The organism is Pseudodesulfovibrio sp. 5S69, from assembly GCF_037094465.1.
In the GTDB taxonomy this organism is placed as follows: domain Bacteria; phylum Desulfobacterota; class Desulfovibrionia; order Desulfovibrionales; family Desulfovibrionaceae; genus Pseudodesulfovibrio; species Pseudodesulfovibrio methanolicus.
The window spans coordinates 1,851,797-1,962,623 of record NZ_CP146609.1; the positions used below are offsets into that span (position 1 = coordinate 1,851,797).

General features: G+C 63.4%; 117 protein-coding genes, 5 tRNA genes, 1 pseudogene and 1 riboswitch (2 of these 124 cut by a window edge). Of the genes and pseudogenes, 86 read left to right on the plus strand and 37 right to left on the minus strand.

Going from position 1 to position 110,827, the window contains the following annotated elements:
• The 3 genes from clpB to V8V93_RS08680 all read left to right on the plus strand — a co-directional run.
• Positions 1-1,742 carry the 3' portion of an ATP-dependent chaperone ClpB gene (gene clpB / locus V8V93_RS08670; RefSeq protein WP_338669961.1) on the plus strand. The gene continues 856 nt to the left of window position 1, outside the view, so the window shows 1,742 of its 2,598 coding nt (coding positions 857-2,598); its start codon lies beyond the left edge, outside the window; its stop codon occupies positions 1,740-1,742.
• A 214-nt stretch (positions 1,743-1,956) separates the two neighbouring features.
• Positions 1,957-2,430 carry an arsenate reductase ArsC gene (locus V8V93_RS08675; protein WP_338669962.1) on the plus strand — a complete coding sequence of 158 codons (474 nt, stop codon included), beginning with the start codon at positions 1,957-1,959 and terminating at the stop codon, positions 2,428-2,430.
• Positions 2,431-2,568: 138 nt separating this feature from the next.
• Positions 2,569-3,780 (plus strand): multidrug effflux MFS transporter, encoded by a 1,212-nt coding sequence (locus V8V93_RS08680; RefSeq protein WP_338669963.1) that lies wholly within the window; start codon positions 2,569-2,571, stop codon positions 3,778-3,780.
• Positions 3,781-3,854: 74 nt separating this feature from the next.
• Here V8V93_RS08680 and V8V93_RS08685 read toward each other — a convergent pair whose 3' ends face one another.
• Together V8V93_RS08685 and V8V93_RS08690 are read right to left on the minus strand one after the other, a co-directional pair.
• Positions 3,855-4,829, minus strand: coding sequence for a YheT family hydrolase (locus V8V93_RS08685; RefSeq protein WP_338669964.1), 975 nt, complete (start codon positions 4,827-4,829; stop codon positions 3,855-3,857).
• 49 nt (positions 4,830-4,878) lie between these two features.
• Complete coding sequence (locus tag V8V93_RS08690) at positions 4,879-6,609, minus strand: ABC transporter ATP-binding protein/permease (protein WP_338669965.1); 1,731 nt, start codon at positions 6,607-6,609, stop codon at positions 4,879-4,881.
• Between the two features lie 269 nt (positions 6,610-6,878).
• On the opposite strand from V8V93_RS08690, the gene V8V93_RS08695 reads away from it, so the two are divergent.
• The 7 genes from V8V93_RS08695 to gatA all read left to right on the plus strand — a co-directional run bounded on the left by V8V93_RS08695 (position 6,879) and on the right by gatA (position 16,427).
• Positions 6,879-8,084 carry an aminopeptidase gene (locus V8V93_RS08695; RefSeq protein ID WP_338669966.1) on the plus strand — a complete coding sequence of 402 codons (1,206 nt, stop codon included), beginning with the start codon at positions 6,879-6,881 and terminating at the stop codon, positions 8,082-8,084.
• Between the two features lie 104 nt (positions 8,085-8,188).
• Positions 8,189-9,667, plus strand: a complete 1,479-nt coding sequence (locus tag V8V93_RS08700; protein WP_338669967.1) for a tetratricopeptide repeat protein — start codon at positions 8,189-8,191, stop codon at positions 9,665-9,667.
• Between the two features lie 163 nt (positions 9,668-9,830).
• A complete protein-coding gene (locus V8V93_RS08705) occupies positions 9,831-10,451 on the plus strand; it encodes a nucleotide exchange factor GrpE (protein ID WP_338669968.1) in 621 nt (206 codons plus the stop codon).
• A 104-nt stretch (positions 10,452-10,555) separates the two neighbouring features.
• On the plus strand, positions 10,556-12,469 hold the full coding sequence (gene dnaK, locus V8V93_RS08710; protein WP_338669969.1) for a molecular chaperone DnaK: 1,914 nt from the start codon (positions 10,556-10,558) through the stop codon (positions 12,467-12,469).
• Positions 12,470-12,595: 126 nt separating this feature from the next.
• Positions 12,596-14,620: a hypothetical protein gene (locus tag V8V93_RS08715; protein ID WP_338669970.1), complete on the plus strand. Its 2,025-nt coding sequence runs from the start codon at positions 12,596-12,598 to the stop codon at positions 14,618-14,620.
• Between the two features lie 37 nt (positions 14,621-14,657).
• Positions 14,658-14,942, plus strand: coding sequence for an Asp-tRNA(Asn)/Glu-tRNA(Gln) amidotransferase subunit GatC (gatC, locus tag V8V93_RS08720; RefSeq protein WP_071546544.1), 285 nt, complete (start codon positions 14,658-14,660; stop codon positions 14,940-14,942).
• A 27-nt stretch (positions 14,943-14,969) separates the two neighbouring features.
• The gene (gene gatA / locus V8V93_RS08725; protein ID WP_338669971.1) at positions 14,970-16,427 is read left to right on the plus strand and encodes an Asp-tRNA(Asn)/Glu-tRNA(Gln) amidotransferase subunit GatA; all 1,458 of its coding nucleotides are present in this window, start codon (positions 14,970-14,972) and stop codon (positions 16,425-16,427) included.
• Positions 16,428-16,511: 84 nt separating this feature from the next.
• On the opposite strand, the gene V8V93_RS08730 is transcribed toward gatA, so the two are convergent.
• Positions 16,512-16,862, minus strand: a complete 351-nt coding sequence (locus V8V93_RS08730; RefSeq protein ID WP_338669972.1) for a hypothetical protein — start codon at positions 16,860-16,862, stop codon at positions 16,512-16,514.
• 160 nt (positions 16,863-17,022) lie between these two features.
• Here V8V93_RS08730 and mnmA point away from each other — a divergent pair, with 160 nt between their 5' ends.
• Positions 17,023-18,060: a tRNA 2-thiouridine(34) synthase MnmA gene (gene mnmA, locus V8V93_RS08735; protein WP_338669973.1), complete on the plus strand. Its 1,038-nt coding sequence runs from the start codon at positions 17,023-17,025 to the stop codon at positions 18,058-18,060.
• 3 nt (positions 18,061-18,063) lie between these two features.
• Here the strand turns inward: mnmA and V8V93_RS08740 are convergent, their stop codons facing one another.
• Positions 18,064-18,672, minus strand: a complete 609-nt coding sequence (locus V8V93_RS08740) for a tetratricopeptide repeat protein (RefSeq protein WP_338669974.1) — start codon at positions 18,670-18,672, stop codon at positions 18,064-18,066.
• 60 nt (positions 18,673-18,732) lie between these two features.
• On the opposite strand from V8V93_RS08740, the gene V8V93_RS08745 reads away from it, so the two are divergent.
• From V8V93_RS08745 to recJ, 9 genes are read left to right on the plus strand one after another with little or no spacing between them, the layout of a single operon-like run.
• Positions 18,733-20,034: a MiaB/RimO family radical SAM methylthiotransferase gene (locus V8V93_RS08745; protein ID WP_338669975.1), complete on the plus strand. Its 1,302-nt coding sequence runs from the start codon at positions 18,733-18,735 to the stop codon at positions 20,032-20,034.
• Positions 20,031-20,564: a DUF4416 family protein gene (locus V8V93_RS08750; RefSeq protein ID WP_338669976.1), complete on the plus strand. Its 534-nt coding sequence runs from the start codon at positions 20,031-20,033 to the stop codon at positions 20,562-20,564. Before V8V93_RS08745 ends, V8V93_RS08750 begins: the two co-directional genes overlap by 4 nt.
• A 42-nt stretch (positions 20,565-20,606) precedes the next feature.
• Complete coding sequence (locus tag V8V93_RS08755) at positions 20,607-21,488, plus strand: YicC/YloC family endoribonuclease (protein ID WP_338669977.1); 882 nt, start codon at positions 20,607-20,609, stop codon at positions 21,486-21,488.
• A gap of 6 nt (positions 21,489-21,494) precedes the next feature.
• On the plus strand, positions 21,495-21,749 hold the full coding sequence (locus V8V93_RS08760; RefSeq protein WP_071546552.1) for a DUF370 domain-containing protein: 255 nt from the start codon (positions 21,495-21,497) through the stop codon (positions 21,747-21,749).
• Positions 21,750-22,391, plus strand: a complete 642-nt coding sequence (gmk, locus tag V8V93_RS08765; protein ID WP_338669978.1) for a guanylate kinase — start codon at positions 21,750-21,752, stop codon at positions 22,389-22,391.
• Complete coding sequence (gene pyrF, locus V8V93_RS08770) at positions 22,384-23,088, plus strand: orotidine-5'-phosphate decarboxylase (protein WP_338669979.1); 705 nt, start codon at positions 22,384-22,386, stop codon at positions 23,086-23,088. Before gmk ends, pyrF begins: the two co-directional genes overlap by 8 nt.
• A 9-nt stretch (positions 23,089-23,097) precedes the next feature.
• Positions 23,098-23,991, plus strand: a complete 894-nt coding sequence (locus tag V8V93_RS08775) for a tetratricopeptide repeat protein (RefSeq protein ID WP_338669980.1) — start codon at positions 23,098-23,100, stop codon at positions 23,989-23,991.
• A 41-nt stretch (positions 23,992-24,032) separates the two neighbouring features.
• Positions 24,033-24,893, plus strand: coding sequence for an HDOD domain-containing protein (locus V8V93_RS08780; protein ID WP_338669981.1), 861 nt, complete (start codon positions 24,033-24,035; stop codon positions 24,891-24,893).
• 18 nt (positions 24,894-24,911) lie between these two features.
• Positions 24,912-26,627, plus strand: a complete 1,716-nt coding sequence (recJ, locus tag V8V93_RS08785; RefSeq protein WP_338669982.1) for a single-stranded-DNA-specific exonuclease RecJ — start codon at positions 24,912-24,914, stop codon at positions 26,625-26,627.
• A 178-nt stretch (positions 26,628-26,805) separates the two neighbouring features.
• Here the strand turns inward: recJ and lipA are convergent, their stop codons facing one another.
• Genes lipA through V8V93_RS08805 form a run of 4 tightly spaced genes read right to left on the minus strand, consistent with a single transcriptional unit; the run spans position 26,806 to position 30,923 of the window.
• Entirely contained in the window at positions 26,806-27,675 is an 870-nt protein-coding gene (lipA, locus tag V8V93_RS08790) for a lipoyl synthase (RefSeq protein ID WP_338669983.1), read from the minus strand.
• A complete protein-coding gene (lipB, locus tag V8V93_RS08795; protein ID WP_338669984.1) occupies positions 27,605-28,264 on the minus strand; it encodes a lipoyl(octanoyl) transferase LipB in 660 nt (219 codons plus the stop codon). The genes lipA and lipB overlap by 71 nt, the downstream gene beginning before the upstream one ends.
• Positions 28,265-28,273: 9 nt before the next feature.
• Positions 28,274-29,386 carry a small ribosomal subunit Rsm22 family protein gene (locus V8V93_RS08800; RefSeq protein ID WP_338669985.1) on the minus strand — a complete coding sequence of 371 codons (1,113 nt, stop codon included), beginning with the start codon at positions 29,384-29,386 and terminating at the stop codon, positions 28,274-28,276.
• Complete coding sequence (locus V8V93_RS08805) at positions 29,376-30,923, minus strand: ASKHA domain-containing protein (RefSeq protein WP_338669986.1); 1,548 nt, start codon at positions 30,921-30,923, stop codon at positions 29,376-29,378. Before V8V93_RS08805 ends, V8V93_RS08800 begins: the two co-directional genes overlap by 11 nt.
• A gap of 128 nt (positions 30,924-31,051) precedes the next feature.
• Between V8V93_RS08805 and V8V93_RS08810 the strand changes: the two genes are divergently transcribed.
• From V8V93_RS08810 to V8V93_RS08820, 3 genes are all read left to right on the plus strand, one after another.
• The gene (locus tag V8V93_RS08810; protein ID WP_338669987.1) at positions 31,052-31,927 is read left to right on the plus strand and encodes an alpha/beta fold hydrolase; all 876 of its coding nucleotides are present in this window, start codon (positions 31,052-31,054) and stop codon (positions 31,925-31,927) included.
• 682 nt (positions 31,928-32,609) lie between these two features.
• Positions 32,610-33,239, plus strand: a complete 630-nt coding sequence (locus V8V93_RS08815; protein ID WP_338669988.1) for a class I SAM-dependent DNA methyltransferase — start codon at positions 32,610-32,612, stop codon at positions 33,237-33,239.
• Positions 33,240-33,251: 12 nt separating this feature from the next.
• The gene (locus V8V93_RS08820) at positions 33,252-33,896 is read left to right on the plus strand and encodes a class I SAM-dependent DNA methyltransferase (RefSeq protein ID WP_338669989.1); all 645 of its coding nucleotides are present in this window, start codon (positions 33,252-33,254) and stop codon (positions 33,894-33,896) included.
• A gap of 167 nt (positions 33,897-34,063) precedes the next feature.
• Here V8V93_RS08820 and V8V93_RS08825 read toward each other — a convergent pair whose 3' ends face one another.
• The 9 genes from V8V93_RS08825 to V8V93_RS08865 form a co-directional block, all read right to left on the minus strand.
• Positions 34,064-34,858: a sirohydrochlorin cobaltochelatase gene (locus V8V93_RS08825; RefSeq protein ID WP_338669990.1), complete on the minus strand. Its 795-nt coding sequence runs from the start codon at positions 34,856-34,858 to the stop codon at positions 34,064-34,066.
• Entirely contained in the window at positions 34,855-35,568 is a 714-nt protein-coding gene (gene cobI / locus V8V93_RS08830) for a precorrin-2 C(20)-methyltransferase (protein ID WP_338669991.1), read from the minus strand. Before cobI ends, V8V93_RS08825 begins: the two co-directional genes overlap by 4 nt.
• A gap of 69 nt (positions 35,569-35,637) precedes the next feature.
• A complete protein-coding gene (locus V8V93_RS08835; protein ID WP_338669992.1) occupies positions 35,638-36,531 on the minus strand; it encodes an ABC transporter substrate-binding protein in 894 nt (297 codons plus the stop codon).
• A 2-nt stretch (positions 36,532-36,533) separates the two neighbouring features.
• Complete coding sequence (locus tag V8V93_RS08840) at positions 36,534-37,313, minus strand: ABC transporter ATP-binding protein (RefSeq protein ID WP_338669993.1); 780 nt, start codon at positions 37,311-37,313, stop codon at positions 36,534-36,536.
• Positions 37,306-38,343, minus strand: coding sequence for a FecCD family ABC transporter permease (locus V8V93_RS08845; RefSeq protein ID WP_338669994.1), 1,038 nt, complete (start codon positions 38,341-38,343; stop codon positions 37,306-37,308). Before V8V93_RS08845 ends, V8V93_RS08840 begins: the two co-directional genes overlap by 8 nt.
• A gap of 4 nt (positions 38,344-38,347) precedes the next feature.
• Positions 38,348-39,319, minus strand: a complete 972-nt coding sequence (locus V8V93_RS08850) for a sirohydrochlorin cobaltochelatase (RefSeq protein ID WP_338669995.1) — start codon at positions 39,317-39,319, stop codon at positions 38,348-38,350.
• Positions 39,320-39,440: 121 nt separating this feature from the next.
• Positions 39,441-39,617: riboswitch (cobalamin riboswitch) on the minus strand.
• 13 nt (positions 39,618-39,630) lie between these two features.
• On the minus strand, positions 39,631-41,304 hold the full coding sequence (locus V8V93_RS08855) for a chemotaxis protein CheA (RefSeq protein ID WP_338669996.1): 1,674 nt from the start codon (positions 41,302-41,304) through the stop codon (positions 39,631-39,633).
• A 9-nt stretch (positions 41,305-41,313) separates the two neighbouring features.
• Complete coding sequence (locus V8V93_RS08860) at positions 41,314-42,039, minus strand: Hpt domain-containing protein (protein ID WP_338669997.1); 726 nt, start codon at positions 42,037-42,039, stop codon at positions 41,314-41,316.
• Between the two features lie 15 nt (positions 42,040-42,054).
• Positions 42,055-42,450 (minus strand): response regulator, encoded by a 396-nt coding sequence (locus V8V93_RS08865; RefSeq protein ID WP_338669998.1) that lies wholly within the window; start codon positions 42,448-42,450, stop codon positions 42,055-42,057.
• Between the two features lie 183 nt (positions 42,451-42,633).
• On the opposite strand from V8V93_RS08865, the gene V8V93_RS08870 reads away from it, so the two are divergent.
• From V8V93_RS08870 to gmhB, 5 genes are all read left to right on the plus strand, one after another.
• Positions 42,634-43,224, plus strand: coding sequence for a TrmH family RNA methyltransferase (locus tag V8V93_RS08870; protein ID WP_338669999.1), 591 nt, complete (start codon positions 42,634-42,636; stop codon positions 43,222-43,224).
• Positions 43,225-43,234: 10 nt separating this feature from the next.
• Positions 43,235-43,846: an L-threonylcarbamoyladenylate synthase gene (locus tag V8V93_RS08875; protein WP_338670000.1), complete on the plus strand. Its 612-nt coding sequence runs from the start codon at positions 43,235-43,237 to the stop codon at positions 43,844-43,846.
• Positions 43,847-44,336: 490 nt separating this feature from the next.
• Positions 44,337-44,822: an NUDIX hydrolase gene (locus V8V93_RS08880; protein WP_338670001.1), complete on the plus strand. Its 486-nt coding sequence runs from the start codon at positions 44,337-44,339 to the stop codon at positions 44,820-44,822.
• A 74-nt stretch (positions 44,823-44,896) separates the two neighbouring features.
• Positions 44,897-45,907: a 4-hydroxythreonine-4-phosphate dehydrogenase PdxA gene (pdxA, locus tag V8V93_RS08885; RefSeq protein ID WP_338670002.1), complete on the plus strand. Its 1,011-nt coding sequence runs from the start codon at positions 44,897-44,899 to the stop codon at positions 45,905-45,907.
• Positions 45,908-45,909: 2 nt separating this feature from the next.
• Complete coding sequence (gene gmhB / locus V8V93_RS08890; RefSeq protein ID WP_338670003.1) at positions 45,910-46,449, plus strand: D-glycero-beta-D-manno-heptose 1,7-bisphosphate 7-phosphatase; 540 nt, start codon at positions 45,910-45,912, stop codon at positions 46,447-46,449.
• 374 nt (positions 46,450-46,823) lie between these two features.
• Here gmhB and V8V93_RS08895 read toward each other — a convergent pair whose 3' ends face one another.
• From V8V93_RS08895 to V8V93_RS08920, 6 genes are read right to left on the minus strand one after another with little or no spacing between them, the layout of a single operon-like run.
• Positions 46,824-47,624 (minus strand): tetratricopeptide repeat protein, encoded by an 801-nt coding sequence (locus V8V93_RS08895; RefSeq protein WP_338670004.1) that lies wholly within the window; start codon positions 47,622-47,624, stop codon positions 46,824-46,826.
• 27 nt (positions 47,625-47,651) lie between these two features.
• A complete protein-coding gene (gene carA / locus V8V93_RS08900) occupies positions 47,652-48,776 on the minus strand; it encodes a glutamine-hydrolyzing carbamoyl-phosphate synthase small subunit (RefSeq protein WP_338670005.1) in 1,125 nt (374 codons plus the stop codon).
• Positions 48,776-49,516: a 3-deoxy-manno-octulosonate cytidylyltransferase gene (gene kdsB, locus V8V93_RS08905; RefSeq protein ID WP_338670006.1), complete on the minus strand. Its 741-nt coding sequence runs from the start codon at positions 49,514-49,516 to the stop codon at positions 48,776-48,778. The genes carA and kdsB overlap by 1 nt, the downstream gene beginning before the upstream one ends.
• Before the next feature lie 16 nt (positions 49,517-49,532).
• Positions 49,533-50,819 carry a 3-deoxy-D-manno-octulosonic acid transferase gene (locus V8V93_RS08910; protein WP_338670007.1) on the minus strand — a complete coding sequence of 429 codons (1,287 nt, stop codon included), beginning with the start codon at positions 50,817-50,819 and terminating at the stop codon, positions 49,533-49,535.
• Positions 50,820-51,731: a D-alanine--D-alanine ligase family protein gene (locus V8V93_RS08915; protein WP_338670008.1), complete on the minus strand. Its 912-nt coding sequence runs from the start codon at positions 51,729-51,731 to the stop codon at positions 50,820-50,822.
• The gene (locus tag V8V93_RS08920; RefSeq protein ID WP_338670009.1) at positions 51,697-52,338 is read right to left on the minus strand and encodes an HD domain-containing protein; all 642 of its coding nucleotides are present in this window, start codon (positions 52,336-52,338) and stop codon (positions 51,697-51,699) included. Before V8V93_RS08920 ends, V8V93_RS08915 begins: the two co-directional genes overlap by 35 nt.
• A 196-nt stretch (positions 52,339-52,534) precedes the next feature.
• Here V8V93_RS08920 and V8V93_RS08925 point away from each other — a divergent pair, with 196 nt between their 5' ends.
• The 3 genes from V8V93_RS08925 (at position 52,535) to hypE (ending at position 55,458) form a co-directional block, all read left to right on the plus strand.
• The gene (locus tag V8V93_RS08925; RefSeq protein WP_338670010.1) at positions 52,535-53,203 is read left to right on the plus strand and encodes a hypothetical protein; all 669 of its coding nucleotides are present in this window, start codon (positions 52,535-52,537) and stop codon (positions 53,201-53,203) included.
• 153 nt (positions 53,204-53,356) lie between these two features.
• Entirely contained in the window at positions 53,357-54,451 is a 1,095-nt protein-coding gene (hypD, locus tag V8V93_RS08930; protein ID WP_338670011.1) for a hydrogenase formation protein HypD, read from the plus strand.
• 2 nt (positions 54,452-54,453) lie between these two features.
• Entirely contained in the window at positions 54,454-55,458 is a 1,005-nt protein-coding gene (gene hypE / locus V8V93_RS08935; RefSeq protein WP_338668599.1) for a hydrogenase expression/formation protein HypE, read from the plus strand.
• A 419-nt stretch (positions 55,459-55,877) separates the two neighbouring features.
• Here hypE and V8V93_RS08940 read toward each other — a convergent pair whose 3' ends face one another.
• From V8V93_RS08940 to V8V93_RS08950, 3 genes are all read right to left on the minus strand, one after another.
• Positions 55,878-56,885, minus strand: coding sequence for a chemotaxis protein (locus tag V8V93_RS08940; protein ID WP_338670012.1), 1,008 nt, complete (start codon positions 56,883-56,885; stop codon positions 55,878-55,880).
• 62 nt (positions 56,886-56,947) lie between these two features.
• Entirely contained in the window at positions 56,948-57,967 is a 1,020-nt protein-coding gene (locus tag V8V93_RS08945) for a tRNA dihydrouridine synthase (RefSeq protein WP_338670013.1), read from the minus strand.
• Positions 57,968-58,022: 55 nt separating this feature from the next.
• Entirely contained in the window at positions 58,023-58,838 is an 816-nt protein-coding gene (locus tag V8V93_RS08950; protein ID WP_338670014.1) for a substrate-binding periplasmic protein, read from the minus strand.
• Positions 58,839-59,124: 286 nt separating this feature from the next.
• Here V8V93_RS08950 and V8V93_RS08955 point away from each other — a divergent pair.
• From V8V93_RS08955 to V8V93_RS09190, 48 genes and pseudogenes are all read left to right on the plus strand, one after another.
• Positions 59,125-59,200, plus strand: a tRNA-Thr gene (locus tag V8V93_RS08955).
• 12 nt (positions 59,201-59,212) lie between these two features.
• Positions 59,213-59,298 (plus strand) — tRNA-Tyr (locus tag V8V93_RS08960).
• Between the two features lie 64 nt (positions 59,299-59,362).
• Positions 59,363-59,439 (plus strand) — tRNA-Gly (locus V8V93_RS08965).
• 49 nt (positions 59,440-59,488) lie between these two features.
• Positions 59,489-59,564, plus strand: a tRNA-Thr gene (locus tag V8V93_RS08970).
• 85 nt (positions 59,565-59,649) lie between these two features.
• Positions 59,650-60,843 (plus strand): elongation factor Tu, encoded by a 1,194-nt coding sequence (gene tuf, locus V8V93_RS08975; RefSeq protein ID WP_338670015.1) that lies wholly within the window; start codon positions 59,650-59,652, stop codon positions 60,841-60,843.
• Positions 60,844-60,845: 2 nt separating this feature from the next.
• Positions 60,846-60,994, plus strand: a pseudogene (gene rpmG / locus V8V93_RS08980) (50S ribosomal protein L33).
• 13 nt (positions 60,995-61,007) lie between these two features.
• A tRNA-Trp gene (locus V8V93_RS08985) sits at positions 61,008-61,084 on the plus strand.
• Between the two features lie 84 nt (positions 61,085-61,168).
• On the plus strand, positions 61,169-61,426 hold the full coding sequence (secE, locus tag V8V93_RS08990; RefSeq protein WP_338670016.1) for a preprotein translocase subunit SecE: 258 nt from the start codon (positions 61,169-61,171) through the stop codon (positions 61,424-61,426).
• A 33-nt stretch (positions 61,427-61,459) separates the two neighbouring features.
• Positions 61,460-62,017: a transcription termination/antitermination protein NusG gene (gene nusG / locus V8V93_RS08995; protein WP_066807267.1), complete on the plus strand. Its 558-nt coding sequence runs from the start codon at positions 61,460-61,462 to the stop codon at positions 62,015-62,017.
• Between the two features lie 46 nt (positions 62,018-62,063).
• A complete protein-coding gene (rplK, locus tag V8V93_RS09000; RefSeq protein WP_071546594.1) occupies positions 62,064-62,489 on the plus strand; it encodes a 50S ribosomal protein L11 in 426 nt (141 codons plus the stop codon).
• A gap of 14 nt (positions 62,490-62,503) precedes the next feature.
• Positions 62,504-63,211, plus strand: a complete 708-nt coding sequence (rplA, locus tag V8V93_RS09005; protein WP_338670017.1) for a 50S ribosomal protein L1 — start codon at positions 62,504-62,506, stop codon at positions 63,209-63,211.
• Between the two features lie 155 nt (positions 63,212-63,366).
• A complete protein-coding gene (rplJ, locus tag V8V93_RS09010; protein ID WP_071546598.1) occupies positions 63,367-63,888 on the plus strand; it encodes a 50S ribosomal protein L10 in 522 nt (173 codons plus the stop codon).
• Positions 63,889-63,928: 40 nt separating this feature from the next.
• Entirely contained in the window at positions 63,929-64,315 is a 387-nt protein-coding gene (rplL, locus tag V8V93_RS09015; RefSeq protein ID WP_338670018.1) for a 50S ribosomal protein L7/L12, read from the plus strand.
• A 286-nt stretch (positions 64,316-64,601) separates the two neighbouring features.
• A complete protein-coding gene (gene rpoB, locus V8V93_RS09020) occupies positions 64,602-68,732 on the plus strand; it encodes a DNA-directed RNA polymerase subunit beta (RefSeq protein ID WP_338670019.1) in 4,131 nt (1,376 codons plus the stop codon).
• A gap of 83 nt (positions 68,733-68,815) precedes the next feature.
• On the plus strand, positions 68,816-72,970 hold the full coding sequence (gene rpoC, locus V8V93_RS09025) for a DNA-directed RNA polymerase subunit beta' (protein ID WP_338670020.1): 4,155 nt from the start codon (positions 68,816-68,818) through the stop codon (positions 72,968-72,970).
• A gap of 216 nt (positions 72,971-73,186) precedes the next feature.
• Positions 73,187-73,558, plus strand: coding sequence for a 30S ribosomal protein S12 (gene rpsL, locus V8V93_RS09030; protein WP_014324023.1), 372 nt, complete (start codon positions 73,187-73,189; stop codon positions 73,556-73,558).
• Positions 73,559-73,656: 98 nt separating this feature from the next.
• A complete protein-coding gene (gene rpsG, locus V8V93_RS09035; protein ID WP_071546607.1) occupies positions 73,657-74,127 on the plus strand; it encodes a 30S ribosomal protein S7 in 471 nt (156 codons plus the stop codon).
• Between the two features lie 15 nt (positions 74,128-74,142).
• Positions 74,143-76,215 carry an elongation factor G gene (fusA, locus tag V8V93_RS09040; protein ID WP_338670021.1) on the plus strand — a complete coding sequence of 691 codons (2,073 nt, stop codon included), beginning with the start codon at positions 74,143-74,145 and terminating at the stop codon, positions 76,213-76,215.
• A gap of 131 nt (positions 76,216-76,346) precedes the next feature.
• Positions 76,347-76,667 carry a 30S ribosomal protein S10 gene (gene rpsJ / locus V8V93_RS09045; RefSeq protein WP_014324026.1) on the plus strand — a complete coding sequence of 107 codons (321 nt, stop codon included), beginning with the start codon at positions 76,347-76,349 and terminating at the stop codon, positions 76,665-76,667.
• A gap of 10 nt (positions 76,668-76,677) precedes the next feature.
• A complete protein-coding gene (gene rplC / locus V8V93_RS09050; protein ID WP_338670022.1) occupies positions 76,678-77,310 on the plus strand; it encodes a 50S ribosomal protein L3 in 633 nt (210 codons plus the stop codon).
• A gap of 12 nt (positions 77,311-77,322) precedes the next feature.
• Complete coding sequence (gene rplD, locus V8V93_RS09055; RefSeq protein ID WP_338670023.1) at positions 77,323-77,943, plus strand: 50S ribosomal protein L4; 621 nt, start codon at positions 77,323-77,325, stop codon at positions 77,941-77,943.
• Positions 77,943-78,236 carry a 50S ribosomal protein L23 gene (rplW, locus tag V8V93_RS09060; RefSeq protein ID WP_014324029.1) on the plus strand — a complete coding sequence of 98 codons (294 nt, stop codon included), beginning with the start codon at positions 77,943-77,945 and terminating at the stop codon, positions 78,234-78,236. Before rplD ends, rplW begins: the two co-directional genes overlap by 1 nt.
• 2 nt (positions 78,237-78,238) lie before the next feature.
• On the plus strand, positions 78,239-79,069 hold the full coding sequence (gene rplB / locus V8V93_RS09065; RefSeq protein WP_338670024.1) for a 50S ribosomal protein L2: 831 nt from the start codon (positions 78,239-78,241) through the stop codon (positions 79,067-79,069).
• Positions 79,070-79,080: 11 nt separating this feature from the next.
• A complete protein-coding gene (rpsS, locus tag V8V93_RS09070) occupies positions 79,081-79,350 on the plus strand; it encodes a 30S ribosomal protein S19 (protein ID WP_014324031.1) in 270 nt (89 codons plus the stop codon).
• 12 nt (positions 79,351-79,362) lie between these two features.
• Positions 79,363-79,695, plus strand: a complete 333-nt coding sequence (gene rplV, locus V8V93_RS09075; protein ID WP_338670025.1) for a 50S ribosomal protein L22 — start codon at positions 79,363-79,365, stop codon at positions 79,693-79,695.
• 1 nt (position 79,696) lies between these two features.
• Positions 79,697-80,338, plus strand: a complete 642-nt coding sequence (rpsC, locus tag V8V93_RS09080) for a 30S ribosomal protein S3 (RefSeq protein WP_338670026.1) — start codon at positions 79,697-79,699, stop codon at positions 80,336-80,338.
• Positions 80,338-80,751, plus strand: a complete 414-nt coding sequence (gene rplP / locus V8V93_RS09085) for a 50S ribosomal protein L16 (protein WP_071546621.1) — start codon at positions 80,338-80,340, stop codon at positions 80,749-80,751. The genes rpsC and rplP overlap by 1 nt, the downstream gene beginning before the upstream one ends.
• 1 nt (position 80,752) lies before the next feature.
• Positions 80,753-80,944 carry a 50S ribosomal protein L29 gene (gene rpmC / locus V8V93_RS09090; protein ID WP_338670027.1) on the plus strand — a complete coding sequence of 64 codons (192 nt, stop codon included), beginning with the start codon at positions 80,753-80,755 and terminating at the stop codon, positions 80,942-80,944.
• Positions 80,945-80,947: 3 nt separating this feature from the next.
• Complete coding sequence (gene rpsQ, locus V8V93_RS09095) at positions 80,948-81,214, plus strand: 30S ribosomal protein S17 (RefSeq protein WP_014324036.1); 267 nt, start codon at positions 80,948-80,950, stop codon at positions 81,212-81,214.
• A gap of 18 nt (positions 81,215-81,232) precedes the next feature.
• Positions 81,233-81,601, plus strand: coding sequence for a 50S ribosomal protein L14 (rplN, locus tag V8V93_RS09100; protein WP_066805540.1), 369 nt, complete (start codon positions 81,233-81,235; stop codon positions 81,599-81,601).
• Positions 81,602-81,611: 10 nt separating this feature from the next.
• Positions 81,612-81,932, plus strand: coding sequence for a 50S ribosomal protein L24 (gene rplX, locus V8V93_RS09105; RefSeq protein WP_071546625.1), 321 nt, complete (start codon positions 81,612-81,614; stop codon positions 81,930-81,932).
• An 8-nt stretch (positions 81,933-81,940) separates the two neighbouring features.
• Positions 81,941-82,480: a 50S ribosomal protein L5 gene (rplE, locus tag V8V93_RS09110; RefSeq protein ID WP_338670028.1), complete on the plus strand. Its 540-nt coding sequence runs from the start codon at positions 81,941-81,943 to the stop codon at positions 82,478-82,480.
• An 11-nt stretch (positions 82,481-82,491) separates the two neighbouring features.
• The gene (locus V8V93_RS09115) at positions 82,492-82,677 is read left to right on the plus strand and encodes a type Z 30S ribosomal protein S14 (protein ID WP_014324040.1); all 186 of its coding nucleotides are present in this window, start codon (positions 82,492-82,494) and stop codon (positions 82,675-82,677) included.
• Positions 82,678-82,692: 15 nt separating this feature from the next.
• Entirely contained in the window at positions 82,693-83,076 is a 384-nt protein-coding gene (gene rpsH / locus V8V93_RS09120; protein WP_338670029.1) for a 30S ribosomal protein S8, read from the plus strand.
• Between the two features lie 12 nt (positions 83,077-83,088).
• The gene (rplF, locus tag V8V93_RS09125) at positions 83,089-83,625 is read left to right on the plus strand and encodes a 50S ribosomal protein L6 (protein ID WP_338670030.1); all 537 of its coding nucleotides are present in this window, start codon (positions 83,089-83,091) and stop codon (positions 83,623-83,625) included.
• Between the two features lie 11 nt (positions 83,626-83,636).
• Complete coding sequence (rplR, locus tag V8V93_RS09130) at positions 83,637-83,996, plus strand: 50S ribosomal protein L18 (RefSeq protein WP_338670031.1); 360 nt, start codon at positions 83,637-83,639, stop codon at positions 83,994-83,996.
• 16 nt (positions 83,997-84,012) lie between these two features.
• The gene (gene rpsE, locus V8V93_RS09135) at positions 84,013-84,504 is read left to right on the plus strand and encodes a 30S ribosomal protein S5 (protein ID WP_338670032.1); all 492 of its coding nucleotides are present in this window, start codon (positions 84,013-84,015) and stop codon (positions 84,502-84,504) included.
• Positions 84,505-84,516: 12 nt separating this feature from the next.
• Positions 84,517-84,690 (plus strand): 50S ribosomal protein L30, encoded by a 174-nt coding sequence (gene rpmD / locus V8V93_RS09140; RefSeq protein WP_338670033.1) that lies wholly within the window; start codon positions 84,517-84,519, stop codon positions 84,688-84,690.
• A complete protein-coding gene (rplO, locus tag V8V93_RS09145) occupies positions 84,687-85,133 on the plus strand; it encodes a 50S ribosomal protein L15 (protein ID WP_338670034.1) in 447 nt (148 codons plus the stop codon). The genes rpmD and rplO overlap by 4 nt, the downstream gene beginning before the upstream one ends.
• A gap of 32 nt (positions 85,134-85,165) precedes the next feature.
• A complete protein-coding gene (gene secY, locus V8V93_RS09150; protein WP_338670035.1) occupies positions 85,166-86,476 on the plus strand; it encodes a preprotein translocase subunit SecY in 1,311 nt (436 codons plus the stop codon).
• A 2-nt stretch (positions 86,477-86,478) separates the two neighbouring features.
• A complete protein-coding gene (gene map / locus V8V93_RS09155; protein ID WP_338670036.1) occupies positions 86,479-87,249 on the plus strand; it encodes a type I methionyl aminopeptidase in 771 nt (256 codons plus the stop codon).
• Positions 87,250-87,380: 131 nt separating this feature from the next.
• Positions 87,381-87,494 carry a 50S ribosomal protein L36 gene (gene rpmJ / locus V8V93_RS09160; protein ID WP_014324049.1) on the plus strand — a complete coding sequence of 38 codons (114 nt, stop codon included), beginning with the start codon at positions 87,381-87,383 and terminating at the stop codon, positions 87,492-87,494.
• A gap of 12 nt (positions 87,495-87,506) precedes the next feature.
• On the plus strand, positions 87,507-87,878 hold the full coding sequence (rpsM, locus tag V8V93_RS09165) for a 30S ribosomal protein S13 (protein WP_338670037.1): 372 nt from the start codon (positions 87,507-87,509) through the stop codon (positions 87,876-87,878).
• Between the two features lie 79 nt (positions 87,879-87,957).
• Positions 87,958-88,344: a 30S ribosomal protein S11 gene (gene rpsK / locus V8V93_RS09170; protein ID WP_014324051.1), complete on the plus strand. Its 387-nt coding sequence runs from the start codon at positions 87,958-87,960 to the stop codon at positions 88,342-88,344.
• Positions 88,345-88,359: 15 nt separating this feature from the next.
• Positions 88,360-88,986: a 30S ribosomal protein S4 gene (gene rpsD / locus V8V93_RS09175; RefSeq protein WP_338670038.1), complete on the plus strand. Its 627-nt coding sequence runs from the start codon at positions 88,360-88,362 to the stop codon at positions 88,984-88,986.
• Positions 88,987-88,998: 12 nt separating this feature from the next.
• On the plus strand, positions 88,999-90,039 hold the full coding sequence (locus tag V8V93_RS09180; protein ID WP_338670039.1) for a DNA-directed RNA polymerase subunit alpha: 1,041 nt from the start codon (positions 88,999-89,001) through the stop codon (positions 90,037-90,039).
• Positions 90,029-90,553: a 50S ribosomal protein L17 gene (gene rplQ, locus V8V93_RS09185; RefSeq protein WP_338670040.1), complete on the plus strand. Its 525-nt coding sequence runs from the start codon at positions 90,029-90,031 to the stop codon at positions 90,551-90,553. Before V8V93_RS09180 ends, rplQ begins: the two co-directional genes overlap by 11 nt.
• A gap of 77 nt (positions 90,554-90,630) precedes the next feature.
• Positions 90,631-91,515, plus strand: a complete 885-nt coding sequence (locus V8V93_RS09190; protein ID WP_338670041.1) for a selenium metabolism-associated LysR family transcriptional regulator — start codon at positions 90,631-90,633, stop codon at positions 91,513-91,515.
• Positions 91,516-91,519: 4 nt separating this feature from the next.
• On the opposite strand, the gene V8V93_RS09195 is transcribed toward V8V93_RS09190, so the two are convergent.
• The 4 genes from V8V93_RS09195 to V8V93_RS09210 all read right to left on the minus strand — a co-directional run bounded on the left by V8V93_RS09195 (position 91,520) and on the right by V8V93_RS09210 (position 95,294).
• Positions 91,520-92,344, minus strand: coding sequence for a menaquinone biosynthetic enzyme MqnA/MqnD family protein (locus V8V93_RS09195; RefSeq protein WP_338670042.1), 825 nt, complete (start codon positions 92,342-92,344; stop codon positions 91,520-91,522).
• Positions 92,344-93,408: a cyclic dehypoxanthinyl futalosine synthase gene (gene mqnC, locus V8V93_RS09200; RefSeq protein WP_422394415.1), complete on the minus strand. Its 1,065-nt coding sequence runs from the start codon at positions 93,406-93,408 to the stop codon at positions 92,344-92,346. Before mqnC ends, V8V93_RS09195 begins: the two co-directional genes overlap by 1 nt.
• Positions 93,409-93,556: 148 nt before the next feature.
• Positions 93,557-94,651 (minus strand): aminofutalosine synthase MqnE, encoded by a 1,095-nt coding sequence (mqnE, locus tag V8V93_RS09205; protein WP_338670044.1) that lies wholly within the window; start codon positions 94,649-94,651, stop codon positions 93,557-93,559.
• Between the two features lie 4 nt (positions 94,652-94,655).
• A complete protein-coding gene (locus V8V93_RS09210; protein ID WP_338670045.1) occupies positions 94,656-95,294 on the minus strand; it encodes a TetR/AcrR family transcriptional regulator in 639 nt (212 codons plus the stop codon).
• A 128-nt stretch (positions 95,295-95,422) separates the two neighbouring features.
• On the opposite strand from V8V93_RS09210, the gene V8V93_RS09215 reads away from it, so the two are divergent.
• The gene (locus V8V93_RS09215; RefSeq protein ID WP_338670046.1) at positions 95,423-96,250 is read left to right on the plus strand and encodes a 1,4-dihydroxy-6-naphthoate synthase; all 828 of its coding nucleotides are present in this window, start codon (positions 95,423-95,425) and stop codon (positions 96,248-96,250) included.
• On the opposite strand, the gene V8V93_RS09220 is transcribed toward V8V93_RS09215, so the two are convergent.
• From V8V93_RS09220 to V8V93_RS09250, 7 genes are all read right to left on the minus strand, one after another.
• Positions 96,247-97,152 (minus strand): DMT family transporter, encoded by a 906-nt coding sequence (locus V8V93_RS09220; protein ID WP_338670047.1) that lies wholly within the window; start codon positions 97,150-97,152, stop codon positions 96,247-96,249. The two genes, V8V93_RS09215 and V8V93_RS09220, sit on opposite strands and share 4 nt — an antisense overlap.
• Before the next feature lie 169 nt (positions 97,153-97,321).
• Positions 97,322-97,591: a hypothetical protein gene (locus V8V93_RS09225; RefSeq protein WP_338670048.1), complete on the minus strand. Its 270-nt coding sequence runs from the start codon at positions 97,589-97,591 to the stop codon at positions 97,322-97,324.
• Between the two features lie 368 nt (positions 97,592-97,959).
• Complete coding sequence (gene yjgA, locus V8V93_RS09230) at positions 97,960-98,487, minus strand: ribosome biogenesis factor YjgA (protein WP_338670049.1); 528 nt, start codon at positions 98,485-98,487, stop codon at positions 97,960-97,962.
• On the minus strand, positions 98,487-99,104 hold the full coding sequence (locus V8V93_RS09235; protein WP_338670050.1) for an ABC-type transport auxiliary lipoprotein family protein: 618 nt from the start codon (positions 99,102-99,104) through the stop codon (positions 98,487-98,489). The genes yjgA and V8V93_RS09235 overlap by 1 nt, the downstream gene beginning before the upstream one ends.
• A 12-nt stretch (positions 99,105-99,116) precedes the next feature.
• Complete coding sequence (locus V8V93_RS09240; RefSeq protein ID WP_338670051.1) at positions 99,117-100,268, minus strand: MlaD family protein; 1,152 nt, start codon at positions 100,266-100,268, stop codon at positions 99,117-99,119.
• Positions 100,269-100,271: 3 nt separating this feature from the next.
• Positions 100,272-101,075, minus strand: a complete 804-nt coding sequence (locus tag V8V93_RS09245; protein ID WP_338670052.1) for an ABC transporter ATP-binding protein — start codon at positions 101,073-101,075, stop codon at positions 100,272-100,274.
• A gap of 9 nt (positions 101,076-101,084) precedes the next feature.
• The gene (locus tag V8V93_RS09250) at positions 101,085-102,227 is read right to left on the minus strand and encodes an ABC transporter permease (protein WP_338670053.1); all 1,143 of its coding nucleotides are present in this window, start codon (positions 102,225-102,227) and stop codon (positions 101,085-101,087) included.
• Between the two features lie 162 nt (positions 102,228-102,389).
• Between V8V93_RS09250 and V8V93_RS09255 the strand changes: the two genes are divergently transcribed.
• The 6 genes from V8V93_RS09255 to V8V93_RS09280 all read left to right on the plus strand — a co-directional run.
• Positions 102,390-102,863, plus strand: a complete 474-nt coding sequence (locus tag V8V93_RS09255; RefSeq protein WP_338670054.1) for an Lrp/AsnC family transcriptional regulator — start codon at positions 102,390-102,392, stop codon at positions 102,861-102,863.
• Positions 102,864-102,880: 17 nt separating this feature from the next.
• On the plus strand, positions 102,881-105,901 hold the full coding sequence (locus V8V93_RS09260; RefSeq protein ID WP_338670055.1) for a proline dehydrogenase family protein: 3,021 nt from the start codon (positions 102,881-102,883) through the stop codon (positions 105,899-105,901).
• A gap of 376 nt (positions 105,902-106,277) precedes the next feature.
• A complete protein-coding gene (locus V8V93_RS09265) occupies positions 106,278-106,859 on the plus strand; it encodes a TetR/AcrR family transcriptional regulator (RefSeq protein ID WP_338670056.1) in 582 nt (193 codons plus the stop codon).
• A gap of 17 nt (positions 106,860-106,876) precedes the next feature.
• The gene (locus tag V8V93_RS09270) at positions 106,877-109,003 is read left to right on the plus strand and encodes a SulP family inorganic anion transporter (RefSeq protein WP_338670057.1); all 2,127 of its coding nucleotides are present in this window, start codon (positions 106,877-106,879) and stop codon (positions 109,001-109,003) included.
• Between the two features lie 20 nt (positions 109,004-109,023).
• Positions 109,024-110,241, plus strand: a complete 1,218-nt coding sequence (locus V8V93_RS09275; protein WP_338670058.1) for a response regulator — start codon at positions 109,024-109,026, stop codon at positions 110,239-110,241.
• A 21-nt stretch (positions 110,242-110,262) separates the two neighbouring features.
• Positions 110,263-110,827 carry the start of a sensor histidine kinase gene (locus V8V93_RS09280; protein WP_338670059.1) on the plus strand. 1,184 nt of this gene lie beyond the right edge of the window, so the window shows 565 of its 1,749 coding nt (coding positions 1-565); it begins with the start codon at positions 110,263-110,265; the stop codon falls past the right edge of the window.

Below are 110,827 nucleotides of genomic sequence, written 5' to 3' on the forward strand. Positions count from 1 at the left end.
ACACCATCGTGGGCGCGGGCAAGACCGACGGGGCCATGGACGCGAGCAACATCCTCAAGCCCATGCTGGCGCGCGGCGAGCTGCACTGCATCGGCGCGACCACCCTGGACGAGTACCGCAAATATATCGAAAAGGACCCGGCCCTGGAGCGCCGCTTCCAGACCGTGCTGGTGGAGGAGCCGTCCGTGGAGGACACCATCTCCATCCTGCGCGGCCTGCGCGAGCGGTTCGAGGTGCACCACGGCGTGCGCATCGCGGACGGGGCCATCGTCGAGGCGGCCGTGCTGTCCAGCCGGTACATCACCGACCGGCAGCTTCCGGACAAGGCCATCGACCTCATCGACGAGGCCGCGGCCCTGATCCGCACCGAGATCGACTCCCAGCCCTATGAGCTGGACACGGCCAACCGCCAGATCATGCAGTACGAGATCGAGCGCGAGGCGCTCAAGCGGGAGACCGACAAGGCGTCCCGCGAGCGGCTGGCCGAACTGGAGAAGAAGCTGGCCGAACTCAAGGAATCCCAGTCCGCCATGCTGGCCCAATGGGAGAACGAGAAATCCGGCATCGAGCGGCTGCGCGCCCTCAAGGGCGAGATCGAGGCCACCCGCCGCGAGATCGACGAGGCCAAGCGCATCCCCGACTACAATCGGGCCGCCGAGCTCGAATACGGCAAGCTGCCCCAGCTCGAAAAGGAGCTGGCCGAGCGCAATGAGGCCCTGGAAACCGGGGACGGCCCGCGCATGGTCCGCGAGGAGGTCGGCCCGGACGATATCGCCCAGGTCATCGCCAAGTGGACCGGCATCCCGGTCTCCCGGCTCATGGAGGGCGAACGCGAGAAGCTGCTGCGGCTGGGCGACGTCCTGCACGAGCGGGTCATCGGCCAGGACCAGGCGGTCCAGGCCGTGGCCGACGCCGTGCTGCGCGCCCGGGCCGGGCTCAAGGACCCGTCCAGGCCCATCGGTTCGTTCATCTTCCTCGGCCCCACGGGCGTGGGCAAGACCGAGCTGTGCAAGACCCTGGCCTCGGCCCTGTTCGACACCGAGGACAACATGATCCGCATCGACATGTCCGAGTACATGGAGAAGCACACCGTGGCCCGGCTCATCGGCGCGCCTCCGGGCTACGTGGGCTACGACGAGGGCGGTCAACTGACCGAGGCCGTGCGGCGCAAGCCGTACTCGGTCATCTTGTTCGACGAGATCGAGAAGGCGCACCACGACGTGTTCAACGTGCTCTTGCAGATCCTGGACGACGGGCGGCTGACCGATTCCCACGGCCGCACGGTGGACTTCAAGAACACCATCGTGATCATGACCTCCAACCTCGGGGCCGAGTTCATGCTCGACGGCATCGACCAGTCCGGCGAGTTCAAGCCGGGCGTGGAGGACCAGGTCCGCGAGGTGCTCAGGCGCCATTTCCGGCCCGAGTTCCTGAACCGCGTGGACGAGACCGTGCTCTTCCGGCCGCTGACCCAGGACCAGCTCATCGGCATCATCGACCTGCTGGTGGCCAGCCTGCGCGTCCGGCTCGAAGAGCGCAACATCGGCCTGACCCTGACGGACCGGGCCAAGGCGTTCATCGCCCAGTCGGCCTACGACCCGTCCTTCGGTGCGCGGCCCCTGCACCGCTACCTCCAGCACCACCTGGAGACCCCGCTGGCCAAGCGCCTCATCGGCGGCGACCTGGCCGACGGACAGGCCGTCACCGTGGACGAGCGCGACGGGGAGCTGGTCTTCGACTAGGATGACACCACGGACGACATTCAAGGCCGGTGCCCGGAACGGGGCACCGGCCTTTTTTTTGCGCTCCTGCCGGGCGGACCCTGTATTCGTCACCTGTTTGAAACCAAGGGCGCGGGCAAGTGGGCTATGTTATCCGGCAGGGAGGGACGCGCCCGCCGGGGCCTCTGCCGTGCCGAAATGTGATTCCTCGACCTCATCATTCAGGAGTGCGACCATGGATAAAGTGTTGTTCATCTGCGTGCACAACAGCGCGCGCAGCCAGATGGCGGAAGCCTACCTCAATGCGTTCGGGGGCGGCGAGTTCGTGGCCGAGAGCGCCGGTTTCGAACCCACGGAGATCAATCCTCTGGTGGTCGAGGTCATGAAGGAGGAGGGCATAGACCTCTCCGGGCACAAGACGCAGTCGGCCTTCGACCTGTACAGGGAAGGCCGGATGTTCAGCTACGTCATCACGGTCTGCGAGGAGTCGGTGGAGAAGCAGTGCCCCATCTATCCCGGCATGACGCACCGTCTGCATCTCCCGTTCCCGGACCCGGCCGAGGTCCGGGGCACCCATGAGGAAAAGCTGGCCCAGGTCCGGGTCATCCGCGACAGGATCAAGGCCGTCGTCTACGAGTTTCTGGAGTGGGCCCGGTCCGGAGACATCAAGAAACTCAGCGAGTTCTGGGAAATACGGCCGCTCGACTGATCCGGTTGGAAATCCCGCCGCCCCGCCTGGGGAAGCGGTCGGGCCCGGGTTCCCCGGTTCCCGTCATCTCCCCGTCTCCCGTTACGTCCTTCAGACATCCCCCGAAGGAGCCCCTCTCGACTCCGGGCAAGAACTTCCTTGACATCCGGCGAGTCTTTCCCGAAGGTTGCGCCTTCAACAATTATCGAGGTCTTCATGCCCAATCTGATTCTGCTGGCTCTGCTGGCGGCGTTTCCTCCCCTGTCCACAGACATGTATCTGCCCGCCATCCCCACCCTGCAGGTGCAGTGGGGCATCTCCTATGCCACGGCCAACCTGTCCATGGTCCTGTTCATGGGCGTGTTCAGCGTATTTCTGCTCGTTCACGGTCCGCTGTCCGACCGCTTCGGGCGCAAGCCGGTGCTCACCGGCGGACTGCTCCTGTTCATCCTGGCCTCCATCGGCTGCGCCCTGTCCCCCTCCATTGAGGTGCTTATCGCCTGCCGGTGTCTGCAGGCCGCGGGAGCGGCGGCCGGGGCGTCACTGGCCCTGGCCCTGTCCAAGGACCTGTACGAGGGGGGCCAGCGGCAGAAAATCCTGGCCCACATGGGGGTCATCATGGCCTTGGCTCCCATGTTGGCCCCGTCCATCGGCGGGCTGATGCTCAAATTCGCCTCCTGGCGCTGGATATTCGCCGTCCAGGGGTTCATGGCCCTGATCGGGCTGTACGGTGTGGCGCGTCTCAAGGAGCCCCTGACCGAGTTCACGCGCGGTGGTTTCCTGGCCGTGGCCGGGCGGTACCGGCTGGTGCTGAAGAACCTGCCGTTCACGGTTCTGGCCAGCGGGTTCGCGCTCATGTCCCTGCCCCATTTCGCTTTCATCGGCGGCTCGGCGGACATGTACATCAATGAGCTGGGGTTGTCCGAACAGGCCTTCGGCATCTATTTCGGGGCCAACGCCATCGGCTTCATGCTCGGCTCGTTCATCTGCACCCGCATGGTCGGCACGTACAAGCCGCTGAACATGCTCTACACCACCTTCGCCTTCCTGTTCGCGTCCACCATCCTGATGCTCATCCTCGGCGGACACACGCCTCTGACCCTGGCCATCCCCATGTTCTGCATGTCGCTGAGCGTGGGTTTTTCCCGGCCCATCTCCAACTCCATGATCCTGGACCAGGTGGACACGGACGTGGGCGCGGCCTCGGGCATCCTGACCTTCGAGATATTCTTTGTCGCGGCCCTGTCCATGGAGCTTATTTCCATGGACTGGAACCACAAGCCCATGATCCTGGGCATGCTCGGCGTGCTGGGCACCGTGATTCCGCTGACGGCCCTGCTGGCCGTCAGGAAGCGCTGCCGGTTCACCTAGCCGCCGCAGGCCATAAACGGCGAAAGCCCGTGCGCACGATTGCGCACGGGCTTTTTTGTTGCAATGGGGGCCGCTCAGGCGGGGATGTCGCGGAGAAAGGCCTCGGCTCTGCACTCGGACCAGTAAACGTTCTGCCCGCCCTTGGTCACGAAGCCCACGTGGCCGCCGTGGACCGGGGTCTCCAGGAACAGGCGCGGGTTGGACATGGCCTCGGCCACCGGGAAGCAGGTCGGGGTCAGGAACGGGTCGTTCTGGGCGTTGACCAGCAGGGTGGGCACGCGCACGGAGCGCAGGAACTGGAGGGACGACGCCTTGGCGTAGTAGTCCGCCGCGTTCGCGAATCCGCCCATGGGCGCGGTGAATCGGTTGTCGAAGTCGCGCAGGGTACGGATGCCCTTGAGCCTTGACGCGTCGACCACGTCCGGGAAGCGCTCGCCCTTTTCGCGCATCTTTCGGCGCAGGCCGCGCATGAAATATTCGAAGTAGATGTGGTGGGAGGAGATGACCCGCTCGGCTGCGTCCAGGTCACAGGGGGTGGAGAAGGCCACGGCCCCGGCCACCTCTTCAGGCACCCGTTCCGGGTTCTCGCCCAGGTACTTGAGGATTTGGTTGCCGCCCATGGAGAAGCCGATCAGGACCAGCTGGTGGTAGCGCCCGGTGGACAGGCAATGCAGGATGATCTCGTGCAGGTCCCCGGTCTCGCCCGAGTGGTAGCAGCGGGGCAGCCGGTTGGGCTCGTCGCTGCATCCGCGCTGGGACCAGCAGGCCGCGTCCCAGCCGTTTTTGGTGGCCATGGCCGCCATGCCGAGCACGTATTTCTTGTGCGAATTCCCTTCCAGCCCGTGGCTGACGATGACCAGCCGGTTGGACTCGCCGGTGCGCGAGCGGTGCCAGTCCAGGTCCAGGAAGTCCGAGTCCGCCAACTCCACGCGCTCGGGCTCGGGCGCGGTCAGGGGCGTAAGCCTGAAGAGCGGCGGGTACAGGGTGGCCATGTGGCCCGAGGCGAACGGGAAGGGCGGCCGGTAGTCGGGAATGGGCAGTACAGGCATGCGGTTGGTGTACGACCGCGCGCCCGCGAAGTAAAGCGGCGCGTGGCCTTTATGCGCGCTCGACCGGTCGGATTGTCGGCTGGAGCTTGGCCGTCCTGAGGGTGATCCGCTGTCCGTGGAAGGGCAGCAGGGAGGAGCGATGGCCCACGCTGACCACGGCGGCGTCGGGCAGCCGTTCGCGCAGGAGGGCATAGAGCCGCGCCTCGCCGTCCTCGTCCAGGGCCGAGGTGGCCTCGTCCAGGAAGAGCCAGTCCGGCTTCTGCAGGAGCATGCGGGCAAAGGCCAGCCGCTGCTGCTCGCCGGGGGACAGGGTCTGCGCCCAGTAGCGTTCGTCGTCGAGCAGCCCGGCCAGCCTTTCCAGGCCGCAGTCGGCCAGGGCGGCGCGCAGGGCGTCGTCGTCGAAGCCGCCCTCCGGGGTGGGGTAGCTGAGCACGGCGCGCAGGTCGCCCATGGGCAGGTACGGCTTCTGCGGCAGGAACAGGGTCCGGCCCCCGGCGGGCAAGTGGATGGCTCCGGTGGCGTAAGGCCACAGCCCGGCGATGGCGCGCAGCAGGGTGGACTTGCCCGTGCCCGAGGGACCGCTGATGAGCAGGCTCTCGCCCTTGCGCAGGGTCAGGCCCACGGGCTCTACCATGGGGCCGCCGTCGGGCAGGGCCAGGGCGAGCTCCCGGAGGGTCAGGACGTCTCCGTCGGCGGTGTCGCGGGTCAGGCCGCTGCCGTTCTGGGCCTCGCGGACTTCGTCCATGGCGTGGGAGAAGCTGGTCAGACGGTCCACGGTGGCCCGCCAGGAGGCCAGTTCGGAGTAGGCGTTCACGAACCAGCTGAGCGACCCCTGGACCTGGCCGAAGGCCGAGGCGGTCTGCATCAGGCCGCCCAGCTCCATGGCCCCGGAGAAGTAGCGCGGAGCGGCCGCCAGGATGGGGAAGATCACCGCAGCCTGCGCATAGCCGTTGGTCAGCCAGGAAAGTCGCTTCTGCCGCTTCATGATCGCCCACCAGTTGGAGACGACCTTGTCGAAGCGGCCCTTGAAGATGGAGGATTCATCCTGTTCGCCGCCGTACAGGGCCACGCCCTCCACGCTCTCGCGGAAGCGCACCAGACTGAAGCGGAAGTCCGCCTCATAGCGCTGCTGGTCGAAGTTCAGCCGGATGAGCGGCCGGCCCACGCGCATGGTCAGGTAGCTGCCCACCAGGGCATAGACCAGCGCGGTCCAGACCATGTAGCCGGGCACGGTGACGCCCACCCCGGCCAGGGTGAAGGAGAGCGCGCCGGACAGGTTCCAGAGGATGCCTACGAAGGAGATCAGGGTGATGGTCGATTCCAGGAAGCCCAGGGTCAGGGTCAAGGTCTGGCTGACGAAGGAGTCGATGTCGTCGGCGATGCGCTGGTCCGGGTTGTCGGTCTCCCCACCGCGCATCTGCATGACGTAGTAGGTCCGGTTCGCGAGCCAGCGATTCATGAGGGTGTCCGTGAGCCAGCGCCGCCAGCGGATCTGGAGCATCTGCTGCAGGTAGAGTTGGTACACGGCCACGGCGATGTAGATGCAGGCCAGCACGCCGAAGACGAGCAACTGGTGGGTGAACGCCTTCCAGTCGTGGTTCTGGAGGCTGTCGTAAAAGGCGTTGTTCCACTTGTTGAAGAGCACGTTCAGGTAGACCAGGCCCAGGCTCATGGACAGGATTACGGCCAGGAGCAGGCGGCCGCGCAGCCGGTCTTCGGAGAACCAGTAGGGCTTGGTCAGGCGCCAGGTGTCGCGCAGAAAATTTTTCGTCACGTTCATGCGGGTCTCGCGGAGAGCAGGGCCGTCGGCGGCGCAGTCGTTCGGCTGTGGAGTCGCGGCGGGGTGAAGACTTCGGGGACCGCCCGAGGGCGGCGTCCGGTGCCATGCGAACAAATGTACCGATCCTGCATGGCTTCGTCGGCCGCCGGTGTCAAGTGGGTGAAGCGGGTTGCACCATTGGGCGGGCCGGGAAAGGGGTTGCCCGGACCGGTCCGGATTGGCTACCCTTGGGCACCGCCCGCCGACGGGCGCGAACCCGAGGAGCCCGCGTGCCGCTGTACGATCAGACCGACATGGAAAACTACGCCGAGATCCTGACCTGGGCGCTCAACGAGTCCAGGGGATGCCCCCTGCGCAACAGCGAGATGGTCCTCATCCGCTACGACATCCCCGGACTGGCCCTGGCCGAGGCGGTCTACTCGCGGCTCATGGACATGCACCTCATGCCCGTGGCCATGGCCCAGCCCACGCCCTACATGGAGATGGAGCGCTACCTCAATTCCAGCTTCGGCCAACTTCTGTTCCAACAGCCGGGACTTGCCGAGCTCTACTCCCGGACCGCCGGGGTCATCAACATCATCGCCCCGGAGGAGCTGACCTACCTCCGGACCGTGGACCCGCGCACCATCGCCGAGGCCCGGCGCGCAGACGCGCCCAACCGGCGCATCCTCCAGCGGCGCAGGCAGTCCGGGGCCATGGGCTGGACCACCTGCCTGTATCCGACCGAGGCCCTGGCCAAGGGCGCGGGCATGACGCTCGACGAGTACGCCTACGCCCTGAAGCGCGCCTGCTGGCTGAACATGCCCGACCCTGCGGCCGAGTGGCGGCGCTTGAAGCGGGAGGTCGGCGAGGTCCGGGCCTGGCTCGACGGCCTGTCCATCCGCTCGCTCAGGGTGGAATCGGAGGACATCGACCTGACCGTGGGCATCGGCGACAACCGCCGGTTCGTGGGCGTGAACGGGGCCAACATCCCCGGCTACGAGATCTACGTCGCCCCGGACGCGCGCAAGGTGGACGGGACCTACTTCGCGGACCAGCCTACCCTGCGCTACGGCCACCTGGTGTCCGGCATGGTCTTGGACTTCTCCGGGGGCGTTGCCTCGCGGGCCGAGGCCGAGGTCGGTCAGGTGTTCGTCCAGCAGCAGCTCTATTCGGACGCGGGCGCGCGCAGGGTGGGGGAGTTCTCCCTGACCGACAGGCGGTTCTCACGGGTGGACCGGTTCATGGCCCACACCCTCCTGGACGAGAACTTCGGCGGGGAGCACGGCAACTGCCACCTGGCCCTGGGCGGCTCGGTGCTCGAAAGTTTCTCCGGCCCGCCCGAGCTGCTCACCCCGGAGCTGGAATACGAACTCGGCTTCAACTCGTCCGACATGCACTGGGACCTGGTCAACACCCAGCCCAAGCGGGTCACCGCCCGGCTGGCGGACGGCAGTCCGAAGCTGGTCTACGAGAATGGGCGGTTTCGCCTCTGAGGGGCCGGTCTCCGGTTCAGCGGGAATCGTCCGACAGGGCATTCGTAACAATTTTTCTGTTGGCTTCGCAGTGCATATTGTTGTATAGAACAGCGGGTATCGACATGAAGAAGAATCCGAGACGTAAAAGCCTCTATTTGGTCAGGACCGAGCAGGCCGAGTTGCAGGAACTGGAGGCCCGGCAGCGGTCCGAGACGCGGAATCTCTACGTGATCAAGACCGACGATGAGGTGGCGAACAAGTACCGCGACGTCATCATTGATTTCGCCGCCGGCAAGGGCGTTTTTTTGCTCGTCACCCGCGACAAGACCTTCGTCCATACCTTCCGCGCCGCCGTGTGCCAGACCATGGGCCTGCCCCAGGGGACGGTGTTCGCGGCCCAGGATCTGGCCGGGGCCTCGAACCTGCTCAGGGGCCTCGCGGCCAACGGGGCCACGCTGTTTCTGTTCATCGAGTACGCCCTGGACTCGGAACTGACCGTTTCCTACCTGCGCCACGTCAAGCCAATGTATCCTGACATGAAGGTGGCCGTGATCTCGCGGGACATCAACCGCGAACGGCTTTTCCAATTCTACGAGGACGGCGCGGACTCCTTCCTCAAGAAGCCGGCGAGCATCAACTCCGTGATCAAGAAGATCGCCTTCATGCTCAAGCCCCGGTGCGAGGCGGACGCTCTGGTCTGCGAGGGACGCGAGCACATCCGGGCCAACCGCTTCGAGGAGGCCCAGGCCGTGGCCGAGCAGGTCCTGTCCCGCTGGCCCCGGCACGCGGCCGCCATGGTCGTGCTGGGGGACGCCAAGAAGGGACTGGCCAAGCGCGGAGAGGCGTTGAGCGCCTACCGGCAGGCCGAGGACCTCTCCGGCGACTATCTGGAGCCGCTGCAGAAGATCGCGGCCATGCACTGCGAGGACGACAACCTGTGCGAGGCCCTGCACTACCTGTGCAAGCTCGACGACATATCGCCGCTCAACTGCTCCCGAAAGATGCGCATCGCCGAGATGCACTTCGAGCAGGGCGACGCGGCCGGCGCCGAGAAGTATTTCGACCAGGCCATCGATGCGGCCCGCGAGGAGGCCCTGAGCGCGGTGGGCGAGATGTCCCTGGACATCGCCGAGATGGCCTCCCGATTCGACCCCGGGATGGCCGCCAAGTACTATCGCCGGAGCCTGGAGCTGGTGAAGAATTCCAAGAGCGCCCTGACCATGTCCGTCTATAACCGCCTGGGCATCTCCCTGCGCAAGCAGGGGTTGTGGAACGAGGCCATCGAGGCGTACGGCGAAGCCGCCAAATACTCCCCGGAAGACGAAAACATCCAGTACAACATCAGCCTGGCCTACGGCGAGGGCCAGTGCTACCGCGAAGCGGCGCAACACATGCGCAACGCCCTGGCGCTCAATCCGGACCTGTACCGGGACAACCCCAACCTGGCCTACTCGGTGGGCTCGACCTTCGCGCGCGGCGACAGGCCCCGCGAGGCCGTGGAAGTCCTGACGTACCTCCTCGAAATTTCTCCGGGATTCCAGGACGCCGAGAGGCTCCTGCGCGAGGTCACCGCGGCCGGAAGCGGCCCCATCCGGCTGTAGCCGCCGTCCCGGTCCGGCCCTTGTCGCCGCGCGCGGCCCGCCCTCCGGATTTTTCTTGTCATCCTGGTTATTGACAACCTTATCCCCATGCTTATTTTCCCCACAGGTCTGGCTCCCCGCTGGCCTTTTCATTACTCAATACGTTTCCCAAGGAATTGATTTCATGGCGAAAAATACGAACGAAGTGCCCATCAACGGTCTGTACGACGACGAGGGGCGGATATTGGAGGAACAGGCCGTCGAAGGCCGGAGCGATAATGAGGCCGAATCCGCCGAGGAATCGGCGGAGGTGTCTCTGAGCAAAGAGGAACTGGCCGCCCTGTGCAAGGAATCGGTCTGTCCCGAGTGCGACATGTTCAAGGAGGCCGAGGCCATCCGGCTGCGCGCCCTGGCCGACTCCGAGAACGTCAAGAAGCGGCTGCTCCGGGAGACCGAGGAGTTGAAGAAGTACGCGGGCGAGTCCATCTTGTCCGACCTGCTGCCCATCCTCGACAACCTGGATCTGGCCCTGTCCCACACCGACAACCTGTCCGCCGAGTGCAAGAACTTCGTGGTCGGCGTGGACATGACCCGCAAGATTTTCCTGGACGCGGTCAGGAACCATGGCCTGGAGGCGGTGCAGGCGGCCAAGGGAACCGAATTCGACCCCGAAATCCATGACGCCGTGGGCACCGTGCAGGAACCTTCGCTGGGCGACAACCGGATCGCCCAGGTGGTCCAGAACGGTTACCGTCTCAAGGGGAGGCTGCTGCGTCCGGCCAAAGTCATGGTCAACAAGCTGTAGGTTTTTTGACGCTGCGGCCTTTACAAGGGCCAACGCGTGATTATTGAAGAAAGTAACGAAAATTTACGTCAAATACGACTTTTATATCTTAGGAGGACATCAATATGGGTAAGATCATAGGGATCGACCTTGGAACCACCAACTCCTGTGTCTACGTCATGGAGGGCAAAGACCCGAAATGCGTCACCAACCCCGAGGGCGGCCGAACCACCCCGTCCGTGGTGGGGTTCACAGACAAGGAGCGGCTGGTCGGCGACATCGCCAAACGCCAGTCCGTCACCAACCCCGAGAAGACCGTCTTCGCCATCAAGCGGCTCATGGGCCGCGCCGCCGGCGCCCCGGAGGTCCAGAAGTGGCAGGAGCACTGTCCGTACAAGATCGTGGCCGGTAACGGAAGCGACGCCTGGGTCGAGATCGACGGCAAGAAGTACTCTCCGCCCGAAGTCTCCGCCATGATCCTGCAGAAGCTGAAGAAGGACGCCGAGACCTACCTGGGCGAGCCCGTCACCGAGGCCGTCATCACCGTCCCGGCCTACTTCAACGATTCCCAGCGCCAGGCCACCAAGGATGCGGGCAAGATCGCCGGTCTCGAGGTCAAGCGCATCATCAACGAGCCGACCGCGGCCTCCCTGGCCTACGGTTTCGACAAGAAGGCCAATGAGAAGATCGCGGTCTTCGACCTCGGCGGCGGCACGTTCGATATCTCCATTCTCGAAGTGGGCGACAACGTCGTCGAAGTGCGTGCCACCAACGGCGACACCTTCCTGGGCGGCGAGGATTTCGACCATCGGATCATCGAGTACCTGGTGAACGAGTTCAAGAAGGAAAACGGCATCGACCTGTCCAAGGACCGCATGGCTCTCCAGCGCCTCAAGGAGGCCGCCGAAAAGGCCAAGCACGACCTGTCCTCCTCCATGGAGACCGAGGTCAACCTGCCGTTCATCACCGCCGACCAGAACGGCCCGAAGCACATGATGGTCAAGATCAGCCGCGGCAAGCTCGAGAAGCTCGTCGACGACCTGGTCGACCGCACCGTGGAGCCGTGCCGCAAGGCCCTGAAGGACGCCGGCTTGTCCGCATCGGACATCGACGAGGTCATCCTCGTCGGCGGCATGACCCGCATGCCCCTGGTCCAGGAGAAGGTGAAGTCCTTCTTCGGCAAGGAGCCCAACCGCTCCGTGAACCCGGACGAGGTCGTCGCCATGGGCGCGGCCATCCAGGGCGGCATCCTGGCCGGCGACGTCAAGGACGTCCTGCTCCTCGACGTGACCCCGCTGTCGCTGGGCATCGAGACCATGGGCGGCGTGATGACGCACCTGATCGAGCGCAACACGACCATCCCGACCAAGAAGTCCCAGGTCTTCACCACCGCGGCCGATAACCAGCCGTCCGTGTCCATCCGGGTCTTCCAGGGCGAGCGTCCCATGTGCGCGGACAACAAGCTGCTCGGCAACTTCGAGCTGACCGGCATTCCGCCGGCGCCGCGCGGCGTGCCGCAGATCGAGGTCTCCTTCGACATCGACGCCAACGGCATCGTGCACGTCAACGCCAAGGACCTGGGCACCGGACGCGAACAGTCCATCCAGATCACGGCCAGCTCCGGCCTGTCCGACGACGAGATCAACCAGATGGTCAAGGACGCCGAGGCCCACGCCGACGAGGACAAGAAGAAGCAGGCCCTGATCGAGGCCCGCAACCAGGCCGATACCCTGGTCTACACTTCGGAGAAGTCCCTGCGCGACCTCGGCGACAAGGTCGACGCCGCCGTGAAGGCGGACATCGAGAGCAAGATCGAGGAAGTCAAGAAGGCCCTGGAGGCCGACGACCCCGACCAGATCAAGGCCAAGTCCGACGAGCTGGCCCAGGCCTCGCACAAGCTGGCCGAACAGCTCTATGCCCAACAGAACGCCGAGAACGCCAATCCCGGCGCGGCGGCGGGCGCGGCCGGTCCTGAAGCCGGTTCCTCGGCCAAGGATGACGACGACGTGGTGGACGCCGACTACACCGAAGTCAAGTAGTTCGGCTTGCCTTCACAGGCCAAGCGAAGTATAGCATTACCCGGTCCGCAGTATGCGGGCCGGGTTTTTTTATCTGGTTGCGGGCAATGGCCGCGGCCGAACCGACAATGCACCAAGCCGTCCCCCATGAAAAATTCCGCATATAACGTCAAGATACTGGCCGCCCTGGTCCTGGTCGGCCTCCTTTCCTGGGGTTGCGCGCCCAGGACCATGCCCGTCAAGAGCGCGGACATGCTGTCCACGCCCAACCTCCTGGTCGAAGCCGACGCCGCCTGGAAGGCCAAGCACTGGGAGGCGGCCGAGCTCTACTACGCCGCCGCCCTGGAGCGGCCCGACCTGGTCCGGAGCGAACTGCCCACGGTCTACGTCCGGCTGGCCGAATCCGCATCGCAGAACGGCCACTACCACCAGGCGCGCATCGCCCTGGAGCAGTGGGCCAACCAGGACACCCAGGTCTTGGAGCGGGCGGACTGGGAGCGGCTCTACCTCGACGCCATGGGCGCCCTGGGCAAGACCGAGCGGCTGAGCAACCACCTGCAATGGGTCCTGGGCGCGAGCAACGTGCCGTGGCCGACCAAGCAGGCGGTGGCCCTGTGGTACGCGGACTACTACGACGGCCACGAGGACTACGAGCGCGCCCTGGACGTCCTGGACAGGTTCTACGCCCTGGCCCCGGACGAGCAGGCCAAGTCCCTGTTCGAGCATGAATTTTCCCAGCGTTTGGCCGACATGGACGACACCGTGGTGGGCGACCTGGCCAAGACGGTCACCCCGGTCAACCAGTGGCGCTTCCCCTATGCCCTGGTGGCGTTTGAGCGCGGTGTGCGCACGGCTTCGGACAGCTCGGCGTGGTCCGCAGACTGGCGCACCCTGCGCGACCTGGCGACCTCCGGCGAACTGGCCGATCCCATCCCGTTGCAGAACAAGCTGGCCGAGCTTGAGGCGCGCTACGGCGTGCCGCGCATCGGCCTGGCCCTGGCCCTGCCCGTGACCGGGCCGTACGCCAGGGTGGGCGTGAAGATCCTGCGCGGCGCGGGGTTGGCCCAGTGGCGGCTGGCCCAGGAGGGCGTGGACGTGGAGCTCCGGGTCATCAACACCGAGGCCCCCGGCTGGGAGGCCCGGCTGGCCCAGTTGCCCAGCCACTTCTCCGTGGTCGGCGGGCCGCTGCGCATCAACGCCTTCAAGCGGTTCTACGAGGCCGATTCCCCGGCTGCCGGCGTGCTCGGGAAGCGCGCCGTGTTTGCCTTCCTGTCCTCCTTGGGTGATCTGACCGAGGGCAAGGACGCCTGGCGTTTCTTCACCAGCCGGAACGACGAGGTGCGCAGCCTGGTCCACCTGACCGTGGACAAGCTCGGCATCACCGATCTGGCCGTCTTCTATCCCGAGGAGAAGTTCGGCCGGACCATGGCCCAGACCTTCTACAGCGAGGCCGCGCCGCTCGGCGGGCGGATCAAGGGCATGCAGTCCTATCCGCCGCACGAACTCAAGCAGTGGACCCGGCGCGTGGGCAAGTTGCTGAAGGTGCCCGCTGATTTCAGCGACAACAAGGACGTGCCCCTGCCCATGCCGGACTTCGGGGCGGTGTTCATCCCGGACGGTTGGCGCCAGGCCCAGACCCTGCTGCCCAACTTCTTTTTCTACGAGGGCGACCAACTGGTCTTCCTCGGCCCCGGCCTGTGGAGCCGGGCCCTGGACGACGCCAAGGACGTGGACGAGCACTACTACCGCCTGGCGGTCTGTCCCGGCGCGTGGTGGGACGGCTCGGACGGCGGCAAGGCGCTCCAGACAGCCCTGACCGAGGAGGGGTTGGGCCAGGCCGACTTCTGGGTGGCGCTGGGCTACGACTTCCTGCGCTTCGCGGGCAAGCTCGGCACCCTGCCCGCGTCCTGGGACAGCGACATGGTCAACAAACGCATCCGCAAGGCCGAGGACATGGACTTCAGCATGGCCCCCATGACCTGGGACAAGAACGGCACGGCCAGCCAGGACCTGTACCTGTTTACCCCGGCCGCCAACGGCAAGCGGATCGTGGACCCCGAAAAGTTCGCCGAGCGCATCGCCAGGGCCAAGGCCCGGCGCGAACGGCGCATGGAAAATTACGAGAAGCGGTTGGAGGAAGAGGGCAAGCCCGCCTCCGCCACCGACCAGTAGCCGCCCGAAGCCGGTGCGGCGCATAAAGGAGAAACCCATGAAGATCAGTCCCGAAGAAGTGGCCAAGGTCGCCAGCCTCTCCCGGCTCGACCTGCCCGAGGACAAGCTCGAATTGTTTGCCGGGCAGCTCGGCGACATCCTTGCCTACATGGACAAGCTCGGCGAGCTCGATACGGACGCGGTGGAGCCCCTGTACAGCCCGGTCAAGCACACCACGGTGTTGCGCCGGGACGAAGTGCGCAAGGACTACAGGCGCGAGGAAATCCTGGCCAACGCTCCGGAGCAGGACGGCCAGTTCTTCATTGTTCCACGCATTGTTTAATATTTTGATATAATTCAGGATTGATTAATGTCTGAGCTACATACGAAGACCCTCTCCGAGATCGCGGCCCTGCTGCAATCCGGCGACGTCAAGGTTGTCGAGGTGGTCAAGCACTGCCTGGACCGCATCGAGGCCACCGAGCCCCGGATCAAGGCGCTCATCACGGTCATGGGCGACGAGGCCCTGAAAGAGGCCGAGGCCATGGACGCGGCCGGACCGGACCCGTCCAAGCCGCTGTGGGGCGTGCCCATGGTCCTCAAGGACCTGTTGACCACCAAGGGCGTCAAGACCACCTGCGGCTCGAAGATCCTTGAGAATTTCGTGCCCTTTTACGACGCCACGGCCGTGGCCCGGCTGAAGGAGGCCGGGGCCGTGTTCGTCGGCAAGGCCAACATGGACGAGTTCGCCATGGGCTCGTCAACCGAGAACTCCGCATTTTTCATGACCGCCAACCCGTGGGACGTGGAACGCGTGCCCGGCGGGTCCTCGGGCGGTTCCGGAGCCACGGTGGCGGCCGGGCAGTGCTTCGGCGCGCTCGGCACCGACACCGGCGGGTCCATCCGCACCCCGTCCTCGTTTTGCGGCATCGTCGGCCTCAAGCCGACCTATGGGCGCATCTCCCGGTTCGGGCTGATCGCCTACGGTTCTTCGCTCGACCAGATCGGGCCCATGACCCGGTCCGTGGAGGACGCGGCCCGGCTGCTCCAGGTCATGGCCGGACACGATCCCAAGGACTCCACCTCCGTGGACGTCGAGGTCCCGGATTACCTGGCCGGGCTCGGTCGCGAGGACCTTAAGGGCGTCAAGATCGGCCTGCCCGAGGAGTATTGGGGCGAGGGCCTGGACGAGGAGGTCAAGGAGGCCTGCGCGGGTGCCGTGGCCCAGATGCAAAAACTCGGGGCCGAGGCCGTGCCGGTCAAGCTGGCCCTGACCGAGTACGCCATCGCCACCTACTACATCATCGCCATGGCCGAGGCCTCGTCCAACCTGTCCCGGTTTGACGGCGTTCGCTTCGGCTACCGCAACAAGAAGGCCGAGGAGCTGATCGACATGTACACCGCCAGCCGCACCGAAGGGTTCGGCGACGAGGTGCAGCGGCGCATCATCATGGGCACCTACGTGCTCTCCAGCGGCTACTACGACGCCTACTACAACAAGGCCGCCAAGGTCCGCCGCCTGCTGCGCCAGGACTTCGACAAGGCCTTCGAGCAGTGCGACTTCATCGCCGGTCCGGTTTGCCCGACCACGGCCTTCGTCAAGGGCGACAAGGCCGATCCGTTGCAGATGTACCTCATGGACATCTTCACCATTTCCGCCAACCTGGCGGGCATCCCGGCCATGTCCCTGCCCGTGGGGCTGGGCAAGGATTCCGCGATGCCGGTGGGCCTCCAGCTCATGGGCCCGGCCTTCTGCGAGGCGGAGATGCTCTCCGTGGCCGAACGGTTGGAGCGCGCCCTGCCGCCCCTGTCCATACCCGAGCTCTAGGGCTTTCCCGCAACGCGAAAGCCGGTTGCCGACAACTGTCGGCAACCGGCTTTTTTCTATCGGCTGAGTGTCGGGCGGTCCGGCTTATCGCCTGCGACCGGGGTCCCCGATGTTGTCGTCTTTCATCCAGTTGAAGTTGAGGCTCGTCCGCCCCATGGCCCCGTGGTTCACGAACCGGATGTTCGAGGCGGGTCTGCCGTGGCGTCCGGCCCTGAGCAGGGGGATGATGACCGCGCCGCCCACGCCCGTGGCCAGGCCGCCCGCGGTCCCGGCGATCAGGCCGAGGGCGGTGTCGTCCAGCAGGTAGTTGGTCACGGCCGCGACGACGGCAGCGGCGACTATGCCAAGCCAGGCCCGGTACAGGCCGAGGAACCCGGCCAGAAAAAAGAGCCCGACGAAAGCGAGGAAGCCGATGCCGTGATATTGGTATTCCATAGGGTGTTCAATAGTCCATTGCCGGCGGCAGGGCAAGCCGGCAGAGCGGGGTCGGGCGCCGTCGGCATCATCATGCCGGGATACCTTCATATTATAATATCTTCCCATTTTCCTCCTGGTTTCGTAGGATGCCGCACATGACGCATGGGGGAAAATACCGATGACCATTGCCGTGGCCGTTTCAGGAGGCATGGACAGCCTGCTCGCGCTCGCTCTGCTCAAGGAGCGGGGCGAACCGCTCATGGCCGTGCACGGGCATTTCCTGCCGCCGTCTCTGGCCTGGGAGCGGGTGGCCGCGGGACTGGCCGGGGCGTGCGGAACGCTCGGTGTGCCGTTTCACGCCCTGGACCTGCACCAGGCCTTCGACGACCGGGTGATCAAGCCGTTCGTGGCCGAGTACAGGGCCGGGCTGACGCCCAACCCGTGCGCCATGTGCAACCCGCGCATGAAGTTCGGGGTGCTCTTCGACGCGGCCCGCAACCTCGGGGCGGACCGGCTGGCCACCGGCCACTACGTCAGCATGGCCGACCGGGAGCAGGGCAGGATGCTGGTGCGCGGCCGGGACGCCGCCAAGGACCAGAGCTATTTCCTGTCCATGGTCCCGGTGGAGAACCTGCGTCTGGCCGAGTTCCCCCTGGCCCGGACCTTCAAGCGCGACGTGCCGGCCATCCTCGAAGCCCACGGCCTGACCCCGCCGTTGCCGAGAGAGAGCCAGGAGATATGCTTCGTGCCGGACGACGACTACCAGCACTTCCTGACCGCGCGCTGCGACATGCCCGGACCGGGCCCGGCGGCCCTGCCGGACGGCCGGATCATCGGCGAGCACCAGGGGCTGTGGCGGCACACCCAGGGCCAGCGGCGCGGCCTGGGCATCCCGTGGTCCGAGCCGCTCTACGTCCTGGACAAGGATGTGGCGAGCAACACCCTGATCGTGGGGCCGAAGGCGTTCCTCGCCGCCGACGGGTGCGTGGCCGGACAGGTCAACCTCATGTGCCCGGTCAGGGACTGGCCCGGCACCGTGCTGGTCCAGACCCGCTACCGCCAGAAGGCCAAGCCCGCCAAGGCGTGGCTGTCCGGCGGCAAATTGTACTTTGATTTTCTGGAGCCCCACGTCCGGCCCACGCCCGGCCAGGTGGCCGCGGTCTATGACGAGGCCGGGACCGTGCTCGGCGGCGGGGTCATCGAGGAGGCGCTGTAGGCGCTAGAAGCCGCGCTGCATCTCCATCCGCTCGCGGAGGTCCCGGTCGAACCCGTCGCGACGCTCCCGGTTCATGGCCTTGTGGATTTCCTCGGCGGTCAGTTCGGGCTTCTTTTCCAGGTAGGCGGCCATGCGCTGCACCGCGCTGGTGGCCCGGTAGTACAGGGGCTCGCGGTAGGTCTTGAGCAGGCCGAAACCCGCCTCGCGCTGGCCCAGGTAGATGAGCGTCAGGCCGAGATAGTAGGTGGAGTCCGGCAGGTCCGGGTATTTTTCGAGGGTGTCGGTGAAAATTTTGCGGGCCGCCTCGAAATTTCCGTCGTTCAACTGCTTGATTCCTGCCTTGTTGTTGAGATAGGCCTCGTTCGGGCCGTTGTTCAGGAAGTCTCCGGAGGAGTTCAGGGACACGCCGAATCCGCCCGCGCCGACGCCCACCGAGGTCGAGCCCGCGCCTATGCCGACTCCCACGCCGCCCCCGCCGGTGCCCACGCCCACCCCTACGCCGAGGGACGAGCCCACGCAGCCCGCGAGCAGCAGGGCCAGCAGGGCAAACAGGGCGGCCAGGGGCCGGGACGTGGTGCCTGAAGGGCGGGAAATGGTATTCGTTTGCTTCATGGGGGCCACCTCGGCTAGAATGAATGAACTTTTTTACAAACCGGACAGACGTATCCTAGCATGACAACCTTCCACACCGCCACCCTGGGTTGCAAGATCAACCAGTACGAGACCCGGTCCATCGCCGAGGCCTGGGCCGGGCGGGACGCCGTCGAGGTGGACGACCCGCGCGCGGCCGATCTCATCCTGGTCAACTCCTGCGCCGTGACCGCCAACGCCGTGGCCGACCTGCGCCAGGCCGTGCGCCGCTTCCACCGCGACAACCCCGAGGCCGGGATCATCGTCACCGGGTGCGCGGCCCAGGTCCTCCCCGACGAATTGGCGGCCTTGCCCGGCGTGATCCGGGTGGTCGCCCAGGCTGACAAGGCGCAGTTGCTGGACGGCCCCGAGGGGTATGCGGCAGGCCGGGACAAGCCGCGCTTCGCGCCCTTTTCCATCACCGGCTACGGCCGGGCCCGTGCCGTGGTCAAGGTCCAGGACGGCTGCTCCCATTTCTGCACCTACTGCATCGTGCCCCTGACGCGCGGCCGGTCCGTGAGCCGCGATCCGGCCGAGGTGGAGGCCGAGGTTGCCCGGCTGCTCGGCGCGGGCTTTCGCGAGTTCATTTTAAGCGGCATCAACCTGCGCCACTTCGGGCGCGACCTCGCGGGCAAGCCGGATTTCTGGGATCTGGTGGCCCGGCTGGAGGAGGCCTTCGCCCTGGACTGGGCCGGACGGGCGCGGCTGCGCATCTCGTCCGTGGAGCCGGGCCAGTTGACCGACAAGGCGCTTGCCGTGCTCGGTGCGTCCCGGCTGGTCTGTCCCCAACTCCACCTTTCCCTGCAAAGCGGGGACCCGGACGTGCTCAAGGCCATGGGGCGCGGCCACTATTCGCCGCAGTCCGCCGTGGAGTTTATGGAACGGCTCAAGGCGGTCTGGCCGGTCATGGGGTTGGGCGCGGACCTGATCACCGGGTTTCCGGGCGAGACCGAGGCGCAGTTCGAGCACACCATGGAACTGTGCCGTTCGCTGCCCCTGACGTACGGACATGTTTTCCCCTATTCCGAGCGGCCCGGCACCAAGGCCGTGGACCTTCCCGGCGCGGTGGACGTGCCGGTGCGCAAGGAGCGCGCGGCCCGGCTGCGGAAGCTCGTGGGCCGGAAGAAGTCCGCCTTTTTGAAGCGCCTGCTCGACCTGCCGCAGTTGGACGTCCTGGTCCAGGACGAGCGCGGACGCGGGGTCAGCCAGTACTACGCGGCCTGCCGGTTCGAGGACGCGCCCGACTGCGCGCCTCGTTCCCTGGTCCGGGCGCATCCCGTGCGCGTGGACAAGGGCGTGGTCATAGTCGAGCCTCTCGCCGGGGCGATGGAGGACGCACGGTGAGTACGCCCAGGACGCCCGATCCGGGGCTGCTGGTCATCTCCGTGCTGAGCGCGGACTGGGACGGGTTTTGGCCCGTGGTCGGCGCGGAGCTGGAGCAGCGGTTCGGCCCGTTCGACTCGTCCGAGGAGTTCGCCTTCGATGAGACCGACTACTACAATGACGAACTGGGCGCGCCCATCACCCGCAGGCTCATCGCCTTCGACGAATTGCGCCCCCTGGATGAACTGGCGGACATCAAGCTGTGGACCAACGCGGTGGAGCAGCGGTTCGCTGCGGACGGACGCAGACGGTTCAACCTGGATCCCGGTTTCCTGACCCTGCAACGCCTGGTCCTGGCCACGGGCAAGAACTTTTCCCACCGCATCTATCTGCGCGACGGCATCTGGGCCGACCTGACCCTGATCTGGCAGCGCGGGCACTGGGTGGATTTTCCCTGGACGTTCCCCGATTACGCGGGGGAGGCCATGAAAACGCGGCTGACAAAGCTGCGCCTGTCGTATAAAAACAAGCGGAGCAAGCCGCAAACGTGATTTTTTCCACAACACGCGGCTTCCAACCAGAAGGAAAAACATATGCCTGTAAGCATGACCGGCTTCGGCCGGTGCGAGACCAATGAACACGCCTGGACCCACGTCTGGGAGATTAAAAGCGTCAACGGCCGGTTTCTGGACGTCAAATGGCGCATGCCCGGTTCCCTGCGTTCGCTGGAAAACGGCTGGGAGCGAATCGTCCGTACCTACGCCTCGCGCGGCCGGGTGGACGTCTCCCTGAACCTCGAAGTCCTGGACGCCGGGGTGCTCGGGGTGTCCTTCAACGAGACCATGGCCCAGGCCATGTTCAGTGAAATGGAGAAGCTGGCCGAGAGCCGGGGCGAGATCTTCAATCCGGACTACAACCGGGTGCTGGCCATGCCGTCCCTGTGGCGCGACAGCGGTTCCGAGCCCGATCCGGGGCTGGCCGAGAGCCTGAACAGGGGGCTGGAAGCGGCGTTGGCCGATTGGGTGGACGCCCGGTCCAGGGAGGGCGAGGCCCTGGTGGCCGACCTGACGGCCCGGCTCGCCACCCTGCGCGAACTGGCCGACAAGGTCCGCGAGCGCGTGCCGGACATCCTCGAAGCCAAGAAGGCGTCGCTCCGGCAGCGCATCACCGACATGCTGGAATCGGCCAACGCCGAGTTCTCCGAGGACCGCATGCTCCAGGAGGTGGCCTACCTCACGGACAAACTCGACGTGTCCGAGGAGCTGACCCGGCTCGACGCCCACCTGGAGCGGCTGGCCGAGGTCCTGGCCGACAAGGACGAAGTGGGCAAGAAGCTCGACTTTCTGGTGCAGGAGACCTTCCGCGAGATCAACACCTGCGGCAACAAGGCGCAGGATACCGAGGTCAGCCGGTTGGTGGTGGATTTCAAGGCGGAGCTGGAACGCTGCCGCGAACAGGTGCAAAACATCGAGTAGGTGGGCATGCAGAAACAGGGATTACTCAACGTCGGTTTCGGCAACTTCGTGGTGCTGGACCGGGTTATCTCCATCGTCAATCCGTCCAGTGCGCCCATGCGGCGCCTGCGCGAGGACGCCCGCGCCGAGGGGCGGCTCATCGACGCCACCCAGGGCCGCAAGACCAGGGCGATCATCGTCACCGACTCCAACCACGTTGTCCTGTCCGCCATCCAGGCCGAGACCATCGGGCAGCGGTTCAGCGCGGACGAGGGGGAATAGGTGGTTCAGGACGATCACAAATTCAGGCTGGGCGAGGTCCTGGTGGTCTGCGCGCCCAGCGGCACGGGCAAGAGCACGCTCATCGCCATGCTGCGCGAGCAATATCCGGACTTCGGGTTCTCCATCTCCTACACCACCCGCGCGCCGCGCGGGGTCGAGCAGGACGGCCGGGAATACCACTTCGTGTCCCGCGAGACCTTCGTGGCCATGCGCAGCAAGGGCGCGTTCTGCGAGTGGGCCGAGGTCCACGGCAATTTCTACGGTACGGCCACCAAGCCGGTGGAGGAGATGCTCCACCGCGGCCAGGACGTGCTCTTCGACATCGACGTGCAGGGCGCCAAGCAGCTCAAAAAGACCTTCTACAAGGGGACCTTCGTCTTCCTGCTGCCCCCGTCCCGCGAGGAGCTGGTGCGCAGGCTGCGGGGCCGCGGCACCGACTCGGAGGAGTCCATCGTGAAGCGGCTGGCCAACGCCTCGGGCGAACTGGCCCAGGCCGAGTGGTTCGACTACTGGGTGGTCAACGACGACCTGGACGCGGCGTACAAGGAGCTTGAGGCCGTGTACCTGGCCGGAAAGTGCAAGCCGTCGCTTCGGCCCGGCATCCTCGACAACATCATGCAGACCTGGAAAGACAATGGCTGATCTCGTCGTCGCACTGGACTTCGGGGACGCGGCGTCGGCCCTGGCCATGGCCCGGACCCTCAAGGGCACGGCCCCGTGGATGAAGGTCGGCCTGGAGCTGTTCACGGCCGAGGGCCCCAAGGTGGTCACCGGGCTCAAGGAGCTGGGATTCAAGGTCTTCCTGGACCTGAAATTCTTCGACATCCCGAACACGGTCCAGGGCGCGGTGCGCTCGGCGGTTCGGCTGGGCGCGGACATGGTCAACATCCACGCCCTGGGCGGGGAGCGCATGGCGCGCGCGGCCATGGAGGGGTGCGCCGAAGGCGCGCTCCCCGGACAGCCGGCGCCCCTGGTTCTGGCCGTGACCATGCTGACCAGCATGGCTGCCGGGGACCTGCCCGTGGCGGACGCACCCGGTCCCTCGGAGATGGCCCTTGACCTGGCTGTGAAAGCCAAGCAATATGGCTTAAATGGAGTGGTCTGTTCGGGCTTGGAGGTGGAGCGGATCAAGGCCTCCTGCGGGAGCGGCTTCGCGTGTCTCACCCCCGGCATCCGTCCGGCCTCGGCCGAGGCCGGGGACCAGCGGCGGGTGGTCACTCCGGCGGAGGCGGTGCGCAGTGGGGCGGATTTCCTGGTCGTGGGCAGGCCCGTGACCAGGGCCGAACGGCCGGAAGAAGCGGCCCGGGCGATCATCGGGGAGATGGACCGGGCCCAATAGGAGCATTGGATGGCCGAGCAGGGGCAGGGTGTCGAAAACCGGCACGAGATAGTGCGCGACGGGGCGGAGAAGATCAAGGGCATCTTCTCCACGCAGACCGTCGCCAAGGTCGGGACAGGGACCACGCAGCGCAAGACGATCCAGAAGACGTACTGGGACGCCGAGGAGCTCGCCACCGGCGAAATTTCCGTCCAGCCCCTGAACCGCAACTACGTTCCGTCCGGCCCCAAACGCAATATTCCGCGCGACGATTTCCTGACCAAGTTCAACCCCGAACCGGAGTTTTACGTGTCCACGGTCTATCCGGCCATAAAGGAGCTGGACGGGGCCATCGTGCGCGGCGAGCAGCACCGCGAGCGGGGCGCGGCCTATTCCGCCGAGTTCGAATACAAGCAGGCCATGGCCATCGACGAGGAGAACGTCCGGGCCAACTTCGGCCTGGGGCTGACCTACCTCGACCGGGGCGACCAGGCCAAGGCCAACGACATTTTCGAGCGTCTGGTCGGGCTCGAAGCCGCCTTCGACGCCGAACACAAGCACCTGTTCAACGATTTCGGCATCAACATGCGCAAGAACAGGATGTACGACCAGGCGCTGCAGTATTATCTCCGGGCCGAGCAACTGGTCCAGAACGACGAACACCTCTTCCACAACATCGCCCGCTGCTATTTCGAGAAGGGCAACATCGAGGGGTGCAAGAAGTATCTGCTCAAGAGCCTGGAACTGAACCCGAACCTTGAGGCGAGTTTGAAGTTTTGGTCCTTCCTCAAGGACAAGGGATACGTGGGCAAGGACGAGGGGCCGGACGTGTCGGCGGTCAAGTCGGACCGGCGGCCCAAGGACGATGCGGATGCGGCGGACGGGGAAAAACCGGCCCCGTCAAAGCCCATCAAGCTGGATTAAGGGTCCGGTGAGCCGCCCGGCGGCTCGGGGCAGGAGTGTTCATGAATCAGGAAAAGATCCAGGGCTTTCTTCAGGAACTGCCACTCATGCGCGAGGACCTGCCGTTTTCGCCCGAGGTCCTGAAACAGCTGTTCGTCCAGACCGGCGACGGGTCGCTGGCCTCCATGGAGGACGTAGGCGGGACCCTGAGCAAGGACCAGGGGCTGACCGCCCGCATCCTGAAGCTGGCCAATTCCGCCTATTACGGCCTGCAGGCCGAAGTGCAGAGCGTGCCCCGCGCCGCTGCCGTGCTGGGCATGGCCGAGATCCGCAACATCGTTCTGGCGCTCGGCGTGACCGGCCTGACCCGACGCTACCCCATGCCCGAGGATTTCGACCTGGGCCGCTACTGGGCGCACCAGTTCATGGTCGCCATGGTCGCCAGGGAGCTGTCCCACATGATCGACGTGGGCAAGCCGGAAAATCTGTTCACCTCCGGGCTGCTCCACGACTTCGGCAAGCTGGTCACCGCCCTGAAGCGGCCGGACGACTGGGCGGCCATCCGCGAGATGGCCGAGAGCGACGAGATGATCGACAGCGAGGCCGAGGAAGAGTACTGGGGGTTGGACCACGCGGTCATCGGCGCGCTGGTGCTGCGCTCCTGGGACTTGCCCGCCGCGCTGGTGGAACCGGTCAACTGGCACCATTCGCCGGACCTGTCGCCGGAATTTTCCAGCGAGTCCAACGTCATCAGCCTGGCCGACAGTGTGGTCCACGCCGTGGACGACCCGGACGGGCGGTACGGCGAACGGGTGGACGAGCTCTGCCAGGCCGTGGACGTGGACGTGGACGACCTGCAGGAAGTCGCCGAGGAGCTGGTCGACTCGGACGACGTCGAACAATTCGTGAACATACTCTCCTGACCACACGGGACAATCGCCTTGCCTTGCATCTGGAAACCCCGCAACGAGGGGGCCGCGCCGTCGTCGGCGGCGGCCATGGCCGAGGAACTGAACGTATCGCCGCTCATCGTGGAAATCCTCTGGAACCGGGGCCTGACCGACGTGGGCGAGATGGACCGCTTCCTCAGTCCGCTGCTGCGGCACATGGCCAACCCGGCCGAGGTCCCCGGCCTGACCGGGGCCGCCGAGACCGTCGCCCGGGGGCTGGCCGAGGGCCGCACCCTGGCCGTCTGGGGCGACTACGACGTGGACGGCATCACGGCCACGGCGGTCATCAAGGAATTCTTCGCCCTGCGCGGCAGGGAGGTCATGCATCACCTGCCCAACCGCATGGAGGAGGGGTACGGGATGAACGTCGAGGGCGTGGAGCGGCTCCACGAGCGGGGTGCGACCATGCTCCTGACCGTGGACTGCGGCATCTCCGACCTCGCGCCGGTGGCCCGCGCCCGCGAGCTGGGCATGACCGTGGTGGTCACGGACCATCACCTGCCCGGCGAGACCCTGCCCGAGGCCCACGCCGTGTGCGACCCGCGCCTGTCCGACGGCGGCTCCTGCGACGACCTAGCCGGGGTGGGCGTGGCCTTCATGCTCGTGGTGGCCCTGAACGGGCTTTTGCCCGGCGACAAGGTGGACGTGCGCCCGCTGCTCGACCTGGTGGCGCTGGGAACCATCGCGGACATCGTCCGGCTGACCGGCCAGAACCGCATCCTGGTCAAGAACGGCCTGCTGGTCATCAAAGAAGCCAAGCGGCCCGGCATGGCCGCGCTTAAGGTGGTCAGCGACTACGCCCGCCAAGCCGAACTCGGGGCCGGACAGATCGGCTTTCACCTGGCCCCCCGGATCAACGCCGCCGGGCGCATGGGTGACCCGGAAAAGGCCCTGAACCTGTTGCTCGCCAAGGATTTCGACTCGGCCATGCCCATCGCCGAAGAGCTCAACGCCATCAACATGGAGCGCCGCCGCCAGGAGCAGGAGATCGCGGACCAGGCCCTGGCCCAGGCCGAGACCATGCGCCATATGGCCGGGCTGGTCCTGTACGCCGAGCATTGGCATCCGGGCATCATCGGCATCGTGGCCTCGCGCGTGGCCGAGAAATACTACCGGCCCACGCTGCTGCTCTGCTCGCCCGAGTCCGCGGACGGCCTGCTCAAGGGATCGGGGCGGAGCATCCCGGAGTTCAACCTGCACGACGGCCTGGCCGAGGTGGCCGACGTGCTCGAAGGCTTCGGGGGCCACGCCCAGGCCGCCGGGCTCTCGCTCAAGGCCGAGAACCTCGAAGCCCTGCGCGAGCGGTTCAACGATCACGTGGTCGCGACCCTCGGGGCCAAGCCGCTCACGCCCACCCTCAAGCTCGACCATGAGCTGGCCTTCTCCAACATCAACAACACCCTGCTCAAGGAACTGGAACTGCTCCAGCCCTTCGGCATGGGCAACCCCGAGCCCGTCTTCGCCACCAAGCCCGTGCGCGTTGCCGAGCATGCCCTGTTCGGCCGCGAGGGCGAACACGTCAAGCTCGTCCTCGAAGACCAGGAGACCGGCGCCAAACTCCCCGGCAAGGCCTGGCGCATGGGCGACTCCCTGACCCGCGCCGTGCACAACCGGGTCATGCGCTTCGCCTTCACCCCCAAGATCGACAGGTTCAGGGGGATTCCGAGCATCGATCTGCGTATCCGGGACTGGATCTTCTGGGTTTAAAATCAGGACTGGATGGCTGCTGTGCGGCGTTGTCGGGTGACTTCGCCTCTGGCGGGCAGGGGGTCGCACCCCTGCACCCCATATTGCGCCTGCGGCGCGGGGTTTTCGTAAAGAAAGAAAAGGCCTCCCCGGTGATATCATCGGGGAGGCCTTGCTGCTTTGTCTTGTTCTGCTTCGTCTAGACGAAGTCGGCGGCGTTGTAGCTCGACCGGACCAGCGGGGCGCTGAACATGTGGCGGATGCCGCGTTTTTTGCCTTCCTCGGCGTACATCTCGAAGACCTCGGGCTCCACGTACCGCTTGACCATGGGGTGCTGGCGGCTGGGCTGCATGTATTGGCCGATGGTCACGATGTCGCAGTCGATGGCCGCCAGGTCGTCCAGCACGGTCATGATCTGCTCGTCGGTCTCGCCCAGGCCGACCATGATCCCGGACTTGGTCGGGATGTCCGGGCGCATGCGCTTGGCGTTTTCCAGCAGGGTCAGGGACTGGCGGTAGTCCGCCTGGGGCCGGATGGCGGCGTACAGGACCGGCACGGTCTCCAGGTTGTGGTTGAGCACGTTGGGGCGCGCGTCGAGCACGGCCCCCAGCGCCGGTTCGTCACCCTGAAAGTCCGGGATCAGGACCTCCACGGTGCACTCGGGCATGGCCTCGCGCACGGCCCGGATGCAGGCCGCGAAATGGGCGGACCCGCCGTCGGGGAGGTCGTCGCGGGTGACCGAGGTGATGACCACGTGCTTGAGCTGGAGACGCCGGGCGGCCTCGGCCACGCGGGCGGGCTCGGTCGGGTCGAGCGGCTCCATGTCGCCGGAGGCGATATTGCAGAAGGCGCAGTTGCGCGTACAGATGGCTCCCATGATCAGGAAGGTGGCCACATTCTTGGAAAAGCACTCCCATTTGTTGGGGCACTTGGCGCTTTGACAGACCGTGTTCAGGTGCAGGTCGCCGATCAGCTCCGAGGTGTTGGTGAAGTTCTCGTTACTCGGCAGCTTGATTCGCAGCCACGGCGGAATCCGCAAAGGCTTTTGCAAAGGCTCGCTTGAAGACATGCTTGACGTCCTCCATGTCTATGTCCCGTCCGGCTTCGGCGGACAGGGAAGTGGGTACCGCACCCTGGATGCCGCACAGGGTGATGGCGTTGAAAAGGCTTGTGTCGCGGGCCACGTTCAGGGCCAGACCGTGATAGGTGACCCAATGGCGCACGCCGATGCCCATGGAACATATTTTGCGGGTTTCGTCCACCCAGACGCCGGGATGCTTGGGCCGTCGGATGGTCCGCACCCCGTAATGCGCGCAGGTGTCCATGACCGCCTGCTCCATGTCGTGGAAGAATTTGCGCATGCCGCCGGGCCGTTTCTCCACCCGCCAGATGGGGTAGGCCACCAACTGGCCGGGGAAGTGGCAGGTGATGTTCCCGCCGCGCGTGGTCTGGACCAGGTCGATGCCCTGGTCCTGAAGCTCTTCGGGGTCCAGGTGCAGGTTTTCGGCCCCGCCCAGGCGGCCCAGGGTGATGACCTTGGGATGTTCCAGCAGGAACACGGTGTTTTCCTGTCCGCCGTTGGTCACGGCCTCCAGGGTTTCCAGTTGCAGGGCCTCGGCATCCTTGTAGCCGATCAGCCCGAGATCGATGATCTTCATTTTTCGCTCTTAGGGTTTGTAGGGGAGGATGAGCGCCTTGGACTTGAGGTCCGTCTTGGGGGTTTGCGGCCAGTCGGGCGCGATCAGTTGGCCCGGAAACAGGGGCCGCGTTCCGGCGGCGTACTCGATCAGGGTCAGCCCCTTGTCTGAGCAGGCGTACTGGCCCTTGCCGCCGTGCAGCTTGAAGGGCTCGGAAATGGCCCGCACCGCGCCCCATTCCGAGGCACCGCCGGGCGAAAGATAGAGGAAGTTGAGGCTCACGTTGTCCTTTTCCAGGGAGGCCTCCTTGGAAATCCGTTCCAGCCACTCGGGCGCGCCTTTGGTCGAGAAGTTGAAGTGGCACCAGGGCCCCTGGCCCAGGGCGGGCATGGGGCATTCGCCCGTGTGCGGGCAGGGCGCGATGGGCTTGTAGCCCTTCTCCAGGAACTGGGCGCGCATCTCGGCTATGATCCGCCCGGCCAGACGCACGCCGGTCTCCACGAGGAGGATGCGTCCGGTCTCCTTGACGGCGCCGATCATGTGCGCGGCCAGCTTCTCGGCCTGGGGCCGGGTGGCCCGGCCGGACCAGTCCAGCTCGTTGAAGGCGTTGGCGGCCATGAGCAGGTCCGCCTTGTCGCGGATGTGGTCCAGGAACCCGGCCTTGACCGTCTTGATGCGCCAGGGCGAGTCCTTGCCCGCCAGGGCCTGGAAGAGCTTCAGTCCGGTGTTCATGGTCTTGGGCGCGATGTCCAGGCAGGTGAAGTTCAGCCGCCGCCCGCGTAGGTGCGGCCGGGACATCCACAGGGCCAGGACCGTGGTCAGCGGGCCGGTGCCGAGGTCGGCCACCTGGCCGTCCTCGGGGATGTCCAGCTCCAGTCCGGAGAACAGCCGGGACAGGCGGAACAGGTTCCACGGCAGGAAGTAGTAGAGGTACGGCGACAGGAACTTGTCGTCGGTCATGTACTCCTTGCGCCGGGTGGACCGCTCGTTGGTCAGGCTGCGCGACATGTCCCGGATGTCGTACTTGAGTTGGTCGCGGTGCTTGCCTTTGAGCGGCCAGGCACGCTTGAGCAGGGCGTCGAAGCGGACGAGCTGTTCGACGTTGTCCTCGGTCAGGTTGGGAAACAGGCCGTCAATCGACATAGGAAAAACACATCCTTTGGATGAATTGGTCGCCGAAATCGGCGTCGCCGGTCAGGTCCACGCGGGTCAGCCCCTCGGGCAGCGATGCGGCGAAGGTCCGCGCCGCCGGATCGGCCAGGAGCAGCTCCGTGCCCTTGAGGGACGTGTTGCCCGCCTTGACGGTCCGGGCCGCGCAACCCGGGGGGAGGAAACCCAAAGTCTCCAGGTCGGTGGTCGAGACGTGTTCGCCCAGCGCACCGGCCAGATAAATTTGTTTCAAGCCGCCCGGGCCGATTCCGGCGGCTTTGAGCAGGGCGGACACGGCCAGGTTGAAGGCCGCCTTGACCTTGAGAATTTCCTCCACGTCCGAGGCCGGGAGGCGGACTTCGTCGTTGACCGCAAAGGCGGGTTCGCCGTTCACGGTCGTCACCCGGTCGGCCAGGCGGACAGCCAGGGGCGTGGTCCCCTTGGCGAACCGTCCGGTCTCGTCCAGCACGCCGTGGGCGCGCAGCACCGCGGCCAGGGACAGGTAGCCCGTGCCGGTCATGCCCGAGCGGCCTGCGTCCGAGTCGTCGAAGTAGTGGATGTCGAGCCCTTTGGGGGTCAGCCGGAAGCCGGTGATCGCGCCGGGCCCGGCGGTGCGGCCGAAGGACAGCCCCACGCCTTCCAGGGCCGGCCCCATGGGCACGCTGGCACACAGCCGCTCTCCGGGCGACAGGGCCAGGATGAACTCGCCGTTGGTGCCGAGGTCGGCCAGAAGGAACGGATACTGCGGGTCGCCGCCGTATTCCACGGCGGTCAGCCCGGCGGACAGGTCGGCCCCGACAAAGGGGGCGAGCAGGGGCGGGATGTACGCGGGCGGCAGGCCTGCGCCCAGTCGTTTTTCGTCGCCGCCGAAATAGCTTAGTTCGTAGGGCGCGGCGGCCAGGTCGTCGGGCTTCTTGCCGAGCAGGATGTAGGTCATGGCCGGGTTGCCGGACACGGCCAGGCCGACGCACCGGCCGCCCAGGTTGCGGGCGGCCAGCCCGGCCAGCTCGGTGATGCGGTCGGTGATCAGGGCGCGGAGCACGAAGCGTCCCTCTGCCGTGGATGCGGCGGCCAGCCGTGACATGACCTCGGAGCCCATGCCCATCTGCGGGTTGAGCTCGCGGCCCGTGGCCACGGGCTCGCCGTCGACCAGTGCGGTCCAGTGGACGGACGTGGTGCCCAGGTCCACGGCCAGTGCAAAGTCGCCGTCCGCCTGCTTCAGGGCGCGCACGGCGCGCTGACTGCGCACCGGCTCGGGAAGCTCGATCTCGCACGGTTCGGACGGGTGCAGGCAGGAAAGCCGCCAGCCCTGGTCGATTCGGTCCTGGCCGAGCTTCTTCAACTCGTCGCGATTGGGCTCGGGCGCGTCCTTGACAAAGCGCACCCGGCACAGGCCGCACTTGCCCAGCCCCGAGCATAGCGGCACGCCGTGCCACAGCCGGGAGAGAAAGATGGTCCGGGCCAGGGTGTCGCCCGGCTTGGGCTCCAGGGTGAAACGCCCGCCGTCATGGGTGTGTATCAGTATGCTCACGTCTTCTCCGTAGGGGCGCAGACTAGCCCAAGGCGCGTGCGCTGTAAACGGGGGCATCGGGCTTGGCGGCGGTGGCGGGAATTGGTATGGATTTTGGTCGGCGGTGAACCAAACGAAAGGAAGGCATCATGTCTCGAGTAAAGGCCAATGGCATTGATATTGAGTACGATACGTTCGGCGATGACAAGGGGCCGGCGTTATTGCTGATCATGGGCGGTGGAAGCCAGATGATCTACTGGGAGGCCGGGTTTTGCGAGATGCTGGCGGAACGGGGATGTTACGTGATCCGTTTCGACAACCGGGACGTAGGCCTTTCCACCAAGTTCGATGAGGCGGGTGTGCCCGACATCGCGGCGGCCATGGCCGGTCAGTACGTTGCGCCCGCCTATACCCTCGATGACATGGCGGATGACGCCGTGGGCCTGCTCGACGCCCTTCGCATCGACAAGGCGCACGTTTGCGGCGCCTCGGTCGGGGGCATGATCGCCCAGGTCGTTGCGTATCGGCACCCAACGCGCGTCCTGAGCCTGACGTCCATCATGTCGAGTACGGGGAACCCCGAACTGCCCAAGATCGCGGACGACGTCCTGGCCGAGGTGTACAAGCCCATCCCGGCCGAGCGCGAGGCGTTCATCGCGCACCAGACGGACATGTGGCGGAAGCTGTGGAGCCCCGGTTTCCCCTTTGAGGAGGAGCGGCTGCGGCGTCTTCTGGGAGAGAGCTTCGACCGGTCCTACTATCCGCAGGGCATGGCCCGCCAGGGGCTGGCCGTCGTGGCCCAAGGCTACCGGAAATCCTCCATCACCTCGATCAAGGCCCCCACGCTTGTGATCCATGGCGACAGGGACCCCTTTATGTCCTTGGAGGGCGGCAGGGAGACAGCCCGGTTTATCCCGGGCGCGAAACTGCTGGTCATCGAAGGCATGGGCCACGACCTGCCCACGCCGGTCTGGCCGCGCATCGTGGACGCCATGGCCGAACACATGCGGCCGACGGCCCGGTAACAGCGGTCCGCTCAAGATCAAGGGAGAAAGGGGGGGGAGGCACCCCCCGGTGGCGGTCCATGCGTTCCAGCGTGTTGTGCAGGTGGCTGAGCCAGATATCCATGCGACGATTGTATTCGCCCTTGCCCTTGACACGGTCTGGCCTTCGAAGGACTGAATCGTCCGGCGCAGGACGTAGTGTACCGCTTGGTGCTCTACGAGCAGAAGCGCCGGCATCCATCGCCTGAAGTTCGACTCACACCCCCGCCGGGACGTAATCCCGCGTTCTGCCGTTCCCATCCACATATGCCTTCCTTCCTGTCCCATCCGTGGCCGGGCCTCGGCGCGTGCCCGGCGAACGCCCTTTCTTGATCGTTTTCACAGGATGACAATGCAACGTTATTGTGAATATGCCATGCGGACTTGACTTTGACATGTATAAATGTTTTTAAGGGAAGCCACAGCAGCATTTTTGGATGATTAATTTATTTTCATTCAAATCATAGGGTGCAAAATTCATTTTAGAATTTGCGAGAATATGACGAAAATAACTATCTTATGACTCAATACTGTAGAGACTTATGGCTTTATATTTTTGTGTAATGCATTAATGTTGTGTTGTAATTTTGTATCTATACTATCTTTGCATACTGTATAAAATTTTAAAATTTATGTATTATAAACTTTTAACAGAAGGATTGCCATGAAAGACACTCCCGAGAAATGGGTGGCCACGTACGAAGCCACGACCCCCGAACAACTGGTTGATGCCTACCGCTGTTGGGCGGACGAATACGACAGGGACACCTGTCAGGGCATGGGCTACGTGGGACCCGGCGTGGCCGCAAACCTCCTCGACCGCTATCTCGAATCCCCCAGGTCTCGTGTCCTGGACGCCGGATGCGGCACCGGCCTCGTGGGTCAGGCCATGAGCGAGCTGGGGTATAGCCGCATCGAAGCCATGGATTTCTCTCGCGACATGCTCAAGGTGGCCGAGGAAAAGGACGTCTACGGCGACATCCACCACGGCGACATGAACCGCAGGCTCGCCTTTGACGATAATTCCTATGACGCGACCATCTGTGTGGGCGCGCTGACCTACGCCCACGTCGGGCCCGAGGTCTTCGACGAGTTCGTGCGCATCACCCGGCCCGGCGGGTACATTTGTTTCACCGTGCGGGACGGAGCCTACCAGGAGTATGGCTACCGCAAGCGCATGGTCAGGCTGGAGGCGGACAACGCCTTCCGGCTCAAGGAGATGGTCGACACCGACTATTTGCAGAAAGAGGACGTCACGGCCAAGTACTGCATCTACGAAGTTCTGGAAGCGTAGGGGGACAAGAGAATGGTTTCCGACAACAAGACATTGGACAAGGTCTACACCGCCAGCAACCACACGGAGTTGATGGACGCCTACAAGGATTGGGCGGACAACTACGACCAGGACACCGTGGGCAGTTTCGGCTACGTGGCACCCGCGGCCGCGGCCCAGGCCCTGCATCGCGTGCTGCCGGGCACCGGCGCGCGCATCCTCGACGCGGGCTGCGGCACCGGTCAGGTGGGCCGGATTCTCACGGAGAAGGGGTATGGGGACCTCCACGCCCTGGACTATTCCGAGGACATGCTCCGCGTGGCCGAGTCCAAGAACATCTACGGTTCGCTGATGCAGGCCGACCTGAGCAAGAAGCTCAAGATCGACGACGACGCCTATGACGCGGTGGTCTGCGTGGGCACCCTGACCTACGGCCACGTGGACGCGACCGCGTTTGACGAGCTCATCCGCGTGACCCGGCCCGACGGGCACATCTGCTTCACCATCCGCGAGGGCGCGTACGAGGACTACGGCTACCGCGACCGCATGATCGCCCTGGAAAAGGCGGACGCCTGGGAGCTGGTCAGCATGGAGGAGGCGGACTACCTCAAGAACGAGAACGTGACGTGCAAGCTGTGCACCTACAAGGTCCTGGCCGACGGCGCTCCGAACGCCTAGAACCGCCGCACCACGGCGGACGAAAGAGGGGGACCGCAAGGTCCTCCTCTTTTTTTACACTCCGGCCCCATTCGGGAACAAGTTCCCGTTATCGCGTAACCGCCCCGCGAAGCGGCCCAAAAAGTTTGGGAGGGGTGAGAGGGGATGGGGGGCCGGGGCAACCGCCGCTAGCAGCGGTTCATGCGCTTGAGGGCGTCATGGAGGTGGCTGAGCCAGATGTCCACGAGATGGTCGTATTCGCCCGCGCCCTTGAGCACGGCCTCGCATTCGATGCCCGCCTTCTCCAGGCGGGTCTTCCAACTGGTTTCGGAGTCGCCGACCATGTCGCGGGCGGCGTGCCAGCCCGCGCCGAAGAGGAAGGGCAGGAGGTGGGCCTTTTTCACGCCGTCGCGTTGAAACCGTTCGATGATCGCGTCGATGCCGGGTTCGGCCTCCATGGCGCCCATGTGCACGGACGGGTCGCGCTGCTGAAAGGCGCGGTGCAGGGCCTCGTAGTAGACGTTGCCGTCGTGTTTGGTGCCGTGGCCCATGAAGAGCACGGCGTCGTTCTCGCCCTTGCCCTGCTCGGCGATGGCCAGGACCGCGTCGGCCACCTCCTCCACGCCCGCCTCGCCGGCCACCAGGGGGAAGCCGACCTCCACGCGGGAAAAGCCGTCCTCGCGGAGCATAAGCTCGTTGGCCAGGCCGAGGAGCTCGTGGAACTCGGTGCCGGGGATAAGGTGCAGGGACTGGACGGCCACATGGGTGACCCCCTCATGGAGGAGCTTGTCCAGGGCGGCGGGCACGGAATCCACGGCTTCGCCCGCCTTCTTCATGTGCCCCCGGATGGTCTTGGAGGTGTAGGCCACGCGCACCGGGATGTCCGGGTAGGCCGCCCGGACCCGTTCGGTGATGTGGGTCAGCGAGGCCATGGCGTTCTTGTGCCGGGAGCCGAAGGCGGCCAGGACGATGGCGGTACTCACGGCTTGTTCCTTTTGACCAGGGCCAGGGAGAAGTAGTGCGGCTGCTTGGGGGCGTCCTTGATGTCCATGAGGATGGACTCCTCGTCCATGCCCAGGCGGGAGACGAGCACCGTGGTGTCGGCCAGGCGGAGCTTGGTCAGCAGGGCGCGGATCTCGTCAAAGTTCTTGTACGCCTTGAGGATGACCGCGTTGTCCGCGGTGTTCAACTGCTCCTCCAGGCGGGCGGAGTCGGCCACGCCCGAGGTGATCAGCAGGGACTCCTTGGATTCGCACAGGACCAGGCCGATGCGCGCGGCCGCGGCGTGGAAGGAGGTGATGCCCGGCACGGCCCGCAGGCGCAGATCCGGGTTCATCTCCAGCAGGGTGCGCTGCAGGTAGCCGTAGGTGGAGTAGGTCAGGGGATCGCCCAGGGTCAGGAAGGCGGCGTCCTCGCCGTTGTCCAGGACCTCGGCCACGAGCCGGGCGTTCTCGGTCCAGGCCTCGTTCAGGGCGTCCTGGTCCTTGGTCATGGGGAAGCCCAGGCGGACGATGCGCACGCCGTCCTTGAGGTGGGGTTTGGCGATGGAGTAGGCCGTGGAATAATCGTTCTTGGTGGAGGCGGCGGCAAAGATCACGTCCACCTGTCCGAGGACGCGCACGGCCTTGAGGGTGAGCAGTTCCGGGTCGCCGGGGCCGACCCCGATGCCGTAGAGGGTGCCTTTCTTGGTCACGTTGTCTATCCGTTATGTTTTTGTCGGTAGCCGACTGTGTCTGTTTTGCGCCGGTGCGTCAACTTGATGCTAGGGGTGCAGGAGCTGGTACACGGTGTCGATGCCTTCGAGGAGCCGCAGGGTGGGGCGCGAGACCAGGTGTTCGTCCACCAGGTAGACGTTGCGGGTCAGGACGGCCTTGATGCGCGAGGCGGGCGGGCTGCTGACGATGTCGTGTACCGAGACGTCGTTCATGGTCCCGCGCTGGGCCAGGTAGACGTCGACCTTGTCGCCCTTGGCCAGCAGCCGTTCCAGGCCGTAGTCCGCGATGTTGGTCCCGTGGCGGGGCCGGGCGTCGGCCGCCACGTTGATGCCGCCCGCCTTTTCCAGGACGAACAGGGGCATGGCGCCGGGCGAGAAGGTGGCGGTCTTGCGGTGGATGGACTCGAAGAACACGCCGGGCCGCTCCTCCATGGGTATGGTGGACAACCGGGCCTCGGCGCGGCGCACACCGTCGCGGAAGTCCTCGATCATGTATTCGGCCTTCATCTGGCGGCCGGTCAGCGCGCCCAGGGTGCGCCAGTAGCCGAACATGGCCTCGACGGAGTCGGGCTGGAGCGAGACCACGGTGACGCCGTGGCGTTCGAGCGCGTTCCACAGCCCGCCGTAGGCGCGCATGTGCATGGGCCGGATGAGGATCAGGTCGGGCTTGGCGGCCAGGAACTTCTCCACGCCGTCGCGGGCGTTGAAGGTCGGCTTGGCCAGGGCGGCGGCGGGATAGTCCTCGCCCGTGGACACGCCGATGATCTGTTCGTCCAGGCCGAGGCTGAAGAGGTTTTCGGTGTGCGCGCCGTACAGGGAGATGATCCGGGTGAACGGCTTGTCGAAGGTGACGGTCCGGCCCGAGTCGTCGGTGATGGTCCGGGCCTGGGCCGTGGAACAGAGCAGCAGGATGAAGGCAAAGGTGAAGAAAAGGCGTTTCAAAATCAGTTTCCTTGAATGTAGGCGATGTGCGGTCCGTATTCGGTGTCCAGAACGGCGGCGCGCACGCCGAAGACCGCGAGGATGTTTTCGGGAGTAAGCGTGCGGGACACGTTGCCATAGGCGTGAACCGCCCCTTTGTCCAGCATGACCAGGTTGTCGCAGTACCGGGCGGCCAGATTCAGGTCGTGGAGCACGGCCACCACGGTGCGGCCCGCTCGGGCCAGCCGCGTCAGTTCGTCCATGGCCGCCATGGCGTGGCGGATGTCCATGGCCGAGGTGGGTTCGTCCAGGAGCAGGGCGGGGGTCTCCTGGGCCAGCCCGCGTGCCACGGCGGTGCGCTGGCGCTCGCCCCCGGATAGGTCGGCCACGGGGCGGTGCCGCAGGGCCTGGAGGTCCATGGCGTCCAGGGCCTGCTCTACGCGTTGCAGGTCATGGGGCGCGGGGCGGCTGAACCGGGGGATGTGCGGGTGCCGTCCCATGAGCACGGTCTCGGCCACGGTAAAGGGAAAGCGCAGGGCCTGGTCCTGGGAGACCAGGGCGCAGCGCCGGGCCAGCCGGGCCGGGGAGCAGTCGGAGACGTCTTCGCCGTTGAGGCGCACCGCGCCCCGGTCCGGCGCGAGCAGTCCGGCCAGCAGACCGAGCAGGGTGGACTTGCCGCTGCCGTTGGGGCCGACCACCCCGTGGACCATGCCGGGAGCGAGTTCCAGGTCAAGGTCCCGGAGGACCGGGGTGTCGCCGTAGGCGAAGCCGAGGCCCTGCAGGGTGAAGGCGGCGCTATCCACGGGCGAGCCTCCGGGAGCGACTGAATATCCAGCAGAAAACCGGACCGCCGATGAGCGCGGTGAGCACGCCGATGGGCACCTCGTGGGGCAGCAGCGCGCGGGTCACGGTGTCGGCCAGCAGGAGCAGGATGGCCCCGCCCAGGCCCGAGGCGGGCAGCAGCCAGCGGTTGTCCGGGCCCACGACCATGCGCATCAGATGCGGAACAATCAGCCCGACAAAGCCGATGACCCCGCTCACGGCCACGCAGACCGCGCTGACCAGGGAAGCGGTCACGAGCAGGATCAGGCGCACCCGGCCGGTGTCCACGCCCAGGCTCCGGGCCGAGCGGGTGCCCAGGCTCATGATGTTCAGGTCGCGTCCGTAGTAGAGGCAGACCGCGAAGGCCGCGAGCGCGGCACAGCCCGCCAGGGCCGCGTCGCTCAGGGTCCGGCCCACGAAGCTGCCCATGAGCCAGAAGACGATGACCGAGACCCGTTCGTCGGCCAGATATTTGATGAAGCTGATGCCCGCCGAGAGGATGGCCGAGACGATGACCCCGGCCAGGATGAGCGAGGCCGGGGACAGTTCGCCGTCCCGCCCGGCCAGGGAGATGACGGCGAAAAGGGTCAGGGCCGCGCCCGCGAAGGCCAGGACCGGGAGGGTGGCCGGACCCAGGAAGGCCAGCCCCAGGAGCAGGGCCAGGGCCGCGCCGAAGGCCGCGCCCGAGGACACGCCCAGGGTGAACGGGTCGGCCAGGGGATTGAGCAACAGCCCCTGGAAGACCGCGCCCGCCACGGCCAGGCCGAAGCCCACGGCCGTGCAGGTCAGGATGCGCGGCAGACGGACGTCGAAGAGAATGCCCGCCGCAGTGGTGCCCAGTGAATCGGCCGCCCCCCGCAGGCCGTCCAGCAGTCCGCGCAGGACTTCGCCCGGCGGGATGTGGATGACCCCCATTGTGCAGGCGGCCAGGGCCAGCCCGGCCAGCACGGCGGCGAGCAGGGCCACGGTCAGGCCGTTGCGCAGGGGAGTACGGGAGACGGCGTTCGTCATGGGCCTATTTCGCCGGGCCCTCGGCCATGGCGTCCTTGAGATGGTCCACGTAGATGTCGGCCCAGCCGTCGAGCATGCCCAGGCCGCGCAGGTCGGTGGTCACGGAATATCCCTGCTTGGTCAGCATGACCTTCCACGAGTCGTCCTCGTCGCCCGCCATGTCGTTGGAGGCGTGGTCTCCGGCCACGATCATGAACGGCTTGAGCAGGACCTTCTTCTTGCCGGCCCTCTTGAGTTGGGCGGCCATGTCGTCGAAGGCGGGGTACCCCTCCACGCAGCCGATGAAGATCGGGTAGCCGTATTCGCTCTGCAATATTTTTTGGAATTCTGCATAGATGCCAGTGGAGAAGAAGTCGTTGCCGTGGCCCATGTAGACCAGGGCCGCGCCGAGCCTTCTGGCCTGGTCCACGTCGACCTTGAGGATCTTGGCCGCCCGGGCCATGTCCTCTGTGTAGGGGTATTCCGTGCCGGGCATGCCCAGGGCCGGGCGGCCGACCGCGAGCCGGGCGAAGGGCATGTTCTTGGCCTTGAGGGTGCGGATGGCCTTGAGCCCGTCGGTCAGGGCGACCAGGTCGTTGAACTCCTCCCCCGCGAAGACGTGCAGGGATTGCACGGTGACGTCGCGGTAACCGTCGTTCTGGAGGTCCGCGATGGTGGCCAGCGGATGCTTGACGTACAGGACCTCCTCCGGGATGTCCGCGTGTGCCGTTTTCCAGGCCGCGTCGTCCTGGCGCTTCTGCCAGATGCGGCGGATGATGTTGGAGGTGAAGGCCAGGCGCACGGGCACGCCGGGGTTGGCCGCCTCCACCTTGGCCTGGATGTTCAGGATGGATTTGACCGCTTCGGGATAGGAGGTGCCGAAGGCGGCCAGGACGATGGCCGGTTTGACCGGGCCCTCGTCGTGGTGCCCGGCCTGGGCCGGGACGGCCAGGAGCAGGGCGAGCAGGAAGAAGATGGAGTTTCTGAACAGGGTCATTGTGTTCTCCAAAAGGGGCGGGTGAGGGAAAAAAAAGCCCCTTCCTCTTCGAATTCAGAGGAGGGGGTTCCGTATTTTCCCTTCTATACCTCGGCGGCAAGCCCACGTACCACCGTGGCAAGTCCTGTGAGCGCTCCAGGCAGGTCTTCCGGCTGGTCCCTCCCGCTGCCGCCTTCCCAGGGAAACCCCAGTGGCATGAATGGCAGCGGTTCGGCAGGACGTCACGGCGGCGGGTCCGCTCCCGATTCGCACGGGATTCCCTATTGAGTCCAAGGACACCTGAAGCTTGAGAACTATGCTTCAGGCAGCACTTATGTCAAGGACGATTGGGCCGCCTTGGCAATGCGGTCCTGGAACTGCTGGATCATCTCCTCGGCGTCGATGACCAGGGCGTCGGATTCGCCCATCATGCCGTAGCCCAGGATGGGGATGTCGAAGATCTCCTGCACCGGCACGGTGAAGCCGGTGATGACCACCTGTTGCTGGCGGAGCACTTCGTCCACCAGGATGGCCCCCTTGTAGTCGCCCACCCGGACCACGATGGCCTGGGCCATCTCGATGTTGTCGATCTCGGGGGTCAGCTCCAGGAGGTCGGCCAGACGGAGCAGGGAGTGGATTTCGCCGCGCACGTCCACGGTTTCGCGGCCGTCGGGCAGCTCGACCACGTCGTTGCGCCGGGGCATGTAGATCTCGACCACGTCGCGGCTGGGCATGATGAAGGTGTCGCCGCCCACCTTGCAGACCAGGGCGTCCACGATGCCCTCGTTGGCCGAGCGGTCCAGGGGGATGACGATGGTGAAGGCCGCGCCCTTGCCCAGCGTGCTCTGGATGGACACCTCGCCGTCCAGGGCGACCTTGATGGCGTTGACCACGGCGTCCATGCCCACGCCGCGCCCGGACACGTCGGTGATCTTCTCGGCGGTGGAGAAGCCGCTCTGGAGCACGAACTGGAGAATCTCCTCGGTTTCGTACTCCTTGTCCGGATCGGCCAACCCCTTTTCCAGCGCCTTGGCCAGGATGCGGTCCGGGTCCAGGCCGCGCCCGTCGTCGCTGACCTGGATAAAGGCGCTGTCGCCCTTGCGCCAGGCGGACAGGGTCACGGTGCCGGATTCGGGCTTGCCCGCGGCCTTGCGTCCCTCGGGGTCCTCCAGGCCGTGGTCCACGGCGTTGCGGAGCAGGTGGACCAGGGGTTCGTTCAGGGATTCGACGATGGTCTTGTCCAGGGCCAGGTCGTCGCCCTTGACCTCGAAGTCGAGCTTCTTGCCGATCTTCTGGGACAGGCTCTTCACCAGGCGGTGCATGGGCATGAAAATCTGTTTGAGCGGCACCAGGCGGATGGCGTTGACCTCCTGCTGGAGCCGGGTGATGACGTTGTCCAGCTCGCGCAGGCTGGAGGCCATCTGGGTCATGCTGGTGGCCCCGCCCTGGGCGATGACCGCGTAGGTGACCATGAGCTTGCCGACCAGCTCGATGACCCGGTCCAGCCGGTCCGTGGCCACGCGGATGGAGGATATGGCCGTGGACGGGCCCTTGGCGTCGGGCTTGGCTTCCGCCTTGGCATCGGGCTTGGCCTCTTCGGCCGCTTCCGCCTCCTCGGGGACCTCGGCTTCGACTTCGGCCTCGGCGGTGGGCGGTTCTTCGAAGGCCTTGGCCGCATCTTCCTCGGACTCCTCGACTACCGGGGCGGACGGGGAGGTCTTGATCTTGGCCAGGGCGTCGGCGCTGCCTTCGAGCAGGCCGCCCAAGGCGAAGAAGAATTTTTTCTGGGCTTCGCAGATGCCGAGCATGGAGGTGATGATCTCGCTGTTGACCGGCGTGATGCCGTCCTTGAGCATGTCCAGCAGGGCGATGACCCCGGCGGACGAGAGTTGCATGCACGACAGGCCGAGTGCGTCCACCACCGCCTCGACCCCCTGGCCGGTGGCGTCCACTTCGAGGATTTGTTGTTCGATGTCCTCGATGCACTGGATGATGCTGTCCTGCATGGCTTCCCCTTATTGCGTGGTGAAGTATGTTTCCCTGTCGGGATACACGGAAATGGTCTTGTCGAAGCCCCAGCCTATGAGCGTCTGCTTGGCGTCCGGGGAAATGTTGCAGGCCGCGATCTTGAAGGTCGTGCCCATGCTGGCCACGGCGGCCCACGCCCCGGAGCCGAAGGTCAGCACCCCGCCGAGATCCAGGAGTGCGGGGTCGCCGGGCTCGATGGACAGGATGGCCGAGATGATCGGCTTGAACTGGCTTTCCAGGTGGACGCGCGGGTCTTTGACCGTGATGATCGTCACCCCGTCCCGGGTCTCCGCGTCCACGCCCGCGCCCAGCGCCTCGCCCTCGGCCTGCTCGCTGGAGGACGCCTCCTCGATCAGGGAGAGGACCTCCTCCCGTTCTCCGGTATCCGTGTCCCCCTCGCGGAGCTGCTCCAGGACCTGGAAGATCATGTTCACCCCGCGCGAGAGCAGGGTCACGTTGTCCGGCGAGGACTCCACTTCGCCGGATTGCACCTTTTTCAGAAAATCCTCGATCTTGTGGGTGAAGTGGGAGGCCTCTTCGAAGCCCGCCATGAAGCCGGTGACGCCCTTGATGGTGTGCAGCGGACGGGCCAGGATCTCGATGCCCTGGGCCAGTTCGTCGCCTTCGAGCAGGTCGAGCCCCTCCATCACCTGGGGGTAGTACTTGTCGTTGACTTCGGAGAAGAACTCCTCAACCATCGGGTCTTCGCTCATGACGAATCCTCGGGTTTACTTGTGCAGAAGCCCGAGCTTTTCCAGCTCGGCGTACAGTTTGTCCTTGGCGACCGGCTTGACGATGTAGGCCGAGGCCTCGCCGTCGTGGAAGGTCCGGATGACCGTCCGGGGGTCGTCCAGGGCCGTGGTCATGATCACCTTGACCCTCGGACGGTAGTTGTTGTCCGTTTCGAGGCCGCGGATCTTTTGCAACGCCTCGATGCCGTCCACCTCGGGCATCATGATGTCCATGAGGATCAGGTCGTACGGTCTGCCCTCTTCGTGACCCATCTTGAAGGCCTCGACCGCTTCCCGGCCGTTGACCACGATGTCCACGTCGAAAAGGGTCATCAGAAACGACCGCAGGACCTTGCGGCTTAGGAATTCGTCTTCGACAATGAGTGCACGCATTTCGTTCTCCGCTTTCTTACCTGGGAAAGAGAATTCACATCTTCTTTTCCTACGTAAAATGAAAAAATGTCAATATGATGATAGGAATTAATAACTCGCATCACATTATAATCTGGTCGGTTGCGTAGCGGTAGGACGCTGTCCGGGGTTGCCAAACCATTGCAGAATGGATACCAACCCCGCATGTCCAGACAGATAACGGAAGAAAGGAAGAAACGCATCGACGAGGTGCTCTCCCGGCGGCAGAAGGATCTGACCCTGATCATGGACAACATCTGGGACCCCCACAACGTTTCGGCGGTTCTCAGGAGTTGCGACGCCTTCGGCGTGGCCGGGGTGCACCTGTACTACACCGATTCGCAGTGGCCCGACCTGGCCCAGAAGAGTTCGGCCTCGGCCAAGAAGTGGATCGAGCGCACCGAGCACATCGACGCGGCCGAGATGGTCGCCGGGTTGAAGGGGCAGGGCATGCGCATCCTGAGGACGGGGTTCTCGGACACGGCCCGGCCGGTCATGGATTTCGACTTCACCAAGCCCACGGCGATCATCCTGAGTAACGAGCACCGTGGCACCTCCCCGGAGCTGGCGAGGCTGGTCCCGGACGAGATATACATTCCCATGCAGGGCATGGTGCAGAGCTTCAACGTTTCGGTGGCCGCGGCCATCATATTGTATCAGGCGTTCACCCAGCGGGACGCCGCAGGCATGTACGACGACCCCTCCTTCTCCAGGGAGGAACTGGAATCGCTCAAAACCCAATGGTATTCGAGGTAAGGAGAGAGTCATGCAAGAGTTGCTCAAGGTCCTGCGTTCCGGCGGCATCGTCATATACCCCACCGAAACCCTCTACGCGCTGGGCTGCGACGCCACCAGCGAGGCGGCCTGCGAGCGCGTGGCCCAGGTCAAGGGGCGTTCCGAAGAGCGGCCGCTGCCCCTGATCATCGGGGGGCTCGATATGCTTGACCTGGTCACCGGCGAAAAGTCCCGCTCCCTGCTGGACCTGGCCGGCGCGTTCTGGCCTGGTCCGCTGTCCATCCTGGTCAAGGCGCTGCCCGAGCTGCCCGCCTGGCTGTCCGACGACGAAGGCTACACCTCGGTGCGCTGGTCCGGCCATCCGTTCGCCTCGGAGCTGTCCCGCCGGTTCCGCAAGCCCATCGTGGCCACCAGCGCCAACCTGTCCGGCAAGCCCCCGGCGGCCCTGCCCGAGGACATCGACCCCGAACTCCTCGAAATGGTCGACGGCTCGTACTTCGATCCGCCGTGGCCGCGCGGCCACAAGGCCTCCACCGTGGTCCGCATGCTCGGCTCCAGCAAGCTCGAGATCATCCGCGAAGGCGAGATTTCCATCAAGAAACTCTGCGACAAGGGATTCTCCGTGGCCGTGCGTAACGCCTGATCCGCTCCGGCGGGTCAAAATCCTTGAACCCGCATACACGGGAAATGGACCTTTGCCGGTCCGGGGTAAAAAATCTTGTACCACTTTCCGGGTGCAGGATTTTTTCTTTTCCTGATAAATGTATCCAATAGTTTGATTTTACACTGTTTTAATAAATCCTAGGCATCGTTCTAGAGTTTGGCACAGCGATTGCTAGATGTAAAAGTAACTTCTTCCTTTTTTTGCACACGAGAAAGCAAGGCTTCACCGGATGGTCCGATGAAGCCTTTCTCGTATGGTCAGCACTGTAGCAATAATATACATTAAATCAGTATGTTATATTGCTGGTTGTGGGGTTTTGCCAAAGCTCGGTCCGGCTCTGCACGGGATTTCGGCGTCGAGGCAGGCCGGGCGGCCGGGTAAAAAAAGTGGAATCGCACGCCGCGGCATTTGACTTCGCGGCCGTGTTTGGGGACAGTCCTGCCGTATCCATCAGCCAACGGAGCGTGCCATGGGCAAAGTGCAGACCTGTCCCCATTGCGGGGGCGAAATTCATGTGTATCGGAATCCCACCCCCACGGTGGACGTGGTCATCGCCATGCCGCTTCCAGACGGCGGGGAGGGCGTGGTCCTGGTCAAGCGGAGCAACCCGCCGCTGGGCTGGGCGTTGCCCGGCGGGTTCGTGGACTACGGCGAGACCTGCGAACACGCGGCCGTGCGCGAGATGAAGGAAGAGACCGGGCTGACGGTGCGGCTGACCGGGCTGCTCGGGGTCTATTCGGACCCGAACCGCGACCCGCGCGGCCACACCATGAGCGTGGTCTACACCGGGGCGCCCGAAGACCCATCGCAGCTCGCGGCGGGCGACGACGCGGCCGAGGCGCGGGTCTACCCCCTGGGCCAATGGCCCGAGCTGGCCTTTGACCACGCCCATATCCTGGCGGACTATCTGGCCGCGATCAAGGCCCGCAAGAATCCTTGCCCGGTCGCGGATTGACTTCCCGCCGGGGGCGGGCGTAGCGTCCCGGAACCGGGCTTCCCCGGACAGACCGAATTCAAGGTGAGACGAACATGCGAACCCTGTGCATAACCCTCGGTGACCCCTGCGGCCTCGGCCCCGAGCTGGTGGCCCGCCATTTCCTGGACTCCGGCGAGCCCGTTGACCGGTTCCTGCTCATCGGACCGGCTCCGGCCCTGGATCGCGAGCTGGCCCGGCTGGGCGCGGCCCGTTTCTTCACCCTTCTCGATTCCCCTGAGGAGATCACGGACAAGGGACCCGGCGTCTACGTTCACCAGCCGCCCGAGCTGGACGGCGTGTGCTTTCCCCCCGGCGCGCCGTGCCGGGAGGGAGGACTTTCGGCGGGCGTCAGCATGGACGCGGCCATCAACGTCCTCAAATCGGGCCTGGCCCAGGGGCTTTTGACCTGCCCCCTGAACAAGGCCATGCTCAACGCCGCCGGGTTCGACTTTCCCGGCCACACGGAATTTTTGGCCGAAAAGCTCGGCGTGGGCCGGGACAACGTGTGCATGCACCTGTGCGGCCACGACCCGGATGACCCTTCGCCCAAGCTGCGCGTCAGCCTGGTGACCACCCACCCGCGTCTGCGGGACGTGCCCGCCCTGGTCACCAAAGAGCGCATCCTGCACTGCCTGCGCCTGACGGCCGACTTCATCCAGCGCCTCGGCCTGACCGGCCCCATCGGCGTGTGCGGCCTGAACCCCCACGCCGGGGAGTCCGGGCGCATCGGCGACGAGGAGATCACGACCATCATCCCGGCCCTGGAACAGGCCTCGGCCGAGGGCATCGAGGTGGCCGGCCCCATACCGGGCGACACCATCTTTCATTTCGCGGCCAAGGGCCAATACCCGGCCGTGCTGGCCATGTACCACGACCAGGGGCTGGCCCCGCTCAAGCTGCTCCACTTCAGCCGCGCCGTGAACGTCACTCTGGGGCTGCCGTACCCGCGCACCTCGCCCGACCACGGCACCGGCTACGACCTGGTGGGCACGGGCGAGGCGTCCATCGACAGCTTCCGGGCCGCCCTGGACATGCTCCGGAAACTGGTCGGCAAGGTGGCCTGACCATGTTCAAGCGTTACGTCCTGCTCGACCGCGACGGCACCATCATCCACGACAGGCACTACCTGCACGACCCGGACGGCGTGGAGCTCCTGCCCCAGGCCGCCGAGGGCCTCAAGCGCATGCAGGGCATGGGCTTCGGCCTGGCCGTACTGACCAATCAGAGCGGCGTCGGGCGCGGCTACTATGACGAGGACGCCGTCCTCGCCTGCAACGACCGCATGATCGAACTCCTCGCGGCCCAGGGCGTGACTATCGACGGGGTCTTCTATTGCCCGCACGAGCCCAAGGACAAGTGCAACTGCCGCAAGCCCAAGCCCGGACTCATGGAACGGGCCGCCGCCGAACTCGACTTCGACCCGGCCCAGGCCTTCATGATCGGCGACAAGTCCGCCGACATCGGGCTGGGCAAGAACACCGGCGCGACCACCATCCTCGTGCGTACCGGCAAGGGCGCGGCCCAGGAAGCCAAATGCGGCCGCCGCGCCGACCACGTCTGCGACGACCTCTTCGCCGCCGCGCTGTACATCGAAAGCTTGATGTAGGGGGGCCTCCGGGCCTCCAGCCGTTGGCGAGTCTTCGAGCCTTACGGATGAGGACAGCAGCGATCGGCCAGGGAGGAGGAGAGGGAACCTTCTGAGGAAAAGGTTCCCTCTCCCTTCCCCTGATCCCCCAATCCTCTCTCCCTCCCAAACTTTTTGTGGGCGCATGCGCGCGTGCGGTGGGCTGAGGTAGGCAGTGCTTTTTCCCTGTGATCGTTCGGAGATGGTCAATTTTTAGAGGAGAGGACGGATTCATGTCCCCATCCGCGAAGCGGGATAGAAAGTTTAGGAAGGGAAAGGGGATGGGGGGCCGGAGGCAACCAAACGAAAAGGGCTCCCGTGCGGGAGCCCTTTTCGTTTGATATAGCAGTGCTTGGCTAGCCCATTTTTTTCTGGGCGAATTTGAGCATTTTGAGGGCTTCGGCGAAGTCGGGGTTGATTTCAACGGCCTTATTGGCGGAGCTGGCCATTTTGCCCCATTTACGCCAATCGTAGTAGAGGCGGCCCATGTTGTAGTGCAGGTATTCGTCGTTGGTGGTCAGGGTCAGGGCCTTGAGGTAGTACTTTTCGGCGGTCTCGAAGTCCTGCATCTTGCGCAGGACCATGCCGATGCGGTTGTACAGGTGGATGGCGTTCGGGTCGTCCTTGAGCGCGTCATCCAGCATGGAGTAGGCTTCCTTGTACCGGCCCGCGTTGAGGTAGCGGTCGGCGATGTCTGCCTTAAGTTCCGGGTCGCCGCTGAAGGAGCGCACCAATTGGTCGAAGGTCGCGGTGGCCTTGTCCCAGTCCTGGGCGTCCAGGGCGGCCTGGCCCTTTTCCAGTTCGGCCAGTTTCTGGGCGTTGAACGCATCCAGGTCGCCCTGAACCTCTTCATTGAGGGCCTTTTGCAGTTCCTGGAGCAATTCGCGCATGGCGTCGAGCAAGGGACGCTCCTTGCCGGGCTCGTAGCTGATGACCAAGGGGTAGATCTTGCGCAGTTCCTTGTCGGAATTGAGCACGTAGGTGACCTTATGGAGGATTTCCTCGAACTCGTCGCGTTCGTTCTTCATGACCTGATTCTTGAGGAAGAGAATGAGGCCGTCGTGAACCGCCTGCACCGCGGGCATGTACTTGCCCTTTTTGAGGAGCGTGGCGACGGAATTCAACTTCTTTCGCGACTTGATCAGATCTGCTGACATGAGGCGTTCCTGGCTGTGGTTCGGGAGTTATATCCCGGTACTTTCCTTGACCATATCACGAAATCTCGGAAAGAAATAGCGGCTGTCGTGGGGGCCGGGCCCGGCTTCCGGGTGGTACTGGATGGCCAGGATGGGTTTTTCCCTGTGGCGGAAGCCCTCGAGGGTGTTGTCGTTCAGGTTCACGTGGGTTTTTTCCAGGAAATCCAGGCCGTCCACGTCCACGCAGAAGCCGTGGTTCTGGGACGAGATCTCGATCTTTTCGGTCTGCAGATCTATGACCGGGTGGTTGCAGCCGTGGTGGCCGAACTTGAGTTTGTAGGTGGTGCCGCCCATGGCCAGGCCGAGGATCTGGTGGCCCAGGCAGATGCCCGCCACGGGCAGGTCCTCGCACAGGTCCCTGGCCGCTTCCACGGCGGTGGTCACGGCGGCCGGATCACCGGGGCCGTTGGACAGGAACACGGCGTCCGGGCCGAGCTCGCGCGCCTGGGCCGCTGTGTAGTCGGAGGGCAGGACGATCATGTCGAAGCCCTCGTTCTCCATGAGGCGCAGGATGTTCCACTTGATGCCGTAGTCGTAGACCACGAGCTTGGGGCCCTGGCCCTTCCAGGCGAAGTCCCTGATGTCGTCGATGTACACCGGCTTTTTGCCGTCCCAGGTGTACGGCTTGTCGCAGGACACGCGGTCGGCCAGGTTGAGGCCTTCCATATCCTCGATGGACCGGGCTTTTTCGACCAGTTCGGCCGGGTCGGCGTCGCCGGTGGCGATATAGCCGCGCTGGGCGCCGTTGAGGCGCAGGTGGCGGGTCAGGGCGCGGGTGTCGATGCCCTCGATGCCCATGACGCCGGCCTCGGTCAGGTAGTCGGGCAGGGACATGGTCGAGCGCCAGTTGCTCGGCTTCTTGCAGCATTCCTTGACGATGAATCCGGCCGCCTGGACCTTGTGCGACTCCACGTCCTCGGGGTTGATCCCGTAGTTGCCGATGAGCGGGTAGGTCATGGTGACCATCTGCCCGGTGTAGGACGGATCGGTCAGGATCTCCTGGTAGCCGGTCATGCCGGTGTTGAAGATGACCTCACCGGAGGCCTCGCCCTGCCCGGTGAAACTCGTCCCCTTGAAAATCGTGCCGTCTTCGAGGGCAAGAATCGCTTTCATCAATGGTTCTCCAGAATGGTCTTGACCTTGACGAGGTCTTCGGGCCTGTCCACCCCGTGGCAGGTGTGCCGCGTCTCGGTCACGTAAATATCGATACCGTCTTCGAGCAGACGGAGCTGTTCCAGTTTTTCCCGCTGCTCCAGCGGGCTCGGGTCCAGGCTGCCGAACCGCTCCAGCGCCTCCATGCGGAAGGCGTAGAGGCCGATGTGCAGCAGGAAGCCGTGCAGCTTCCCGTCGCGGTCGAAGGGCACCAGCGAGCGGGAGAAGTAGAGCGCCCGTCCGTCGGCGGCCCGGACCACCTTGACCCGGTCGGGCGATGCCGCCTCTTCCGGGCCGATGGACGTGGCCAGGGTGGTCACCCGGACCCGGCAATTTTCGAAGGGCCGGACCAACTCGGTGAGCATGTCCGGCTCCAGGCACGGCTCGTCACCCTGGATGTTAACCACTACCGCGTCGGAGTCAATGGACAGGGCCCGCGCTGCCTCGAGCACGCGGTCCGTGCCGCTGGAATGGTCGTGCCGGGTCATGACCACGGGCACGTCCAGCGCCTTGGCCGCGTCGAAGATGCGCTCGTCGTCCGTGGCCAGGGTCACGCTGGTCATCTGGGGGCAGGCGGACGCCCGCGACCAGACGTGCCAGAACATGGGCTTGCCGCCGATCTCGACCAGTGGCTTGCCCGGAAACCGCGAGGATTCGTACCTCGCGGGGATGATGCCGTGACATTCGGGGAATTCGCTCATTGCTTGGGTAGCGTATTTAATCCTTATTAAGAAAATCGGCAACCTGTTTGGAGACCGCTTCCGCGCCGCCCCTTCGGTCCCGGATATACCGCCTGGCGGCACCGGCAACCTCACGGCGCGACGGCGGGTTGTCGATGATTTTCTTGAGTGATTCCAAAGCATCCTGCCAGCCGGACGCCTCCACGGCCAGACCCGAGTCGATGATTTCGCGGCCGACCCAGGCGAAGTTCTTCCAGTGCGGACCGGTCACCGGGGTCACGCCGCTGGTCAGGGGTTCGAGAAAATTCTGCCCGCCGAGCGGGGCCAGCGAGCCGCCCACGAAGGCCGCCTTGGCCAGTCCGTAGGCCGGGACCAACTCGCCGAAGGCATCCCACAGGATGACCGAGCCGGGCCGGGCCGGGCCGGAGAGCCGGGAGCGGAGGACCCAGTTGAGCCCGGCCCCGTCCATGGCTTTGCGCCACAGGTCCAGGTGGTGCATGTGGCGCGGGAACAGGCCGAGCACCACCGCCGGGCGCGCGGACATGAGCCCGGCGGCCAGCCTGGTCACGTCGTGCTCCTCCTCCCGGCGCACCGAGCCGAAGATGACGAACGAGTCCCTCTCGCGGATCAGGTCCCCGAGCGGGTTGCCCTTGCGGGCCATGGGGGCGCCGTCGCCCATGCGGTCGAACTTGATGTTCGGCATGATCCGGACCTTTTCGCGGCCGAACAGGGTGCCGAAGCGGCGGCCGTCGGTCTCGGACACGGCCATGATCCGGTCCGGGGACAGGGCCCGGAACAGGCCGGGCCAGGACATGTATCCGGCCAGGGACTTGGTGGTCATGCGGCCGTTGGCCAGGAGCACGCGCACGTTCTCGGCCTTGCAGGCGGACAGGAAGCCCGGCCAGATCTCGGTCTCAAGGATAACGGCGAGCCTGGGGCGCACGCGCCGGACCATGCGGGTCATGAGCTCGGGCGCGTCGAACGGGAAATACCACGGCTGGACCGCCAGTCCGGCCTTGCGCCCGTTGGCCTCCTCCGCGGCCCGGAGCAGGGTCTGGTATCCCTGCAGGGTGTTGGTGGTCACGAGCACGCGCAGGGTCTCGGGTCCGGCGGGCTTCAGGTGTTTGAGGACCTCCCAGGCCAGGTACGCCTCGCCCCCGCTGGCCGCCTGCATCCACAGGTCGGCCGGGGCGGGCATGCCCCCGGCCAGGGTGCGTTGTTCCCATCCGTCCTTGAGCCGTCCGTTGAATCTGAGCAGGGGCAGGGCGGCTTTCCAGGCCAATCCGTACGTCTTGAGGGCCAGGCCCACGCCGGTCGTGGCCATCTAAACCCTGCCTTCCAGGCCGAGCCGGATGAGCTCGCCGATCAATTCGGTGAAGGAGTAGCCCACGTGGGCCGCCGCCCGCGGCAGCAGGCTGGTGGGGGTCATGCCGGGCAGGGTGTTGACCTCAAGCAGGTAGGCCTCGCCGTCGGCGGTGGCGATGAAGTCGCCCCGGCTGTAGCCGGTCAGGCCGAGGGCCGCGTGGGCCGTGAGCATCTGCTCCCGGATGGACGTGGACAGCGCTTCGTCCACCGGGGCCGGGCAGATCTCCTCGGCCCCGTCGTCCGCGTACTTGTTCTCGTAGTCGAAGTAGTCGGACCCGTCCCGGGGGGTGATCATGATCAGGGGCAGGGCTTCGTCGCCGAGGATGCCGCAGGTCAGCTCCACGCCGGGGATGAAGGCCTCGACCAGGGCGGACTGGCACATGTCGAAGACCTTGTCGAGCGCGGCCGGGAACTCTTCGGCCGTGCGCACCAGGGACATGCCTAGGGACGAGCCGCCCTTGTCCGGCTTGACGAACACGGGCAGGGCAAGTTCCAGCGGGGTTTCGCGGCCCTGGGTGGGCGTGACCAGTTGCCAGTCCGGGGTCTTGATGCCGTTGGCCTCGAAGACCTCCTTGGCGGCGGCCTTGTTCAGGGCCAGGTAGGAGGCGGCCGGGCCCGCGCCCTGGTAGGGGCAGTTCGCCTTGTCCAGGACGGCCTGGATCAGGCCGTCCTCGCCCGGCGTGCCGTGCAGGTTTATGAAGGCGAAGTCCGCGTCTTTGGCTATGGAAAGCAGGTTCCGGAAGTCGTCGGCGGGGTCGAAAAAGGTCACGTCGTGACCGAGTTCATCCAGGGCGGCCCGGATCTTCTTCGCCCCGGACAGGGAGACGTCGCGTTCGTCAGACCAGCCGCCCGCTATCAAAATCACATGCATTGAGGTCCACCTCGAGTGTGTCGCATAACAGTTGTTCCAGCTCCAGGGCCTGCCGCTTGGTTTCGTTGATGCTGTCCTGGATGTTCAGGGGGATGCCGTACCGCACGATCAGGTCGTCGAAACGGTCTTCGATGGACACCAGCCGGTTGTGGTTCACGCGCTTGTCCGCATAGAGCACGGCCAGGGGCGGGAAGTAGCGCGGCAGGTCCAGGTCGAAGGGCCAGTAGACGTGATGCGTCACGCCGGAGGCGATGACCGGGTTGCCGGTCAGCTCCATGACCCAGGCCCCGCCCAACTGGCTGTGGTTGCCGCCATGGCGGATGCAGTAGGTCTTGGCCAGGTCGTGGAGCAGGGCCGAAGCGCGCACCGTGGGCACGTCCACGTCCATCCCCGTCTTGACGGCCCGCCTGGCCAGAAAGGTGGCCACGTCGGCGACCATGCGGCTGTGCTCAGCCACGTTGTCGAGCATGGCGAATTCTTTCCAATATCGGGCGCACCGGGCGTCGTCCGGGACGAACAGTTCGGGAGCGGGACGGGCCGGGGGCGGCGGGGGCAGCGTCGACCGCCGTGAATAGGCGGCGTGGGCGGTGTTTTCCTTGGCAGACATGGCGTGCGTGCGCGACGGGCGTCGGGTTGGCGGGATGCACTAGCGCATCCGATGGTTTCCATCTACCAGCACGGCCCAAAAAAATAAAGCGGGCGCGCCCCGGAAAAAAAGCCCGTTCGTCTCCCAGGCCATTCGTATCGCTGAATTCTGGCGATCGACCTATACTTATGCTAAAGGGGGATAGTGGGAGGAGTGCGTGAAGAGCGTCGTCATATTGCAGATAGTCTTTTTCCTGGGCGGACTGGCCGTCCTGTTCCTGGCTTGGCGCATGCAACGCATCAACCGGGCATGCTGGCTGCCGGGCGTTTCCTGGTGGGCGGCCGGATACGCGGCCATCGGGCTGGCCGCCATCGGCTCCGGGGCCGATTTCTATTACGGCGATTGGATCAAGGGGTTCCTCACCCATCTGCTGCTGACCGGCGGCGTGGTCCTGGTTTGGATGGGCACCCGGCTCTTCTTCGAGGGCCGGGTCGGCAGCTCGACCATGACGATCTCGACCCTCCTCATGGCGGGCGAGGGCCTGGGCATCTTCTGGTACTATTTCGTCGTCCCCTCCTACCAGGCCCGGCTGACCATCACCTGCGTGGTCCTGCTCATCCTGTCCATGAGCCTGTCAATGAACTTGTTTCTGTCCCGCATGGACGACCGGGCGGTCATCGCCGCCGGGGCGTGCTACTCCCTCTTCGCCCTGCTCAACGGGCTGCGGACCCTCGCCATCCTGATTCACCCCGAGCCCTTCGCCCATTACCTGTCCGGCCCCCTGGCCGTGGCCGCCACCGCCTTGATGTTTCCTGTCCTGCTGGCGGCCCAGGCGGCCACCTTGGTCATGATTCGCGACACGATCCGGGGCACAAGGGGCGAATAGAACCGAAAAACTCGCTCCCGGCACCCTTTGAACCGTCCGCCGAGGCCACCGGCCGGTCCGGCGGGTTTTTCATTTGCCCATATCTTGGAGAGGGTATATGACTGTCGCTAACCTGAAGAAATCGGTTCCGAAATCAGCCTAAAGGACTATGCTTTGAGCTTTGAATTACTGGAAAAGTTCCGTGATCCGGCCCTGTGCCGGAAAATCCTCGACAAGATGGAATCCGAACTGGACCGGGAGCTGCGCTTCATGGAGGTCTGCGGCACCCATACCGTGGCCATCTTCCAGAGCGGGCTGCGCTCCCTCCTGCCGGAAAAGATCGTCCATCTCTCCGGGCCTGGCTGTCCGGTCTGCGTGACCCACGAGTCCGAGGTCAACGCCTTTCTGGACCTGGCGGGGCACGAAAACGTCATCCTGGCCACCTTCGGCGATCTCATGCGCGTTCCCGGCGACAAGGGCCGCAACCTCAAGAAGGCCGTGGCCGACGGGGCGCGGGTCAAGGTGGTCTATTCGCCCTTCGACACCCTTAAGCTGGCCAAGGAGAACCCCGGCGACCTGGTGGTCTTCATCGGCGTGGGCTTCGAGACCACGGCCCCGACCATCGCCGCGACCATGAAGATGGCCCGCGAGCAGGGCATCGACAACCTGCGCATCCTCTGTTTCCACAAGACCGTGCCCACCGCGCTCGACGCGCTGCTGTCGGACGAGGCCATCAACATCGACGGCTTTATCCTGCCCGGTCATGTGTCGGCCATCATCGGCGTCGAGCCGTACAATTTTATCGCCGAGGACTACGCCAAGTCCGCCGTGGTCACCGGGTTCGAGCCCCTGGACATCCTCCAGTCCCTGAACCAGATGATCGAGTGGCGAAACAAGGGCGAGGCCCACGTGGCCAACAACTACACGCGCATCGTCGGCGAGCACGGCAACCCCAAGGCGCTCGAGATCATGTACGAGGTCTTCGAGCCCTGCGACGCCCTGTGGCGCGGCCTGGGCCTGATCCCCAGCTCCGGGCTGGAAATTCGGCCCGAGTGGGAGTCCTTCGACGCCAAGAAGCAGTTCGGCATCGAGATCAAGGAGAGCCCGGCCCTGCCCGGCTGCAAGTGCGGCGACATCCTCAAGGGTGTCAAGCAGCCGGACCAGTGCCCGCTGTTCGGCAAGGCCTGCACCCCGGCCAACCCGGTCGGCCCGTGCATGGTCTCCACCGAAGGCTCCTGTGCCGCCTACTACAAATACAAGCTGGATTAGACATGTCTGATAAAGTGTTACTCGATTACGGCAGCGGCGGCCGCGCTTCCCAGCGCCTCATTTCCGACCTCTTTCTCAAATACCTCGGCAACGACGAACTCGACCGTCTCAACGACGCGGCGGTCCTGAACCTGTCCGGCAGGATCGCCATGTCCACCGACTCGTTCACCGTGGACCCGATCTTCTTTCCCGGCGGCGACATCGGCTCCCTGGCCGTGCACGGTACGGTCAACGACGTGGCCATGATGGGCGCGGTGCCGCGCTACATCACCTGCGGCTACATCATCGAGGAAGGGCTGCCCATGGCCGACCTGGAGCGCATCGTCCAGTCCATGGGCGAGGCCGCGCGGCACGCCGGGGTCAAGGTCGTCACCGGCGACACCAAGGTCGTGCCCAAGGGCGCCTGCGACAAGATTTTCATCAACACCACCGGCATCGGCGAGATCATCGCCGACCCGACGCCGAGCGGCGACGCGGCCAGGGTTGGCGACGCGGTCCTGGTCTCCGGGACCATGGGCGACCACGGCCTGACCGTGCTCGGCACCCGCGAGGGGCTGGACTTCGAGGCCAAGGTCCAGTCCGACTCGGCCGCCCTGAACCACCTTCTGGTCAAGCTCGTCCGCGAACTGCCCGAGGTCCACGTCCTGCGCGACCCCACGCGCGGCGGCCTGGCCACCACCCTGAACGAGATCACCAAGAGCTCGAACGTCTGCTGTGAACTGACCGAGACCAGCATCCCGGTCCGGCCCGAGGTCAAGGGCGGCTGCTCCATCCTCGGCCTGGACCCGCTCTACCTGGCCAACGAGGGCAAGTTCATCTGCATCCTGCCCGGCGAATACGCGGACAAGGCCCTCGAAATCATGCGCGCCGACCCGCTGGGCCAAGACGCCTGCCGCATCGGCACCATGACCGACGCCAACCCCGGCAAGGTCGTCCTCGTCACCCAGCTCGGCGGCAAACGCCTCCTGGGCATGCTCGAAGGCGAACAACTCCCGCGCATCTGCTAGCGCCACGGATCCCAATAAAAAGTCCCTGTCGGCTCGCGCCGGCAGGGACTTTTTTTGCCTCCGGCGCGGAAGGGGAAGGAAAACCCTTTGAAAAGGGCTTTTCCTTCCCCTTCCCCGGACTCCCATCCCGATCCTTTCCTAAACTTTGTATCGCCGCTTCGCGGGGGGACGCAACAAAAAGGCCTCCGGCTCAGCAATGAGTCGGAGGCCTTTTCTTGATCCTTCTGGAGCGATTCGGGTGCGCAGCACCCGACAGCGGCTCTCTTATCGCGCTGGCACAAGGCTTTCGAGAGTGGGCCAGCTGTGCATTTTCTCCAGGGGGGCTTTCACCGCAGCGTAGCCGTCTACGTGAGGATGAAAGCCCCCCTGGAAAAATGTGCAGATGGCCCGCTATCGGAAGCCGCCTCCGGCCACCCCGCCTAACCAGCCCGCCGTGCCTCAATGAGCGCCGCCGCCCGGCGCGCCAAATACGTAATCTCCGGTTTGGAGACCTGGTCGTCGGCGCCGACCGTCTCGCCCCGGTGGCGGAGCTTGTCGGTGATCAGCGAGGAGAAGAGGATGACCGGCAGGTCGCGCAGGACCGGGTCTTCCTTGACGCGCTTGCACAGGTGGTGGCCGTCCATCATGGGCATCTCGATGTCCGAGACCAGGACCTGGACGTAGTCGGTGATGGGCCGTTCCTCTTCCAGGGCGCGTTTCTTGATCTCCACCAGGCGGTCCCAGCACTCGCGGCCGTTGTTGGTCTTTTCCACCTGGAACCCGGCCTGGCCGAGCATGTCGCGGATCATCTCGCGGATGAGCGGCGAATCGTCGGCGATGAGCGCCTTGTACCCGGAATAGCCGTCGAGCACGAAGTTGTCGTCGAACTGCAACCGCATGGCCGGGTTGAGTTCCGAGACGATGCGCTCCAGGTCGAGGATGAAGACGATGCGGTCGTCGAACTTGACCACGCCGGTGATGGACTCGGACGACAGCGCGGACACGTACTTGTTGGGCGCCTCCACGTCCTCCCAGGAGATGCGGTGGATGCGGGTCACGCCCGAGACCATGAAGGCCGAGGTGACCTGGTTGAATTCGGTGACGATGACCTTGGGCGGTTCGTTCTCCACGCGTTTCTTCTTGAGCCAGATGGACAGGTCGAGCAGGGGGATGATCCGGGAGCGCAGGTTGAAGGCCCCGAGCACGGCCGGGTGGGAGACCTCGGGCATCTCCGTGACTTTGGGCATGCGGATGATCTCGAGCACCTTGGCCACGTTCACGCCGTAGAAACCCTTGCGGCTGGGCTTGTGCCCTTCCTCAAGGGTATGGTCCTCCTGGTTGGGTTCGGTCTCGTCGGACGCCTTGGGCTCTTCTTCGAGGTAAAACTCGACGATTTCCAATTCGTTGGTGCCCGCTTCGAGCAGGATGTCGGTGGACTGGGTGGCCATGCTGATACCGGTTCCTTGTCAAGGGTATGGAATGATTAAGGCAACAAGCCTTTGTGTAAACGCTATTGGCAAATCTCGTCAACAGGGGGCCAGGAGGTGTCCGGATCAGCCGGTTCCAGGTCCCGGATGACGTCGGCGGCCCGCTCCAGTTCTTCCCAGGTCGCGCATTGCAGCAGGGAGGCGCGCAGGGAGCGGATGCCCCGGAGTCCCTTGGCGTAGCGGGGGATGATCGAGCGGATCTTGCGGAACGAGCGGCCGTCGCCCTCGAAGAGCCGGGTCAGTCGGATGTGTTCGCGCACGATCCCGGCCAGGAACGCGCCGTCGCGCACGGGCAAGGGCGAGCCCCGGCGCAGGGCGATATAGCGGGCGAAGATGGACGGGTCGTAGAGCGCGCCCCGGGCGAACATGATCGCGTCGATGCCGGTCTCCTCGATGCAGCGCGCCCCGTCCTCGGCCGAAAACAGGTCGCCGGACCCGATGACCGGGATGGACACGGCCTTCTTCAACTCGGCCAGCTTGGTCCAGTTGGCCTGGCCCGCGAACATCTGCTTGCCGTAGCGCGGGTGCAGGGTGACCCAGTCCACGCCGACGTCCTCCAGCCGCCCGGCAAGGTCGAGGAAGACCTCCTCGCCCTTGTTGAAGCCCAGGCGGAACTTGACGCCCACGCGGCCGCCATCGGGGTGTTCGGCGGCCTTGGCGACCATGATGGCGGCCAGTTCGACCAGCTTGTCGAGGTCCTCCATGAGTTGGACTCCGGAGCCGGACTTGAGGACCTTGCGCACCGGGCAGCCCGCGTTGAGGTCGAAGTTGCGGTAGCCCATGCCGACCAGCTTCTCCATGACCGGCGGGAAGTATTGGGCCTCGGAGCCGAAGAGCTGGAGGACCATGGGATCGTCCTCCGGGCAGGTGGCGATGAGGCGGCGGGTGCCGGAGTTCTTGAAGGCCATGCCTTTGACCGAGACCATCTCGGAGCAGGCCGGGCCGCAGCCGTACTTGCGCACGAGCAGGCGAAAGGGCAGGTCGGAATAGCCGGCCAGGGGGGCCAGCCACGGGGTGTCGGGGGTGATGGCGAAACGGGTCATGTCGGGATGCACATACGGGCTCGGTCGGCGCGAGTCAAAGGAAAATGGGGTCGGATCAGCGTTCGTAGTAGCGGTCGTAGAGCGTCTGGAACCGGCCCGAGGAGATCAGCCCGTTCAGCGCGGCCTGCCAGCGGCGGATGACCGCGTCGTCCACCTGGGGCGAGAAGGCGATGTAGCCCGCGGACTGGACCAGGGGCTCGGGCACGCGGTGCACGTCGGCGGCCGGGATGCCCACGGCGTGCAGTTTCTGGAGCAGGGTCTCGTCCGAGGATACGGCCAGGGTGGCGGCGCCGGACTTGAGCCGGGAAAAGCACTCCCGGTAGGTGGGGGCGGCGGCCACGTTGGTGAAGCCGCGTTCCAGCAGGACGTTGTGGTGCTGGCTGCCGTACACGGCGCAGATGGCCGGGACCGCCTTGGCTTCTTCCAGTCCACCGATGGCGTTTCCCTTCAGGCCGTAAAGGAAGTCCACCTCGCGCTGGAGCGGCCCCACCCATTTGAAACGCGCCTCGCGCTGCGGGGTCCGGTAGACGTTGAAGAAGGCCGTGTCGATTCCGGAGGTGAGGGCGGCCATGCCCTGGGCGAAGGAGACCTCGCGGATGGGGGCCTTCAGTCCGATGGCCGTCATGATCGCTCGGACCGCTTCCAGGTTGAAGGCCCGTTTGCCCGCGTGCTCGATGCCGCGCAGCTCGCCTGTGCCCGGATCGGTCTCGGCCTGTCCGGTAAGGTCGTGGGTAAGGATGACCATGCCGTCGTCCTGGGCGGGGCACGGCACGGCCCAGGCGAGGACGATCAGGAGCACGGCCGGGAGAAGAATGGGCGACGGAAGCACGGCCGGGATGCGTGCGGGCAGGGGGCGGCGGAGCGGTCTCATGCGCTTGGAAAGGGTTCCCATTTTATAATGATAGACCATAATTGAGGCGGGGGCTATTATTAAGCGATCGCGGGCCCCGGTCGGCGCTCCGCCGGAGGGGGAGCGCGGTCTCCCTTCGGGGAAAGAATTTGAAAAAAAATCCGGCGCAGGGTTGACAAAGGAACGCTTTTATCATTACACCGGCCCGTCTTCGAGCGCAAGGCGGCGCTTCCCGGCTTCGGGAAAAAAGGCCGTTGAAAACTCTTGATTTTTGACATCGCGGCGTATATAGACTTCGTTCCCGTGAGCTGGCGTAGCTCAATTGGTAGAGCAGCTGATTTGTAATCAGCAGGTTGCGGGTTCAAGTCCCATCGCCAGCTCCATAAGACACAAATGGTGGGGTTCCCGAGTGGCCAAAGGGAACAGACTGTAAATCTGTCGGCATACGCCTTCGGAGGTTCAAATCCTCCCCCCACCACCATAATTTTTCGAGTCACGCTGTAGGAGGCGGTCCACGGAGTCCGTCGATGGACTACAGAGAGTGAGCGGGAATAGCTCAATTGGCTAGAGCATCAGCCTTCCAAGCTGAGGGTTGCGGGTTCGAGTCCCGTTTCCCGCTCCATTTAGCCATCTCTCTCCTTCCATCATCCTTTTATACAGTGTATGGCTGTGCTCACGTAGCTCAGTCGGTAGAGCACATCCTTGGTAAGGATGAGGTCACCGGTTCAAATCCGGTCGTGAGCTCCACGGCGTTTTATTGTTTGAATTGCTTGTCAACAAGTATTTAGAAATAGAAACCTACACAACTTTATTGATCCAGGGGGTTACTGAAATGGGTAAAGCTAAATTTGAACGTAGCAAGCCTCACGTTAACATCGGCACCATCGGTCACATCGACCATGGTAAGACCACTCTGACCGCCGCCATCACCAAGCTGGCCGCCATGGCCGGTCACGGCGAGTTCGTCGCCTTCGACGAGATCGACAAGGCTCCCGAAGAGAAGGAGCGCGGCATCACCATCGCCACCGCCCACGTCGAGTACGAGACCGAGAAGCGTCACTACGCTCACGTGGACTGCCCCGGTCACGCCGACTACATCAAGAACATGATCACCGGTGCCGCCCAGATGGACGGCGCTATCCTGGTCTGCGCCGCCACCGACGGTCCCATGCCCCAGACCCGTGAGCACATCCTGCTCGCCCGTCAGGTCGGCGTGCCCGCCATGGTCGTCTTCATGAACAAGTGCGACATGGTCGACGACGAGGAGCTGCTGGAGCTGGTCGAGCTCGAGATCCGCGAGCTGCTGTCCAAGTACGAGTTCCCCGGCGACGACATTCCGGTCATCCAGGGTTCCGCCCTGAAGGCCCTGGAGTGCGACTCCGTCGACGATCCGGCCGCCAAGCCCATCTTCGACCTGCTGGACGCCTGCGACTCCTACATCCCCGAGCCCGAGCGCGACATCGACATGCCGTTCCTGATGCCCGTCGAGGACGTCTTCTCCATCTCCGGTCGTGGTACCGTTATCACCGGTCGTGTGGAGCGCGGCATCATCAAGGTCGGTGACGAAGTCGAGATCGTCGGCATCAAGCCCACCATCAAGACCACCTGCACCGGCGTCGAGATGTTCCGCAAGCTGCTCGACCAGGGCCAGGCCGGCGACAACGTCGGTCTGCTGATCCGCGGCGTGAAGCGTGAGGAAGTGGAACGTGGCCAGGTTGCTGCCAAGCCCGGTTCCATCACCCCGCACACCAAGTTCAAGGCCGAGGTCTACGTCCTGTCCAAGGATGAAGGCGGCCGCCACACTCCGTTCTTCACCGGCTACCGTCCGCAGTTCTACTTCCGGACGACCGACATCACCGGTGTCGTCACTCTGGCCGAGGGCGTCGAGATGGTCATGCCCGGCGATAACGCAACCTTCAATGTCGAGATGATCCACCCGATCGCCATGGAAGTCGGCCTCCGCTTCGCCATCCGCGAGGGCGGCCGCACCGTCGGCGCCGGTGTCGTCACCGAGATCGTGGAGTAATCATGCGAGTCAACATTCAGCTGCAGTGCACCGAGTGCAAGCGTAAGAACTACGCTACGCAGAAGAACAAGAAGAATACTACCGGACGCCTGGAAGTGAGCAAGTATTGTCCCTGGACAAGAAGCACACGGTCCATAAAGAGTCCAAGTAGTCTTCGATAGAGCAGGGGTATAGTTCCAACGGCTAGAACGCCGGTCTCCAAAACCGGATGTTGGGGGTTCGAATCCCTCTACCCCTGCCAACTAAGTCTTTGAAAGCGACGCGGGGCCTTGTCCGTAAAACGGCAAGGCCCCGCCACCCGCTCAATAATTTGGGATAAAGAGATATGGCCAAAAAGAAAGGCAAGAAGGCCGCTGAAAAGCAGGCCGCACAGTCCCCGGCAGCCGGTCTGAAGGGCAAGATCAAGGAATTCGTCGAGTTCTTTGAGGAGTCCAAGGTCGAGATCAAGAAAGTGGTCTGGCCGACCCGCAAGGAGACCGTCACCACGTGCGTAGCCGTGCTGGTCGTTTCCGTGGTCATCGCTCTCTACCTGGGCGTGGTCGACTTGGCGCTCTCGAAGATCGTCGAGGCCATCCTCTCCTAGGACCAAAGCTACTTGCAAAGGCTGGAACACAACATGGATGCCACAATGGAAAACGCAGCGCCTCGTGCACGCTGGTACATCGTCCACACCTACTCGGGATTCGAGCAGCGGGTGGAACAGACCGTGCGTGAAATGATGCGCACCGGACAGGACAAGGGCCTCATCGAGGAAGTCGTCATGCCCACCGAAAAGATCGTCGAGATGGTCAAAGGTGAGCGCAAGACTTCCACCCGCAAGTTCTATCCGGGTTACATCATGATCAAAATGATCCTGACCGACGATTCCTGGCATCTTATCCAGTCCATCCCGCGCGTGACAGGATTCGTCGGCGGCAAGAACCGCCCGACGCCCATGCGCGACAGCGAGGCGGAGAACATCCTCAACATGATGGAAAGCCGCCAGGAAAAGCCCCGTCCCAAGTTCAACTTTGAGCGCGGCGACGAGGTTCGGGTCATCGACGGCCCGTTTTCCGGCTTCAACGGTGTTGTGGAAGAGGTCAATTACGACAAGGGCAAGCTCAAAGTATCCGTCTCTATCTTCGGGCGTCAGACTCCTGTGGAGCTTGATTTTGTCCAGGTGGACAAAGGATAGCCCGGATTGTCGCTAACAGCGAAATTTCTCATCGAGGAATACAATAATGGCTAAGAAAGAATTAGGAAAGATTAAACTGCAGATCCCCGCAGGCTCCGCCAACCCTTCCCCGCCGGTCGGTCCGGCCCTGGGTCAGCACGGCGTGAACATCATGGAATTCTGCAAGGCGTTCAACGCCAAGACGCAGGACCAGAAGGGCCTGATCATTCCGGTGGTCATCACCGTGTATGCGGACCGCTCCTTCGACTTCATCACCAAGACCCCTCCGGCGGCGGTGCTCCTGCTCAAGGCCGCCAAGCTCGAGAAGGGCTCCGGTGAACCGAACAAGACTAAGGTCGGCAAGGTCACCAAGGCCCAGATCAAAGAGATCGCCGAGTTGAAGATGGCTGACTTGAACGCCAATGACATCGAAAACGCCATGCGTCAGATCGAGGGCACTGCCCGCAGCATGGGCCTCGACGTCAAGGCCTAGTGAGGTAAAGAAATATGCCTAAGCATGGAAAAAAATTCCGCAACGCCGTGGGTGATCGCGACACTGCCGTGCGTGTTGATGTCGAAGAGGGCGTGAAGGCCGCCGTTGCCGCCGCCTTCGCCAAATTCGACGAGACCGTCGACGTGGCCATCAACCTCGGCGTCGATCCCAAGTACTCCGATCAGATGATCCGTGGCGCCGTCTCCCTGCCCAACGGGCTGGGCAAGGACGTTCGCGTCGCCGTCTTCTGTAAAGGGGAAAAGGAGAACGAGGCCAAGGAAGCCGGTGCCGATTACTACGGCTCCGACGAACTGGTCGAGAAGATCCAGTCCGGCTGGCTCGACTTCGACAAGGCCGTGGCCACCCCGGACATGATGGCCGTGGTCGGCAAGATCGGCCGCGTGCTCGGCCCCCGCGGCCTGATGCCCAACGCCAAGACCGGCACCGTGACCATGGACGTGGCCAAGGCCGTCAGCGAGCTCAAGGCCGGTAAGGTCGAGTTCAAGGTCGACAAGGCCGGCGTGTTGCACGCGCCGATCGGCAAGGTCTCCTTCGGTCCGGACAAGCTCCTGGAGAACCTGAAGGCCCTGCTGGACACCGTCATGCGCATGAAGCCTTCGTCCGCCAAGGGCACCTACATGAAGGCGTTGGCCGTTTCCTCGACCATGGGCCCGGGCGTCAAGATCGACCCCCTGACCGTCCGGAAGTTCCTGGAAGTCTAGTTTTAATCAATTGAATGCCGGACCCCTTCGGGGGTCCTGTAGATAATCGCACGGAAGGTTGAGTCAGAGACGGCAGGCGGGGTTGTGTCCCCTTAAACATCCTGCTCAGACAAAGCTTTGACCTGCTTTCCGGGCCGAACGACGAGGAGTGGTAGATGAACAGGCAAGAAAAAGCCCAGATCATCGAGCAGCTGCACGAAAAAGCTTCGCGCGCCAGTATCGCCGTCGTCACCGATTTCAAGGGCATGTCCGTTGAGGAAATGACCCAGTTGCGCGCCAAGTGCTTCGAAATCGGCGTCGATTACCAAGTCGTCAAGAATACCCTGGCCCGGTTGGCTCTCAATGACACCGATCACGGTGTGTTGAGCGAACATCTGAAAGAGAACTGCGCCATTGCGCTGGGTTACGACGATCCCGTCGCCCTTGCTAAGGCGTTGGCCGATTACGCCAAGACGAACAAGAAGTTCGCCATGCGTTTCGGTACTCTGGAAGGCCAGTTTCTTGACAGCGACGCAGTGAAGGAACTCTCCAAGATGCCCAGCAAGCCTGAGCTCTTGAGTTCCCTTCTCGGCACGATGCAGGCCGTACCTCGCAATTTCGTCTGTCTGTTCGCCAACATCGAGCGCAAGTTCCTGTATGCCTTGACCGCCATCAAGGAACAGAAGGAAGCCGCGTAAACAACAGGTTCAAAGCGAATCAATTTCAAGGAGATTTATCATGGCTGATATCACTAAAGAACAGGTTGTCGAGTTCATCGGCAACATGACCGTCCTGGAACTGTCCGAATTCATCAAAGAGCTCGAAGACGTCTTCGGTGTCGAGGCTGCCGCCCCCGCCGCTGCCGTTATGGCTGCTCCCGCCGCCGGTGGCGACGCCGCCGCCGAGGAAGAGAAGACCGAGTTCGACGTCATCCTGAACGGTGCCGGCGGCAACAAGATCGCCGTCATCAAGGCCGTCCGCGCCATCACCGGCCTGGGCCTGAAGGAAGCCAAGGCTCTGGTCGACGAAGCGCCCAAGGCCCTGAAGGAAGGCGTGTCCAAGGACGAGGCTGACGAGGCTGCCAAGCAGCTGCAGGAAGCCGGCGCCGAAGTTGAAGTTAAGTAACTTCAACCTCTTAAGCTGACAAAGCAAAGAGCGCTCGCCCTCTCAAAAAGGGCGTTGCGCTCTTTGCTCTGTATGTATATATAATGGTTTAATCGCCTTTCGCTATTGGGTTCAGCGCTGTATGATGCAAATCTGCTCCTCGTCGGTGTGCCGGGTTTTTGGTTCCGGCTACAGCTTATCTACCCATTTTTCGCACCGGTCGCTCTAGCCGGCCGATGCGCCAGACAGAGGGCAAGGGCTCATTGCCCCGCGCCCCAACCATCAACCGCTCATGCATGAGGGTACAATGGGTCAACTGAGAAAAAAATTCGGCAAAATCGTCAACACGCTCCCCATCCCGCACCTGCTGGAGCTTCAGGTGGATTCGTACAATCGTTTCCTCCAGGCGGATACCCCGCCGGCCAGCCGGGGCGACTTCGGGCTCGAGGGCGTGTTCAGGTCCGTTTTTCCCATTGAAGATTTCAACAAGACCGCTAGCCTTGATTTCGTGTCCTATGAAATCGGCGAACCAAAATACGACGTCGATGAGTGCATCTCCAAGGGCCTGACCTTTGAGACGCCCATCCGTATCACCGTCCGTCTCGTAGTTTTTGACGTGGATGAAGAGACCGACAACCGCACGATTCGCGACATCAAGGAACAGGACATATACTTCGGGACGCTCCCGCTGATGACCGAGAAGGGCACCTACGTCATCAACGGCACCGAGCGCGTCATCGTGAACCAGTTGCAGCGCTCCCCGGGCATCATCTTCGAGCATGACTCGGGCAAGTCCCACTCCAGCCGCAAGGTCCTCTATTCGAGCCGCATCATCCCCATGCGCGGGTCCTGGCTGGATTTTGACTTCGACCACAAGGACATCCTGTACGTCCGCATCGACCGCCGCCGCAAGATGCCCGTGACCATTCTGCTGAAGGCCATGGGGCTGTCGCGTGCCGACATTCTCGACTACTTCTACGACATCGAGTCCTACACCCTGCTCAAGACCAAGGTCACGCGCACGGTGGTGGCGGAGCAGTTCCGCAAGGAGCCCGCCTTTGCCGACGTCGAGGTGGACGGCAAGTCCATCCTCAAGAAGGGTACGGACATCACCAAAGGCGCCTGGAAGAAGCTCATCCGCGCCGAGGTCAAGGCCATCGAGGTCGACCCCGACTCCCTGGTCGGCCAGTTCCTGGCGCGCGACATGGTCGACAAGAACGGCGAGGTCATCGCCGAGGCCGCCGAGGAACTGACCCCGGATCTGCTGGACAAGCTCCGCGACGCCAAGATCAAGGACCTGGACGTGCTGCACACCCGCGGCATGGAGGTTTCGTCCTCCCTGCGCGACACCCTGCTGCTCGACAAGACCACGGACATGGAGTCCGCGCAGATCGAGATCTACCGCAGGCTGCGCCCCAGTTCCCCGCCCACGCCCGAGATCGCGGCCAGCTTCTTTGAGAACCTGTTCCGCTCCTCCGACTACTACGACCTGTCCAGCGTGGGCCGCTACAAGCTCAACTCCCGTCTGAACCAGGACGTGGACCTGTCCATCCGCACCCTGACCAACGAGGACATCCTCCTCGCGGTCAAGGAACTCATGCGCCTCAAGGACTCCCACGGCCCGGCGGACGATATCGACCACCTGGGCAACCGCCGCGTGCGCCCCGTGGGCGAGTTGGTCGAGAACCAGTACCGCATCGGCCTGGTCCGCATGGAGCGCGCCATCAAGGAGCGCATGTCCCTGCAGGAAGTGGCCACCCTGATGCCCCATGACCTGATCAACCCCAAGCCGGTTGCCGCGGTGCTCAAGGAGTTCTTCGGAACCTCCCAGCTCAGCCAGTTCATGGACCAGACCAACCCGCTCTCCGAGGTCACCCACAAGCGCCGCCTGTCGGCCCTGGGACCCGGCGGCCTGACCCGTGAACGTGCGGGCTTCGAGGTGCGCGACGTGCACACCTCGCACTACGGCCGCATCTGCCCCATCGAGACCCCGGAAGGTCCGAACATCGGCCTGATCGTCTCCCTGACCACCTACGCCAAGGTCAACGACTACGGGTTCATCGAGACCCCGTACCGCAAGGTGGTGGACAAGAAGATTACCGACGAGATCACCTACATGGACGCCTCCAAGGAGGCCAAGGAAGTGGTGGCCCAGGCCAACGCTCCCCTGGACGAGAACGGCGTCTTCACCAATCCGCGCGTCAACGCGCGACTGGCGGGCGACGTCCAGCTGACCGCTGCCGAGGACGTCACCTGCATGGACATCAGCCCAAGCCAGACGGTCTCCATCTCGGCCGCGCTGATTCCGTTTCTGGAGCACGACGACGCCAACCGCGCGCTGATGGGCTCCAACATGATGCGCCAGGCCGTGCCGCTTCTCCAGGCCGAGGAGCCGCTCGTCGGCACCGACATGGAAGGCCCGGTCGCCCGCGACTCCGGGGCCTGCGTGCTGGCCAAGGAGGATGGCGTGATCCACTACGTGGACGCCGAGCGCATCATCATCAACTACGACAACGGGCTGTTCCCCGACTCCGGCGGGTCCAAGCACTACGAGCTGCAGAAGTGGCACAAGTCCAACCAGAACTCCTGCTTCGGCCAGACGCCCCGCGTCCAGGTCGGGCAGCGGGTCAAGAAGGGCGACGTCCTGGCCGACGGCCCGGGCATCGACCACGGCGAACTTGCCCTGGGCAAGAACCTGCTGGTGGCCTTCATGCCCTGGTGCGGTTTCAACTACGAGGACTCCGTGCTCATCTCCGAGCGCATGGTCAAGGAAGACGTGTACACCTCGATCCACATCGAGGAGTTCGAACTCGTCGCCCGCGACACCAAGCTCGGACCCGAGGAAGTGACCCGGGACATCTCCAACGTCTCCGAGGAAATGCTTCGGAACCTGGACGAGTGCGGCATCATCCGCATCGGTGCCCGGATCAAGCCTGACGACATCATGGTCGGCAAGATCACCCCCAAGGGCGAGACCCAGTTGACCCCGGAAGAGAAGCTGCTGCGCGCCATCTTCGGCGACAAGGCCCGCGACGTGAAGAACACCTCGTTGAAGGTACCGCCGGGAATCTCCGGCACCATCGTCGACGTGAAGGTCTTCAACCGCCGCTCCGGCGAGAAGGACGACCGCACCAAGGCCATCGAGGACGCCGAACTGGCCGCCTTCGACGTCAAGGAGCAGAAGCACATCGCCGCCCTGACCGATGCGATCCGCGAGAAGATCTGGACCGTGCTCGAAGGCGCCAAGCTGAAGAAGGACCTGGTCGGCCCCAAGAAGGCCACCCTGTGCAAGTCCGGTGAAGTCATCGACCGCGAGGCGGTGGACGCCGTTCCGGTCAAGAAGCTCATCGGCCTGTTCGACCGCGAGGCCAACGACCAGCTCAAGCTGATTGCGGCCGACTATGAGCAGCAGGTTGCCTTCATCAAGAACATATATGACGTCAAACGCGAGAAGGTGACCGAGGGCGACGACCTGCCTCCGGGCGTGATCAAGATGGTCAAGGTCTACGTCGCGGTGAAGCGCAAGCTCTCCGTGGGCGACAAGATGGCCGGCCGTCACGGCAACAAGGGTGTCGTGTCCTGCATCCTGCCCGAAGAGGACATGCCGTTCTTCGAGGACGGCACCTCCATGGACATCGTCCTGAACCCTCTGGGCGTTCCCTCCCGTATGAATATCGGGCAGATCATGGAAACGCACCTGGGCATGGCCGGACGCAAGCTCGGCCAGCAGGTCCAGCAGATGCTCGAGGAGAGCGACAAGTCCCTCAAGGCCATCCGCGAGGAGGTCAAGTCCATCCTCGATACCGGCGACATGAACGAGCTCATCGACTCCATGTCCGACGAGGAGTTCGTGGACGCGGTCAAGAAGCTCAAGAACGGCATCGTTGCCAAGACTCCGGTCTTCGACGGCGCCGCGGAAGAGGGCATCTGGGGCTGGCTGGAAAAGGCCGGTCTCGCCTCGGACGGCAAGTTCGTGCTCTACGACGGCCGCACCGGCGAACCGTTCCACAACCGGGTCACCGTGGGCATCATGTACTATCTCAAGTTGCACCACCTGGTCGACGAGAAGATCCATGCCCGGTCCACCGGCCCGTACTCCCTGGTCACGCAGCAGCCTCTGGGCGGTAAGGCCCAGTTCGGCGGCCAGCGGCTGGGCGAGATGGAAGTCTGGGCGCTTGAGGCCTACGGCGCCGCCTATCTTCTGCAGGAGTTCCTGACCGTCAAGTCCGACGACGTCCAGGGCCGCGTGAAGATGTACGAGAAGATCGTCAAGGGCGACAACTTCCTGGAAGCCGGTCTGCCGGAATCCTTCAACGTCCTGGTCAAGGAACTCATGTCGCTGGGTCTGGACGTGACCCTGCACTACGAGGACCGCAAGCGTCCCGAGAGGCCGCAGCCTGCGGCCATCCCGGCGGGCCCCAAGCCGCTGGTGGACTAGGTCCGGACGATACAAGGTAATTGGCCCGGCCGGCCGCATGCGGCCGGCCGGGCATGAGATAACATTTAGAATAGGGGATATCCATGACGTTGGACGATCTGTTCACCTTACGTGGAGCGCCGAACGCGGCTGCACAAGGCCGTAACCTGAAGGCTATCCAGATATCCATAGCTGCGCCCGAAACCATCCGGGAGTGGTCCTACGGTGAAGTCAAAAAACCGGAGACCATCAACTACCGGACCTTCAAACCGGAGCGGGACGGCCTGTTCTGCGCCAAGATCTTCGGCCCGGTGAAGGACTACGAGTGCAACTGCGGCAAATACAAGCGCATGAAGCATCGCGGCATCGTCTGCGAGAAGTGCGGCGTCGAGGTCATCGCCTCCAAGGTCCGCCGCGAGCGCATGGGTCACATCGAACTGGCCGCGCCCGTGGCGCACATCTGGTTCCTGAAGACCCTGCCGTCCAAGATCGGCACGCTGCTCGACATCACCATGGCCGACCTGGAGAAGGTCCTGTACTTCGACTCCTTCATCGTGCTCGATCCGGGCGAGACCCCGCTCAAGAAGCACCAGGTCGTCAGCGAGGACCAGTACTTCCAGGTCATCGACCACTTCGGCGAGGACGCCCTGACCGTGGGCATGGGCGCGGAGACCGTCCGGACCATGCTCCAGGCGCTCGATCTGCCGACCCTGCGCACCGAGCTGCGCGAGGAATCGCAGACCACCCGGTCCCAGACCAAGAAGAAGAAAATCACCAAGCGGCTGAAGATCGTCGAGGCCTTCCTCGAGTCCGGCAACAAGCCCGAGTGGATGATCATGGAAGTGATTCCCATCATCCCGCCCGAGCTGCGCCCGCTGGTCCCCCTGGACGGCGGCCGTTTCGCCACCTCGGACCTCAATGACCTGTACCGCCGCGTCATCAACCGCAACAACCGCTTGAAGAGGCTGCTTGAGCTCGGCGCGCCCGAGATCATCATCCGCAACGAGAAGCGCATGTTGCAGGAAGCCGTGGACGCCCTGTTCGACAACGGCCGCCGCGGCCGGGCCATCACCGGCACCAACGGCCGACCGCTCAAGTCCCTGTCCGACATGATCAAGGGCAAGCAGGGCCGGTTCCGCCAGAACCTGCTCGGCAAGCGCGTCGACTACTCCGGCCGTTCGGTCATCGTGGTCGGCCCGAAGCTGAAGCTGCACCAGTGCGGCCTGCCCAAGAAGATGGCGCTGGAACTGTTCAAGCCGTTCATCTACTCGGAGCTTGAGAAGCGCGAGATCGCCACGACCATCAAGTCGGCCAAGAAGATGGTCGAGCGCGAAGACCTGGTCGTCTGGGATATCCTGGAGGACGTGGTCCGCGAGTACCCGATCATGCTCAACCGCGCCCCGACCCTGCACCGCCTGGGAATCCAGGCCTTCGAGCCGCTGCTCGTCGAAGGCAAGGCCATCCAACTGCACCCGCTCGTCTGCTCCGCCTACAACGCGGACTTCGACGGCGACCAGATGGCCGTGCACGTGCCGCTCTCCGTGGAGGCGCAGATCGAGTGCCGCGTGCTGATGATGTCCTCCAACAACATCCTCAGCCCGTCCAACGGCTCGCCGATCATCAACCCGTCCCAGGACATCGTCCTCGGATTGTACTACCTGACCACGCCGCGTTCCTTCGAGAAGGGCGAGGGCATGATCTTCTCGAGCCCCGAGGAGGTCATCTCCGCGTACGACTTCGGCGCGGTCGGCATCCATGCCCGCATCAAGGTACGCATGAACGGCGAGATCATCGAGACCACCACCGGCCGCATCATCGTTTCCGAGCTGCTGCCCGAAAAGGTCCCGTTCGAGCTGGTCAACTGCGTGCTGAACAAGAAGAACATCGCCGCCCTGGTCTCCGGCGCCTACCGTCTGGCGGGCACCAAGGCCACGGTCATCCTGTGCGACCGCATCAAGGATCTCGGATACGAGTACGCCACTCGGGCCGGTGTGACCATCGGCGTCAAGGACCTCAAGATTCCGGCCAACAAGCCCAAGATGCTGGCGACCGCCAACGCCGAGGTCGACGAGATCGAGAACCAGTTCCAGGACGGCATCATCACCCGTACCGAGAAATACAACAAGATCGTCGACGTCTGGACCAAGGTGACCAACGACATCTCCAACGAAATGATGCAGGAGATGTCCACCGACGTGCTGACCGATCCCAAGACCGGCAACACCGAGGTCAACTCGAGCTTCAACCCCATCTACATGATGGCCACGTCCGGCGCTCGAGGCAACCAGGACCAGATGCGGCAGTTGGCCGGCATGCGCGGCCTGATGGCCAAGCCCTCGGGCGAGATCATCGAGACCCCGATCACCGCGAGCTTCCGCGAAGGGTTGTCCGTCCTGCAGTACTTCATCTCCACCCACGGCGCCCGGAAGGGCCTGGCCGATACCGCGCTCAAGACCGCGAACTCCGGCTACCTGACCCGCCGTCTGGTCGACGTCGTCCAGGATGTGACCGTGTCCGAGCTGGACTGCGGCACCGTGGACGGCCTGGAGCTGACCCACTACATCAAGGGCGGCGAGATCAAGCAGCGGCTGGCCGAGCGAGTGCTGGGCCGCGTGACCATGTTCGACACCTACGACGAGGAGACCGGCGAGCTGGTCATCCCCGCCAACACCATGATCGATGCCCAGTACGCCAAGAAGCTCGACGCTTCCGGCGTGAACTCCATCGTCATCCGCTCGGGCCTGACCTGCAAATCCAAGCAGGGCGTCTGCGCCATGTGTTACGGACGCGACCTGGCCCGCGGGCACCTGGTCAACGTGGGTGAGACCGTCGGCATCATCGCCGCGCAGTCCATCGGCGAGCCCGGCACCCAGCTGACCATGCGTACCTTCCACATCGGCGGTACCGCATCCAAGGAGATCGAGTCCTCGAGCATCGAGTCCCAGCACAACGGCCGCGTGATCACCTCGCGCATGCGCACCGTCGCCAACTCCGACGGCGACAAGATGGTGCTCGGCAAGAGCTGCCAGGTCGGCATCGTGGACGAGCAGGGCCGCGAGCGTGAGAAATACGTGCTCCCGTCCGGTGCCCGTCTGCTGGTGGACGAAGGCCAGGAGGTCAAGAAGGGCACGCCGCTGGCCGAATGGGATCCGTACATGGAGCCGTTCATCGTCGACGTGTCCGGTACCATCAAGTTCAAGGATATCATCGAAGGGAAGACCGTCCAGGAGGACCGTGCCTCCAAGGCGTCCTTCACCATCATGGAATACCGCACGACCAACTACCGTCCGGCCGTCACCCTGCTGGGCGACGACGGCAAGGCCGTGTACCGTCCCGGCACCGAGATCGACGCCAACTTCGCCATGCCCGTGGGAGCCATTCTCATGGTCAAGGACGGCGACAAGGTCCGCGCCGGCGACGTCATCGCGCGCAAGCCGCGTGAATCCTCCAAGACCAAGGACATCGTCGGCGGTCTGCCGCGCGTTGCCGAGCTCTTCGAGGTGCGCAAGCCCAAGGACCTGGGCGTGGTTTCGTCCATCGACGGCATCGTCACCTTCGGTCCCGAGACCAAGGGCAAGCGCAAGGTCGTGGTCACTCCCGAGACCGGCGACGCCCAGGAATTCCTCATTCCCAAGGGCAAGCACATCACGGTCCAGGAGTCCGACTTCGTCGAGGCCGGCGACCTGCTGACCGAAGGCTCCCCGGAGCTGCACGACATCCTGCGGATCAAGGGCGAGAAGCACCTGGCCCGCTACCTGGTCGAAGAGATCCAGGACGTGTACCGCTTCCAGGGCGTCAACATCAACGATAAGCACATCGAGATCATCGTGCGCCAGATGCTCAAGAAGGTCTCGATCCTGAACCCCGGCTCCACCACCTTCCTCATCGGCGAGCAGGTGGACAAGCTGCGGTTCATGGAGGAGAATGCCCGGGTCTCGGCCGAGGGCGGCAAGCCCGCGGTTGCCGAGACTCTGGTCCTGGGCATCACCCAGGCCTCCCTGTCCACGGACTCCTTCATCTCGGCCGCCTCGTTCCAGGAGACCACCAAGGTCCTGACCGAGGCCTCCCTGAAGGGCAAGACCGACTATTTGCACGGTCTGAAGGAAAACGTCATCGTCGGTCGGTTGGTGCCCGCCGGAACCGGATTCCGCAAGTACACGGACTCCGAGATCAGCGTGCCCGACCAGCCGGAACGCCCCGACAAGTTCCTCGAGGAGTTGGAGGAAAGCCCGCTCCTGGTGGATGTGCCGTCGGTGTAATGCGGCCGAAATTAATAACTCGGCAGCGCTTGATATAACTGATTGAAAAAGTTGGAGAGGCCACGCCTCTCCAACTTTTTTGCCGGGCGGGACCCAAAAGTACACACGCTCGCAGGGCGAAATGCCTTGACAACGTTCGGGCGAATGAGGTACTTGCGGTCCTCTTTGCGCATGAATTGCGCACAGGTATCGTATTAACTAATGATTGGAGGATGAATGCCCACCATTAACCAGCTCATCCGCAAGGGCCGCGAAGCGCAGCCCAAGCGGAAGAAAACCCCGGCCCTGATGGAATGCCCTCAGCGTCGAGGCGTTTGCACCAGAGTGTACACCACGACCCCGAAGAAGCCGAACTCCGCGCTTCGCAAGGTCGCCCGTGTGCGCCTGACCAACGGCATGGAAGTCACCGCCTATATCGGTGGTGAAGGCCATAACCTGCAGGAACACTCCGTGGTTCTGATCCGCGGCGGCCGTGTGAAGGACCTTCCCGGTGTCCGTTACCACATCGTTCGCGGTACCCTCGATACCTCCGGTGTCGACGATCGTCGCCGCGGCCGTTCCAAGTACGGCACCAAGCGCCCGAAATAAGGTTATAGCTTTATTCGCAATGCCCGGGGTGGGATGACAAAGTAGGGCGGAGGCTGCCCGAAATAATGTCCCCCCGGCCGAAATTCAAGGAGAAAAAAATGCCTCGTAAAGGTCCTGTCGCCAAGCGGCAGATCCTGCCGGATCCCGTATACGGCAGCAAGCTCATCACCCGCTTCATCAACCGTCTGATGCTGGACGGCAAGAAGTCCACTGCGGAAAGAATTTTCTACAAGGCCATCGAAATCCTGGCCGAGAAGACCAACGAAGACCCGTTGCGCGCCTTCGAGAAGTGCCTGGACAACATCCGTCCCGCCCTGGAAGTCAAGTCCCGCCGTGTCGGCGGCGCGACGTACCAGGTGCCCATGGAAGTGCGCCCCGACCGGCAGACCGCTCTGGCCATCCGCTGGGCCATCGGCTACGCCCGCGGCCGCGGCGAGAAGGGCATGGTCGCCCGCCTGTCCGGCGAGTTGCTGGACGCCTTCAACAACCGTGGCGGCGCAGTGAAGAAGCGCGAAGACACCCACAAGATGGCTGAAGCCAACAAGGCTTTCGCCCACTACCGCTGGTAGTCACGGAGAAGTACAGTGGCGAGAAAAGTACCCAGAGACAAACAGCGCAATATCGGTATCATGGCCCACATCGATGCGGGCAAGACTACCACTACCGAGCGAATCCTGTTCTACACCGGCGTGTCCCACAAGATCGGTGAGGTCCATGACGGCGAGGCCACCATGGACTGGATGGTTCAGGAGCAGGAGCGCGGCATCACCATCACGTCTGCCGCGACCACCTGCTTTTGGCGTGAGCACCGCATCAACATCATCGACACCCCGGGCCACGTGGACTTCACCATGGAAGTCGAGCGCGCCCTGCGCGTCCTGGACGGCGCCATCGCCGTCTTCGACTCCGTTGCGGGCGTCGAGCCGCAGTCCGAGACCGTGTGGCGTCAGGCCGACCGGTATAAAGTGCCCCGCATGGCCTTCGTCAACAAGATGGACCGCATCGGCGCGGACTTTTTCCGTTGCGTCCGCATGATGAAGACCCGCCTGGGCGCCAAGGCTGTTCCTCTGCAGTTGCCCATCGGGGCCGAGGACGACTTCGAAGGCGTCGTCGACCTGATCGAGGGCAAGGCATATATATATGATCACAAGGATCACGGCGCCAGCTTCACCACCACCGAGGTCCCGGCCAACCTCCAGGACCAGTACGAAGAGATGCGCGCCGAGATGATCGAAGCCATCGCCGAGGAGGATGAAAGCCTCCTCGAGAAGTACATGGCCGACGAGGAGCTGACCCCCGAGGAGATCCGCGAGGGTGTGCGCAAGGCCACCACGAACCTGACCATCTGTCCGGTCCTGTGCGGCACCGCGTTCCGCAACAAGGGCGTGCAGCCGCTGCTCGACGCCGTCGTCGACTACCTGCCCAGCCCTCTGGACGTCGTGGTCATGAAGGGCATGGACCCGAAGACCGAGGAGCCCATCGAGTGCCCCTGCGACGATGACGAGCCCCTGGCCGCGCTGGCCTTCAAGCTCATGACCGACCCGTTCGTCGGTCACCTGACCTTCCTGCGCCTCTACTCGGGCAAGATCGAGTCCGGCGCCACGTTCATGAACGCGGCCACCGGCAAGAAGGAGCGCATCGGTCGTCTGCTCAAGATGCACGCCAACAAGCGTGAGGAAATTAAAGAGGCATACGCCGGCGACATCGTTGCCGCCGTCGGCCTCAAGAACGTGGCCACCGGCGATACCCTGTGCGACCTCAAGCGCGCTGTGGTTCTGGAGTCCCTGGACATCCCCGAGCCGGTTATCGAAGTGGCCATCGAACCCAAGACCAAGGCAGACCGCGACACCCTGTCCGCCGCCCTCGTCAAGCTGGCCAAGGAGGACCCGTCCTTCCGCGTCAAGGGCGACGAGGAAACCGGACAGACCCTGATCGCCGGAATGGGTGAGTTGCACCTCGAGATCATTGTTGACCGCCTGTTGCGCGAGTTCAACGTGAACGCCAACGTGGGCGCGCCCCGCGTGGCCTATCGAGAGACCATCTCCGCGCCGAACAAGGTCGATGTCAAGCATGCCAAGCAGTCTGGTGGTCGTGGCCAGTACGGCCACGTCGTCATCGAGGTCGAGCCCAACCCCGAGAAGGGCTACGAGTTCGTGGACGAGATCAAGGGCGGCGTGATTCCCAAGGAATACATCCCCGCCGTGGACAAGGGCATCCAGGATGCCATGAAGAACGGCATCATGGCCGGGTTCCCGGTCGTCGATGTGAAGGTCAAACTGGTCTTCGGCTCCTACCATGAAGTCGACTCCAGCGAGCAGGCCTTCTACATCGCCGGTTCCCTGGCCATCAAGGAAGCCTGCAGAGGCGCCAAGCCGGTACTGCTCGAGCCGATCATGTCGGTGGAAGTGGTCACCCCCGAGGACTACCTCGGCGACGTCATGGGAGACTTGAACGGCCGCCGCGGCCGGGTGGGCGAAATGGAAGCCCGCACGGGCGTGCAGGTCATCCGGTCCTTTGTGCCGCTGTCCGAGATGTTCGGTTACGCCACGGATCTTCGTTCGAAGACCCAGGGCCGGGCGACCTTCACCATGCAGTTCGACCACTACGAGAAATTGCCGAACAACTTGGCCGAAGAATTGATGAAAGGAAACGACTAAACGTAGAGCCTAGGATTTTCCCTTTGCTTGACAGTGTGGCGGTGCGGGTGTACTCAACCCGACCGCTGCACAGTTCGGCGCCTTTTTCTTTTCGGGCGCGGTAAAGATAAATCCTTTGAGGAGAAAGCACTATGGCTGCTTCGATGGCGAGCGATCGCATCAGAATCAAACTGAGAGCATACGATTACCGTATTCTGGACAAGGCTGTCACCGAGATCGTTGACACCGCCCGGAATACCGGTGCGGCTATTGCCGGCCCCGTGCCGCTGCCCACCGACATTCATCGTACCACCGTCCAGAAATCCGTTCACGTGGACAAGAAGTCCCGCGAGCAGTTCGAGATGCGCATTCACAAGCGTCTTCTGGATATCCTTGAACCCACTCAGCAGACCGTTGACGCCCTGGGCAAGCTTTCCTTGCCCGCCGGTGTGGACGTCGAGATCAAGCTCTAGGAGTATAGTTATGGCTAAGACTCTCGGATTGCTTGGCAGAAAGCTGGGCATGACCCGCATTTTCAAGGACGATGGTACCATCTGCCCCGTGACCGTTATCGAGGCGGGACCCTGCCCGGTCATGCAGATCAAGACCACGGACAAGGAAGGCTACAACGCCCTGCAGCTCGGCTACGACTCCGTGCCCGAGCGCAAGGTGAACAAGCCCCTTAAGGGCCACATGGCCAAGGCCGGCAAGGACCTGTACCGCCACCTCAAGGAATTCCCCCTCGAGGTAGTGGAAGGGTACGAACTGGGCCAGGAGATCACCGTCGATATCTTTGCGGCCGGTGAAAAGGTCAAGGTTACCGGTACCTCCAAGGGTAAGGGTTTCCAGGGCGTCATGAAGCGTCACAACTTCGCCGGCTCCCGCGCCTCCCATGGTGCCGAGAAAGTGCATCGCGTCCCCGGTTCCGTCGGTAACGCGACTTTCCCCGGCCGTGTCTGGAAGGGCAAGAAGATGCCCGGCCAGATGGGTAACGCACGCGTAACCTTGAGCAACGTGGAAATCGTCGATGTCAGGCCCGAGGACAACGTCCTCCTGGTCAAGGGGCAGGTCCCCGGCCCCAACAACGGCCTCGTGATGATCCGCAAGAACGGCTAAGAGGTATACGACATGGCAAAAATTCAAGTTGTAGATCAGAATAACAAGAAGGTTGGCGACTTCGAGCTGGCCCCCGAGGTTTTCGAGGTGGAGATCATGCCCGAAATCCTCAACCAGGTCGTCCGCGCCCAGCGCGCCTCCCAGCGCCAGGGCACCCACGCCACCAAGACCCGTGGTCTGAAATCCGGCGGCGGCCGCAAGCCGTGGCGCCAGAAGGGCACCGGTCGTGCCCGGGCCGGTTCCACCCGTTCGCCCCTGTGGCGCGGTGGTGCCGTCCTCTTCGGACCCCAGCCCCGCGACTACGCCTTCAAGGTCAACAAGAAGGTGCGCAAATTGGCCCTCAAGATGGCTTTGTCCTCCCGCGTCTCCGAAGAGAAGATGACGGTGGTCAAGTCCATCGATCTCCCCGAGATCAAGACCAAGGCCTTTGCCGAAGTCGCCCAGAACCTCGGCCTGAACAAGACCCTGATTGTCGCCAAGAACGCCGACAAGAACCTGGAGATGTCCGCAAGGAACATGCCCCACATCAAGGTCATCGAAGCCGACAAGCTGAATGTTTACGACGTGCTGCTGTACCCCGAGCTGGTCATGCTCGAGGCCGCCGCCCAAGACGTTCAAGAGAGGTTGAAGTAATGGATTATTCGAAAGTCCTGCTCAAGCCTGTGGTCTCCGAGAAGGCCAACGAGGCCAAGGAGCAATCCAATCACGTCTCTTTTTACGTCCACCCCGATTCCAACAAGATCGAGGTGAAGAAGGCCGTTGAAGCAGCCTTCGACGTCAAAGTCGAGTCCGTGAATATCGTGGCCAAGAAAGCCGCGCCGCGCAAGCGCATGGGCCGTCTGACCGGTGGCCGCGTCCCCGGTTACAAGAAGGCCTACGTCAAGCTTGCCGCCGGCGATAAAATCGAAATCTTCGAAGGAGTGTAACCATGGCAACCCGTAAGCTGAAGCCTACTTCTCCGGGCCGCCGGTTCCAGACCATCTCCGATTTCGCGGAGATCACCCGGACCACTCCCGAGAAGTCGCTGACCAAAGGTCTGACCAAAAAGGCCGGACGCAACAACAACGGTCGTGTCACCATGCGTCGCCGCGGCGGCGGCAACAAGTCCCTGTACCGCTTGATTGACTTCAAGCGGAACAAGCTTGGCGTGCCCGCCAAGGTGGCCGAGATCGAGTACGATCCGAACCGCAGCGCCCGCATCGCCCTGCTGCACTACGCGGACGGCGAGAAGCGCTACATCCTGGCCCCTGTCGGCCTGAATCAGGGCGACGTCATCACCGCCGGTGAAGGCGCCGACATCAAGCCCGGCAACGCCATGGCCTTGACCCAGATTCCGACCGGTACCGTCGTGCACAACATCGAGCTGTACCCCGGCAACGGCGGCCAGTTCTGCCGTGCCGCCGGCACCTATGCCCAGCTCATCGCTAAGGAAGGCAAGTACGCGCTTCTGCGCATGCCCTCCGGCGAGGTCCGCAAGGTCCTGGCCACCTGTTGCGCCACCATCGGCCAGGTTGGAAACATTCATCACGAGAACATCAAGATCGGTAAGGCCGGACGGAATCGTTGGCTTGGCCGTCGCCCGAAGGTCCGTGGTGTGGCAATGAACCCGATCGATCACCCGCTGGGTGGTGGTGAGGGACGCAGTTCCGGTGGTCGCCATCCGGTGTCCCCGTGGGGTACCCCGGCCAAGGGCTACAAGACCCGGAACCGCAAGAAGGCTTCCTCGAAGCTCATCGTCAAACGCCGCGGCCAGAAGTAGGAGTATAACCAATGCCTAGATCTCTTAAAAAGGGCCCGTTCCTGGACGGTCACCTGATCAAGAAAATCCAAGTGGCCGCCGAGAATCAGGACCGCCGCGTGATCAAGACCTGGTCCCGCCGTTCCACGATCGTCCCCGAGATGGTCGGTATGACCTTCGCCGTCCACAATGGCCGGAAGTTCATCCCCGTGTTCGTGACCGAAAACATGGTCGGACACAAGCTGGGTGAATTTTCCCCGACCCGCACCTACTTCGGCCACGTCGCCGACAAGAAGAAGTAGGGGGAGCGCACTATGGAAGCCAAAGCAGTTGCCAAGTTCATCCGCGTGTCTCCGCGCAAGGCCCGCATCGTGGCCGAGAACATCAAGGGCAAGGGCGTCGAAGATGCCCTGAACATCCTCCGGTTCACCCCGAAGAAGCCCGCCGACATTCTCAGCAAGGTGCTGTACTCCGCCATTTCCAATGCGGAGCAGATGCCCGGCGTCGACGTTGACTCCCTGATCGTCGATTCGGTCGTGGTCAACGAGGGTCCCACCTGGAAGCGTATCCAGCCGCGTGCCATGGGCCGCGCCTATCGCATCCGGAAGCGCACCAGTCACATCACCATCGTAGTCAAGGAACAGTAGTATGGGACAGAAAGTACATCCTTACGGTTTTCGTCTGGGGTATAACAAGAACTGGCTGTCCCGCTGGTACAGCAAGAAGGACTATCCTGCGTTCGTCTTCCAGGACGACCAGGTCCGCAAGTTCGTCAAGAAAAAACTGTATCAGGCCGGCGTTTCCCGCATCGAGATCGAGCGGGCCGGCGGCAAGATTCGGCTGATCATCCACACCGCGCGTCCCGGTATCGTCATCGGCCGCAAGGGTGTTGAGATAGAAAAGTTGCGTGAGGAATTGCGCAGCAAGTTTCAAACCGAGTTCACCATTGAGGTCAACGAGATCCGTAGACCGGAGGTTGAAGCTCAGCTCGTAGCTGAGAACATTGCCCAGCAGCTCGAACGTCGAATTGCCTTCCGCCGTGCCATGAAGCGTACGGTGGGCCTTGCCAGGAAATTCGGCGCCGAGGGTATCAAAGTCGCGTGCGCAGGCCGCCTTGCCGGCGCTGAAATCGCCCGCGGCGAATGGTACCGTGATGGGCGTGTGCCCCTGCACACTCTCCGTGCCGACATCGACTACGGTTTCGCCGAGGCTTCGACCACCTACGGCGTGATCGGCGTCAAGGTCTGGATCTTCAAGGGTGAGATTCTGGACAAAGAGGTACAACAGTAATGCTTGCTCCAAAAAGAGTTAAATTCAGAAAATGGCAGAAAGGCCGACTCAGAGGCAAGGCCCAACGGGGTAACATGGTGTCCTTCGGCGATATCGGGCTGAAGGCATTGGAGCACGGAAAGATCACCAACCAGCAGATCGAGTCCGCCCGTGTCGCCATCATGCGGCACATCAAGCGCGGCGGTAAGGTCTGGATCCGCATCTTCCCTGATCACCCCACCACCTCCAAGCCCGCGGAAGTCCGTCAGGGCAAGGGTAAAGGCGCTCCCGACGGTTGGGTCGCGCCGGTGAAACCGGGCCGCATCATGTACGAAGTGAAGGGCGTTGACATCGAACTTGCCAAGGAGGCCCTCAAGCGCGCTTCCTACAAGCTGCCGATCAAGACGGCCATCGTTGTGAAGGAGGGTCTGTAAGATGACTTCCAAGGAACTTCGTGAACTGGATGACGCCAAACTGGCAGAGAAGCTGAACGAATCCCGGCACGAGCTGTTCACCATGCGCTTCAAGCATGCGACCGCTCAGCTGGAAAACACGCAGGCCCTCTCCGGCGTCAAGAAGACCATCGCCCGTATCCTGACTATTCAGCGGGAACGACAGGGAGCGTAAGAAATGGCTGAGTTCAAATACCAAGGCAACAAGCGCCTGCTCACCGGTTTGGTCATCTCCGACAAAGCCGACAAGACCATCGTCGTCCGCGTCGAGACCCTGGTGAAGCATCCGCTGCTGAAGAAGTACATCCGCCGCCGCAAAAAGTTCATGGCCCATGATCCGGCCAACGACTGCGGTGTTGGCGATACGGTGCAGATTGTCGAATCGAGGCCTATGTCCAAGCGCAAGCGCTGGCACCTGGTGAAGATTCTCGAAAAGGCCGTCTAGGGATTAGGAGGAAATCATATGATCCAGGTTGAATCCAATCTCGACGTGGCTGACAACTCCGGAGCCAAGAAGGTCGCCTGTATTAAGGTCCTCGGCGGTTCCAAGCGCCGTTACGCCAGCGTCGGAGATATTATCGTAGTGTCCGTTAAGGAGGCCATGCCCCATTCCAAGGTGAAGAAGGGCTCGGTCATGAAGGCGGTTGTCGTCCGCACCAAGAAGGAACTCGGTCGTCCCGACGGTTCCTACATCAAGTTCGACAACAATTCCGCCGTGCTGCTCAACAACAACATGGAGCCTGTCGGGACCCGTATCTTCGGTCCCGTGGCCCGTGAGTTGCGCGCCGCCGGTTTCATGAAGATCGTTTCCCTCGCTCCCGAGGTTCTGTAAGGAAATGACGATGAAGACTAAAATCCGTAAAGACGACAAGGTCATGGTCATCGCCGGGAAGGACAAGGGAAAGGTCGGCAAGGTCTTGAAGATCCTCAAGAAGCAGGACAAGGTCCTGGTCGAGAAGGTCAACATGGTCCAGCGCCATACCAAGGCCAACCCGTATGCCCAGCAGCCCGGCGGCATTATCGAGAAGGAAGCCCCTATCCATGTATCCAATGTGGCTATTGTGTGCGACGCCTGCACCAAGCCCACGCGGGTAGGGTACAAGAAGACTGAAGACGGCAAGAAGGTGCGCTTCTGCAAGAAGTGCAACGAGACCTTCAAATAGGTATCAGTATGACACGTCTCGAAAAAGTGTATAATGAAAAGGTCGTCCCCGAGCTCCAGAAGGAGTACGGTTACACCTCGTCCATGGAGATCCCGAGAATGACGAAGATCTCCCTGAACATCGGCCTCGGTGCAGCCAGCCAGAACAGCAAGCTCATCGATGCCGCCGTCGAGGAACTGACCGCCATCGCCGGCCAGAAGGCCGTGGTAACCCTGGCCAAGAAGTCCATCGCCCAGTTCAAGCTGCGCGAGGGACAACCGGTCGGTTGCCGCGTCACCCTGCGCGACGATGCCATGTGGGACTTTTACGACAAGCTCGTGAGCTTCGCACTGCCTCGGGTCCGCGACTTCCGCGGCATCCCCGACCGCGGTTTCGACGGCCGCGGGAACTTCACCCTTGGCATCAAGGAACACACCATCTTCCCCGAGCTCGACATCGACCGGGTGGAGCTGGTGAAGGGCATGAACGTCACCGTGGCGACCACGGCCAAGACGGACAAGGAAGGCAAGACCCTCCTCGATCTCCTTGGCATGCCCTTTAAAAAGTAGGAGGACGGAAAGTGGCCAAAACAAGCTTACGCGTCAAGGCGAGCCGCAAACCCAAGTTCAAGGTCCGCGCTTACAATCGGTGCCCGATTTGTGGCCGTCCTCGGGCTTTTCTGAGGCGGTACGGAATCTGCCGTATCTGCTTCCGCAACAAGGCTCTCGCCGGCGAACTGCCCGGCGTCCGCAAGGCGAGCTGGTAATTAAGGAGAAATGAAATGGCTGTTGTTGATCCTGTAGCCGACATGTTGACCCGCATCCGGAATGCGTACGGCGCCTATCACACCGATGTCGCTGTCCCGACTTCGAAGATGAAGTCTTCCATCGCGGGTATCCTGAAGGAAGAAGGTTATATCGCCGACTACGCTGTCGAGGACAGGGACATCAGTATTACCCTCAAGTACGCCGACGGCAAACCGCTCATTACTGGCCTGAAGAAGGTCAGCAAGCCCGGTCGTCGCGTGTACGTTGGTGCTTCTGATATCCCCCGTGTCCAGAACGGCATCGGTATTTGTATCGTGTCCACCTCCAAAGGGCTGCTTGAAGGCGCCAAGGCCAAAGAGGCCAACGTCGGCGGCGAGCTGCTCTGCGAAATCTGGTAAAGAGGTTCCGTTATGTCTCGTATAGGAAAGAATCCCATCGACATCCCCTCGGGTGTCGAGGTGTCTGTCGGAGCCTCCGAAATCCAGGTCAAGGGTCCCAAGGGGACCTTGGCTACCCCGGTCGATCCGGCCGTGGCGTATAAGATAGAGGATGGCAAGGTGTATGTCTCCCGCGTGGATGATTCCCGCCAGGCGCGCGGCCAGCACGGTCTTCGTAGGACCCTGCTCGCCAACTGCGTGGATGGCGTGACCAAGGGCTTTTCCAAGACCCTGGAAGTCATCGGCGTCGGATACAAGGTGTCCGTGCAGGGCAAGAAAGTCGTTCTGGCCGTCGGGTATTCCCACCCGGTCGAGTTCGACCTGCCCGCCGGTCTGGAGGCCAAGGTGGAAGGCGCCAAGCTGACCATCGAGGGCATCGACAAGCAGCTTGTCGGTGAAATTGCGGCCCGGATCCGTCGTGTGCGTCCGCCCGAACCCTACAAGGGCAAGGGCATCAAGTACCTCGACGAGATCATTCGCCGCAAGGCCGGTAAGTCCGGTTCCAAGTAGGGGTAATAGTCATGAGCAAAAGCAAGAATGCACAGCGGCTTCTTCGCAAGCCCCGCATCAGAAAGAAGATCTCCGGTACCGAAGTCCGGCCCCGTCTGGTCGTCTATCGCTCCAACCAGCATCTCTATGCCCAGTTGGTCGACGACGTGAACGGCGTGACCCTGGCCTCCGCCAGCACTCAGGTGCTGAACAAGGACGGCGAGGCGCTGAAGGCCAACAAGGATTCTGCCGCCAAGGTGGGCATGGCCATTGCCGAGGCCGCCAAGGCCAAGCAGATCGAGGCCTGTGTCTTCGACCGGAACGGATATATCTATCACGGCAAGATCAAAGCCCTTGCCGACGGCGCCCGTGAAGGCGGGCTGAAATTCTAGTCACCAGGAAAGTAAAATGGAACAGAATGACAGTGGATTGATTGAAAAAATCGTCTACCTCAATCGCGTCGCCAAGGTTGTCAAGGGTGGCCGCCGTTTCAGCTTTAGCTGCCTGGTGGTCGTCGGTGACGGTGAAGGGGGAGTCGGTTACGGCCTGGGTAAGGCCAACGAAGTGCCCGAAGCCATTCGCAAAGCGAGTGAGCGCGCCAAGAAGAACATGATCAATGTTCCTCTGTTGGACGGCACCCTCCCGTATGAGGTCCTGGGACGTTACGGCGCGGGCCGCGTCATGCTCAAGCCCGCCAGCCGAGGCACCGGCATCATCGCCGGCGGTCCCGTTCGTGCGATCATGGAGGCCGTGGGCGTCAATGACATCCTGACCAAGGCCATCGGCACCAACAATCCGCACAACGTGTTGCGTGCCACCATGGCCGGATTGGAGTCCCTGCGGAGCGCGGAAGAGGTCTCGGCCCTGCGCGGCGTGACGGTCTCCACTCCCAGAAAGTAGAAGGATATCGCCGTGATTAAAGTCAAGCAGATCAAAAGCAAGATTGCCTGCAAGCCCGACCAGGTCAAGACCCTGGAATCCCTGGGCCTGCGCAGGATCAATCAGGTCAAAGAGCACGATGACAATCCCGTCATCCGCGGAATGATCTACAAGGTCAGACACCTGGTGGAGGTTACCGAATCATGAGACTTCATGAACTCTACGCCTTCCCGGAAGAATATAAGAACCGCAAGCGCATAGGGCGCGGCTCCGGCTCCGGATGGGGCAAGACCGCCGCCAAGGGCCACAAGGGTCAGAATGCCCGTGCCGGCGGCGGCGTCCGCCCCGGTTTCGAAGGCGGCCAGATGCCTCTGGCCCGCCGCCTGCCCAAGCGCGGGTTCAAGAATCCCTTCCGTGAAGAATACGAAGCCGTCAACGTGGGCCGCCTGATCGCCCTGTTCGAAGGCAAGGATGAGATTACCGTTGCCGACATGTACGAGCGCGGCGTCGTCAAGAGCGGCGCTCCGGTCAAAGTGCTGGGCACCGGTGACGTCGACAAGGCCGTGACCATCGAAGCCCATCGCTTCAGCGCGTCCGCCGCCGACAAGATTGCCAAGGCCGGCGGTACCGCCAAGGCCATTGAGGCGTAAACTCACTATTGATCCGGAAGGGTACTTAGACGATGTCAGGAGTTGATAATATTGCCCGGTTGCCGGAGCTGCGTAAAAAGCTGCTCTGGACGTTCGCACTGCTCGCTGTCTACCGGTTGGGCATACACATCCCTATTCCCGGCGTCGATAGTGCCGCGCTTTCCGAGTTCTTCGCTCAGGCGCAGAACACCCTCTTCGGCGTGTTCGACATGTTCTCCGGCGGTGGACTCAAACGGATGTCCATCTTCGCCCTGGGTATCATGCCGTACATCTCGGCCTCGATTATCCTTCAACTTCTGACCGTGGTCAGCCCCGAGCTGAAACGTCTCCAGAAGGATGAAGGCGAGGCCGGCCGGAAGAAGATAACCCAGTACACCCGGTACGGCACGGTGCTCATCACCGTGGTGCAGGGTTTCGCCATCGCCACCGGTCTGGAGTCCATGAGCTCGCCCACGGGCGCCCCCATGGTCCTCTATTCCGGTATCGGCTTCAAGCTGATGACGATCCTGACCCTGACCGCGGGCACCGTGTTCCTGATGTGGCTGGGCGAGCAGATGACCGAAAAGGGCATCGGCAACGGCATCTCGCTGATCATCTACGCGGGTATCGTCGCCGGCCTTCCGGCCGCGCTGATCAATACCCTGCAGTTGATGACCGTGGGCGAGATCTCCTTGTTCATCCTGCTCATCCTGCTGGTCGTGATGGTGGCCACCTTGGCCTTCATCGTGTTCATGGAGCGCGGACAGCGTCGTATTCCCATTCACTATGCCAAACGTCAGCAAGGACGCCGCATGTTCGGCGGGCAGACCACGCATCTGCCGCTGAAGATCAACACCGCCGGTGTTATTCCGCCGATCTTCGCGTCCTCCATCCTGATGTTCCCTGCAACGCTTGCCCAGTTCTCGAACAACAAGTACCTGCAGGACTTCTCGGCCTACTTCAGGCCCGATTCCATCCTGTACAATATCCTGTACATCGGAATCATCATCTTCTTCTGCTATTTCTACACGGCGATCATGTTCGATCCCAAGGGAATCGCGGAGAACATCCAGAAGCAGGGCGGGTTCATCCCGGGCATCCGCCCGGGCAACCGCACCCGCGAGTACATCGACAAGGTGCTTGCCCGCATCACCCTGTGGGGCGCCTTTTATGTCTCGGCGGTCTGCGTGCTGCCCATGCTCCTGATCAGCAAATTCGGCGTCCCGTTCTATTTCGGCGGCACCTCCCTGCTGATCGTGGTCGGCGTGGCCATGGACTTCATGGGCCAGATCGAGTCCTACATGATCTCCCGCCAGTACGAGGGATTGATGGGGAAAGGCAATAAACTCAAAGGAAGGCGTTAGTCTTGAAAAAGTTTCGGGGCGTCTTCCTCAAGAATGATAAAGAGATTGGCCTCATGCGTGAGGCCAATCGCCTTGTTTCCAGAATTCTCGACGAACTCGGTGAAAACGTCAGACCCGGCGTTTCCACCATGTACTTCGAGAACATCTGCCGCGCACGCTGCGACGAGTACGGTGTAAGGCCGAACTTCCTGGGATACCAGGGATTCCCCTTCGCCCTGTGCTGCTCGGTCAACGAGGAGATCGTGCACGGCTTTCCCTCCGAGGAGCGCATCCTCAAGGAGGGCGACATCGTCAGTTTTGACATGGGTGTCGAATACAAGGGATTCCATGGAGACTCCGCCCGCACCTTCGGGGTGGGCAAAGTTTCCAATGAAGCGCAGAAACTCATGGATGTAACCCGCGAGTCTCTGTATATAGGGATCGAGCAGGCCCGGCCCGGAAACAATCTGTATGACATCTCCGCGGCAATCCAGTCATACGTGGAAGGGTTCGGCCTGGGTATCGTCCGTCGTTTTGTAGGTCATGGGATCGGCAGTCACCTTCATGAGAAGCCCGAGATCCCCAACTTCGTGCCCAGGGGGCTGTCCGGCGTTCCTCTCAAAGCCGGAATGGTCCTTGCCATTGAGCCGATGGTCACACTGGGAACGCACGAAGTCGAGGTTCTGGACGACAACTGGACTGCGGTAACCAAGGACGGTTCACTGGCTGCTCACTTCGAGCACTCCGTGGCCGTGACCTCCGACGGACCGAGAATATTGAGCCTGTCCGACTAGCTCCTTCGGGGGCCTGTAATTCGGGCTTGCTCTTTGTTCGAAAAGGCTGTATAAAACGCAGCTTCGTTAAAAAGGCCACCCCCCGCGAGGGGGGTATGGGCATTATTGTTATTTAGACATTGGAGATGGTCATGAAAGTCAGACCTTCTGTGAAGAAAATGTGTTCCAAGTGCAAAGTAATTCGGCGCAACGGTGTGCTGCGGGTGATCTGCGAAAATCCCCGGCACAAGCAGCGTCAAGGATAGAGGGTAAAAACTATGGCACGTATTGCTGGCGTTGATCTGCCGAGGAACAAGCGCGTCGATATCGCGTTGACGTACATCTACGGCATCGGCCGTACCATGGCCCTGCAGATTCTCGACACCACCGGTATCGACTGGAAGACCAGCAGTGACGACCTCACTGCCGAAGACGTCAACCAGATCCGCGTCGAGATCGAGAACAACTACAAGGTTGAGGGCGATCTCCGCCGTGAGATCACCACCAACATCAAACGCTTGATGGACATCGGCTGCTACCGCGGTCTGCGCCATCGCCGCGGTCTGCCCGTTCGCGGTCAGAAGTCCAAGACCAACGCCCGCACCCGCAAGGGGCCGCGCCGTTCCGTCATGGGCCGCAAGAAGAAATAGCTCGACAAGAGACTATCGCCGGCGCGCCCGTGCGTGCGCTTGCGTCTTATAAGACTTTTATTCAACGGAGATTAAGGCAATGGCTAAACCCCGTCGCTCTGGGAAGAAAAAAGAGAAGAAGAATATTCCCGTCGGTATTGCCCACGTCAAGGCCACGTTCAACAATACGATCGTGACCTTCACCGACGTCAAGGGCAATGTCGTCAGCTGGGCTTCCGCCGGTGCTCATTTTAAGGGTTCCCGCAAGTCCACTCCTTTCGCGGCCCAGATGGCTGCCGAAGCCGCCGCCAAGCGCGCCCAGGATTCCGGCATGCGCACTGTGGGCATTTACGTCAAGGGCCCCGGCTCCGGCCGTGAGGCCGCCATGCGCGCCATCAACAACGTCGGCTTCAAGGTGACCTTCATTCGGGACATCACCCCGATTCCCCACAATGGTTGCCGTCCGCCCAAACGCCGCAGGGTCTAATTAAGGAGAAGAATCGTGGCAAGATATACTCAAGCTAAATGCAAGCTGTGCCGCCGCGAGGGAGAGAAACTCTTCCTCAAGGGTGATCGCTGCTACACCGACAAGTGCGCCTACGAGAAGCGGCCCTATCCTCCGGGACACGCCGGCCGCATGCGCCACAAGATGTCCGACTACGCCATCCAGCTTCGCGAGAAGCAGAAGGTCCGCCGCATGTACGGCGTCCTGGAAGGCCAGTTCCGTATGTACTACAAGCGTGCCGAGGGCATGAAGGGCGTGGCCGGCCACAACCTGCTGTTCCTGTTGGAGCGTCGTCTCGACAACGTGATCTATCGTCTCGGCTTCGCCAACTCCCGCGACCAGGCTCGCCAGTTGGTCCGTCACGGCATCTTCAAGCTCAACGGCCGCCGCGTGAGCATCCCGTCCATGCAGGTCAAGGCCGAGGATGTCATCGAGGTCCGTGAGGAAGCCCGCAAGATCCCCGTGATCAACGAGGCCCAGGAAGTCATTGCCCGCCGCGGCTGCCCCGAGTGGCTGGAATCCGACGGCGCCAACTTCAAGGGCACGGTTAAGGCCATGCCGAGCCGGGAAGACATCCAGTTCCCGATCAACGAGCAGCTGATTGTCGAATTGTACTCCAAGTAAATAGGGGACTACATGCTTATTGAGAACGGCGACAAACTCATCAACACCCGCAATTGGAGCGAACTGGTCAAGCCCGAGTCCCTCGTGCGCGATCCCAAGTCCTCCAGGATGTATGGTAAATTCATCTGCGAACCCTTAGAACGCGGCTATGCCACCACCATCGGCAACGCCATGCGTCGGGTTCTGCTCTCCTCCATGCAGGGCTGCGCCATCGTCAGCGCGACCATCGAGGGAGTGCAGCATGAGTTCACCACGCTGCCCGGGGTTCTTGAGGACATGACCGAGGTTGTGCTGAACCTGAAGCAGGTTCGCATTGCCATGACCACGGACGAGCCTCAGCGCTTGGTCCTCGAAGCCAACAAGAAGGGGCAGGTCACTGCCGGCATGATCCAGGAAAACCAGAATGTCACCATTCTGAACAAGGATCAGCTTATCGCCACGCTGACCGAAAACCGCTCCCTGAAGATGGAATTGGAAGTCCGCATGGGCAAGGGCTACGTCCCGGCCGACATGCACGAAGGGCTGACCGATGAAATCGGCTCCATGGTCCTCGACGCCAGCTACTCCCCCGTCAAGAAGGTCGCATACTCCGTCGAACAGGCGCGTGTCGGCCAGATGACGAACTATGACAAACTCATCCTGGAAGTGTGGACCGACGGTTCCGTCACTCCCGAGGATGCCTGTGCATACAGCGCCAAGATCCTCAAGGACCAGCTTTCGGTGTTCATCAACTTCGACGAATCCTCCTCCGAGACGCATGAGGAAGAGGACGATTCCATCGATCTGAACCCGAACCTCTTCAAGTCCATTGACGAGCTCGAACTCTCGGTTCGCGCCACCAACTGCTTGAAGGCCGCCAACATCCAGTTGGTGGGCGAATTGGTTCAGCGCACCGAACAGACCATGCTCAAGACCAAGAACTTCGGCCGCAAGTCCCTGGACGAGATCCGCCGGGTTCTCGACGGCATGTCCTTGAAGTTCGGCATGACTGTCGAGGATTTTGACAAGAAATACCAGGAATGGTTGAAGAGGAAAGAGAAAAATGAGGCATAGAAAGTCCGGCCGCAAACTGAATCGGTCCAATACGCACCGTGCCGCCATGTTCAAGAACATGGCCCGCGCCCTCCTGACCTACGAGCAGATCCGCACCACCGAAGCCAAGGCCAAGGAACTTCGTCGCATTGCCGACAAGCTCATCACCCTGGCCGTGCGCAACGACCTGCATTCCCGCCGTCAGGCGTACAAGGTCCTCGGTAGCCACCAGATGGTTCAGCGTCTCTTCGACGAGATCGGTCCCCGCTTTGCGGAAGCCGGCGGGGGCTACACCCGCATCGTCAAGATGGCCCAGCCCCGCAAGGGCGACTGCGCTCCCATGGTCATCATCGAGTTGACCAAGAAGGCCGGTGAAACGGCCGCCGCAGCCCCGGCCAAGGAAGAGCCCAAGAAGGCTTCCAAGCCCGCCGAGAAGAAAGAAGAGCCCAAGAAGGCCCCTGAAAAGGCCGAGGAAAAGCCTGAGGAAACGGCCGAGGAAACTCCCGAAGCCGCCGAAAAGGCCGACGAAGAATAAATAATCAAGGGCAGGCCGAAGGCCTGCCCTTTTTTTGTTCTAAGCTATAGATTTCATCAATTTTGAGGATAGGTTGTATGGACATCAGAAAGCTTGAAGCGTTTTGCAAGGTTTATGAATTGCAAAGTTTTTCCAGAGCCGGAGAGGCCATGTTCCTGTCCCAGCCGACCATCAGTTCGCACGTGGCCAATCTCGAGGATGAACTGGGCGTCAAGTTGTTCGACCGTCTCGGGCGAAAGATCATGCCCACCCAGGCCGGAGACGTGCTCTATGAGAGCATGGTGACCATCTTCCGGAATCTGGACCGGGCCAAGGCTGCCATCGAGGTCCTGCGCGACCGGGTTGTCGGCGAGTTGCAGGTGGGGTGCAGCACCATCCCGTCCCACAGCATCCTGCCGGAACTGCTCAAATCCTTTTCCGCCAAGTACCCCGAGGTCTCGTTTATCGTTCACACCGGCGATTCGTCCGAGGTCATAAAGAGGGTTGCCTCCGGCGATTGGCCCGTGGGCATCGTGGGCAAGCGGCCCGAGGAAGAGGAGTTGACGGCCAAGCTCCTGGCCCGCGACGAGACCATCTTGGTGGCCTCGCCCAACGCGCCTTGGCTGCCCGTTGTGGACGAGCCGACCATGGACGAGCTTGTGCAACTGCCGTGGATCATGCGGATTCAGGGATCGGCCACGCGGATGGTTTTGGAGAACGCCCTGAACAAGGCGGGCTGCTCCCTGCAGAACCTGAACATCCGCTGCAAGGTGGAAGGGACCTGCGAGAGCCTGGCTCACGCCGTGCACGGGGTGGGCATGTGCTTCACCTCCAAGCTGGCCGCTCAGTCACTGCTGGACAGCGGCGAGGTCGTGCGCATCAAGGCCCCGGCCCTGGAAGGGCGCCGGGAGTTCTACCTCATCCACCACAGCGGCCGGTACATGTTCCCGGCGCTCAAGGCCTTCGTGGAGTTCCACGGGTAGGGCGTCAGGGCAGGAAGACCAGCTCCGGAGCCCTGTCGATGATCCCGGTCTCCACCAGGCTTTCATAGAAGGCCCGCATCCCCTCCTGCTCCTCGGGGCCGAGGTCGTAGACCAGGCCGTCGAAGTAGGAGCACATCTCCTCGTCGTTGAGGCAGCTTTCCTCGGCCGCCATGACGCAGACGTCGCCGATGTTCTCCTCTCCCCAGCGTTTGCCCGCGAGCAGCAGCCTTGAGGCCTGCTCCACCTTTTCTCGATCCCGTTCCCAGCTTTCGCGCCGGACGATCCAGACGCCAAAGATGAAGGGCAGGCCGGTCAGTTCGCGCCAGGCCTCGCCCAGGTCGATGCGGTACGGGTAGTCCGGGTGGTAGCGCAGGTTCAGGGCCTCGTCACCGATGCACAGGATGGCCTGGGGGCGCTCCCCGGTCCCGAGGACGTCGGTGGCGCTGCCCGTGGTGAACACCGTCTTGATGTTCCACAGCTTGGCCTGAAGCACGCGGAGTAGGGCCGCCGAGGTGTGGGTCTGGGCGCTGACCAGGATGGTCCTGCCGTCCAGTTCTTCCACGGGGCGGCGGCTGAGGAGCAGTACGCTCTGCACAGGCCCCCGACTGCCGATGCCGATGTTCGGGATGAGGAAGTATTTGTCGGCATGCCGGGCGTACTCCACACTGGAGCAGGCGGACACGTCGAGCTTGCCCGCATCCATGAGCTGGTTGAGTTCGGCGGGTGGGCCCGAGGTGACCTCGCAGTCCATGGGCAGGATGCCGGTTTCCAGTGGGTGGTATATGGGCAGGACGTTGAGATAGCCGATTTTTCCTAGGCGGACGGGCATTATTTTGCCTCCATCAGGGTATAGTCCATGGTCCGTTGGCAGGGCGTGAACCCGGCCCCTTCGACCAGACGGCGGATTTCCTCGCGGGACAGGCGGAAGGCCACGCCCGCGGCCTTGACCACGTTCTCCTCGATCATGGTCGAGCCGAAGTCGTTGCCGCCGAAATAGAGGGCCAACTGGGCGATCTTGGGGCCCATGGTCACCCAGGAGACCTGGACGTTGTCCACGTTGTCCAGGACGATGCGCGATACGGCCAGGGTGCGCAGGTATTCCACGCTGGTCAGCTTGCGGCAGTTCGGCAGGGCCGTGTGGTCGGGCTGGAAGGTCCAGGGGATGAAGGCGGTGAACCCGCCGGTGCGGTCCTGGACCTCGCGTACGCGGAAGAGATGCTCCAGCCGCTGGGCCGGGGTTTCGAGGTGTCCGAACATCATGGTCGCGGTGGTGCGGAGCCCCTGCCTGTGGGCCTCTTCCATGACGCCCAGCCATTGGTCGGACGGGCACTTGTTCGGGGCCACCCGCGAGCGGACCTCGTCCACCAGAATCTCGGCGCCGCCGCCGGGGATGGAGTCCAGCCCGGCCGCGCGCAGCCGCCGGATGACCTCGGCAATGGAGATGCCCTCCTTCTCGCTCCAGAAGACCACTTCGGGCGGGGAAAAGGCGTGGATGTGCACCGGATGGTTTTGTTTGATCCAACGGAGCATGTCCTCGTACCAGGTCAGCGGCAGGTCCGGATGGTGCCCGCCCTGCATGAGGATCTGGGTGCCGCCCAGCGCCTTGGTCTCGTCGATCTTGCGCCCGATCTCCTCGAAGGAGAGTACGTAGGCGTCCTTGTCGCCGGGCTCGCAGAAGAACGCGCAGAACTTGCAGCAGCAGACGCAGACGTTGGAATAGTTGATATTCCGGTCCACCACATAGGTGACCACCGGCTCGGGATGCCTACGCAGCCGCACCCGGTGGGCCAGCCAGCCGAGGTCGTAAAAATCCGCCTCGGCATACAGTCGCTCGGCCTCGCCGAACCTGATGCGCTCCCCGGCCAACACCTTGTCGAAAATATATTCAAGCATCATAACTATCTCTCTTGCTCAATAATCTCGCTACCCACCCCGCGAAGCGGCCCCAGAGGCTCAGGAAGGATGGGATGGGAGTCCGGAAGGGAAGGGAAAGCCCTTTTCAAGGGTTTCCCTTCCCTTCCCCCGGCCGCCGGAGGCATTCCTACACCTCGTTGAAAAAGCCGTCGCGCTCCACCGGTGTGCAGCCGCACCCCCGGATCATGTCTTCGAGTTCGGACCGGGACAGCCCCTGTTGGGAGTCGGCCCCGGCCTCGTGGCCGATCTTCTCCTCGACGACCGTGCCGTCGAAGTCGTCGGCCCCGAACTTGAGCGCGGCCTGGGCCTGCTTGACCCCGAGCATGACCCAGTAGGCCTTGATGTGCGGGATGTTGTCGAGCAGCAGGCGGCAGACCGCGATGGTCTTGAGTTCCTCCAGCCCGGTCAGGGGATTGTCGATGGCCAGCCGGCTGTTCTCGGTCAGGAAGGGCAGGGGGATGAAGCAGGTGTACCCGTGGCTGCGGTCCTGGGACTCGCGCAGCCGGACGAGGTGGTCCACGCGCTCCTCGATGGTCTCGATATGGCCGAAGAGCATGGTACCGTTGGTCTTGAGCCCGAGCCCATGGGCCTGTTCGTGGATGGCCAGCCACTCGTCGGCCGTGGCCTTGCGCGGGCAGAGCTGCTCGCGGACCTTGGGGGCGAAGATCTCGGCCCCTCCGCCGGGCAGCATGCCCAGCCCGGCCGACTTGAGCCGGGTCAGGACCTCGCGGGTGGAAATGTTTTCGAGATGGGCGAAGTGGGCGATCTCCACGGCGGTGAAGCATTTCAGGACCGCGTCCGGGTAGCGCTCGTGCACGGCGGACAGGATGTCCTCGAAATAGGCCAGGCCGAGCCTGGGATGGCAGCCGCCAACGATGTGAACCTCGCGCGGCGGCAGCGGCGCGGCCTCGAGCTTGGCCAGGACGTCCTCGCGGGTGAGCACGAAGCCGCCGCTTTGGCCTTCCTCGCGCTGGTAGGCGCAGAACACACAGCCGTTGACGCAGACGTTGGTGTAGTTGACGTGGCGGTTGACCACGTAGAACGCCTTGTCGCCGTGCATGCGGGTGCGCATGCGGTGAGCCAGTGCGCCCACCGCCAGCGGCTCGGGGCACTGGAAGAGGCGCACGCCGTCCTCGAAGGAGAGGCGCTCGTTCGCCTCGACCTTGTCGCGGATGTCGGCCAGGTCCATGTTGTCGAAATAGTCGCTCTTGAAGAGGTTCATGCGGTTACTCCTGTGTAGGGATGTCGGCCAGGCCGTGGCGCAGGAAGGCGGCCAGGGCGCGAGCCTGTTCCGGCAGGGAGGCGGCGGGCGCGAGCCCGTTGTCCAGCGAGGGTACGGCGTAGCCCTGGAGGAAGCGGTCCATGACCGCGTGCAGGGTGAATACGGCCATCTCCACGTCCAGGGCGGCGGGCAACTGCCCGTCCCGGACGCCGCCCTCGATGAGCTGCCGGAGATACTTGGCGTGCGCGCCCCGGATCTCGCCGAGAAAGCGCTCGCGCAGGGGAAAATTTTCGTTGAAGAGCATCTTCAGATAGATGCGGTAGAGGTTCGGGTGGGCGTCCACGAACCGGGTCCCGGCCAGGAAACTCTGTTCGATGCGCTCGAAGAACCCGAGGCCGGGCGTGTCGCGGATGGCCTTGAGCGGCTTCTTGAAATCGCTCACCGCGCGGCTGAAGATATGCTCGAACAGCCCCTGCTTGTTGCCGAAATACTTGAACAGCGAGCCCTTGGCGATGCCCAGCCGTTCCACGATCCGGTTGATCGACGCCTGGTGGTAGCCGTGCTCGGCGAACTCCGTGGTGGCCTCGTCCAGGACGCGCTGTCGCTTCTCGTCGGGCAGGTTCTCAAAGGTGTTTTTCGTCAATCGTGCAACTCCCGCGCTTGCGCTTTTCGGTCCGATCCGTTAGTGGTGACCAGGTGGTCACCATGAGTACAAGGACGCACGAGTCGTGTCAAGCTGGTGATGAAAACGTGTTAAAACAAAAGGTTGTCATGAAGAAAAAAATGACTCTCGGCTTTTCGCCCTGTCCCAACGACACCTTCATCTTCCATGCCCTGGCCACGGGGCTGATTCCCTGGGCGGGCGGGCTCGACGTAACCCTGGCCGACGTGGAGGAGCTCAACGGCCTGGCCGCCGCAGGCGCGTTGGACGTGGTCAAGGTGTCCACGGCGGCGGCCGCCGGGATACTGGACGAATACGTTCTGCTGCGCGCGGGCGGGGCCATGGGCTACGGGGCCGGGCCGGTGCTGGTGGCCGAAGAGGGCCGGACGCTGGGATCCCTGGACGGCGGCACGGTGGCCATTCCGGGGGAGCGGACCACGGCCAACCTGATTTTCGGCCTGTGCTGCCGCGAGGCCGGGATATCGGTCGCGCGCCTGTCCATGATTTTCGACGAGGTCATGCCCGCCGTGGAGGCGGGGCGCGCGGACGCGGGCGTGGTCATCCACGAAGGGAGGTTCACCTTTGCCGAGCGTGGTCTGGTGCGTGTCCTCGATCTGGGCGCGTGGTGGGAGGCGCATACCGGCCTACCCATCCCGCTCGGGGCCATCGCCATCAGGCGGTCGCTGGGCGAGGACGTAGCCCGGCGCATGAACGAGGCCATCCGCCAGAGCCTGTTGTTCGCGCGCAACGAGCCCGAGGCCGGACGCGACTATATCCGCGGGCACGCCCAAGAACTGAGCGAAACAGTGGTCCGGACCCACATAGAGACCTTTGTCACGGACTACAGCCTGGACGCGGGCGAGGCCGGGGTGCAGGCGGTCTCGCGCCTGCTGGCCGAGGCCGGCTGTATCAGGAAGGACGTCTTCATCACGCTCTAGGCGGCGGGGGCGGTCCTTTTCCTCCGGGTGTCCTGGCTGACGTACACGCCGACGATGACCAGGGCCGAGGCCGCGTACTGCATGGGATTGAGCCGCTCACCCAGCAGGATCAACCCCATGACCAGGGTGAGGACCGGGATGAGATTGATGAAGGACGAGGCCTGGCCCGCCGGGACCTTGGACATGCCGTAGTTGTACATGCCGTAAGCCCCGATGGTCACGAACACGCCTAGGTACAGCACGGAGATCACGCCCACGGGATCAAAGGACGCGGGCAGATGGGTGGACGGCAGGAAGAGCAGGGGGAAGTAGAACAGGGAGCCGGTGAAGGCCTGGATCATGGTCAGGAACCACGGGCTGTAGCGGGGGCTCAGCTTCTTGAAGGCGATCATGTACCCACAGGCGCAGACCATGGCCATGAATTCGAGGAAGTTGCCAAGCACCGGGTTGGACGCCGTCTCCGTGGCTTCGGCCACGCTTGAGAGGACCACCGCACCGACAATGGCCAGGCCGAACCCGGTCACCGTGCGCCGGGTCAGGGGTTCGTTCAGGGTCAGGCGCGCGGCCACGGCCACCATGAGCGGCAGCAGGGCGCAGATCATCCCGGCCTGGGAGGCGTCGGTGTAGGTCAGGGCCAGGGCCTCGAAGATGAAGTAGAAGCCCGGTTCGCAGATGCCCATGAAGGCGAGCAGCTTCCAGTCACCGGGCCGGTAATCGATTTTCTTCAGGCTCTTGAAGACCAGCAGAAAGCAGATCGAGGCCACGAACATGCGGCCGAAGATGACCACCATGGGATCGAACCGCTGAAAGGCGATCTTGAGCACGATGAACGAGCTGGCCCAAAGCAGGACAGCCGCCCCGAGCGCCAGGAGCGCCCTTGTTTTCCTCTCAGCGATGACCATGTGCAAACTCCCGTGGATGTGAACAAATCGTCTACCATTGTTCACCTGTGAAGGGAATGGAATTCGCCATCACTTATTCGGATGGAGTGCATTGGCGCTCAAGGCCCCTGAACGTGAAAAGGGCCCCACTTGCGCAGGACCCTTTTCACGGTGTTCTATGAAATCTCCCCTAGTGGGGGCAGACGGCGAGGACATTGACCGGCTTGAAGCCGTTGTCGGGATTTTCGGCGTAACGGCAGCCCAGGTGGGAGTCGTCGCGCTTGTGCAGGATGTCCGTTTCGGAGCCGAGGTAGTGCGGGCAACTGTTGTTGTTGCATATGAGGATGATTCCCCAGCCGGTCTCGGGCGGCGCCAGCCATGCGTCCAGTCTTTTGCCGCAATGCGGACAGTCTCTGTCGGGCAGTTCCGTGACGATGCCGGCGTATTCGTGGATAACCATCTATATCATCTCCTTGGGTACGGCGCTTCGGCCGTCATTGATTCGATAAAGACAAGATAATCCCCCAACCCCGTCCGTCAAGGCCGGGGTTGGTTTTTTTTGTCTCCGACGGCCAGGGAAGGGGAGAGGGGACCTTTTGAGAAAAGGTCCCCTCTCTCCTTCCCTGACCTCCGACCCTCTCTCCCTCCCAAACTTTTTGTAGGCGCATGCGCGCGTGCGCTGGGTTGAGGGGAGAACGCTTTCTTCGCAGAGGAATTTGGGAGCTAGGTAACTTGATGGAGAAAAGTCAAAAAAAGAACTGCCACCCCGCGAAGCGGCACCAAAAAGTTTAGGAAGGAAAGGGGGATGGGGGTCCGGGGGAAGGGGGCCTACTCTCCGCCCTCCAGATCGCGGAGGAGGCGGAAGAGGGCGCGGGTATCTTTGGGAGGCTTGCCGTTGGCTTTTTCGCGGCGCGCGCCGAGGGTCAGTTGGCGCAGGCGCTGGCCTTCGCCGGGATGGGCGTCGAACAGCTCTTGCAGCAGGTCGTCGTCGCCGTCGACCAGCCGGTCGCGGAGGTCTTCGACGTGCCGGAAGGCCTTGGTCCTGACCGCGTGGCCGAGTTGGGCGGACTCGACCAGTTCGCGGGCGTGGGTGGTGTCGAAGGTCCGCATGAGCTTGCCCACGTACTGCATGTGGCGTCGTCTGGCCTCGTGCTTGGTTATGGTCTTGATGAGCAGCAGGGCCTCTTCCACATCGGGGGGCAGGTCCGCTTCCTTGACCACCTTGTCGCCGAGCGCGGCCAGGTCGGCCCCGAGCTGTTGCAGGGCGGTCATGTCGCGCTTGAGCTGGGAGCGGCTCGGGCGGTCGTCGATCTCGTCGAATTCGGACGGGTGATAGGTCGGTTTCTTTTTTGCCATCAGTCTTTGAGCGGCGCGGCGGCCAGGTCGGTTTCAAGGGAGGCGTAGATGCGTTCCACGCCTTGGGTCATGGCCTTGATCAGGGTTTCGGGGGCGGCGTCGGCCGCGGGTACGCGTTCGGCATAGGAGCCGGAGAAGAGGATGACGTTGTCCGCGGTGGATTCGTCCACCACGAAGAACTGCATCTCGACCACGGCGGCGGGTCGGTCGCCGGAGTAATCGCCGTACAGGGCGTTGACCGTGCCTTCCAGGGTCAGGGTCGGCACGACCATGCTGCCCGGTTCGATGACGTGCCCGAACCGGCCGGATTCACGCAGCCAGCGGCGCAGTTCCGTGGTCAGCATGCCGGACGGGGTGACGAAGAACATGTTGTAGAAATCGGAATCGATGCGCTCTCCGGCTTCCCGGTAGACCAGTTCGCGGGAGTTGTAGAGGTCCGAGACGGACAGCCGCCGGACCATGAGGATGATGTCCCTGGGCGCGGCGGCCTTTTGCGCGGTACGCACCGGGGAAATCTGGTAGTAGCGTTTTTCCAGGGGCTTGGCGCCCAGCTTGACGCAGGCCGAAGCGGCCAGGGCCGTGACCAGGAGGGCGAAGAGAAGGTGGTATCGTTTCATGGCGTGCACCGCTTACTTGCCGTTGGGGTTGGGTTTGTTCGGCGGGGTGCCGAAGATCACGCCGGACGGGTACCGCTTGGCCTCGTCCGTGAGTTCCTTGACGTTCTGCATGACCTGCCTGGTGTCCTCGATGATGGACCGGACATTGGCCTCCTGAGAGGCGGCCACGCCGTTGAGGCGGTTGACCAGGGTGTGGACCTTGGTGACGGCGTTGGCCAGGTCGGCCGAGGCCTTGGAGATGTTTTCCAGGGTGGGGGCGATCTCGGCCATGGCCTTGTCCATGCGCGGGTCGGTCAGGGTCTTGCTCAGGACCTGGGAGGCCTGCTTGAAGCTGGCGATGGCCGCCCTGGTCTCGGCCGCGGCGGCGATGATGTTGTCGGCGGATTTCGCGGTGATGCGGTCGACGTTGGCCAGGATGGAGGCCGTCTGCGGGATGATGGTCTCGGCCGCCGGGTCGGCGAGCAGCTTGTCGGTGCGGGCCAGGATGCCCTTGGTGGACTGGAGGATGTCGAGCACGCGGTTGCCCGCCTCTTTGCCGCCCTCGGTCTTCATGAAGTGGTCGATGGTGCCGACGATGGACTTGACGTCCTTGATGATGGATTCCAGGTCTTCCTGCTTCAGGCTGCTCAGGGTCTTGCTGATGGTCGTCACGGCCTCCTCGACCCGGCTCAGGGTGGAGGGCACGGACGGGATGTACGCGTTCTCCGGGGTCCAGTCGATGGGCAGGGGCGGGTTGCTCTTGGGGTCCTGGTAGACCGTGTTCAGGAAGAGCTGGCCGGTCAAGCCCAGGGAGGTGGGCCGGATGCGCATGCCGCGTTCGGCGTCGCGGGCCACGTAGGTGACGAAGTCCTTGGCGGTCAGGTTTTCGAACAGGTCCGGGTTGATCTCGCAGCGGACGTAGACGTAGCGGGCCTCGTCCGCGTTGGCCTGGGGATATATGTTGGACACGAAGTTGATCTCGGCCACGCGGCCCACCTGGACGCCGCGCAGCTTCACCGGTGAGCCCACGGACAGGCCGTTGACCGACTCGTCGAAATAGGTCTCCAGGGGGTAGGTGGTCTGGAAGAAGCGTCCGGCCCCGAGGATGATGACCACGGCCAGGAGCATGCCCGTGCCGAGGATGATGTACAGGCCCAGCTTGAAGTAGTCTTTTTTGCGTACCATTGCCTATCCTTGGGCTGCCGGTTGCCCGTCCGTTTCAAGGCCGGGGGCGTGGATGTCGGGTTGCCGGAGAAAGAATCGCCTGACGGACGGGTTGTCCGAGGTGTCCCGCAGCACGCGCGGGTCGCCTTCGGCCACGATGGATTTGACTTCCTTGTCGAGCATGATAACCCGATCCGCAATTTTGTAAATGCTTTCCAATTCATGGGTGACGATGACGAAGGTGATGCCCAGGTTCTTGGAGAGGTCCAGGATCAATTCGTCCAGGACCGCGCTGGAGATGGGGTCCAGCCCGGCGCCCGGCTCGTCCAGGAAGAGGATGCCGGGGTCCAGCGCCATGGCCCGGGCAATGGCCGCCCGCTTCTTCATGCCGCCGGACAGGGCCGCGGGCATCTTGCAGGCCGCGCTTTCCATGTCCACCATGGCCAGCTTGGATTTGGCGATCAGCTCGATGGCCTCCGCAGGCAGGTCGGTGAACTCCTCGAGCGGGAGCATGACGTTCTGGAGCACGGACATGGACCCGAAGAGCGCGCCCATCTGGTACATGACCCCGAACCTGCGGATGATCGTCTGGCGCGCGGCCCCCGAGGCGGCGGTCAGTTCGTCGTCGCCGTAGAAGACCTGGCCGGCCATGGGCTCGATCAGACCGATCATGTTCTTGAGCAGGGTGGACTTGCCGCAGCCTGAGCCGCCGAGGATGACGAAGACCTCGCCCCGGCGGATGTCGAAGGTCACGTCGTTCACGATGACGACGTCGCCGTAGCCGCAGGTCAGGTTGCGCACGCTGATGACCGGGGTGGTGTCCGCCATGACGTCCGCCTATAATCCCAAATAATAGTACGCCACGGCGAAGATGCCGTCGGCGAAGGCGATGAGGATAATGCCCGAAACCACGGCGCTGGTGGTGGAAAGCCCCACCGCGCTGGCCCCGGACCGGGTCTGCATGCCGCGCAGGCAGCCCACGCCCGCCACCAGGAAGCTGAAGACCAGCCCCTTGGCCATGCCGCCCCAGAAGTCGGTCGCGCCGACGTTGGCGAAGACGCGCGAGGTGAAGGTCACCAGGGGGTAGCCCATGGAGAGCATGACCAGGGCGCCGCCCACCAGGCTGGCCATGTTGAAGAACATGGTCATCAGCGGGACCATGCACATGGTCGCCAGCAGCTTGGGGACGACCAGGAAGCGCATGGGCGACAGCCCCATGGTGGTCAGGGCGTCCAGCTCCTCGTTGATCTTCATGGTCCCGATCTCGGCGGCGAAGGCCGAGCCGGACCGGGCGGCCAGGAGGATGGAGGTGACCAGCGGGCCCATCTCGCGGAACATGACCAGGCCGAGCATGTTGGGCACGAAGATCTCGCCGCCGAACCGCTGCAGGCTGATGGCCGACTGGAAGGACATGATCAGGCCCATGAGAAAGCCGATGAGCACGATGATGAACATGGATTCCACGCCCACGTTGATGCAGGCCAGGACGACGTCCTTCCAGCGCACCCGGCGCGGATGGATGGCGACCTGGGCGAGCAGCACGGTGGATTCGCCCACGAAGGCGACCATCTCGCGGATATTCCGCCAGACCTCGCCGCCCGCAGCGCCCACGGACTCGGCCAGGCCGCGCCGTTCCCGTTCGCCGGCGAGCCAGCCGGGCCGGACGTTGTCCCAGGTCAGGGCGACCAGCCGGCTGTCCTCCTCGCGAAGGTTGGCGAGGTCCATGGCGGCACTGTGCTCGGCGCTCAGCGCCTTGAGCTTGAGCAGCAGGGCCACGCCCGCGCCGTCCATGTAGGTCACCCCCCCGCAGTCGGCGGTCAGCCGGGCGAAGGGGGACGAGGACGCACCCTTGACGGCGTCGTCCCATACCGAGGCGGTGCCCGCCGCGTCCAGGCGGCCGGACAGGGCCATGACCAGGCCGTCGCCCCGGTTCGAAATGGAGACCCGCGCGTCGGTCAGGCTGCGGTTGTTCTTGGTCATGTGCTGTCGTCCCTTGTCGGAAATGGGGCCTTATGCCCGAACATATCGAATTGTCAGAATATCCGAGGCGGCGGGAAAAGAAAAGTCGTATGTGCGGGAGGAGAGTCCGCGGTCGGGCAAGGCACTTGACACAGGGTGAAAAGAATATTATTCCCTTATTTCATGAATAACAGAAAAATTGACAAACTGGATTTGGAAATCCTGAACATCCTTCAGGAAGACGGAAAGGTTTCCAATGCCGAAATAGCCCGGAAGGTCGGCAAGGCTCCTTCGGCCGTGCTCGAACGCGTGCGCAAGCTGAAGAAGAGCAGTATCATCAAGGGCTATGAATGTATTGTCAACCACAAAGCCCTGGGCCGGGGACTGACGGCCTTCACTTCCATCCGCGTGGAAGAGGGCGTGGGCGCCACCGAGGTCGGCCAGAAGCTGGCGGAATTCCCGGAGGTTCTGGAAGTTCATTATACCGCAGGGCGGGATTCGTACCTGGTCAAGGTCCGGGTGGAAGACACCGAGGCCTTGCAAGCGACGCTGGCGAAGTTCGGCACCATCGGGCCGGTCAGGGACACCAATTCGACCATTGTCCTGACCACGGTCAAGGAGTCACGGGTCATACCGCTACCCCACGAAAAAGACTAGAACACAAGGAGTCAACAATGTCCGCTACACCGACCTCCCTGGACCCGAGCATCATCACTCGGGGCAGGGAGTTTTTTACGTCCATTTCCGGCGAATCTCCTTCGGTTTTCAACAAAGGCTGGTGGACCGGAAAAGTCATGGACTGGGCCATGAAAAACGAAGATTTCAAGGTCCAAATGTTCAGATTCGTTGATGTTCTTCCGTACCTCAGTACGTCGGAGTCGCTTTCCCGCCATATCGAAGAATATTTCGCGGGCGAGGATTCCAACATTCCGGACGTGCTCAAGTGGGGGGCGACCAAGACCAAGTTCGGCGGCGGCCTGGTGGCCAAGGTCCTGAACAAGACCATCCGCTCCAACATCGAGTCCATGGCCCGCCAGTTCATCATCGGCCAGGAGGCCAAGGAGGCGGTCAAGGGCATCAAGAAGCTGCGCAAGGACGGCTTCGCCTTCGTCCTCGACCTGCTCGGCGAGGCCACCGTGTCCGAAGAGGAGTCCGCCGCCTACCGCGACGGCTACCTGGAGGTCCTGGACGCCATCCATAAGGAATTGGACAAGTGGAAGCCGCTGGGCGGCGGCGAGGGCGAGCTGGACTGGGGCAACGCCCCCAAGGTCAACGTGGCGGTCAAGCCCTCGGCCTTCTACTCCCAGTCCAAGCCCGTGGACATGGAGGGTACCGTGGACGGCATGGTCCACAGCATCGAGCCGGTCTACAGGAAGGTCATGGAGATGGGTGGCTTCATGTGCATCGACATGGAGCAGCTCAAGTACAAGGAGGCCACGGTGGAGCTGTACAAGCGGCTGCGCCTCAAGTACCCGGACTATCCGCACCTGGGCATCGTCTTCCAGGCCTACCTCAAGACCGTGGACGAGGACGTCCGCCAGCTCATCGATTGGGCCCGTGAAGTGAATCTCCCCATCTCCATCCGGCTGGTCAAGGGCGCCTACTGGGACTACGAAACCGTGCTGGCCAAGCAGAACGACTGGCCCGTGCCGGTCTGGACCCACAAGCCGGAGTCCGACATGGCCCACGAGCGCGTGGCCCGCTACATCCTCGAAAACCACGATATATGCCATTTCGCCTGCGCCTCGCACAACATCCGGACCATCTCGGCGGTCATGGAGAACGCGGCCGAGCTGAAGGTGCCCGAGGACCGCTACGAGTTCCAGGTCCTCTACGGCATGGCCGAGCCCGTGCGCAAGGGCCTCAAGAACGTGGCCAAGCGCGTGCGTCTCTACTGCCCCTACGGCGATCTGTTGCCCGGCATGGCCTATCTGGTCCGCCGCCTGCTCGAAAACACGGCCAACGAGTCCTTCCTCAAGCAGACCTTCGCCGACGAGGCGGACATGGACCGGCTCCTGGAGAACCCGGAGGAGACCCTGCGCCGCCAGTTGGAGGGCAAGTGCAAGACCGAGTCCGAGGAACAGGACGTACTGCCCCGGTTCAGGAACTTCCCGCCCTCGGACTTCACCATCCCGGCCGAGCGCGAGGCCTTCCCGGCATCCATCGCCAGGCTGCGCGCCGACATGGGCAAGCAGGTCCCGCTGTACATCAACGGCCGGGACGTGACCACGGACGACACCCTGGACTCCTACAACCCGGCCAACCCGGACGAGATCATCGGCTCCGTGTGCCAGGCGGGCGTGGCCGAGGTGGACAGCGCCGTGGAGGCCGCCCGCACGGCCTACTTCTCCTGGCGCGACGTGGCCCCGGAGGAGCGCGCGCAGGTCCTGCTCAGGGCCGCCGCACACCTCAAGGCCAACGTCCACGACATGGCCGCTCTCCAGGTCCTCGAAGTGGGCAAGCAGTGGGATCAGGCCCAGGCCGACGTGGGCGAGGCCATCGACTTCCTCGAATACTACGCCCGCGAGATGATCCGCCTGGGCAAGCCGCGCCGCATGGGCCGGGCCCCCGGCGAGATGAGCCATCTCTTCTACCAGGGCAAGGGCGTGGCCGCGGTCATCGCCCCCTGGAACTTCCCCATGGCCATCTCCGTGGGCATGGTCTCCGCGGCCATCGTCTGCGGCAACCCCGTGGTCTACAAGCCCGCCGGGTCCTCTTCCTGCGTGGGCCGGGCCCTGGTGGACATGTGGAAGGCCGCCGGACTGCCCGACGGCGTGTTCAACTACTGCCCCGGACGCGGTTCGGTCATGGGCGACCACCTGGTGGACCACCCGGACGTGGCCGTCATCGCCTTCACCGGCTCCATGGAAGTGGGCCTGCGCATCCAGCAGCGCGCGGCCGTGGCCCAGCCCGGCCAGGAGCAGTGCAAGCGGGTCATCGCCGAGATGGGCGGCAAGAACGCGACCATCATCGACGACGACGCCGACCTGGACGAGGCCGTGCTCGGCGTGCTCTATTCCGCCTTCGGGTTCCAGGGCCAGAAGTGCTCGGCCTGCTCGCGGGTCATCGTCCTGGACGCCATCTACGACCGCTTTGTCGGCCGCCTGACCCAGGCCGCCAAGTCCATCAAGCTCGGCCCGTCCGAGAACCCGGCCAACTACATGGGGCCGGTGGTGGACAAGGCCGCCCAGGAGAACGTCCTGCGTTACGTCAAGATCGCCGAGGAGGAGGGCAGGGTGCTGGTCAAGCGCAACGTGTCCGACGACCTCAAGGCCACCGGCGGCTGCTACGTGCCCCTGACCATCGTGGAGAACATCACCAAGGAACACCGCATCGCCCAGGAGGAGGTCTTCGGCCCCGTGCTCGCGGTCATGCGTGCCCAGGACATGGACGAGGCCCTGGACATCGCCAATTCCACCCGGTTCGCCCTGACCGGCGCCATCTACTCCCGCAGCCCGCACAACCTGGAGCGGGCCTACAGGGAGTTCCGCGTGGGCAACCTGTACCTGAACAAGTACTCCACCGGCGCGCTGGTCGAACGCCACGCCTTCGGCGGATTCAAGATGTCCGGTGTGGGCTCCAAGTCCGGCGGCCCGGACTACCTGCTCCAGTTCATGGACCCGCGCATCGTCTGCGAAAACACCATGCGTCGAGGCTTCGCCCCCATCGAGGAGGGCGACGACTGGTTGAGCTAGGCTGGCATTGCCGAACAATAAGAAGTCCCGCCGGGTGCGCCTGGCGGGACTTTTTTTACCCACATCCCCACATCCCTCCTGAATTTTTATGCCTGCTTCGGGTGAAGGGCCGAAAGGGATGGGGCTTTTTCGCGTCGCATGGAGGGAAAACGGGCGGCGGAAGCGTAAAACAGGAGGAGGCAGGACAACTTTTTTTTATTTTTTATTGGGTCGTCGAATTCGTGCTTTCGACTTTTTCAATCATTTTGCGAGCCTCGATTGTGAAACTGAGTGCATACTCAGTTTTCCCGATTTTTTTGACATAGTAGGATGTTACTCAGTATGAGGGAAAAAACTGAGTGAACACTCGGTTCGCTTGGGAAAAAAGGATCAAGGCATGAAGAAGAAGGAATCCATCCTCAAGGTCGCCACGTTCATGTTCGCGCACAAGGGGTTTGCGGACACGTCCGGGCAGGAACTTGCCCGCCTCACCGGGGTGGCCGAGGGGACGATATTCTACCACTTCAAGACCAAAGAGGGTCTGTTGCTGGCGATCCTGGAGAAAACCAGGGACGAGATAGTCGACCAGTTCGAGCGGTTCTTCGAGAACAGGCCGTTCAAGTCCGGTCTCGAGATGACGGAGGAGGTCATCTCATTCTATCTCTATCTGGCAGGCCTGATGGAGGACAAGTTCCTTTTGCTGCACCGCCACTTTCTCTACCAGTTCTCCGAGTCCAATCCGGAGTTCAGGGGGAACCTCGAGGATATCTACAATTGCCTCGTGGACATCTTCGAGAAGGCCATCGTGGCGGGCCTGGAGGACGGTTCCATCAGCCAGGAGATCCTTCCCAGGAAATCGGCGCTCATTCTGTTCACGATGGCTGATGGTCTGGTTCGGTTCAAAAACTACAACCTGTACGATGCGGGCGCGCTGTTCAACGAGTTGATGCGGGCGTGTCGCCGGATGCTGCAGGCGTAATGCAAGGAAGAGGCTGCATGCTTTCACGAATATTTCCCTTTATCGGTTGGTTCAAGGGGTACAACATGGCGGCGCTGCGTGCCGACGCCATTGCGGGGCTGACCGTTGCCCTCGTGCTCATTCCACAGTCCATGGCCTATGCGCAGTTGGCGGGCATGCCCGCCTACTACGGCCTGTATGCGTCGTTCCTGCCGCCCCTGGTGGCCGCCCTGTTCGGTTCCAGCCGCCAGTTGGCCACCGGCCCCGTGGCCGTGGTCTCGCTGATGACCGCCGCCTCGCTTGAGCCGCTGGCCACGGCGGGCAGCGAGGGCTACATCGCCTACGCCATCCTGCTGGCACTGATGGTCGGCATGTTCCAGTTCCTGCTCGGCGTGCTCAAGCTCGGCCTGGTGGTCAATTTTCTGTCCCACCCCGTGGTCAACGGCTTTACCAACGCCGCGGCCATCATCATCGCCTCGTCCCAGTTTTCCAAGATGTTCGGCGTGTATGTCGACGGCGCCAAGCATCACTACGAGACCATCATGCGTGTGGTCGAGTCGGCCATCCACTATACCCACTGGCCCACCCTGGGCATGGGCGTGCTGGCCTTCGGCATCATGGTCGGCCTCAAGCGGATCAACCCCAAGATCCCCAACGTGCTGGTGGCCGTCGTCGTGACCACGGCCCTGTCCTGGGGGCTGGGCTTCAACCACGACACCCAGGCCCCGGCGGAGGCCATTCGCGTTCCGGCCGTACATGAGGCCATCGCCGGTTTCAACGCCACCGTGGACGCCATGGACGCATTGGCCCTGGAGCGTACCGCCCTGGCCAAGGGTCTGGAGGAGGCCAAGGCGGGCGGCGATCCCCTGGCCGTCCTGGACATCCAGCACGGCCAGAACGTCATCGGCGTCAAGATGGCCGCCCTCAAGGAAAAGGCCCACGTGCTGCGCACCGAACTCCGCGAGACCCTGCTTTCCGGCGTGGAACAGCCCGGCGGCGGCCTGCTCTTTTTCGAGCGGGGTGCGGTCCCGGAGGGCATGACCGCCGACGGCCGCACCTGGCGCATCAAGGTCGGCAACACCAAGCTCGACGCCGCCTCCCTGAAGATGATGGGCGGCGGGGCCGTGGTCGGCACCGTGCCCTCGGGCATCCCGTCCATCACCATGCCGTCCCTGGACCTCAAGGTCATGCTGCACCTCATCCCGTTCGCGGCGATCATCTCCCTGCTCGGCTTCATGGAGGCCATCTCCATCGCCAAGGCCATGGCCGCCAAGACCGGCCAGCGGCTGGACCCCAACCAGGAGCTCATCGGCCAGGGGTTGGCCAACATGCTCGGCGCCTGCGGCAAGAGCTACCCGGCCTCGGGCTCGTTCTCGCGCTCGGCGGTCAACCTGCAGGCGGGCGCGGTCAGCGGCATGTCCAGCGTGTTCACCTCGCTCATGGTCGTCATCGCGCTGCTCTTCTTCACCCCGCTGCTCTACCACCTGCCCCAGGCCGTGCTGGCCGCGGTCATCATGATGGCCGTCATCGGGCTGATCAACGCCTCGGGCTTCATCCACGCCTGGAAGGCCCAGTGGTATGACGGGGCCATCTCCATCCTGTCCTTCGTCTGCACCCTGGCGTTCGCGCCGCACCTGGACAAGGGCATCATGGTCGGCGTGGTCCTGTCGCTGCTCGTGTTCCTGTACAAGTCCATGCGCCCGCGCGTGGCCAACCTGTCCCGCACCGAGGACGAGTCCCTGCGCGACGCCACCGCCTTCGGCCTGCGTGAGTGCAAGCACATCTCTCTGGTCCGCTTCGACGGCCCGCTCTTCTTCGCCAACGCCAGCTTCCTGGAGGACCAGATCACCGAGCGGCTGATGGGCAACGACAAGCTCCGGCACATCATCATCGTGGCCAACGGCATCAACGACATGGACGCCTCGGGCGAGGAGGCCCTGTCACTCATCGTCGACCGGGTCCGCTCCCGCGGCCTGGACATCTCCCTGTGCGGCGTGAACGAGGCGGTCATGGCCGTGCTCGAACGCACCCACCTGCTGGAGAAGGTCGGCAAGGACCACGTCTACGCGACCATGGAGAACGCCATCTGCGCCACGCACGCGAGTGCCCACCGCAATGGCGAGGAAGAGAGCTGTCCCCTCACCACCGTTTGCCGCCTGGCCTAAGGCGCGAAAAGGGAGTCAATATGTCTGTCATCACCGTTTTCAACGGACTGTTTTGCGAAGCCGGCGTGGTGGTCAAGCGCGTGCTCGACGCCACGGACTGTAGACTGGTAACCGACCAGGAGATCGTGGCCGACGCCTCGCACCTGTCGGGCATGGCCGAGGACCGCATTGCCCGCGCCTTCCAGGCCAAGGCCTCGGTCTTCAACAGCTTCAGCCACGAGAAGGAGCAGGCCATCGCCTGGATGCGCCTGGCCGTGGCCGAGCGGCTGGTCAAGGACGACAACCTGGTCATCCCCGGTTTCGCCTCCCAGTTGCCCGATCCGTCCGTCGGCCACGTCCTCAAGGTCTGCCTCATCTCCGACCGCAAGGCGCGCGTGGCCGTGGCCGAGCGTGAGGAGGGCTTCGCCGAGAAGCACGCCATGAAGCTCATCCGCAAGGACGACGAGGACCGCGCCGCCTGGGTCAAGGCTCTGCGCGACGAGGACGACCCGTGGTCCGGCACCCTCTACGACCTGGTCCTGCCCGTTGCCTCCACCGGCGTGGAGCGCTCGGCGGACCTCATCGTCGAGCAGCTCGGCAACACCGCGGTCGCGGTCACGGACAAGACCCGCGCCCAGGTGCAGGACTTCCTCCTGGCCGCCAGGGTGGAGACCGTGCTCGCCAAGGAGGGCCACAGCGTCCAGGTCTCGGCCCGCAAGGGCACGGTCATCCTGACCATCAACAAGCACGTCCTCCTGCTGGACAAGCTGGAGCGCGAGCTGAAGTCCATCGTCTCCGGGGTGGAGGGCGTCATGGCCGTGGAGGCTCAGGTGGGCAAGGGGTTCCACCAGACCGACATCTACCGCAAGATGGACTTCGCCGTGCCCTCCAAGGTCCTGCTGGTGGACGACGAACGCGAATTCGTCCAGACCCTGTCCGAAAGGCTGATGATGCGTGACATGGGCTCTGCCGTGGTTTATGATGGGGAGTCCGCCCTGAACCTGGTCAGGGACGACGAGCCCGAGGTCATGATCCTCGACCTGAAGATGCCCGGCATCGACGGCATCGAGGTCCTGCGCCGCGTCAAGAACGAGCACCCGAACATCGAGGTCATCATCCTGACCGGCCACGGTTCGGAGGCGGACCGCGAGGTGTGCATGGAACTCGGCGCGTTCGCCTACCTGCACAAGCCCGTGGACATCGACGTCCTGAGCGAGACGCTCAAGGCCGCCAACGAAAAGATCAGGGCCGAAAAGTAACTCCGGGAGCCGGGTGGCGTCATGGCATCATTGCTCGAGAAGATACGACCGCAATTCTGGGATACGGACAGCGACGCGGGGGCAGGCAAGAGCCTGTTCAACTACCGCCGCATCTGGCGTTTCGCCATTATCCTGCTGGTGCTGGTGGCGCTCATCCCCCTGATGGTCATGGCCTTCATCGACTACAACGTCACCCGGCATTCCCTCGAATCCGAGAACCTCCTGCGCACGGCCAGGACGACCTCCAACACGAGGCGTTCGGTGGCCTACTTCCTGGATGAGCGGACCAAGGCCCTGGAGTTCCTGGTCCACGACCAGGGCATCGCGGCCCTGCGCAACAACGGGAACCTGGCCAAGGTGCTGGCCTCCCTGCAACAGAGCTTCGGCGGGTTCGTGGACATCGGCGTGATCGACGACCGGGGGCGGCAGATCGCCTACATCGGCCCGTACGACCTGCTCGGCCGCGACTACAGCGGCCAGGAGGGGTTCGCCACGACCATGGCCCACGGCACCTACATCAGCCGGGTCTTCCTCGGCTTCCGCGACGAGCCGCACCTGGTGGTCTCGCGCAAGGTGCGCGACAGCC

What these genes read in the sequence shown, in the direction of transcription:
- V8V93_RS08675 (WP_338669962.1), top strand. Translation starts at nt 1,957, where the DNA reads ATGGATAAAGTGTTGTTCATCTGCGTGCACAACAGCGCGCGCAGCCAG.
- V8V93_RS08685 (WP_338669964.1), bottom strand. Translation starts at nt 4,829, where the DNA reads ATGCCTGTACTGCCCATTCCCGACTACCGGCCGCCCTTCCCGTTCGCC.
- V8V93_RS08690 (WP_338669965.1), bottom strand. Translation starts at nt 6,609, where the DNA reads ATGAACGTGACGAAAAATTTTCTGCGCGACACCTGGCGCCTGACCAAG.
- V8V93_RS08700 (WP_338669967.1), top strand. Translation starts at nt 8,189, where the DNA reads ATGAAGAAGAATCCGAGACGTAAAAGCCTCTATTTGGTCAGGACCGAG.
- V8V93_RS08705 (WP_338669968.1), top strand. Translation starts at nt 9,831, where the DNA reads ATGGCGAAAAATACGAACGAAGTGCCCATCAACGGTCTGTACGACGAC.
- dnaK (WP_338669969.1), top strand. Translation starts at nt 10,556, where the DNA reads ATGGGTAAGATCATAGGGATCGACCTTGGAACCACCAACTCCTGTGTC.
- V8V93_RS08715 (WP_338669970.1), top strand. Translation starts at nt 12,596, where the DNA reads ATGAAAAATTCCGCATATAACGTCAAGATACTGGCCGCCCTGGTCCTG.
- gatC (WP_071546544.1), top strand. Translation starts at nt 14,658, where the DNA reads ATGAAGATCAGTCCCGAAGAAGTGGCCAAGGTCGCCAGCCTCTCCCGG.
- gatA (WP_338669971.1), top strand. Translation starts at nt 14,970, where the DNA reads ATGTCTGAGCTACATACGAAGACCCTCTCCGAGATCGCGGCCCTGCTG.
- V8V93_RS08730 (WP_338669972.1), bottom strand. Translation starts at nt 16,862, where the DNA reads ATGGAATACCAATATCACGGCATCGGCTTCCTCGCTTTCGTCGGGCTC.
- mnmA (WP_338669973.1), top strand. Translation starts at nt 17,023, where the DNA reads ATGACCATTGCCGTGGCCGTTTCAGGAGGCATGGACAGCCTGCTCGCG.
- V8V93_RS08740 (WP_338669974.1), bottom strand. Translation starts at nt 18,672, where the DNA reads ATGAAGCAAACGAATACCATTTCCCGCCCTTCAGGCACCACGTCCCGG.
- V8V93_RS08745 (WP_338669975.1), top strand. Translation starts at nt 18,733, where the DNA reads ATGACAACCTTCCACACCGCCACCCTGGGTTGCAAGATCAACCAGTAC.
- V8V93_RS08755 (WP_338669977.1), top strand. Translation starts at nt 20,607, where the DNA reads ATGCCTGTAAGCATGACCGGCTTCGGCCGGTGCGAGACCAATGAACAC.
- V8V93_RS08760 (WP_071546552.1), top strand. Translation starts at nt 21,495, where the DNA reads ATGCAGAAACAGGGATTACTCAACGTCGGTTTCGGCAACTTCGTGGTG.
- pyrF (WP_338669979.1), top strand. Translation starts at nt 22,384, where the DNA reads ATGGCTGATCTCGTCGTCGCACTGGACTTCGGGGACGCGGCGTCGGCC.
- V8V93_RS08775 (WP_338669980.1), top strand. Translation starts at nt 23,098, where the DNA reads ATGGCCGAGCAGGGGCAGGGTGTCGAAAACCGGCACGAGATAGTGCGC.
- V8V93_RS08780 (WP_338669981.1), top strand. Translation starts at nt 24,033, where the DNA reads ATGAATCAGGAAAAGATCCAGGGCTTTCTTCAGGAACTGCCACTCATG.
- lipA (WP_338669983.1), bottom strand. Translation starts at nt 27,675, where the DNA reads ATGTCTTCAAGCGAGCCTTTGCAAAAGCCTTTGCGGATTCCGCCGTGG.
- lipB (WP_338669984.1), bottom strand. Translation starts at nt 28,264, where the DNA reads ATGAAGATCATCGATCTCGGGCTGATCGGCTACAAGGATGCCGAGGCC.
- V8V93_RS08800 (WP_338669985.1), bottom strand. Translation starts at nt 29,386, where the DNA reads ATGTCGATTGACGGCCTGTTTCCCAACCTGACCGAGGACAACGTCGAA.
- V8V93_RS08810 (WP_338669987.1), top strand. Translation starts at nt 31,052, where the DNA reads ATGTCTCGAGTAAAGGCCAATGGCATTGATATTGAGTACGATACGTTC.
- V8V93_RS08815 (WP_338669988.1), top strand. Translation starts at nt 32,610, where the DNA reads ATGAAAGACACTCCCGAGAAATGGGTGGCCACGTACGAAGCCACGACC.
- V8V93_RS08820 (WP_338669989.1), top strand. Translation starts at nt 33,252, where the DNA reads ATGGTTTCCGACAACAAGACATTGGACAAGGTCTACACCGCCAGCAAC.
- V8V93_RS08845 (WP_338669994.1), bottom strand. Translation starts at nt 38,343, where the DNA reads ATGACGAACGCCGTCTCCCGTACTCCCCTGCGCAACGGCCTGACCGTG.
- V8V93_RS08850 (WP_338669995.1), bottom strand. Translation starts at nt 39,319, where the DNA reads ATGACCCTGTTCAGAAACTCCATCTTCTTCCTGCTCGCCCTGCTCCTG.
- V8V93_RS08855 (WP_338669996.1), bottom strand. Translation starts at nt 41,304, where the DNA reads ATGCAGGACAGCATCATCCAGTGCATCGAGGACATCGAACAACAAATC.
- V8V93_RS08860 (WP_338669997.1), bottom strand. Translation starts at nt 42,039, where the DNA reads ATGAGCGAAGACCCGATGGTTGAGGAGTTCTTCTCCGAAGTCAACGAC.
- V8V93_RS08865 (WP_338669998.1), bottom strand. Translation starts at nt 42,450, where the DNA reads ATGCGTGCACTCATTGTCGAAGACGAATTCCTAAGCCGCAAGGTCCTG.
- V8V93_RS08870 (WP_338669999.1), top strand. Translation starts at nt 42,634, where the DNA reads ATGTCCAGACAGATAACGGAAGAAAGGAAGAAACGCATCGACGAGGTG.
- V8V93_RS08875 (WP_338670000.1), top strand. Translation starts at nt 43,235, where the DNA reads ATGCAAGAGTTGCTCAAGGTCCTGCGTTCCGGCGGCATCGTCATATAC.
- V8V93_RS08880 (WP_338670001.1), top strand. Translation starts at nt 44,337, where the DNA reads ATGGGCAAAGTGCAGACCTGTCCCCATTGCGGGGGCGAAATTCATGTG.
- pdxA (WP_338670002.1), top strand. Translation starts at nt 44,897, where the DNA reads ATGCGAACCCTGTGCATAACCCTCGGTGACCCCTGCGGCCTCGGCCCC.
- gmhB (WP_338670003.1), top strand. Translation starts at nt 45,910, where the DNA reads ATGTTCAAGCGTTACGTCCTGCTCGACCGCGACGGCACCATCATCCAC.
- V8V93_RS08895 (WP_338670004.1), bottom strand. Translation starts at nt 47,624, where the DNA reads ATGTCAGCAGATCTGATCAAGTCGCGAAAGAAGTTGAATTCCGTCGCC.
- carA (WP_338670005.1), bottom strand. Translation starts at nt 48,776, where the DNA reads ATGAAAGCGATTCTTGCCCTCGAAGACGGCACGATTTTCAAGGGGACG.
- kdsB (WP_338670006.1), bottom strand. Translation starts at nt 49,516, where the DNA reads ATGAGCGAATTCCCCGAATGTCACGGCATCATCCCCGCGAGGTACGAA.
- V8V93_RS08910 (WP_338670007.1), bottom strand. Translation starts at nt 50,819, where the DNA reads ATGGCCACGACCGGCGTGGGCCTGGCCCTCAAGACGTACGGATTGGCC.
- V8V93_RS08915 (WP_338670008.1), bottom strand. Translation starts at nt 51,731, where the DNA reads ATGCATGTGATTTTGATAGCGGGCGGCTGGTCTGACGAACGCGACGTC.
- V8V93_RS08920 (WP_338670009.1), bottom strand. Translation starts at nt 52,338, where the DNA reads ATGTCTGCCAAGGAAAACACCGCCCACGCCGCCTATTCACGGCGGTCG.
- hypE (WP_338668599.1), top strand. Translation starts at nt 54,454, where the DNA reads ATGTCTGATAAAGTGTTACTCGATTACGGCAGCGGCGGCCGCGCTTCC.
- V8V93_RS08940 (WP_338670012.1), bottom strand. Translation starts at nt 56,885, where the DNA reads ATGGCCACCCAGTCCACCGACATCCTGCTCGAAGCGGGCACCAACGAA.
- V8V93_RS08945 (WP_338670013.1), bottom strand. Translation starts at nt 57,967, where the DNA reads ATGACCCGTTTCGCCATCACCCCCGACACCCCGTGGCTGGCCCCCCTG.
- V8V93_RS08950 (WP_338670014.1), bottom strand. Translation starts at nt 58,838, where the DNA reads ATGAGACCGCTCCGCCGCCCCCTGCCCGCACGCATCCCGGCCGTGCTT.
- tuf (WP_338670015.1), top strand. Translation starts at nt 59,650, where the DNA reads ATGGGTAAAGCTAAATTTGAACGTAGCAAGCCTCACGTTAACATCGGC.
- secE (WP_338670016.1), top strand. Translation starts at nt 61,169, where the DNA reads ATGGCCAAAAAGAAAGGCAAGAAGGCCGCTGAAAAGCAGGCCGCACAG.
- nusG (WP_066807267.1), top strand. Translation starts at nt 61,460, where the DNA reads ATGGATGCCACAATGGAAAACGCAGCGCCTCGTGCACGCTGGTACATC.
- rplK (WP_071546594.1), top strand. Translation starts at nt 62,064, where the DNA reads ATGGCTAAGAAAGAATTAGGAAAGATTAAACTGCAGATCCCCGCAGGC.
- rplA (WP_338670017.1), top strand. Translation starts at nt 62,504, where the DNA reads ATGCCTAAGCATGGAAAAAAATTCCGCAACGCCGTGGGTGATCGCGAC.
- rplJ (WP_071546598.1), top strand. Translation starts at nt 63,367, where the DNA reads ATGAACAGGCAAGAAAAAGCCCAGATCATCGAGCAGCTGCACGAAAAA.
- rplL (WP_338670018.1), top strand. Translation starts at nt 63,929, where the DNA reads ATGGCTGATATCACTAAAGAACAGGTTGTCGAGTTCATCGGCAACATG.
- rpoB (WP_338670019.1), top strand. Translation starts at nt 64,602, where the DNA reads ATGGGTCAACTGAGAAAAAAATTCGGCAAAATCGTCAACACGCTCCCC.
- rpoC (WP_338670020.1), top strand. Translation starts at nt 68,816, where the DNA reads ATGACGTTGGACGATCTGTTCACCTTACGTGGAGCGCCGAACGCGGCT.
- rpsL (WP_014324023.1), top strand. Translation starts at nt 73,187, where the DNA reads ATGCCCACCATTAACCAGCTCATCCGCAAGGGCCGCGAAGCGCAGCCC.
- rpsG (WP_071546607.1), top strand. Translation starts at nt 73,657, where the DNA reads ATGCCTCGTAAAGGTCCTGTCGCCAAGCGGCAGATCCTGCCGGATCCC.
- rpsJ (WP_014324026.1), top strand. Translation starts at nt 76,347, where the DNA reads ATGGCTGCTTCGATGGCGAGCGATCGCATCAGAATCAAACTGAGAGCA.
- rplC (WP_338670022.1), top strand. Translation starts at nt 76,678, where the DNA reads ATGGCTAAGACTCTCGGATTGCTTGGCAGAAAGCTGGGCATGACCCGC.
- rplD (WP_338670023.1), top strand. Translation starts at nt 77,323, where the DNA reads ATGGCAAAAATTCAAGTTGTAGATCAGAATAACAAGAAGGTTGGCGAC.
- rplW (WP_014324029.1), top strand. Translation starts at nt 77,943, where the DNA reads ATGGATTATTCGAAAGTCCTGCTCAAGCCTGTGGTCTCCGAGAAGGCC.
- rplB (WP_338670024.1), top strand. Translation starts at nt 78,239, where the DNA reads ATGGCAACCCGTAAGCTGAAGCCTACTTCTCCGGGCCGCCGGTTCCAG.
- rpsS (WP_014324031.1), top strand. Translation starts at nt 79,081, where the DNA reads ATGCCTAGATCTCTTAAAAAGGGCCCGTTCCTGGACGGTCACCTGATC.
- rplV (WP_338670025.1), top strand. Translation starts at nt 79,363, where the DNA reads ATGGAAGCCAAAGCAGTTGCCAAGTTCATCCGCGTGTCTCCGCGCAAG.
- rpsC (WP_338670026.1), top strand. Translation starts at nt 79,697, where the DNA reads ATGGGACAGAAAGTACATCCTTACGGTTTTCGTCTGGGGTATAACAAG.
- rplP (WP_071546621.1), top strand. Translation starts at nt 80,338, where the DNA reads ATGCTTGCTCCAAAAAGAGTTAAATTCAGAAAATGGCAGAAAGGCCGA.
- rpmC (WP_338670027.1), top strand. Translation starts at nt 80,753, where the DNA reads ATGACTTCCAAGGAACTTCGTGAACTGGATGACGCCAAACTGGCAGAG.
- rpsQ (WP_014324036.1), top strand. Translation starts at nt 80,948, where the DNA reads ATGGCTGAGTTCAAATACCAAGGCAACAAGCGCCTGCTCACCGGTTTG.
- rplN (WP_066805540.1), top strand. Translation starts at nt 81,233, where the DNA reads ATGATCCAGGTTGAATCCAATCTCGACGTGGCTGACAACTCCGGAGCC.
- rplX (WP_071546625.1), top strand. Translation starts at nt 81,612, where the DNA reads ATGAAGACTAAAATCCGTAAAGACGACAAGGTCATGGTCATCGCCGGG.
- rplE (WP_338670028.1), top strand. Translation starts at nt 81,941, where the DNA reads ATGACACGTCTCGAAAAAGTGTATAATGAAAAGGTCGTCCCCGAGCTC.
- rpsH (WP_338670029.1), top strand. Translation starts at nt 82,693, where the DNA reads ATGGCTGTTGTTGATCCTGTAGCCGACATGTTGACCCGCATCCGGAAT.
- rplF (WP_338670030.1), top strand. Translation starts at nt 83,089, where the DNA reads ATGTCTCGTATAGGAAAGAATCCCATCGACATCCCCTCGGGTGTCGAG.
- rplR (WP_338670031.1), top strand. Translation starts at nt 83,637, where the DNA reads ATGAGCAAAAGCAAGAATGCACAGCGGCTTCTTCGCAAGCCCCGCATC.
- rpsE (WP_338670032.1), top strand. Translation starts at nt 84,013, where the DNA reads ATGGAACAGAATGACAGTGGATTGATTGAAAAAATCGTCTACCTCAAT.
- rplO (WP_338670034.1), top strand. Translation starts at nt 84,687, where the DNA reads ATGAGACTTCATGAACTCTACGCCTTCCCGGAAGAATATAAGAACCGC.
- secY (WP_338670035.1), top strand. Translation starts at nt 85,166, where the DNA reads ATGTCAGGAGTTGATAATATTGCCCGGTTGCCGGAGCTGCGTAAAAAG.
- rpmJ (WP_014324049.1), top strand. Translation starts at nt 87,381, where the DNA reads ATGAAAGTCAGACCTTCTGTGAAGAAAATGTGTTCCAAGTGCAAAGTA.
- rpsM (WP_338670037.1), top strand. Translation starts at nt 87,507, where the DNA reads ATGGCACGTATTGCTGGCGTTGATCTGCCGAGGAACAAGCGCGTCGAT.
- rpsK (WP_014324051.1), top strand. Translation starts at nt 87,958, where the DNA reads ATGGCTAAACCCCGTCGCTCTGGGAAGAAAAAAGAGAAGAAGAATATT.
- V8V93_RS09180 (WP_338670039.1), top strand. Translation starts at nt 88,999, where the DNA reads ATGCTTATTGAGAACGGCGACAAACTCATCAACACCCGCAATTGGAGC.
- rplQ (WP_338670040.1), top strand. Translation starts at nt 90,029, where the DNA reads ATGAGGCATAGAAAGTCCGGCCGCAAACTGAATCGGTCCAATACGCAC.
- V8V93_RS09190 (WP_338670041.1), top strand. Translation starts at nt 90,631, where the DNA reads ATGGACATCAGAAAGCTTGAAGCGTTTTGCAAGGTTTATGAATTGCAA.
- V8V93_RS09195 (WP_338670042.1), bottom strand. Translation starts at nt 92,344, where the DNA reads ATGCCCGTCCGCCTAGGAAAAATCGGCTATCTCAACGTCCTGCCCATA.
- mqnC (WP_422394415.1), bottom strand. Translation starts at nt 93,408, where the DNA reads ATGCTTGAATATATTTTCGACAAGGTGTTGGCCGGGGAGCGCATCAGG.
- mqnE (WP_338670044.1), bottom strand. Translation starts at nt 94,651, where the DNA reads ATGAACCTCTTCAAGAGCGACTATTTCGACAACATGGACCTGGCCGAC.
- V8V93_RS09215 (WP_338670046.1), top strand. Translation starts at nt 95,423, where the DNA reads ATGAAGAAAAAAATGACTCTCGGCTTTTCGCCCTGTCCCAACGACACC.
- V8V93_RS09220 (WP_338670047.1), bottom strand. Translation starts at nt 97,152, where the DNA reads ATGGTCATCGCTGAGAGGAAAACAAGGGCGCTCCTGGCGCTCGGGGCG.
- V8V93_RS09225 (WP_338670048.1), bottom strand. Translation starts at nt 97,591, where the DNA reads ATGGTTATCCACGAATACGCCGGCATCGTCACGGAACTGCCCGACAGA.
- yjgA (WP_338670049.1), bottom strand. Translation starts at nt 98,487, where the DNA reads ATGGCAAAAAAGAAACCGACCTATCACCCGTCCGAATTCGACGAGATC.
- V8V93_RS09235 (WP_338670050.1), bottom strand. Translation starts at nt 99,104, where the DNA reads ATGAAACGATACCACCTTCTCTTCGCCCTCCTGGTCACGGCCCTGGCC.
- V8V93_RS09240 (WP_338670051.1), bottom strand. Translation starts at nt 100,268, where the DNA reads ATGGTACGCAAAAAAGACTACTTCAAGCTGGGCCTGTACATCATCCTC.
- V8V93_RS09245 (WP_338670052.1), bottom strand. Translation starts at nt 101,075, where the DNA reads ATGGCGGACACCACCCCGGTCATCAGCGTGCGCAACCTGACCTGCGGC.
- V8V93_RS09250 (WP_338670053.1), bottom strand. Translation starts at nt 102,227, where the DNA reads ATGACCAAGAACAACCGCAGCCTGACCGACGCGCGGGTCTCCATTTCG.
- V8V93_RS09255 (WP_338670054.1), top strand. Translation starts at nt 102,390, where the DNA reads ATGAATAACAGAAAAATTGACAAACTGGATTTGGAAATCCTGAACATC.
- V8V93_RS09260 (WP_338670055.1), top strand. Translation starts at nt 102,881, where the DNA reads ATGTCCGCTACACCGACCTCCCTGGACCCGAGCATCATCACTCGGGGC.
- V8V93_RS09265 (WP_338670056.1), top strand. Translation starts at nt 106,278, where the DNA reads ATGAAGAAGAAGGAATCCATCCTCAAGGTCGCCACGTTCATGTTCGCG.
- V8V93_RS09270 (WP_338670057.1), top strand. Translation starts at nt 106,877, where the DNA reads ATGCTTTCACGAATATTTCCCTTTATCGGTTGGTTCAAGGGGTACAAC.
- V8V93_RS09275 (WP_338670058.1), top strand. Translation starts at nt 109,024, where the DNA reads ATGTCTGTCATCACCGTTTTCAACGGACTGTTTTGCGAAGCCGGCGTG.